General features: G+C 46.4%; 124 protein-coding genes and 3 pseudogenes (2 of these 127 running past the window's edge). 40 read left to right on the top strand and 87 right to left on the bottom strand.

Translation table 11 applies throughout. The features are described 5' to 3' along the window. The 27 genes from VSQ32_05885 to rsfS all read left to right on the top strand — a co-directional run. Nucleotides 1–518 carry the 3' portion of a pseudouridine synthase gene (locus tag VSQ32_05885; GenBank protein MEH2942399.1) on the top strand. It extends 268 nt beyond the left edge of the window, so the window shows 518 of its 786 coding nt (coding positions 269–786); its start codon lies beyond the left edge, outside the window; the stop codon is at nt 516–518. Further along, a complete protein-coding gene (locus VSQ32_05880; protein ID MEH2942398.1) occupies nt 493–1,371 on the top strand; it encodes a DegV family protein in 879 nt (292 codons plus the stop codon). Before VSQ32_05885 ends, VSQ32_05880 begins: the two co-directional genes overlap by 26 nt. 13 nt (nt 1,372–1,384) lie before the next feature. Next, nucleotides 1,385–2,080: an HAD family phosphatase gene (locus tag VSQ32_05875; GenBank protein ID MEH2942397.1), complete on the top strand. Its 696-nt coding sequence runs from the start codon at nt 1,385–1,387 to the stop codon at nt 2,078–2,080. Nucleotides 2,081–2,089: 9 nt separating this feature from the next. Then, complete coding sequence (locus tag VSQ32_05870) at nt 2,090–4,096, top strand: YgiQ family radical SAM protein (GenBank protein ID MEH2942396.1); 2,007 nt, start codon at nt 2,090–2,092, stop codon at nt 4,094–4,096. Next, nucleotides 4,093–5,052, top strand: a complete 960-nt coding sequence (locus tag VSQ32_05865) for an RluA family pseudouridine synthase (GenBank protein MEH2942395.1) — start codon at nt 4,093–4,095, stop codon at nt 5,050–5,052. The genes VSQ32_05870 and VSQ32_05865 overlap by 4 nt, the downstream gene beginning before the upstream one ends. A 14-nt stretch (nt 5,053–5,066) precedes the next feature. Further along, nucleotides 5,067–5,600, top strand: a complete 534-nt coding sequence (locus VSQ32_05860; GenBank protein MEH2942394.1) for a Holliday junction resolvase RecU — start codon at nt 5,067–5,069, stop codon at nt 5,598–5,600. A gap of 119 nt (nt 5,601–5,719) precedes the next feature. After that, nucleotides 5,720–6,907 (top strand): ATP phosphoribosyltransferase regulatory subunit, encoded by a 1,188-nt coding sequence (gene hisZ, locus VSQ32_05855; protein ID MEH2942393.1) that lies wholly within the window; start codon nt 5,720–5,722, stop codon nt 6,905–6,907. 68 nt (nt 6,908–6,975) lie between these two features. Further along, nucleotides 6,976–7,629, top strand: coding sequence for an ATP phosphoribosyltransferase (hisG, locus tag VSQ32_05850; GenBank protein MEH2942392.1), 654 nt, complete (start codon nt 6,976–6,978; stop codon nt 7,627–7,629). Nucleotides 7,630–7,763: 134 nt separating this feature from the next. Continuing rightward, nucleotides 7,764–9,056: a histidinol dehydrogenase gene (hisD, locus tag VSQ32_05845; protein ID MEH2942391.1), complete on the top strand. Its 1,293-nt coding sequence runs from the start codon at nt 7,764–7,766 to the stop codon at nt 9,054–9,056. Nucleotides 9,057–9,095: 39 nt separating this feature from the next. Then, complete coding sequence (hisB, locus tag VSQ32_05840) at nt 9,096–9,689, top strand: imidazoleglycerol-phosphate dehydratase HisB (protein ID MEH2942390.1); 594 nt, start codon at nt 9,096–9,098, stop codon at nt 9,687–9,689. Between the two features lie 8 nt (nt 9,690–9,697). After that, nucleotides 9,698–10,978, top strand: a complete 1,281-nt coding sequence (gene hisIE, locus VSQ32_05835; GenBank protein ID MEH2942389.1) for a bifunctional phosphoribosyl-AMP cyclohydrolase/phosphoribosyl-ATP diphosphatase HisIE — start codon at nt 9,698–9,700, stop codon at nt 10,976–10,978. 365 nt (nt 10,979–11,343) lie between these two features. After that, on the top strand, nt 11,344–11,895 hold the full coding sequence (locus tag VSQ32_05830) for a DUF6323 family protein (GenBank protein MEH2942388.1): 552 nt from the start codon (nt 11,344–11,346) through the stop codon (nt 11,893–11,895). Nucleotides 11,896–11,952: 57 nt separating this feature from the next. Then, entirely contained in the window at nt 11,953–12,768 is an 816-nt protein-coding gene (locus tag VSQ32_05825; GenBank protein ID MEH2942387.1) for a DUF6179 domain-containing protein, read from the top strand. Between the two features lie 64 nt (nt 12,769–12,832). Next, nucleotides 12,833–13,165, top strand: coding sequence for a hypothetical protein (locus tag VSQ32_05820; GenBank protein ID MEH2942386.1), 333 nt, complete (start codon nt 12,833–12,835; stop codon nt 13,163–13,165). Nucleotides 13,166–13,506: 341 nt separating this feature from the next. Continuing rightward, nucleotides 13,507–13,734: a UPF0175 family protein gene (locus tag VSQ32_05815; protein ID MEH2942385.1), complete on the top strand. Its 228-nt coding sequence runs from the start codon at nt 13,507–13,509 to the stop codon at nt 13,732–13,734. 167 nt (nt 13,735–13,901) lie between these two features. After that, a complete protein-coding gene (locus VSQ32_05810; GenBank protein MEH2942384.1) occupies nt 13,902–14,222 on the top strand; it encodes a DUF3368 domain-containing protein in 321 nt (106 codons plus the stop codon). Between the two features lie 55 nt (nt 14,223–14,277). Beyond that, entirely contained in the window at nt 14,278–16,140 is a 1,863-nt protein-coding gene (locus tag VSQ32_05805) for a TIGR03960 family B12-binding radical SAM protein (protein MEH2942383.1), read from the top strand. Further along, nucleotides 16,124–16,999 carry a TIGR03936 family radical SAM-associated protein gene (locus tag VSQ32_05800; GenBank protein ID MEH2942382.1) on the top strand — a complete coding sequence of 292 codons (876 nt, stop codon included), beginning with the start codon at nt 16,124–16,126 and terminating at the stop codon, nt 16,997–16,999. The genes VSQ32_05805 and VSQ32_05800 overlap by 17 nt, the downstream gene beginning before the upstream one ends. Then, nucleotides 16,968–18,164, top strand: coding sequence for a ribonuclease E/G (locus VSQ32_05795; protein MEH2942381.1), 1,197 nt, complete (start codon nt 16,968–16,970; stop codon nt 18,162–18,164). Before VSQ32_05800 ends, VSQ32_05795 begins: the two co-directional genes overlap by 32 nt. 108 nt (nt 18,165–18,272) lie before the next feature. Continuing rightward, nucleotides 18,273–18,578 (top strand): 50S ribosomal protein L21, encoded by a 306-nt coding sequence (rplU, locus tag VSQ32_05790; protein MEH2942380.1) that lies wholly within the window; start codon nt 18,273–18,275, stop codon nt 18,576–18,578. 14 nt (nt 18,579–18,592) lie between these two features. Then, the gene (locus VSQ32_05785) at nt 18,593–18,922 is read left to right on the top strand and encodes a ribosomal-processing cysteine protease Prp (GenBank protein MEH2942379.1); all 330 of its coding nucleotides are present in this window, start codon (nt 18,593–18,595) and stop codon (nt 18,920–18,922) included. A 3-nt stretch (nt 18,923–18,925) separates the two neighbouring features. After that, entirely contained in the window at nt 18,926–19,219 is a 294-nt protein-coding gene (gene rpmA / locus VSQ32_05780) for a 50S ribosomal protein L27 (protein MEH2942378.1), read from the top strand. Nucleotides 19,220–19,308: 89 nt separating this feature from the next. Then, nucleotides 19,309–20,595, top strand: a complete 1,287-nt coding sequence (gene obgE / locus VSQ32_05775; protein MEH2942377.1) for a GTPase ObgE — start codon at nt 19,309–19,311, stop codon at nt 20,593–20,595. A gap of 20 nt (nt 20,596–20,615) precedes the next feature. Then, nucleotides 20,616–20,912, top strand: coding sequence for a ribosome assembly RNA-binding protein YhbY (gene yhbY, locus VSQ32_05770; protein ID MEH2942376.1), 297 nt, complete (start codon nt 20,616–20,618; stop codon nt 20,910–20,912). A 12-nt stretch (nt 20,913–20,924) separates the two neighbouring features. Further along, nucleotides 20,925–21,602: a nicotinate-nucleotide adenylyltransferase gene (nadD, locus tag VSQ32_05765; protein ID MEH2942375.1), complete on the top strand. Its 678-nt coding sequence runs from the start codon at nt 20,925–20,927 to the stop codon at nt 21,600–21,602. Further along, nucleotides 21,556–22,137, top strand: a complete 582-nt coding sequence (gene yqeK, locus VSQ32_05760; protein MEH2942374.1) for a bis(5'-nucleosyl)-tetraphosphatase (symmetrical) YqeK — start codon at nt 21,556–21,558, stop codon at nt 22,135–22,137. The genes nadD and yqeK overlap by 47 nt, the downstream gene beginning before the upstream one ends. After that, entirely contained in the window at nt 22,137–22,487 is a 351-nt protein-coding gene (gene rsfS, locus VSQ32_05755; protein ID MEH2942373.1) for a ribosome silencing factor, read from the top strand. The genes yqeK and rsfS overlap by 1 nt, the downstream gene beginning before the upstream one ends. Before the next feature lie 396 nt (nt 22,488–22,883). On the opposite strand, the gene lexA is transcribed toward rsfS, so the two are convergent. Then, complete coding sequence (gene lexA, locus VSQ32_05750; GenBank protein MEH2942372.1) at nt 22,884–23,501, bottom strand: transcriptional repressor LexA; 618 nt, start codon at nt 23,499–23,501, stop codon at nt 22,884–22,886. Between the two features lie 171 nt (nt 23,502–23,672). Between lexA and VSQ32_05745 the strand changes: the two genes are divergently transcribed. The 3 genes from VSQ32_05745 to VSQ32_05735 all read left to right on the top strand — a co-directional run bounded on the left by VSQ32_05745 (nt 23,673) and on the right by VSQ32_05735 (nt 25,805). Next, on the top strand, nt 23,673–24,038 hold the full coding sequence (locus VSQ32_05745; protein MEH2942371.1) for a LysM peptidoglycan-binding domain-containing protein: 366 nt from the start codon (nt 23,673–23,675) through the stop codon (nt 24,036–24,038). Between the two features lie 76 nt (nt 24,039–24,114). Further along, complete coding sequence (dtd, locus tag VSQ32_05740) at nt 24,115–24,576, top strand: D-aminoacyl-tRNA deacylase (protein ID MEH2942370.1); 462 nt, start codon at nt 24,115–24,117, stop codon at nt 24,574–24,576. A 164-nt stretch (nt 24,577–24,740) separates the two neighbouring features. Next, nucleotides 24,741–25,805, top strand: coding sequence for a tyrosine-type recombinase/integrase (locus VSQ32_05735; GenBank protein ID MEH2942369.1), 1,065 nt, complete (start codon nt 24,741–24,743; stop codon nt 25,803–25,805). Here the strand turns inward: VSQ32_05735 and VSQ32_05730 are convergent. The 8 genes from VSQ32_05730 to VSQ32_05695 all read right to left on the bottom strand — a co-directional run bounded on the left by VSQ32_05730 (nt 25,790) and on the right by VSQ32_05695 (nt 32,690). Beyond that, nucleotides 25,790–26,434: a cytidylate kinase-like family protein gene (locus VSQ32_05730; GenBank protein MEH2942368.1), complete on the bottom strand. Its 645-nt coding sequence runs from the start codon at nt 26,432–26,434 to the stop codon at nt 25,790–25,792. The genes VSQ32_05735 and VSQ32_05730 overlap by 16 nt on opposite strands. Before the next feature lie 254 nt (nt 26,435–26,688). After that, a complete protein-coding gene (locus tag VSQ32_05725; protein MEH2942367.1) occupies nt 26,689–27,621 on the bottom strand; it encodes an RluA family pseudouridine synthase in 933 nt (310 codons plus the stop codon). 14 nt (nt 27,622–27,635) lie between these two features. Continuing rightward, nucleotides 27,636–28,175 carry a signal peptidase II gene (gene lspA, locus VSQ32_05720; GenBank protein ID MEH2942366.1) on the bottom strand — a complete coding sequence of 180 codons (540 nt, stop codon included), beginning with the start codon at nt 28,173–28,175 and terminating at the stop codon, nt 27,636–27,638. Further along, the gene (gene aroB, locus VSQ32_05715; protein MEH2942365.1) at nt 28,172–29,263 is read right to left on the bottom strand and encodes a 3-dehydroquinate synthase; all 1,092 of its coding nucleotides are present in this window, start codon (nt 29,261–29,263) and stop codon (nt 28,172–28,174) included. The genes lspA and aroB overlap by 4 nt, the downstream gene beginning before the upstream one ends. 14 nt (nt 29,264–29,277) lie before the next feature. Beyond that, the gene (locus tag VSQ32_05710) at nt 29,278–30,039 is read right to left on the bottom strand and encodes a YlmH/Sll1252 family protein (protein MEH2942364.1); all 762 of its coding nucleotides are present in this window, start codon (nt 30,037–30,039) and stop codon (nt 29,278–29,280) included. 3 nt (nt 30,040–30,042) lie between these two features. Then, the gene (locus tag VSQ32_05705; protein ID MEH2942363.1) at nt 30,043–30,561 is read right to left on the bottom strand and encodes a cell division protein SepF; all 519 of its coding nucleotides are present in this window, start codon (nt 30,559–30,561) and stop codon (nt 30,043–30,045) included. Nucleotides 30,562–30,573: 12 nt separating this feature from the next. After that, the gene (locus tag VSQ32_05700) at nt 30,574–31,281 is read right to left on the bottom strand and encodes a YggS family pyridoxal phosphate-dependent enzyme (GenBank protein MEH2942362.1); all 708 of its coding nucleotides are present in this window, start codon (nt 31,279–31,281) and stop codon (nt 30,574–30,576) included. A gap of 23 nt (nt 31,282–31,304) precedes the next feature. Then, the gene (locus tag VSQ32_05695; protein MEH2942361.1) at nt 31,305–32,690 is read right to left on the bottom strand and encodes an HlyD family efflux transporter periplasmic adaptor subunit; all 1,386 of its coding nucleotides are present in this window, start codon (nt 32,688–32,690) and stop codon (nt 31,305–31,307) included. Nucleotides 32,691–32,838: 148 nt separating this feature from the next. On the opposite strand from VSQ32_05695, the gene VSQ32_05690 reads away from it, so the two are divergent. Further along, nucleotides 32,839–33,051, top strand: coding sequence for a DUF378 domain-containing protein (locus VSQ32_05690; GenBank protein MEH2942360.1), 213 nt, complete (start codon nt 32,839–32,841; stop codon nt 33,049–33,051). A 122-nt stretch (nt 33,052–33,173) separates the two neighbouring features. Here VSQ32_05690 and VSQ32_05685 read toward each other — a convergent pair whose 3' ends face one another. The 35 genes from VSQ32_05685 to VSQ32_05515 all read right to left on the bottom strand — a co-directional run bounded on the left by VSQ32_05685 (nt 33,174) and on the right by VSQ32_05515 (nt 72,448). After that, entirely contained in the window at nt 33,174–33,593 is a 420-nt protein-coding gene (locus VSQ32_05685) for a twitching motility protein PilT (protein ID MEH2942359.1), read from the bottom strand. Between the two features lie 147 nt (nt 33,594–33,740). Further along, a complete protein-coding gene (locus VSQ32_05680) occupies nt 33,741–34,733 on the bottom strand; it encodes a serine hydrolase (GenBank protein ID MEH2942358.1) in 993 nt (330 codons plus the stop codon). Further along, nucleotides 34,717–35,112 carry a methylglyoxal synthase gene (locus VSQ32_05675; GenBank protein ID MEH2942357.1) on the bottom strand — a complete coding sequence of 132 codons (396 nt, stop codon included), beginning with the start codon at nt 35,110–35,112 and terminating at the stop codon, nt 34,717–34,719. The genes VSQ32_05680 and VSQ32_05675 overlap by 17 nt, the downstream gene beginning before the upstream one ends. 1 nt (nt 35,113) lies before the next feature. Beyond that, nucleotides 35,114–36,238 carry an FtsW/RodA/SpoVE family cell cycle protein gene (locus VSQ32_05670; protein MEH2942356.1) on the bottom strand — a complete coding sequence of 375 codons (1,125 nt, stop codon included), beginning with the start codon at nt 36,236–36,238 and terminating at the stop codon, nt 35,114–35,116. A 36-nt stretch (nt 36,239–36,274) separates the two neighbouring features. Beyond that, entirely contained in the window at nt 36,275–36,553 is a 279-nt protein-coding gene (gene minE, locus VSQ32_05665) for a cell division topological specificity factor MinE (protein MEH2942355.1), read from the bottom strand. 12 nt (nt 36,554–36,565) lie between these two features. Continuing rightward, nucleotides 36,566–37,357 (bottom strand): septum site-determining protein MinD, encoded by a 792-nt coding sequence (gene minD / locus VSQ32_05660; protein MEH2942354.1) that lies wholly within the window; start codon nt 37,355–37,357, stop codon nt 36,566–36,568. A 21-nt stretch (nt 37,358–37,378) separates the two neighbouring features. Further along, nucleotides 37,379–38,065 (bottom strand): septum site-determining protein MinC, encoded by a 687-nt coding sequence (locus VSQ32_05655; GenBank protein MEH2942353.1) that lies wholly within the window; start codon nt 38,063–38,065, stop codon nt 37,379–37,381. Nucleotides 38,066–38,076: 11 nt separating this feature from the next. Then, nucleotides 38,077–40,965, bottom strand: coding sequence for a penicillin-binding transpeptidase domain-containing protein (locus VSQ32_05650; GenBank protein ID MEH2942352.1), 2,889 nt, complete (start codon nt 40,963–40,965; stop codon nt 38,077–38,079). Beyond that, nucleotides 40,958–41,476, bottom strand: a complete 519-nt coding sequence (gene mreD, locus VSQ32_05645) for a rod shape-determining protein MreD (GenBank protein MEH2942351.1) — start codon at nt 41,474–41,476, stop codon at nt 40,958–40,960. The genes VSQ32_05650 and mreD overlap by 8 nt, the downstream gene beginning before the upstream one ends. A 13-nt stretch (nt 41,477–41,489) precedes the next feature. Further along, nucleotides 41,490–42,362 (bottom strand): rod shape-determining protein MreC, encoded by an 873-nt coding sequence (mreC, locus tag VSQ32_05640; protein MEH2942350.1) that lies wholly within the window; start codon nt 42,360–42,362, stop codon nt 41,490–41,492. Between the two features lie 14 nt (nt 42,363–42,376). Further along, complete coding sequence (locus tag VSQ32_05635; protein ID MEH2942349.1) at nt 42,377–43,396, bottom strand: rod shape-determining protein; 1,020 nt, start codon at nt 43,394–43,396, stop codon at nt 42,377–42,379. A 16-nt stretch (nt 43,397–43,412) separates the two neighbouring features. After that, the gene (gene radC, locus VSQ32_05630; protein ID MEH2942348.1) at nt 43,413–44,105 is read right to left on the bottom strand and encodes a DNA repair protein RadC; all 693 of its coding nucleotides are present in this window, start codon (nt 44,103–44,105) and stop codon (nt 43,413–43,415) included. A 107-nt stretch (nt 44,106–44,212) separates the two neighbouring features. Then, a complete protein-coding gene (locus VSQ32_05625; GenBank protein ID MEH2942347.1) occupies nt 44,213–45,487 on the bottom strand; it encodes a methionine gamma-lyase family protein in 1,275 nt (424 codons plus the stop codon). A 26-nt stretch (nt 45,488–45,513) separates the two neighbouring features. Next, nucleotides 45,514–46,458, bottom strand: coding sequence for a tRNA (adenosine(37)-N6)-dimethylallyltransferase MiaA (gene miaA / locus VSQ32_05620; GenBank protein MEH2942346.1), 945 nt, complete (start codon nt 46,456–46,458; stop codon nt 45,514–45,516). After that, on the bottom strand, nt 46,458–48,497 hold the full coding sequence (gene mutL, locus VSQ32_05615; protein MEH2942345.1) for a DNA mismatch repair endonuclease MutL: 2,040 nt from the start codon (nt 48,495–48,497) through the stop codon (nt 46,458–46,460). The genes miaA and mutL overlap by 1 nt, the downstream gene beginning before the upstream one ends. 17 nt (nt 48,498–48,514) lie before the next feature. Beyond that, a complete protein-coding gene (locus VSQ32_05610; protein ID MEH2942344.1) occupies nt 48,515–49,087 on the bottom strand; it encodes a Uma2 family endonuclease in 573 nt (190 codons plus the stop codon). Nucleotides 49,088–49,144: 57 nt separating this feature from the next. Then, nucleotides 49,145–51,772 carry a DNA mismatch repair protein MutS gene (gene mutS, locus VSQ32_05605; GenBank protein MEH2942343.1) on the bottom strand — a complete coding sequence of 876 codons (2,628 nt, stop codon included), beginning with the start codon at nt 51,770–51,772 and terminating at the stop codon, nt 49,145–49,147. Between the two features lie 22 nt (nt 51,773–51,794). After that, nucleotides 51,795–53,405, bottom strand: a complete 1,611-nt coding sequence (locus tag VSQ32_05600) for an FAD-dependent oxidoreductase (GenBank protein ID MEH2942342.1) — start codon at nt 53,403–53,405, stop codon at nt 51,795–51,797. Continuing rightward, nucleotides 53,402–54,691: an NAD(P)/FAD-dependent oxidoreductase gene (locus tag VSQ32_05595; GenBank protein MEH2942341.1), complete on the bottom strand. Its 1,290-nt coding sequence runs from the start codon at nt 54,689–54,691 to the stop codon at nt 53,402–53,404. Before VSQ32_05595 ends, VSQ32_05600 begins: the two co-directional genes overlap by 4 nt. Before the next feature lie 134 nt (nt 54,692–54,825). Next, nucleotides 54,826–55,233: a hypothetical protein gene (locus VSQ32_05590; GenBank protein MEH2942340.1), complete on the bottom strand. Its 408-nt coding sequence runs from the start codon at nt 55,231–55,233 to the stop codon at nt 54,826–54,828. 72 nt (nt 55,234–55,305) lie between these two features. After that, nucleotides 55,306–56,115 carry a hypothetical protein gene (locus tag VSQ32_05585; GenBank protein MEH2942339.1) on the bottom strand — a complete coding sequence of 270 codons (810 nt, stop codon included), beginning with the start codon at nt 56,113–56,115 and terminating at the stop codon, nt 55,306–55,308. An 11-nt stretch (nt 56,116–56,126) separates the two neighbouring features. Next, entirely contained in the window at nt 56,127–56,558 is a 432-nt protein-coding gene (locus VSQ32_05580; protein MEH2942338.1) for a hypothetical protein, read from the bottom strand. Between the two features lie 31 nt (nt 56,559–56,589). Beyond that, nucleotides 56,590–56,877, bottom strand: coding sequence for a hypothetical protein (locus VSQ32_05575; protein ID MEH2942337.1), 288 nt, complete (start codon nt 56,875–56,877; stop codon nt 56,590–56,592). Between the two features lie 39 nt (nt 56,878–56,916). Beyond that, the gene (locus tag VSQ32_05570) at nt 56,917–58,575 is read right to left on the bottom strand and encodes a polysaccharide biosynthesis protein (protein MEH2942336.1); all 1,659 of its coding nucleotides are present in this window, start codon (nt 58,573–58,575) and stop codon (nt 56,917–56,919) included. Between the two features lie 70 nt (nt 58,576–58,645). After that, nucleotides 58,646–59,782 carry a DUF3048 domain-containing protein gene (locus VSQ32_05565; protein MEH2942335.1) on the bottom strand — a complete coding sequence of 379 codons (1,137 nt, stop codon included), beginning with the start codon at nt 59,780–59,782 and terminating at the stop codon, nt 58,646–58,648. Nucleotides 59,783–59,839: 57 nt separating this feature from the next. Beyond that, the gene (gene ybeY / locus VSQ32_05560; GenBank protein ID MEH2942334.1) at nt 59,840–60,334 is read right to left on the bottom strand and encodes an rRNA maturation RNase YbeY; all 495 of its coding nucleotides are present in this window, start codon (nt 60,332–60,334) and stop codon (nt 59,840–59,842) included. Beyond that, nucleotides 60,331–61,572, bottom strand: a complete 1,242-nt coding sequence (locus VSQ32_05555; protein MEH2942333.1) for a hypothetical protein — start codon at nt 61,570–61,572, stop codon at nt 60,331–60,333. The genes ybeY and VSQ32_05555 overlap by 4 nt, the downstream gene beginning before the upstream one ends. Then, nucleotides 61,496–62,524, bottom strand: coding sequence for a PhoH family protein (locus VSQ32_05550; GenBank protein ID MEH2942332.1), 1,029 nt, complete (start codon nt 62,522–62,524; stop codon nt 61,496–61,498). Before VSQ32_05550 ends, VSQ32_05555 begins: the two co-directional genes overlap by 77 nt. Then, nucleotides 62,499–63,761, bottom strand: a complete 1,263-nt coding sequence (yqfD, locus tag VSQ32_05545) for a sporulation protein YqfD (protein MEH2942331.1) — start codon at nt 63,759–63,761, stop codon at nt 62,499–62,501. Before yqfD ends, VSQ32_05550 begins: the two co-directional genes overlap by 26 nt. 11 nt (nt 63,762–63,772) lie before the next feature. After that, entirely contained in the window at nt 63,773–64,075 is a 303-nt protein-coding gene (locus tag VSQ32_05540; protein MEH2942330.1) for a YabP/YqfC family sporulation protein, read from the bottom strand. A 113-nt stretch (nt 64,076–64,188) separates the two neighbouring features. Beyond that, a complete protein-coding gene (locus VSQ32_05535; GenBank protein ID MEH2942329.1) occupies nt 64,189–65,493 on the bottom strand; it encodes a pyrimidine-nucleoside phosphorylase in 1,305 nt (434 codons plus the stop codon). Continuing rightward, nucleotides 65,480–66,610, bottom strand: coding sequence for a hypothetical protein (locus tag VSQ32_05530; GenBank protein MEH2942328.1), 1,131 nt, complete (start codon nt 66,608–66,610; stop codon nt 65,480–65,482). The genes VSQ32_05535 and VSQ32_05530 overlap by 14 nt, the downstream gene beginning before the upstream one ends. After that, complete coding sequence (locus VSQ32_05525) at nt 66,603–68,432, bottom strand: HSP90 family protein (GenBank protein ID MEH2942327.1); 1,830 nt, start codon at nt 68,430–68,432, stop codon at nt 66,603–66,605. Before VSQ32_05525 ends, VSQ32_05530 begins: the two co-directional genes overlap by 8 nt. Before the next feature lie 63 nt (nt 68,433–68,495). After that, nucleotides 68,496–69,275, bottom strand: a complete 780-nt coding sequence (locus tag VSQ32_05520) for a response regulator (GenBank protein ID MEH2942326.1) — start codon at nt 69,273–69,275, stop codon at nt 68,496–68,498. After that, the gene (locus VSQ32_05515; protein MEH2942325.1) at nt 69,272–72,448 is read right to left on the bottom strand and encodes a response regulator; all 3,177 of its coding nucleotides are present in this window, start codon (nt 72,446–72,448) and stop codon (nt 69,272–69,274) included. The genes VSQ32_05520 and VSQ32_05515 overlap by 4 nt, the downstream gene beginning before the upstream one ends. 156 nt (nt 72,449–72,604) lie before the next feature. Here VSQ32_05515 and VSQ32_05510 point away from each other — a divergent pair, with 156 nt between their 5' ends. The 3 genes and pseudogenes from VSQ32_05510 (at nt 72,605) to VSQ32_05500 (ending at nt 73,545) form a co-directional block, all read left to right on the top strand. Continuing rightward, nucleotides 72,605–73,069 (top strand): spore coat associated protein CotJA, encoded by a 465-nt coding sequence (locus VSQ32_05510; protein ID MEH2942324.1) that lies wholly within the window; start codon nt 72,605–72,607, stop codon nt 73,067–73,069. Continuing rightward, a complete protein-coding gene (locus VSQ32_05505; GenBank protein MEH2942323.1) occupies nt 73,066–73,332 on the top strand; it encodes a spore coat protein CotJB in 267 nt (88 codons plus the stop codon). Before VSQ32_05510 ends, VSQ32_05505 begins: the two co-directional genes overlap by 4 nt. After that, nucleotides 73,333–73,545 (top strand): annotated as a pseudogene (locus VSQ32_05500) (manganese catalase family protein). Here the strand turns inward: VSQ32_05500 and VSQ32_05495 are convergent. The 3 genes and pseudogenes from VSQ32_05495 to VSQ32_05485 all read right to left on the bottom strand — a co-directional run bounded on the left by VSQ32_05495 (nt 73,504) and on the right by VSQ32_05485 (nt 76,030). Then, nucleotides 73,504–75,192, bottom strand: coding sequence for a recombinase family protein (locus VSQ32_05495; GenBank protein ID MEH2942322.1), 1,689 nt, complete (start codon nt 75,190–75,192; stop codon nt 73,504–73,506). The pseudogene VSQ32_05500 and the gene VSQ32_05495 overlap by 42 nt on opposite strands. 141 nt (nt 75,193–75,333) lie before the next feature. Continuing rightward, the gene (locus VSQ32_05490; GenBank protein MEH2942321.1) at nt 75,334–75,519 is read right to left on the bottom strand and encodes a hypothetical protein; all 186 of its coding nucleotides are present in this window, start codon (nt 75,517–75,519) and stop codon (nt 75,334–75,336) included. A 166-nt stretch (nt 75,520–75,685) separates the two neighbouring features. Further along, nucleotides 75,686–76,030, bottom strand: a pseudogene (locus tag VSQ32_05485) (type II toxin-antitoxin system PemK/MazF family toxin). Nucleotides 76,031–76,632: 602 nt separating this feature from the next. Between VSQ32_05485 and VSQ32_05480 the strand changes: the two are divergent. Genes VSQ32_05480 through VSQ32_05470 form a run of 3 tightly spaced genes read left to right on the top strand, consistent with a single transcriptional unit; the run spans nt 76,633 to nt 77,875 of the window. After that, nucleotides 76,633–76,821 carry a transposase gene (locus tag VSQ32_05480; protein MEH2942320.1) on the top strand — a complete coding sequence of 63 codons (189 nt, stop codon included), beginning with the start codon at nt 76,633–76,635 and terminating at the stop codon, nt 76,819–76,821. Beyond that, nucleotides 76,818–76,970, top strand: coding sequence for a hypothetical protein (locus VSQ32_05475; protein MEH2942319.1), 153 nt, complete (start codon nt 76,818–76,820; stop codon nt 76,968–76,970). The genes VSQ32_05480 and VSQ32_05475 overlap by 4 nt, the downstream gene beginning before the upstream one ends. Beyond that, entirely contained in the window at nt 76,967–77,875 is a 909-nt protein-coding gene (locus VSQ32_05470) for an IS3 family transposase (GenBank protein ID MEH2942318.1), read from the top strand. The genes VSQ32_05475 and VSQ32_05470 overlap by 4 nt, the downstream gene beginning before the upstream one ends. 114 nt (nt 77,876–77,989) lie before the next feature. On the opposite strand, the gene VSQ32_05465 is transcribed toward VSQ32_05470, so the two are convergent. The 8 genes from VSQ32_05465 to VSQ32_05430 form a co-directional block, all read right to left on the bottom strand. Next, entirely contained in the window at nt 77,990–78,460 is a 471-nt protein-coding gene (locus VSQ32_05465) for a sigma factor-like helix-turn-helix DNA-binding protein (protein ID MEH2942317.1), read from the bottom strand. 448 nt (nt 78,461–78,908) lie between these two features. Next, nucleotides 78,909–79,109: a cysteine-rich KTR domain-containing protein gene (locus VSQ32_05460; protein MEH2942316.1), complete on the bottom strand. Its 201-nt coding sequence runs from the start codon at nt 79,107–79,109 to the stop codon at nt 78,909–78,911. After that, complete coding sequence (locus VSQ32_05455; protein MEH2942315.1) at nt 79,093–80,163, bottom strand: C45 family peptidase; 1,071 nt, start codon at nt 80,161–80,163, stop codon at nt 79,093–79,095. Before VSQ32_05455 ends, VSQ32_05460 begins: the two co-directional genes overlap by 17 nt. A gap of 3 nt (nt 80,164–80,166) precedes the next feature. Beyond that, nucleotides 80,167–81,030, bottom strand: coding sequence for an AraC family transcriptional regulator (locus VSQ32_05450; protein MEH2942314.1), 864 nt, complete (start codon nt 81,028–81,030; stop codon nt 80,167–80,169). Nucleotides 81,031–81,215: 185 nt separating this feature from the next. After that, nucleotides 81,216–81,404 (bottom strand): cysteine-rich KTR domain-containing protein, encoded by a 189-nt coding sequence (locus tag VSQ32_05445; GenBank protein ID MEH2942313.1) that lies wholly within the window; start codon nt 81,402–81,404, stop codon nt 81,216–81,218. Nucleotides 81,405–81,423: 19 nt separating this feature from the next. Next, complete coding sequence (locus VSQ32_05440) at nt 81,424–82,764, bottom strand: MATE family efflux transporter (protein ID MEH2942312.1); 1,341 nt, start codon at nt 82,762–82,764, stop codon at nt 81,424–81,426. Continuing rightward, the gene (locus VSQ32_05435; GenBank protein MEH2942311.1) at nt 82,724–83,662 is read right to left on the bottom strand and encodes a GNAT family N-acetyltransferase; all 939 of its coding nucleotides are present in this window, start codon (nt 83,660–83,662) and stop codon (nt 82,724–82,726) included. The genes VSQ32_05440 and VSQ32_05435 overlap by 41 nt, the downstream gene beginning before the upstream one ends. A 190-nt stretch (nt 83,663–83,852) precedes the next feature. After that, complete coding sequence (locus tag VSQ32_05430; protein MEH2942310.1) at nt 83,853–84,380, bottom strand: PadR family transcriptional regulator; 528 nt, start codon at nt 84,378–84,380, stop codon at nt 83,853–83,855. A gap of 123 nt (nt 84,381–84,503) precedes the next feature. Here VSQ32_05430 and VSQ32_05425 point away from each other — a divergent pair, with 123 nt between their 5' ends. Beyond that, nucleotides 84,504–85,889 carry an MATE family efflux transporter gene (locus VSQ32_05425; GenBank protein ID MEH2942309.1) on the top strand — a complete coding sequence of 462 codons (1,386 nt, stop codon included), beginning with the start codon at nt 84,504–84,506 and terminating at the stop codon, nt 85,887–85,889. Between the two features lie 54 nt (nt 85,890–85,943). On the opposite strand, the gene VSQ32_05420 is transcribed toward VSQ32_05425, so the two are convergent. The 7 genes from VSQ32_05420 to VSQ32_05390 form a co-directional block, all read right to left on the bottom strand. Further along, complete coding sequence (locus VSQ32_05420; protein MEH2942308.1) at nt 85,944–86,132, bottom strand: cysteine-rich KTR domain-containing protein; 189 nt, start codon at nt 86,130–86,132, stop codon at nt 85,944–85,946. A gap of 24 nt (nt 86,133–86,156) precedes the next feature. After that, complete coding sequence (locus VSQ32_05415; GenBank protein ID MEH2942307.1) at nt 86,157–87,017, bottom strand: DUF4097 domain-containing protein; 861 nt, start codon at nt 87,015–87,017, stop codon at nt 86,157–86,159. 11 nt (nt 87,018–87,028) lie between these two features. After that, nucleotides 87,029–87,733 carry an ABC transporter permease gene (locus tag VSQ32_05410; protein MEH2942306.1) on the bottom strand — a complete coding sequence of 235 codons (705 nt, stop codon included), beginning with the start codon at nt 87,731–87,733 and terminating at the stop codon, nt 87,029–87,031. Then, a complete protein-coding gene (locus tag VSQ32_05405) occupies nt 87,727–88,650 on the bottom strand; it encodes an ABC transporter ATP-binding protein (GenBank protein MEH2942305.1) in 924 nt (307 codons plus the stop codon). The genes VSQ32_05410 and VSQ32_05405 overlap by 7 nt, the downstream gene beginning before the upstream one ends. Nucleotides 88,651–88,833: 183 nt before the next feature. Beyond that, the gene (locus tag VSQ32_05400) at nt 88,834–89,772 is read right to left on the bottom strand and encodes a sensor histidine kinase (protein MEH2942304.1); all 939 of its coding nucleotides are present in this window, start codon (nt 89,770–89,772) and stop codon (nt 88,834–88,836) included. 4 nt (nt 89,773–89,776) lie between these two features. After that, the gene (locus VSQ32_05395; GenBank protein MEH2942303.1) at nt 89,777–90,466 is read right to left on the bottom strand and encodes a response regulator transcription factor; all 690 of its coding nucleotides are present in this window, start codon (nt 90,464–90,466) and stop codon (nt 89,777–89,779) included. Continuing rightward, on the bottom strand, nt 90,459–90,656 hold the full coding sequence (locus tag VSQ32_05390) for a helix-turn-helix domain-containing protein (GenBank protein MEH2942302.1): 198 nt from the start codon (nt 90,654–90,656) through the stop codon (nt 90,459–90,461). Before VSQ32_05390 ends, VSQ32_05395 begins: the two co-directional genes overlap by 8 nt. 205 nt (nt 90,657–90,861) lie before the next feature. Between VSQ32_05390 and VSQ32_05385 the strand changes: the two genes are divergently transcribed. Beyond that, nucleotides 90,862–91,218, top strand: coding sequence for a helix-turn-helix transcriptional regulator (locus VSQ32_05385; GenBank protein ID MEH2942301.1), 357 nt, complete (start codon nt 90,862–90,864; stop codon nt 91,216–91,218). Between the two features lie 30 nt (nt 91,219–91,248). Here VSQ32_05385 and VSQ32_05380 read toward each other — a convergent pair whose 3' ends face one another. The 22 genes from VSQ32_05380 to VSQ32_05275 form a co-directional block, all read right to left on the bottom strand. Continuing rightward, a complete protein-coding gene (locus VSQ32_05380) occupies nt 91,249–93,075 on the bottom strand; it encodes a lysozyme family protein (protein ID MEH2942300.1) in 1,827 nt (608 codons plus the stop codon). Nucleotides 93,076–93,113: 38 nt separating this feature from the next. Further along, entirely contained in the window at nt 93,114–93,899 is a 786-nt protein-coding gene (gene srtB / locus VSQ32_05375; GenBank protein ID MEH2942299.1) for a class B sortase, read from the bottom strand. 25 nt (nt 93,900–93,924) lie between these two features. Continuing rightward, on the bottom strand, nt 93,925–94,329 hold the full coding sequence (locus tag VSQ32_05370; protein ID MEH2942298.1) for a DUF6075 family protein: 405 nt from the start codon (nt 94,327–94,329) through the stop codon (nt 93,925–93,927). Continuing rightward, complete coding sequence (locus VSQ32_05365; GenBank protein MEH2942297.1) at nt 94,317–95,096, bottom strand: site-specific DNA-methyltransferase; 780 nt, start codon at nt 95,094–95,096, stop codon at nt 94,317–94,319. The genes VSQ32_05370 and VSQ32_05365 overlap by 13 nt, the downstream gene beginning before the upstream one ends. 4 nt (nt 95,097–95,100) lie before the next feature. Beyond that, on the bottom strand, nt 95,101–97,434 hold the full coding sequence (locus VSQ32_05360; GenBank protein ID MEH2942296.1) for a DUF87 domain-containing protein: 2,334 nt from the start codon (nt 97,432–97,434) through the stop codon (nt 95,101–95,103). Nucleotides 97,435–97,437: 3 nt separating this feature from the next. Then, complete coding sequence (locus tag VSQ32_05355) at nt 97,438–97,890, bottom strand: PrgI family protein (GenBank protein MEH2942295.1); 453 nt, start codon at nt 97,888–97,890, stop codon at nt 97,438–97,440. Between the two features lies 1 nt (nt 97,891). Further along, entirely contained in the window at nt 97,892–98,128 is a 237-nt protein-coding gene (locus VSQ32_05350; GenBank protein MEH2942294.1) for a hypothetical protein, read from the bottom strand. Nucleotides 98,129–98,154: 26 nt separating this feature from the next. Next, entirely contained in the window at nt 98,155–98,991 is an 837-nt protein-coding gene (locus VSQ32_05345) for a hypothetical protein (protein ID MEH2942293.1), read from the bottom strand. Further along, on the bottom strand, nt 98,984–99,565 hold the full coding sequence (locus tag VSQ32_05340; protein ID MEH2942292.1) for an MT-A70 family methyltransferase: 582 nt from the start codon (nt 99,563–99,565) through the stop codon (nt 98,984–98,986). The genes VSQ32_05345 and VSQ32_05340 overlap by 8 nt, the downstream gene beginning before the upstream one ends. Before the next feature lie 109 nt (nt 99,566–99,674). Then, nucleotides 99,675–100,040, bottom strand: coding sequence for a glutamyl-tRNA amidotransferase (locus tag VSQ32_05335; GenBank protein MEH2942291.1), 366 nt, complete (start codon nt 100,038–100,040; stop codon nt 99,675–99,677). A 14-nt stretch (nt 100,041–100,054) separates the two neighbouring features. After that, entirely contained in the window at nt 100,055–101,848 is a 1,794-nt protein-coding gene (locus VSQ32_05330) for a type IV secretory system conjugative DNA transfer family protein (GenBank protein MEH2942290.1), read from the bottom strand. Continuing rightward, entirely contained in the window at nt 101,835–102,032 is a 198-nt protein-coding gene (locus VSQ32_05325; GenBank protein ID MEH2942289.1) for a hypothetical protein, read from the bottom strand. Before VSQ32_05325 ends, VSQ32_05330 begins: the two co-directional genes overlap by 14 nt. Before the next feature lie 18 nt (nt 102,033–102,050). Beyond that, nucleotides 102,051–102,914 (bottom strand): hypothetical protein, encoded by an 864-nt coding sequence (locus tag VSQ32_05320; protein ID MEH2942288.1) that lies wholly within the window; start codon nt 102,912–102,914, stop codon nt 102,051–102,053. A gap of 2 nt (nt 102,915–102,916) precedes the next feature. Further along, on the bottom strand, nt 102,917–103,777 hold the full coding sequence (locus tag VSQ32_05315; GenBank protein ID MEH2942287.1) for a DUF3801 domain-containing protein: 861 nt from the start codon (nt 103,775–103,777) through the stop codon (nt 102,917–102,919). Further along, a complete protein-coding gene (locus VSQ32_05310; GenBank protein MEH2942286.1) occupies nt 103,719–105,131 on the bottom strand; it encodes a relaxase/mobilization nuclease domain-containing protein in 1,413 nt (470 codons plus the stop codon). The genes VSQ32_05315 and VSQ32_05310 overlap by 59 nt, the downstream gene beginning before the upstream one ends. Continuing rightward, nucleotides 105,131–105,463 carry a plasmid mobilization relaxosome protein MobC gene (locus VSQ32_05305; GenBank protein MEH2942285.1) on the bottom strand — a complete coding sequence of 111 codons (333 nt, stop codon included), beginning with the start codon at nt 105,461–105,463 and terminating at the stop codon, nt 105,131–105,133. The genes VSQ32_05310 and VSQ32_05305 overlap by 1 nt, the downstream gene beginning before the upstream one ends. Then, entirely contained in the window at nt 105,411–105,575 is a 165-nt protein-coding gene (locus VSQ32_05300) for a DUF3789 domain-containing protein (protein MEH2942284.1), read from the bottom strand. The genes VSQ32_05305 and VSQ32_05300 overlap by 53 nt, the downstream gene beginning before the upstream one ends. 139 nt (nt 105,576–105,714) lie before the next feature. Then, nucleotides 105,715–106,005, bottom strand: coding sequence for a hypothetical protein (locus VSQ32_05295; GenBank protein MEH2942283.1), 291 nt, complete (start codon nt 106,003–106,005; stop codon nt 105,715–105,717). A 73-nt stretch (nt 106,006–106,078) separates the two neighbouring features. After that, nucleotides 106,079–107,068: a DUF3991 and TOPRIM domain-containing protein gene (locus VSQ32_05290; protein ID MEH2942282.1), complete on the bottom strand. Its 990-nt coding sequence runs from the start codon at nt 107,066–107,068 to the stop codon at nt 106,079–106,081. Nucleotides 107,069–107,189: 121 nt separating this feature from the next. Next, entirely contained in the window at nt 107,190–108,152 is a 963-nt protein-coding gene (locus VSQ32_05285) for a HEPN domain-containing protein (GenBank protein MEH2942281.1), read from the bottom strand. A 291-nt stretch (nt 108,153–108,443) separates the two neighbouring features. Then, nucleotides 108,444–108,773 carry a DUF6664 family protein gene (locus VSQ32_05280; protein ID MEH2942280.1) on the bottom strand — a complete coding sequence of 110 codons (330 nt, stop codon included), beginning with the start codon at nt 108,771–108,773 and terminating at the stop codon, nt 108,444–108,446. 78 nt (nt 108,774–108,851) lie between these two features. Continuing rightward, nucleotides 108,852–109,019, bottom strand: coding sequence for a hypothetical protein (locus tag VSQ32_05275; protein MEH2942279.1), 168 nt, complete (start codon nt 109,017–109,019; stop codon nt 108,852–108,854). A gap of 416 nt (nt 109,020–109,435) precedes the next feature. Here VSQ32_05275 and VSQ32_05270 point away from each other — a divergent pair, with 416 nt between their 5' ends. Further along, on the top strand, nt 109,436–110,770 hold the full coding sequence (locus VSQ32_05270; protein ID MEH2942278.1) for an IS110 family transposase: 1,335 nt from the start codon (nt 109,436–109,438) through the stop codon (nt 110,768–110,770). A 126-nt stretch (nt 110,771–110,896) separates the two neighbouring features. Here the strand turns inward: VSQ32_05270 and VSQ32_05265 are convergent. From VSQ32_05265 to VSQ32_05255, 3 genes and pseudogenes are all read right to left on the bottom strand, one after another. Beyond that, nucleotides 110,897–113,128: pseudogene (locus tag VSQ32_05265) on the bottom strand (helicase-related protein). A 49-nt stretch (nt 113,129–113,177) separates the two neighbouring features. Then, a complete protein-coding gene (locus VSQ32_05260) occupies nt 113,178–114,086 on the bottom strand; it encodes an IS3 family transposase (GenBank protein MEH2942277.1) in 909 nt (302 codons plus the stop codon). Further along, nucleotides 114,083–114,178, bottom strand: partial view of a transposase gene (locus VSQ32_05255; GenBank protein ID MEH2942276.1) — the final stretch only. It continues 243 nt past the right edge of the window; only the last 96 of its 339 coding nucleotides appear in the window; its start codon lies beyond the right edge, outside the window — the gene reads right to left on this strand; the stop codon is at nt 114,083–114,085. Before VSQ32_05255 ends, VSQ32_05260 begins: the two co-directional genes overlap by 4 nt.

The following is a 114,178-nucleotide window of genomic DNA, read 5'->3' as shown; positions in this document are numbered from 1 at the left end:
CGGAAAACCGCAAAAAAGGACTGTTTCCCGTGGGCAGGCTGGATTTGGACACGGAAGGTCTTATGCTGATTACCAATGACGGTACGCTGGCTCACAATCTTCTGGCTCCCGGAAAACATGTGCCAAAGACCTATTATGCCGAAGTTTCGGGCAGGGTGACAGAAGAAGATGTGAAACAGTTCTCCCAGGGGATTGATATCGGAGAAGCCAGGCCCACCCGGCCGGCAGAACTGAAACTTCTGCCTGAAAACCAGCCGGAAATTTCCCGGATTACCCTGACCATTACAGAAGGAAAATTCCATCAGGTAAAACGGATGTTTGAGGCAGTGGGCAAAAAAGTGCTGTATTTAAAGCGGATTTCCATGGGCAGCCTGGAGCTGGACGGCTCCCTGCAGCCGGGGGATTACCGGCCGCTGACTCAGGAAGAGTTGCAGAAGATAACGGAATACAGAGGGCCATCCAAAACGGAGGCTCCGGATACAGGAGGAAGCTATGAAAAAAATTGGCGTAATAACTGACAGTCACAGCGGAATTACACAAAAAGAGGCGGCGGAACTTGATATTCTGGTGCTGCCCATGCCCTTTTATTTTGACGATATATGCTACTATGAAGATGTGAACCTGTCCAGAGAAGCATTTTTCCAGAAACTGGACTCCGGCAGCGAGGTTTCCACTTCCCAGCCTTCTCCGGCGGAGGTTATGAAATTATGGGATAAAGGGATGGAAACCTGTGAACAGATTCTGTACATTCCCATCAGCAGCGGGCTGAGCGGCTCCTGCGGGGCAGCTCTGGGACTGGCACAGGAAGAACCTTATAATGGCAAAATCTTTGTGGTGGACAACGGAAGGGTATCCACAGCCCTGCACCGCTCCGTTCTGGATGCGCTGGAACTGATTGAGGAAGGCTATACTGCTCCGGAAATTAAAGAGATTCTGGAAGCATCCAGAGACAAAATGGTCATCTACGTGGGTGTGGAGACGCTGGAACACTTAAAGCGGGGCGGAAGAATATCCCCGGCCACAGCAGCCCTGGGCACTGTACTGAATATCAAACCGGTACTGAAATTTGATGTGGGCACCCTGGATACCTTTAAGAAATGCCATGGGACAGCCAGAGCCAGAAAAGCCATGATTGAAGCCATGCACCACGACCTGGAAACCACCTTCCGGGAGTGGCAGGAAAAGGGAGAAGTATATCTGCTGGCTGCCTCCAGCGCTTCCCAGGAAGCCACGGAAGAATGGCTGCGGGAAATCCGTGAGGCCTTTCCGGGCATGGAAGTATTATGTGACAATCTTTCCATGGGCGTCTCCTGCCATATCGGGCAGGGAGGCCTTGGCATCGGATGTTCCTGCCGGCCCAAAAGACTTTAAGGAGAACAGCACTATGTTAAAAAATATACGGTCGGTCATCTTTGACCTGGACGGAACTCTGGTGGACTCCATGTGGCTGTGGCATGACATAGACGTGGAATTTTTAGAACAGCGGGGTCTTACCCTGCCGGAAACCTACCAGCATGATATTGAAGGTATGAGTTTTACGGAAACCGCAGTCTATACCAGAGAACTGTTCCATCTTTCCGAAAGCGTAGAAGAACTGAAAGAAATCTGGAACCGGATGGCTATTCGGAAATATACATATGAAGTAAATTTCAAACCCGGTGCGGAAGAATTTCTGAAATACTGCAAACAGCAGGGAATTTCCACAGGTATTGCCACCAGCAATTCCAGAGAACTGGTGGACGCAGTGGCACAGGCCCTCCGCTTTGACGGTTATATTCAGGAAATTGTCACAGCCTGTGAGGTGAAACGTGGAAAGCCGGCGCCGGATGTATACCTGGAGGCAGCGGGACGTCTTGGGACAAAGCCGGAACACTGTCTGGTATTTGAAGACGTGCCCATGGGAATTCTGGCAGGAAAAAATGCAGGAATGCGGGTATGCGCCGTAGAAGATGAATTTTCCTCTGCTCAGAGACAGGAAAAACAGAATCTGGCAGATTACTATATCAATACTTACTATGAAGTCTTTTCTCCGTCCCAGGAGATGGAACCGGGTATTTTAGAACCCGCACTGAATATATAAGGAGACAGTATGGAACGGGATTTTCTGCCCATTTGCAGAGAAGATATGCAAAAACGGGGAATTACACAGTTTGATTTTGTGTATGTCATCGGGGACGCCTATGTGGATCACCCCTCGTTTGGACATGCCATTATCAGCCGCCTGCTGGAAGCCCACGGATATACAGTGGGTATCATTTCCCAGCCGGACTGGAAAAAGAAAGACAGCATTGCCATTTACGGGGAACCCAGACTGGCTTTCCTGGTCAGCGGAGGAAATATGGATTCCATGGTAAATCATTACAGTGTATCCGGACGCCGCCGGGATCATGACGCTTTTACCCCTGGAGGAATCATGGGAAAGCGGCCGGACTATGCAACAATTGTATATGGCAACCTGATACGCCAGACTTATAAAAAAACGCCCATTTTAATCGGCGGCGTGGAAGCCAGCCTGCGGAGACTGGCCCATTACGATTACTGGAGCAATAAAATCAGACGTTCCATCCTTCTGGACAGCGGCGCGGATATTCTGATGTACGGCATGGGAGAGCGCAGCATACTGGCTCTGGCAGAAGCGCTGGACAGCGGCCTGCCTGCGGAACAGATTACCTTTGTGGAAGGCACCGTATATAAAACCAGAAAAAAAGAAGATATCTATGGCGCCATATTCCTGCCGGAATTTGAAAAAACAGCACAGGATAAAAAGGTTTATGCCAGGAGCTTTTACCGGCAGTACACCAATACGGACCCATATTCCGGCAGGCGGCTGGCGGAAGAATATCTCAATCAGGTATATGTGGTGCAGAATCCCCCGGCCCATCCTCTGAGCCGGCAGGAGATGGACGACGTATACGCATTGCCTTATATGCGCACATACCATCCCTCTTATGAAAAAGCGGGAGGCGTACCTGCAATTTCCGAAATAAAATTCAGCCTTACCAGCAACCGGGGCTGTTTTGGCGGCTGCAATTTCTGTGCCCTGACCTTCCATCAGGGACGGATCATTCAGTCCAGAAGCCACGAATCCCTGCTCAGAGAGGCGGAACTTCTGATAAAGGACCGGGATTTTAAAGGATATATTCATGACGTGGGCGGCCCTACCGCCAATTTCCGTTTTCCCGCCTGTGAAAAGCAGCTTACAAAAGGCGTCTGCACCGACAGACAATGTCTGTTTCCGGAACCCTGCAGAAATCTGAAGGCTGACCACAGGGATTATCTTGACCTGCTTCGAAAACTCCGGAATCTTCCGGGTGTCAAAAAAGTATTTATCCGGTCCGGCATTCGATTTGATTATCTGCTGGCAGATTCCGACCATACATTTCTGAGAGAACTGTGTCAGTATCATGTAAGCGGACAGCTGAAAGTGGCGCCGGAACATATTTCTGACCAGGTATTGCAGTATATGGGCAAGCCGGAATCATCTGTGTACCGCAGATTCGTCCGGGAGTACGAGAATATGAACCGGAAGCTGCACAAAGAGCAGTACCTGGTGCCTTATCTCATGTCCTCTCATCCCGGCTCCACCTTACAGGAAGCGGTAGAACTGGCGGAATTCCTGCGGGAACTGGGATATATGCCTGAACAGGTGCAGGATTTCTACCCCACGCCTTCCACCATTTCCACCTGCATGTACTACACAGGGCTGGATCCCCGTACCATGGAACCGGTGTATGTGGCAAGAAATCCCCATGAAAAAGCCATGCAGCGGGCGCTGATACAGTATCGGGATGCGAAAAATTATGATCTGGTCCGGGAAGCCCTTCTGAAAACCGGGCGTCAGGATTTGATTGGGTTTGAGCGGTACTGTCTTATCAGGCCCCGGAAATTTTCAGAACAACATTCCGGCAAACAGCATAATATTCCGGAACAATGTTCCGGCAGGCAGCATAATATTCCGGAACAACGTTCCGGCAGGCAGCATAATATTCCGGAACAACGTTCCGGCAAACAGCGCAAATCCGGAAACAGAACGTCAGGCAGAACAGGAACCATCCGCAATATTCACAAGAGAAAAAAACAGGAGAAAAAACCATGAAAGAATTTCAGATTGGAAATAACGAAAAAGGCCAGCGTCTGGATAAATACCTGAAAAAACTCCTGTCCCAGGCGCCGGGCAGTTTTATTTATAAAATGCTCCGTAAGAAAAATATCACCCTCAACGGCAAAAAGGCAGACGGTTCCGAAAAACTGAACCTGGGCGATACGGTTACATTATTTCTGTCGGAGGAAACCCTGGCAAAATTTTCAAAAACTCCTTCCGTAACTTATCCCCGGATTTCTCTGAACATTATTTATGAGGATGAAGATATTCTGGTCATCAACAAACCGGCGGGTATGCTTTCTCAGAAAGGAAAATATTCGGATGTTTCCGCCAACGAATATATCATCGGCTACCTGCTGGGGAAACAGGAACTGAAAGAAGAAGATTTGAAAACTTTCCGTCCCTCTGTCTGCAACCGTCTGGACAGAAATACCTCCGGCCTTCTGATTGCCGGAAAAAGTCTGAAGGGCCTGCAGGAGCTGAGCGGACAGTTACAGGACCGTTCTGCCCGGAAATATTATCTCTGCCTTGTGAAAGGGAAGATTTCCGAAGCCCGGACACTGGAAGGATGGCTGTCAAAAGAGGAAGCCCAAAACCGGGTAACGGTATCCGAAACAGAAATTCCCGGCAGCAGATATATCCGCACAGCCTGCAAGCCGGTGGAAACTTTCACCGCCGGGCAGCAGGGAGATTTTACCCTTCTGAGCGTACGCCTGATTACCGGACGTTCTCATCAGATTCGGGCTCATCTGGCAGCCCTGGGATATCCCGTTCTGGGAGACCACAAATACGGTGACAAAATCATCAATGCCTGGGGATACCGGGAACTTGGCATCCAGTCCCAGCTGCTCCATGCCTCTCTGATAAAACTGGCGGACGGAACGGTTCTGGAAGCACCTGTCAGCGGTATTTTCCTGAAAACACTCCGCTATCTCAGAGAACACAGATAAAGGGGGATACTATTATGGCTACATGGAACTCCAGAGGCCTGCGCGGTTCCACACTGGAAGAATTTATCAATCTTACCAACGAAAAATATGCGGAACACGGGCTTGCACTGATTCAGAAAGTTCCCACACCCATCACACCCATCCGGATTGACAAAGACAGCAGGCACATTACTCTGGCCTATTTTGACCAGAAAAGTACCGTGGACTATATCGGAGCGGTACAGGGAATTCCGGTATGTTTTGACGCCAAGGAATGTCATACCGATACCTTTCCCCTGCAGAACATCCATCCCCACCAGATTCGGTTTATGGAAGCATTTGAGAAACAGAAAGGAATTTCCTTTCTGCTGATTTTTTATTCCCACAGAAATGAATTTTATTACCTGCGCCACAGAAAACTCATGGAATTCTGGAATCGGGCAGAAGCAGGAGGAAGAAAAAGTTTCCGGTATGAGGAACTGGAACCCGATTTCTTCCTCTCCTCCGGAGGCGGAATTCTGGTACCCTATCTGGAGCTTATGCAGCAGGATCTGGAAAAACGAAGTTGACAAACAACGTATTTTCTTATATAATATCATTGTTTTAGTAAGGTAGCATGGTAGCATACTAAAGTGTCCGGCAGTTTTCAGAGACGGCACTTTTCCATACAGGGATGAAAGGAACGACTATGAGACAGAAATTATTACATACCCCGGAAGGAGTCCGGGATATTTACAGCAGTGAATGCGCGCGAAAACAGGTGCTGCAAGAAAATCTCCATGAACTGCTGAAAAAGTACGGGTATCATACCATAGAGACGCCCACCTTTGAATTTTTTGATATTTTCAGCCGGGAAATCGGAACAACACCTTCCAGAGACTTATATAAATTCTTTGACCGGGAAGGCAATACACTGGTGCTCCGCCCGGATATTACCCCTTCCATTGCAAGATGTGCGGCAAAATATTACGGAGATGAAGCATTTCCGGTGCGGCTCTGTTACATGGGAAATACTTTTATCAACAACAGCAGCTATCAGGGCCGTCTGAAAGAAATTACCCAGTCAGGGGCAGAATTAATCGGAGACAATTCCGTAGCTGCCGACGGAGAAATTCTTGCCCTTGTGGTAAATGCCCTGAAAGTAGCAGGCCTGCAGGAATTTCAGATTGGCGTGGGCCATGTGGACTTTTTCCGGGGACTGGCCAAAGCCGCAGGGCTGGAAGAGGAAACGGAGCTGGAACTGGTGGAACTCATATCCAATAAAAACTTTTTCGGTGTGGAAGAACTGCTGGACTCCCTTCATCTGTCCGGAGATTTGCGGGAATTATTTTCCATGCTGGGAAATATCTGCATGTCCGAAGAACTGTTGCTGAGAGCAAAAAAACTGTCTGCTTCTTATCCGGATGTTCTCCACGCTCTGGAACATCTGGAGGAACTGACTCAGGTATTAAAATATTACGGTGTGGAAAAATACATTTCCATTGAGCCTGGTATGCTGAGCACCTATCATTATTATACCGGAATTATTTTTTCCGGCTACACCTTTGGAAGCGGCGAACCGGTGGTAAAAGGCGGGCGTTATGACAAATTGCTCACTTATTTTGGGAAAGATGCACCTGCCATCGGTTTTGCAGTAGTCGTAGACCAGCTTCTGGCCGCATTATCCAGACAGAAAACGGACATCCCCGTCAGTAATAACGGAATTCTGCTGGTATACCAGGAATCCAGACAGGAAGAAGCCATCCGTCAGGCAAACGCTCTGCGCAGCCAGGGCAGCCAGGTTTCTCTGGTACGGTGGCAGGAAACAAAAGCACGGGAAGACTACCAGTCCTATGCGGACCGTATGAATATGACGGACGTTCAGTTTCTGTGCTGATACCGTAAGACCGTATCAGCCGAGTATCAGCTGAATGTCAGCTGAAATGTAAAAAGAAAGGATAAAACATGGATACCAGAGAGGAACAGAGATATTTAACCTTTGCACTGGGAAAGGGCAGGCTGGCCAGGCAGGCACTGGCCGCTTTTGAAAAAACAGGCATCACCTGCCAGGAAATGAAGGATAAAGACACCAGGAAACTGATTTTTGTCAACGAAGAACTGAAGCTGAAATTCTTCCTGGCCAAAGGGCCGGACGTGCCCACCTATGTGGAGTACGGTGCAGCGGATATTGGGATTGTGGGAAAGGACACCATTCTGGAAGAAGGCAGAAATATTTATGAAGTGCTGGATTTGGGATTTGGAAAATGCCGGATGTGCGTCTGCGGCCCGAAAGAAGCAGAAGAACTTCTGAAACACCATGAACTGATTCGCGTTGCCACCAAATATCCCAGAATTGCCAAAAATTATTTTTATAACCGGAAACATCAGACAGTGGAAATTATCAAGCTGAACGGTTCCATTGAACTGGCTCCCATTGTAGGACTGTCCGAAGTTATTGTGGATATCGTGGAGACAGGTTCCACCCTGCGGGAAAACGGCCTTCATGTACTGGAGGAAGTATGTCCCCTCTCTGCAAGAATGGTGGTGAACCAGGTCAGTATGAAAATGGAACATGAAAGAATTACGAAAATAATTCAGGATTTAAAGGGGATTTTATAATATTAATTCAGGATTTAAAACTGCCTGTAAAATTCACTTTTAATTTTTCTCTGAATTGCAGGATATATTTTTATATAATTCAGAATTGACTTTTTCTTTAAGTTTAGAATATGCAGGAATCCAGGGAGGATATTATGAGAATATTAAAATTAACCAGGGACACAAAAGAGAATCTTCTGGAAGATTTATTAAAGAGAAGTCCCAACAACTACCAGCAGTATGAAGCAACCGTCAACAACATTATTGCTGAAGTGCGCGAGAAAAAGGATGAAGCATTGTTCGCCTGTACGAAACAGTTTGACGGAGCTGAAATCAATAAAGAAAATATCCGGGTAACGGAAGAAGAAATCCGGGAGGCATATCGTCTTACGGATGCAAAACTTCTGGACGTGATGAAAAAATCACTGGAAAACATTCGGGCCTATCACGAAAAACAGAAGCAGTACAGCTGGTTCGACAGCCGGCCCGACGGCGTGCTGCTGGGCCAGAAAGTAACAGCCCTTTCCCGTGTGGGCGTATATGTGCCTGGGGGAAAGGCCGCCTATCCATCTTCCGTTCTTATGAATATCATTCCGGCAAAGGTTGCAGGTGTGGAAAAAATTGTGATGGTAACTCCCTGTAACCGGGACGGAAAAGTCAATCCCGCCACACTGGCCGCCGCTGATCTGGCAGGAGCAGATGAAATTTACAAAGCAGGAGGAGCCCAGGCTGTTGCGGCTCTCGCTTTCGGAACGGAATCCATACCGAAAGTGGATAAAATTACAGGCCCCGGCAATATTTATGTGGCCCTGGCCAAAAAAGCAGTATTCGGCCATGTAAGCATTGATTCCATCGCCGGCCCCAGCGAAATTCTGATTCTGGCAGATGAAACAGCCAATCCCCGGTATGTGGCCGCCGATTTGTTATCCCAGGCAGAGCACGATGAACTGGCCAGCGCCATCCTGATTACCACCAGCCAGGCCCTGGCAGAGCAGGTTTCCCGTGAAGTGGATTGTTTTACCGCCGCCCTTTCCAGAAAAGAGATTATCGAAAAATCTCTGGAAAACTACGGTTATATCCTGGTTGCGGATACCATGGAAGAAGCTGTGGAAACTGCCAATGAAATTGCTTCCGAACATCTTGAGATTTTAACAGCAAGCCCATTTGAAACCATGATGAAAATTAAAAATGCCGGAGCTATTTTCCTGGGAGACTACGCCAGCGAACCTCTGGGAGATTATTTTGCCGGGCCTAATCATGTACTGCCCACCAACGGTACGGCAAAATTTTTCTCCCCTCTGGGAGTAGATGATTTTATCAAAAAATCCAGCATTATTTCCTGTTCCAGAGAAGCTCTGGAGCCGGTTTACCAGGATATTGTACAATTTGCCACATCTGAACAGTTGACGGCTCACGCAAATTCGATTAAAGTAAGGTTTGAGGATTAAAATAAGTCCGTTTTGGATGAATGCAGGAAGGAGAACGCTATGCCAGGAGACAGAACTGCCAGACAGCACCGGAAAACAAAAGAGACAGATATCAGCCTGACCCTGAACCTGGATGGCAGCGGAACTACTCAGCTGAATACAGGAATCGGTTTTTTTGACCACATGCTGGACGGATTTGCCCGTCATGGTTTTTTTGACCTTAAGGTTCAGGTTACCGGAGATCTGATTGTGGATACCCACCATACCATTGAAGATACGGGGATTGTGCTGGGAAACGCCATACGGATTGCACTGAGGGATAAAAGGGGAATCAGACGCTACGGAAGCTGTATCCTGCCCATGGACGAAACGCTGGTGCTCTGCGCCATAGACTTAAGCGGAAGACCTTATTTTTCTTTTGAAGGGGAATTTACCGCTGAACGGGTAGGCTACATGGAAACAGAAATGGTCCGGGAATTCTTTTATGCCATTTCCTACAGCGCAGGCATGAACCTGCACATGAAGCTCTTAAACGGCTCCAACAACCATCATATGATTGAAGGGCTGTTTAAATCCTTTGGAAGGGCGCTGGATGAAGCCACTTTAAGAGACCCAAGAATTAAAGATATTATGTCAACGAAAGGTAGTTTATAGGTGAAAATATGGAACATAAGAACCTGATTGCCACCATGTACCTGAAAAACGGCATGGCAGTCAAAGGGAAAAATAATCCGGAAAGTGCCGGAGACTGGAAAAAACTGGCCAGAATATACAACGACAGCGGTGTGGACAAACTTTACATTTTTGATTTGTCAGAGACAGATGAGGAACATGATACCAACCTCCATACCATTAAAGAACTGAGCCGGCTGGTGGAAATCCCCATCTACGGAGCCGGAACCATTACCAGACTGGAAGATATTAAGAAATTACTTTATGCCGGCTGCAGAGGAACTATTTTAGACAGCTCCAGACATGAGACCATTCAGCTTGCAGAAGAAGCCTCTCATCGGTTCGGACGGGAAAAGCTGCTGATTTCCATGGAAAACGTGGATTTAATGTTCAAGCACAAAAAAGAAGTGGAAGAACATGTACACAAACTGGTTGTACTGAATGAAACCATTATAGAATCTCTGGAAAATATTACGAACCTTCCTTTCAGCGTACTTGTGGAGGGCTATGACAAAGAACACTGGGTGGAAATCCTGAAAAAAGACTGCGTAACCGGAATCGGCGGTGGCTATGTCAGCAATCCCGACACTTATATCACAGAACTGAAACAGACTCTGGCAGCCGAAGGGATTGAGACCAAGAAATTTGAATCCTCCATGGAATGGTCGGAATTTAAGCTGAACAGCGACGGCCTCCTTCCGGTTATCGTCCAGGATTACCGGACAGCGGAAGTGCTGATGATGGCTTACATGAACGAGGAATCTTTCAAAACCACCCTGTCCCTTGGCAAGATGACCTACTACAGCAGAAGCAGGCAGAAACTCTGGATGAAAGGAGAAACTTCCGGTCATTATCAGTATGTCAAGTCTCTGACCATTGACTGTGACAAAGACACCCTTCTGGCAAAAGTATCTCAGGTAGGGGCAGCCTGCCATACGGGCAATGCAACCTGCTTTTTCCAGGAACTTGTGAAAAAAGAATTTACCACCAAAAATCCCCTGAGAATTTTTGAAGATGTCTATGATGTAATTCAGGACCGTAAAATCCATCCCAAAGAAGGCTCCTATACCAACTATCTGTTTGATAAAGGAATTGACAAAATTCTGAAGAAAATAGGAGAGGAAGCTACGGAAATTGTAATTGCCGCCAAGAATCCGGAAAAAGAAGAAATCAAATACGAAATTTCAGATTTGCTGTACCACATGATGGTATTGATGGTGGAAAAAGAAGTAACCTGGGAAGATATTGTGGAAGAACTGAACCAGCGTTAGAAGTTTACATAAATGTTTTATGTAAACCTGTGAGGGATGTATGTCGGAATTAATATCCATGAGGAATAATTGAAGGAATTCAGCGATTTTTTAAAAAATTGAACAGGAAGAAGGTCGTTACAAAATGCTGCTTGTAGCATTTTGTAACGACCTTTTTTTATTCATACTTCCAGCTCCTCCTGATTGAAATATCAATAATCTCTTTTTCATTCATTTTGCCACCATCCTTTCCCTGCCTTCAGGTCTCTTCCTCAAGGCATATTATACCATAAAAATACGTTTTTTCCAGACTTGAAATAACAACATATACATGTTACATTATATCACGTTACGATTTACCCGTCATCTGAAAAGGAGGAACTGCCATGGATAAAAACAGTAAAGGGACTATGTCAGAGTATTTCATGGAAGCAGGCAGAAAAATACAGATATCCAACGTACTGGAAACCAACCGGTATACGGAAAAATTCGGTCTTACACTGACGCCGGAAGATGTGGAACTGCTGGTTGCGGAGCAGAAGCAGACCCTGAAAGAGCAGAAGCGCGTGGAATTTTCTGAGAGCATTCTCCCAAAGATTATTTATGAATTCTGTGACTCTGATTATATTACAATGGATAATTATACCGAAACCATCATTCGACTTCAGGAAATCTTTTATCACTACAAGAATGAAATGCTGGACGAGATTACTGACACGGAGTTGCTCCATTTTATGAAAGAACAGTTTGAGACTGTCTGTTCCGGAGATCCGGAATACCTGGAAGGCACCTGTCTGAATATCTTTGCCCAGGCCATCCGGGCGGGTTACCGCGGATATGAGGGAAGTGACGGATATGCAGAATATGAACAGTTTGATGAAGTACAGCGATGGGACAGAGAAGTGTATCTGTATACTCTATATGAACTTCTTTCCTGACATTTTATAAAATCCTGTTTTAAATTTATCTATTTTAACAAAGAATGGAGGAGCATTATGTGCAGATTAAATTTTAAAATGGAAGAACTGATTCCGGTTGTGGCAAAACTGGCGGGGCAGTACACCGGATTTGAGAGTACATCTGTCACTTATGAAAGAGCCGAACAGCTCATGGAAGCTGTGCTGTACTGTATCCGGGAATACGAAAACACCGGAACAGAAACCCTCCTGCCGGAAAACATTTTGGCCGAAGAGGCTTACAGGCAGGGTTTCCATCTTGTACAGGAAAAAGCGCAGGAGCTCCGGAAACTCTGCAATTCTCTCACGCCATTTTTCAGGACGTACGGAAATATCTGCCTTAAAGATACCATTTTAAAAGGAATCCCGGAATTTTTCAAGTGGTATGATATGAAATTTGCTCCCATGGACACCATCATTACCCTGGATTATCCCGTTCCCGCGGATCTCAGTGCATATTCCGGTGTTGACACGGTATATGAATACATAAAAATCATTTATCAGGAACAGCGCTTTTTGCAGACAATGGATGCGTCCTATATCAGGCAGGTGCTGGAACATTCCCTGGGCGATTACGAAAACAGTGTGGAAAATCTGGGAAACGCTGTCTTTTTAAACCTGATGGTTCATATTATGCTGAAAAAACCTCTGGAAACCGCAGGCTTTACGGAATCAGAGCGACAGCAGATTATAAAATGGTGCGAGCCTCTGACTTACGATGAACTGGAAATACATCTGGCAGAACTTACGGTAAAATTTGCAGAGACATACTGGCAGAGGGATTCAGATATTACGGCATATCTGAAAAGCCATGTGAAAGACGTAGCAGTGCGGATAAAAAACGGACAATTCTGAAAAAACATGTATTTTTCCAATGCTTTTCTACTAAACTGTAACAAAGAATTTTTCAGGAGAAGCCATGATAAAATCAATGGAAGAAACTGTTACAGAGCGGAGAGATTATGTAGACCGGATTCGGGAATCTTTTTATCGGGAAGTACCGGACCGGAGAAAGGGCGGTGCAGCGAGAGAAAACCCGCAGGAGGAAATCCATTTTTCCAGCCTTGGCCTGCGGACCATGATAGCCGTTCTGATTTTTGCCGCCTTTGTGTACTGCGACCAGAAGCAGATTACTTTTCAGCAGTATAAGACCCAGGACGTCTGGGAACAGCTGGAATGGAATCCCCTGCCAGTGGAAGAACTGGAAGAAGTGTTTCATATCAGTATGGAGGCAGGCAGTAAACAGAAGTAACAGATAATATGCACAGTTTATGTGGAAACAGATGTATATAAAGAAAGTTTTTTACCATACTGTTACACAAATCGAGGTGGAGAATGAACTGCATAACATGGATATGGCATTGGATTACATTGCTTATAATTAAACCGGGAGGGAAATAATCTCTCTCGGTTTTTGGGAATTTCTTAAGGGTTTCAATTATTGACTTTTTTGTTGTATTGACTTTTTTGTTGTAAGGATAAGGTAAAAAGTATATAATATGAATAAAAACATACTTGTAAAAATAAGGAGATGATTGCTAGGACAATGATAAAGGTAGAAATTGATGTACCAGAAGAATTGTACCGTATACAGTGCCGGAAGATAAAGAGGCACAAATAACAAGAAATGCAATGCTGGTCTGCCCTTATATCAGAAATGGTGTCATGTCTCATGGAAAGGCAGCAGAAATGCTTGGGCTTCATAAGATTGACTTAATTGCATTGTATGGCAAATTAGGTCTGCCATATTTTGATGAAACGGAAGAAGAATTTGAAGAAAATTTGGCAGTATTAAAAAAATTAAGAGGTACGACCGTATGATTGTTGTTTCAGATACAACACCGATTATTTCTCTGATGAAAGCTGGAAAATTAGAATTGTTGTAAAAACTGTTTCGTGTTGTTTATATTCCTGAGACAGTATATCTGGAATTGACAGATAATAAAGCATTTTGTAAAGAAATAAAAATGATACAGGAGTGTGAATTTTTGTATGTAGAGAAAGTGAACAATGAGAAATCCGTTACCATTTTGCGAAATTTTACCGGATTAGATACCGGAGAAAGTGAAGCAATTATTCTGGCAGATGAAAAGCATTCAGATGTATTGTTGATGGACGAGCATAAAGGCAGGCAGGTTGCCAGGAAAATGGGCATAACAACTACCGGCACGATTGGAATTCTGACACAGGCATTTGATGAAGGGATGCTGACAAAGGAAGATGTGGAAAAATGTATTGAGCGGCTGAAGGAAAATGGAATACGGATCAGTGAGAAGCTGTATCAGAAATTGAGGAAATATATTACATAATGATTAGGATTGTTATAATGGTCTGAGCAACATACTCTGAAAAGGAATGAAAAATATGAAACAATTAGCACTGAGCGATGAAATACTCCTGAATATTGACAAACCTGCCCGATACATCGGCAACGAAGTCAATATGGTCAGAAAAAATCCGGAAACCGTGGCCATCCGGTTTGCCATGTGTTTTCCGGATGTATACGAAATCGGCATGTCCCATCTGGGCATCCAGATTTTATATGATATGTTCAACAAACGGGAGGATGTATACTGCGAACGGGTCTATTCCCCCTGGAGCGACCTGCACAGCATTATGAAAGAGCAGCAGATTCCCCTGTTTACACTGGAAACCCAGTCTCCGGTGAAAGATATGGATTTCCTTGGTATCACCATACAGTACGAAATGTGTTATACTAATATTCTTCAAATTCTGGACTTAAGCAATATCCCTTTTTCGGCCGAAAGCCGCACGGGGGAACATCCCATTGTCATCGGCGGCGGCCCCTGCACGTACAATCCGGAACCCCTGGCCGAGTTCTTTGACCTGTTTTACATCGGAGAGGGAGAAACACGATACGACGATTTGTTTGATTTATACAAATCCATGAAATCCCAGGGCGCAGACCGCAGGGAATTTTTACGTGCCGCCAGCCATCTGCCGGGCATCTATGTTCCTTCCCTTTACCAGGTGGAATATGGGGAGGACGGAACCATTGCGGCTTTTCATCCAAAATATGAAGATGTGCCGGCCACGGTAAAAAAAGAAATCCAGATGGATATCAGCCATACCCATTATCCCCGTAACCCCCTGGTTCCTTTTATAAAAGCAACCCAGGACCGGGTGGTGCTGGAAATTCAGCGGGGATGTATCCGGGGCTGCCGGTTCTGCCAGGCAGGCATGATTTACCGGCCCACCAGAGAACGTGACGTGAACATGTTAAAGGAATGGGCCCGTGAAATGCTGGAAAACACCGGACATGAAGAAATCTCTTTAAGTTCGTTAAGTTCCAGTGATTACAGCCATCTCCCTGAACTGATAAATTACCTGATGGACGCCAAAGAACAGGGCGTCAACATTTCCCTTCCTTCCCTGCGCATTGACGCATTTTCTCTGGATGTTATGAGTAAAGTTCAGGATATCCGGAAAAGCAGCCTGACCTTTGCACCGGAAGCAGGCTCTCAAAGACTGAGAAATGTAATAAACAAAGGCCTCACCGAAGAAGTGATTCTGGAAGGCGCAGGCCTTGCCTTTGCAGGGGGCTGGCAGAAAGTCAAGCTGTATTTTATGCTGGGGCTGCCCACGGAAACAGAGGAAGACCGAAAGGAAATCCCCCGGCTTGCAGACAAAATTGCCCGCAGATATTATGAAATTCCCAAAGACCGGCGCAACGGAAAATGCCAGATTACCATCAGCACTTCCTTTTTCGTGCCTAAACCCTTTACGCCATTTCAGTGGGCGCCCATGCTGAAACAGGAAGATTATCTGGCCTGTGCCGGAACAGTCAATGAAGAAGTGAAAGAACAGTTAAACCGGAAGAGTTTAAAGTACAACTGGCATGAAGCTGACGTTACGGTTCTGGAAGGCGTTTTTGCCAGAGGGGACCGGAGAGTGGGACAGGTTCTGGTCAGGGCATATGAAAAAGGCTGCATATTCGACGCCTGGAGCGAATTTTTTGATAACCAAAAATGGATGGAGGCTTTTGAGGAATGCGGGATTTCCATTGATTTTTACAATCTGCGTACCAGAAGCACCGGCGAAATCCTGCCTTGGGATTTTATTGATTGCGGCGTTTCAAAAGAATTTTTGAAAAGAGAATGGGAACGGGCGCAAAAGGGAGAAGTGACGCCAAACTGCAGACAGCAGTGCAATGGCTGCGGCGCCGCTGTGTGGAAAGGAGGTGTCTGCATTGAACATCAGAATTAAATTTCAGAAATACGGGGTAATGAAATTTGTGGGACATCTGGATATGATGCGCTATTTCCAGAAAGCCATCCGGCGGGCGGGGATTGACATTTCCTATTCCGAAGGCTACAGCCCCCATCAGATTATGTCCTTTGCAGCGCCCCTGGGCGTGGGCGTCACCAGCGACGGAGAATACTTTGATATCGAAGTAAAATCTTCCAAATCCAGCCAGGAATCCCTGGAAGACTTAAACCGTGTTATGGTGGAAGGAATCTCTGTTCTGGAATACAAAAAGCTGCCGGATACAGCCAAGACCGCCATGTCTCTGGTGGCAGCCGCCGATTATCTCCTGTATGCCGGAGAGGAACAGAAAGGACTTTTTTCCTCACCGGAACGTCTCAGGCAGCAGATTCATGATTTTTATGAGGGCCAGCCGGAAATTCTGATTACCAAACAGACCAAAAAAAGCCGGATGGAGTTAAACTTAAAGCCCTTAATCTATGAGATGAAGATGGTAAACCTCCAGGAAGAATACCCGAATCTGAAAGAGACTCCTGCCGGAAATCATGGAATCTTCTTAAGGGTATGTACCGGAAGCAGCGACAATATTAAGCCGGAACTTGTACTGGAAGCCTTCAGCAGATTCTGCAATCAGGATTATGAGCCCTGGGACATTCAGATACATCGTCTTGAAGTTTATGCAAAATCGGAAGAAATTCCTGTAAAAGGAGAGCAGGAGCGGAAATTATACGAAAAATACCTGAAACAGTTAAAGCAATCCTGGACAGAAAAAAAGAAAACATTTCCGGAATTTTTCGCACTGGGAGAATTAGGTGAGGACATTATTTATGGGAACGACATTGCTGGTGACCAGGCTTAAGTGGAATAACAGAACTTATATTGCAACTGCACTTTATCAGGGAAAAAAAATACTGGAACTTCATCTGGAACCTGACGGGCAGCAGAGCATTCTGGGAAATATTTATGTGGGCCGGGTAAAAAATATCGTAAAAAACCTGAACGCCGCCTTTATTGAGATTGCTCCGGGCACATCCTGTTACTATCCTCTGGAAGAACTGAAACATCCTCTGTATGTGAAAAAGATTAACAGCCCCAGGCTGGTACAGGGAGACGAACTTGTGGTACAGGTATCTCAGGAAAGCAGCAAATCCAAACCTCCCAGAGTCACCACCAACCTGAACCTCACAGGAAATTATCTTGTTCTGACCAGTGAGAATATCACTCTGGGTATTTCCAGAAAACTGGACGAAGAAAAGCGGGAAGAATTAAGGCAGGATTTAACTTTTGAGAAAAACAGTGATTTTGGAATAATTGTCCGCACAAATGCAGCATTTGCTTCCAGACAGGAGATTTTAAATGAGTATGAGAAATTAAAGGAAGAGTTTATATATCTTAAGAAGACCGCTCCCTGCCGCACCGTTTTTTCCTGCCTGAAAGAGAGTACGCCGGAATATCTCCATGTCCTTCAGGGCCTGAACCGCTCACAGCTGGAAACAGTAATTACCGACGACCGGGAACTTTCAGAAAAAATCAGCTCTTATTTTGAACATGCCCAACCGGAAGAAAAACAGAAACTTACTTTTTATGAAGACAGCCTGTTAAGCCTGAACAAACTTTACCATCTGGACATCCGGCTGCAGGAAGCCCTTCAGGAAAAGGTATGGCTGAAATCCGGAGGCTATTTAATTATACAGCCCACGGAGGCTTTAACGGTAGTGGATGTAAATTCAGGCAAAAGCATTTCCGGAAAACAGGCGCAGGAACATTACCTTAAGATTAATCTGGAGGCTGCCTGGGAGCTGGCGCGTCAGCTCAGGCTCCGCAATCTTTCCGGTATCATTATTATAGATTTTATTGACATGAAGTCCGCAGAGGCCCAGGAACTTCTGATGCAGACATTGCGCAGCGCAGTCCGCACAGATTCTGTCCCGGTTCAGGTAGTGGACCGGACAAAACTGAACCTTGTGGAAGTGACACGGAAAAAAGTCAGAAAATCTCTGGCAGAACAGGTAAAAAACCATTGACTTGTCAGCATTTTTATGCTATTCTCTATGAGTATGCCGCACAGTGAGGTTTGAAAGACTGCAGTTGCAGCACCATAACTGGCGAGTAATGATAATAGGAGGTGCCATATGTACGCAATTATAGCAACAGGTGGTAAACAGTACAAAGTATCTGAAGGCGATATCATTACCATTGAAAAACTTGGTCTGGAAGCTGGTGAAAAAGTTACTTTTGACGATGTACTGGCAGTAAACGACGGTTCTCTGAAAGTTGGAACAGATGCAGCAAACGCAACTGTTGAGGCTTCCGTAGTGGAAAACGGAAGAGGAAAGAAAGTCATCGTTTACAAGTATAAGAGAAAAACCGGCTATCACAAGAAGAACGGTCACAGACAGTCCTTCACCAAAGTAAAGATTGAAAAGATTAATGGTTAAGTGACAGGAATATTATGATCTGTATCACAGTTTATAAAAACAGAGAACAGGAATACACAGCATTTCGCTGTAAGGGACACGCAGGATACGCTGTTTCCGGAGAAGATATTGTCTGTGCCGCAGTTTCAGTTCTGGTGATAAATGCCATTAATTCTGTGGAACAGCTTGTATCAGACAGGTTTGATCTGACGACGGATTCTGATACGGGACGGATTGATTTTTCCCTGAAAGAGGGATACTCTGAAAGCTCCCTGCTGTTGCTCCGTTCACTGGTTCTGGGTTTACAGGGAATACAGAAAAATTACGGCAAAAAGTATGTTTCGCTTACATTCGAGGAGGTGTAGAACATGTTGAATATGAATCTTCAGTTTTTCGCTCATAAAAAGGGAGTTGGTTCTACCAAGAACGGCAGAGATTCCGAATCTAAACGGTTGGGTGCAAAAAGAGCTGACGGACAGTTTGTCAAGGCTGGAAATATTTTATACAGACAGCGCGGAACCAGAATTCATCCTGGGGTGAATGTTGGAAAGGGCGGAGATGATACATTATTCGCCAAGGTTGACGGCGTTCTGAGATTTGAAAGAAAAGGAAGAGATAAAAAACAGGCTTCCGTATATCCAGTAGCAGGCAACGAACAGTAGACTGCATGATACCACTGATAGACTCGACTGAATAGCCGGGTCTATTCTTTTCATACGGCTGTTTTTATCACAATTATGAGGTATAAACCATGTTTGCAGACAGTGCAAAAATTATAATAAAATCAGGGAAAGGCGGCAATGGGCATGTCTCTTTCCGACGAGAAAAATACGTTCCTAACGGCGGGCCGGACGGCGGTGACGGAGGCCATGGAGGTAACCTGATTTTTCAGGTAGACGAAGGGCTGAATACCCTCACCGATTTCAGACACCGGCGGAAATACGCAGCGGAGAACGGCGAGGACGGCAGGAAACGCAACTGCCACGGCAAAAACGGGGAAGACCTGATTGTCAAAGTACCTGCCGGAACCATCATCCGCGACGCAGAAAGCGACAAAGTCATCGCCGATATGTCCGGAGAAAACAAACGCCAGATTATTCTGAAAGGCGGCAGAGGCGGACTGGGAAATCAGCATTATGCCACCGCCACCATGCAGGCGCCGAAATATGCCCAGCCCGGACAGCCCGGTATGGAACTGGAAGTCCGTCTGGAGCTGAAAGTGATTGCGGACGTGGGACTGGTTGGATTTCCCAATGTGGGAAAATCCACACTGTTAGCCCGTGTGACCAATGCCCGGCCTAAAATTGCAAATTACCATTTTACCACTTTAAATCCCAATCTGGGTGTAGTTGATCTGGAAGACGCCGGAGGATTTGTGATTGCAGACATTCCCGGTTTAATTGAGGGAGCTTCCGAAGGAGTAGGACTGGGCCATGCTTTCCTGAAGCATATCGAGCGGACCCGCGTTATGATTCATATGGTGGACGCCGCTTCCGTAGAGGGAAGAGATCCTGTGGCAGATATTTATGCCATCAATCGGGAACTGGAAAATTACAATCCCCAGCTCTTGAAAAAACCTCAGGTTATTGCCGCAAATAAAACGGACGCCATTTATGATGAATCAGAAAGTGCCATCCCTCTGTTAAAAGCAGAATTTGAATCTCAGGGAATCCGCGTTTTTCCCATATCTGCCGTCAGCGGACAGGGATTAAAGGAATTACTGTATTATGTCAATGACCTTCTTTCCGGCATGGATGATACTCCCATTGTCTATGAACAGGAGTTCTTTCCGGAAACCGCCATATTCCAGGAAGAAGCCTGCACTGTGGAATATGACGTGGAAAATAATGTCTATGTGGTAGAAGGCCCGAAAATTGAAAAAATGCTTGGATATACCAATATTGATTCAGAAAAGGGATTTCTGTTTTTTCAGAAATTTCTGCGGGAACAGGGAATCCTGGAAGACCTGGAAAACGCCGGAATTTCCGAAGGAGATACCGTACGGATGTACGGTCTGGAATTTGATTACTATAAATAAGGCTTCAGAAAGGATATGCCATGAATATAACAAGTAAGCAGCGCGCATATTTAAAAAGTCTGGCCAGCAGCCAGGACGCCATTTTCCAGGTTGGAAAATCAAGCTTGACGCCGGAACTTGTAGCTGCAGTGGACGAAGCGCTGGAAAAAAGAGAACTGATAAAACTCTCCGTATTAAAAAACTGTTTCGACGACCCAAATGAAATAGCCGATACAGTGGCAGAGCGTACACACTCCCTGGTGGTCCAGGTGATTGGAAAAAAAATAATATTATACCGTCCGGCAAAAAAGGAGCCAAAAATTCAACTGCCGAAATAGCAGGGGTGCAATATGAAAAAAAACAAAGTACAAAGAATAGGGATTATGGGAGGAACCTTTGATCCCATTCATTACGGGCACCTGATGATTGCAGAAAATGCCAGAGAACAGTTCCGGCTTGACAAAGTATTATTTCTGCCCACAGGTCATTCTCCCCACAAGCAGGAGCAGTATGTGACCGATTCCATCCACCGCTGTCGTATGGTTGCTCTGGCCATTGCCGACAACCCCGTATTTTCCCTGAATAAGATGGAAGTGGAGTCCCGGAAAACCAGTTACACTTATATTACCATGCAGAAATTAAAAGAAAATTATACAAATGCAGAATTGTTTTTTATTCTGGGCGCAGATTCACTCTTTGATTTTGAACTTTGGCGGAAACCGGAAGAAATTCTGAAAAGCTGCCGTATTCTGGCTGCCTGCCGCAAACACAGACAGGAAGAACGATTTTTCCAGCAGATTGCTTACCTGAATGAAAAATACCAGGACAGATTTTTTCCGCTGGATACCCCCAGTCTGGAAGTATCTTCTCAGGATATTCGTAACAGGCTGCGGTATGGACGGACCATACGGTATCTTGTTCCCGGAACAGTAGAATCTTATATCAGAGAACATCATTTATATGAAGGGGAGGAAGCAGAGATTGAAACGAACGGAGATAGAGAAGAAACTGAAAAAGGAACTGGATAAGGAACGATATACCCACACCCTTGGTGTCATGTACACGGCCGCGGCACTGGCAATGGCACACCATGCAAATCTGGAACAGGCCATGTATGCAGGGCTGTTGCATGACTGTGCGAAATGCGTTTCCAGCCGGGATAAATTTAAACTGTGCAAAAAATATGATATTCCCATTTCCCCTTCAGAGGAACGAAGCCCCTTTCTGCTTCATGCAAAACTGGGAGCATTTTTCGCACAGAAATATTATGAAACAGACGATGAGGACATTCTTCATGCCATTCAGGTGCATACGACAGGAGCACCGAATATGAACACGCTGGATAAAATTATCTATATTGCAGATTATATTGAACCGAACCGGGATAAAGCACCTGACCTGGAAGAGGTACGGAAGATGGCCTTTGAAGATCTGGACCGTACCATGCTGAAAATCCTTTCAGATACACTGGATTATCTGAAGAGAAAAGGCGGTGAACTTGATCCCATGACCATGGAATCTTACCAGTATTTTAAAAATCAGGCAAAACAGGAGGACATATAATGGATATTTCCCGTGAAATGGCAAGAGCTGCCTGCCATGCATTAAGTGAAAAAAAGGCAGAAGAAGTACGTGTAATTGATATCAGTGAAATTTCTCCGCTGGCTGATTACTTTGTAATCGCAACCGGAGGAAATGTCAACCAGATTCAGGCAATGGTGGATGCAGTAGAAGAAGAACTGGGCAAAGCCGGACATACGCCGAAACAGATTGAAGGCAACCGCAGCTCAAGCTGGGTTCTCATGGATTACCGCGATATTATTGTCCACATATTTTCCAAAGAAGACCGTCTGTTTTATGATCTGGAACGAATCTGGACAGACGGTAAAAAAATAGCAGTGGAAGATTTATAAAACAACAGATTCAGGGGTCGTTGTAAAATGCAGTTTATATACAAGATATGGAAAAACCCGGATACCATAATCCGTATACAGCAGCATTTTACAGCGGCTTTTTTATCTTATAGGAAATACCGTGTCACTGTGAAATGCTAAAGTATATAGATTTCCTATAAGAGAAAAGCCTTCCGGGCAGGATGCGCAGCTCGCGGAGAGGAAATTTATTGCCAGGCAATCCGCTCGTGCGCGACAAAGCGCCCAGGTCCCTCAAGAATGAGGGATTCAGGGAGTTGAAGCGGACCTGTCCGCTTTTTTATCTTATAGGAAATACCGTGTCACACTAAAGCGTGAAAGTATCTTCTTATAAGATAAAACCATTATACACACTCGTGCGAATGGAAGATGTCACTACTATTCAAAAAAACGAAATACCCCAAACACTTTCCCAAGGATAGAACATTCTTCTACAATAATAGGCTCCATGGAGTCGTTCTCCGGCTGAAGGCGGTAATAGCCATCTTCTTTATAAAATGTCTTCACTGTGGCAGAATCATCCACCAGTGCAACTACCATATCGCCATTGGAGGCAGTGGACTGACGCCGCACCAGAATATTATCCCCGTCAAAAATTCCTGCATTTATCATGCTTTCTCCCTTTACACGCAGCATAAAACTCTCTTCATTGGGCATATATTCCGAAGGTACGGGAAAATAGGCTTCAATATTCTCCACCGCCAGCAGCGGCTGTCCGGCAGCAACACGTCCCAGAAGGGGAACATTTACCACTTCACGCCGCACCAGATTAAAGGTGTCGTCTATAATTTCAATTGCTCTTGGCTTGGTGGGATCTCTCCGGATATAACCATTCTTCTCCAGTGTTTCCAGATGAGAATGAACAGAAGACGTGGACTTCAGATGAACAGCTTCGCAAATGTCACGCACTGCAGGGGGATAGCCCCTGTTCAGAATTTCGCTCTTAATGTATTCCAGAATTTCCTTCTGTTTTTCACTTATTTTTCCATATGCCATAATCGTACCTCCCAAACTTTAACTGTTTTTATCTTAACACAGATTTCTCCGAAATGCAAACACATATTCCGAAAATCTGTTCTTGAATTTTCTTGACAAATATATGTTCTTCATTTATAATCTGTATAAACAAATGTTCGGAATATGTGTTCGGATTGGAGGGAAGAAATTATGAAATACAGCAGAACAGGTATGGCCTTATCAGAAAGGGTTTTTCAGTATATAAAAATCCGGCAGCACAGAAATAAGAAGATTCTTCTTACTGCAGGAATTTCTCTTGTCTGCTGTATTTTTGCAGGAATTCTTCTGTTCCAGGGAAAAAGCCCGAAAGCAGCAGAAACAGACACAGGCTTCAAGTCCTACACAAGCATTGAAATAAAGTCCGGCGACAGTCTCTGGAGCATTGCCTCGGAATATATGACAGATGACTATGACAGTATTCAGGAATATGTAAGAGATATTAAATCTCTAAACGGCCTTGGCAGCGATGAGATTCATGCGGGAAAATTTCTGCTTGTACCATATTATATCCCGTAACTATTTCTTGTATTTTCCTTTTCACAGAGCTATAATAGTGAATAGCGTACACAAAGCTGTAATGGAGGCAATTAATATGCGATTTATCATTCAACGCGTCACAGAAGCTCAGGTAACAGTTGAACAGGAAACCATCGGGAAAATTGGAAACGGATTTCTGGTATTTATCGGAATCAGCCATCAGGATACCCGTGAAATTGCAGATAAGATGATTCGGAAACTGACTGGTATGCGGATTTTCAGCGATGAACAGGGAAAGACAAATCTGTCTCTTCAGGATATATCCGGTGAATTATTGCTGATTTCGCAATTTACATTATATGCTGACTGCAAAAAAGGCAATCGGCCTTCCTTTACCAAAGCCGGTCATCCGGAACTGGCCAGAGAATTATATGAATACATTATATCTGAATGCAGAAAACAGATTTCGGTAGTGGAAACCGGAGTTTTCGGAGCTGACATGAAAATTTCTTTATTGAACGACGGACCCTTTACCATTCTGCTGGATTCAGAAGAAATAGTACACAGCGCTTCCTGATATATCAGTTCGCGAAATGTTGATTTTACGAACTGATATATGGAACATTTCAGACAACCAATACATCGTTCCCTGTTTGCAGCGGCTCCTGATTTTTTACAGATAGAACATTTGCCGGGACCGAATTCTGTAAACTGTTAATAATATAAAAGAAAGGATTTTTCATGGATTACGTGGAAAAAATTAATCTGGAAAATAAGCGCAAACTTCAGGGATTATTAAAAGAACTTCCAAAATTCTGCGGAGATTTTTTCCGATATCTGGATACCAGAAATACAGCATCCAGAACCAGATTATCCTATGGATATGATATTCGTATTTTTTTTGAATTTATACAGGAAAATAATCCCGTATATGCCAGAATGCCCATGCACGATATCCCCATATCCGTACTGGATGAAATGACCCCGGTGGATATTGAGGAATACCTGGCATACCTGTCTTATTATGAAAAAAGAGACGGGCAGGCTGTTACCAACGGAGAAAAAGGAAAATCCCGTAAGCTCTCCGCTATCCGTACCATGTATAACTATTATTTTAAAAAGGAATTTATTAAGACAAACGCACCTTCCATGATAGAAACACCGAAAAAGCATAAAGAAAATATTATCCGTCTCGATAAAGACGAAGTTGCGGAACTGATTTCCGCAGTGGAACACGGAAGTTCTCTTACTGCCAGGCAGCTCGCCTCCCATCAGAAAACAAAATACCGGGATATTGCTATTCTGACTCTGCTGCTCGGAACAGGTATTCGTGTATCGGAATGTGTGGGACTGGACGTCAATGATGTAAGTTTTAAACATTATGGTATGCGGGTGGTACGAAAAGGAGGGAATGAATCCATGGTTTACTTCGGCGAAGAAGTAAGCAATGCATTGTTGGATTATCTGGAGCTGGAACGCCCCATTCTGGCGGAAAAAGCATTGCCGGAACATGAAAACGCACTGTTTCTCTCCCTGAAATACAGCAGGCTGACTACCCGTGCCGTAGAAAAACTGGTAAAGAAATATACGGACGCAGCTAAAATCAGCAAAAAAATTACGCCCCACAAGCTGCGCAGCACCTATGGGACGAATCTTTATAAAGAAACAGGCGACATTTATCTGGTAGCCGATGCACTGGGCCATAAAAGTGTTGAAACCACACGCCAGCACTACGCGGCCATTGACGATGAACGCCGCAAACTTGCAGGGAAATTCTCCGGAAGTATCTTTCAGGAAGATGATTGAATTTTATATTTTTTCCGTATATCCATATAGTTCAGAATCATCTCTCCGCAGCCCTGAAGTCCAAGCTGGCTGCTGTCCAGAGTCAGATGATAGCTTCTGGAATCTCCCCATTTTTTGCTGGAATAATAGTTATAATAGCTTGCGCGTTTCTTATCTGTTTTATGTATCATGTCCGTAGCCTTTTCTCTTGAAAGGTCGAAAGTCTTCATAATATGGTCAATACGGAATTCCATATCCGCATGGATAAAGACATTGATACAATTGGGATGTTCTGCCAGTGCATAATCTGCACAGCGGCCTACAATAATGCAGGACTCCTTTCTGGCAAGATTCTTAATCGCATCAAACTGCGCCAGAAAAACTTTATGATTCAGGGGCATATCCAGAAAAGGCGCAGATGTGTACCCGCTGACAGAATAAGTATCCATAACCAGTGAATAGAGGAAACTGCTGGTGGGCTTTTCATCGTGATTTTCAAAAATTTCCTGACATAATCCGCTTTCTTTTGCAGCCATGGAAAGTAATTCCTTGTCATAGCATTTTACATTTAATTTATCCGAGAGCATCCGTCCCACATCCAGACCGCCGCTGCCAAACTCCCGTCCAATTGTAATTACAAATTGTTCCATACATATACCACCTTTCCATTTGTTCTGTCATCAGTCCAATATGTCATTTTTTCGAAGCCTTCAGGATTCCTTCCTGTTCAGCCTTCAGGTCTCCTCCCATCTGCCTTCAGGTCTCCTCCCATCTGCCTTCAGGTCTCCTCCCATCTCCGATGGGTCCCTCCTCAAGGCAAACGATGGGTCCCTCCTCAAGGCAAACGATGGGTCCCTCTTCAAGGCATATTATATCACAATCCCGGCAAAATGTATATACGGTTTCAGAGCTGGTTCTTCTGAAGGAGCTGCCTGAAATATTCCGGCAGCGGAGCTGCTATTTCAAGATATGCCCCGGTAGTGGGGTGAATAAATCCTGTGACTGCCGCATGTAATGTCTGCCCCTGCAGATGCCAGGGATTCTTCCCATTTCCATAGAGACTGTCTCCCAGAAGGGGATGGCCCATGCTGGCCATATGGACACGAATCTGATGGGTACGCCCTGTTTCCAGTTCAAATTCCATATACGTGTGTCTGGAAAACCGCTGGAGAACTCTGTAATGAGTCACTGCTCTCCTGCCATTCACCACGTTCACTGCCATCTTTTTACGCTCAATCGGATGGCGTCCAACCGTAGTTTCAATGGTTCCTGTATCCTGTTTCACAATCCCCTTCACAATTCCAAGGTAACGCCTTGTCACGGAATGCTCCTTAATCTGTTCTGCAATTCTGATATGGGCATTGTCATTTTTACAGACAATCAGAGCTCCAGTGGTATCCATATCAATCCGATGTACAATACCGGGCCGGATATGGCCATTGATACCAGAAAGGCTGTCTCTGCAGTGATACATCACTGCGTTCACCAGAGTGCCGGAATCATGGCCTGCTGAAGGATGTACTACCATCCCTTTTGGTTTATTTACCACCAGAAGGTCATCATCCTCATAGAGGACGTCCAGGGGAATGGGCTCCGGAAGAAGTTCCGGTTCCTGGGCCGGAGGAATGGTAAGGTGAACCACATCCTGCTCCGTTACCCGGTAACTGGCTTTCTGGGGTTCCCTGTTTACAAGCACCTGACCTTCTTTTATCAGTTTCTGAAGAAAAGAGCGTGAGGAATCTTTGCAGACTTCGGACAGAAATTTATCCAGACGTTCTCCGGTCTGTTCCGGATTCACCTCAAATTTCTCCGCGTTTTCAGGAAAAAAATCCTCCATTATTTTGCCTCCTGTTACTGCTGCCCTTCTTCTGACTTATCTTTCTTCCTGCGGAAAGGCCAGAGCATTTCCAGTTCTTCTTCTTTATAATAGAAAAGAACCAGTATCAGCAAAAGTCCCATTCCCACCGTAACATAAATGTCAGCCACATTGAAAATAGGAAAGTTTATCAGCTCAAAATAAAAGAAATCTATCACATAATTCAGACGCAGCCGATCCACCAGGTTTCCCAGAGCCCCCGCTGTCAGAAGAACCAGAATAAACCGGAGCCAGCGATACTTTTTATCCATGGGAATCCGGAAATATACCAGAACCATCAGCATAAGCATAAGCAGCGTACTGATTACAAACCACGGCTTCTGACCCTGCATCAGGCCAAATGCCGCACCCCGGTTCTCCAGGTAGTGAAGCTGAAATACGTCCGGAATCAGGACAAAGGAACTGCCGTCCTTTAAATGGATGACCGCCAGATATTTGGTTACCTGGTCCAGCATCAGCAGCAACACAGTGCTGACTGCATAGAGGATACAGCTTTTTCGCTTTTTCGCATTCATAAAATATATCTTATCCCTTCTAAAATCTCAGAATCCGTCAAATCCTTTGTAATATAAGATTCTCCCAGTGTTTTCAGCAGAATAAATTTTATTTTTCCGGATTCCATTTTTTTATCCAGTTTTGTGGCTGCAAGAATCTCTTCCGGACTGTGAGAAAAATCGGAAAGGGATACGGGAAGTCCGTAATTTTGCAGAATGGCTTTTAATTCCTCAAACTGCCCCGGTGAAACTGTGCCTTTCCGACAGGAAATATAACCGGCGCTTACCATGCCAAGGGCCACGCATTCTCCATGGCATAAGGAAAAGTCAGACAATTTTTCGATGGCATGGCCAATGGTGTGACCGAAATTTAAAAGTGCGCGTTCTCCCTGTTCTTTTGGATCCCGCTCCACCACATCCCCTTTAATCCGGCAGCTCCTGTAAATCATTTCCTCCATAACAGGATAATCCTGCATTCGGATTTCCTGGCTGCGGCTGCGGATAAACTCCGTATAATTGCTGTCTTTGATAAATCCGTGTTTGATTATTTCAGCCATTCCGGCAATAAACTGACGTTCGGGCAGTGTTTTCAGAGTGGAGATGTTCATATAGACCAGCCGGGGCATGTAAAAAGCCCCTACCATATTTTTATACTGCTGAAAATCCACGCCCGTTTTTCCGCCAATGCTGCTGTCCGTCTGGGCCAGCAGAGAAGTGGGAACCTGCACAAAATCAATACCTCGCAGATAAGTGGCTGCCGCAAATCCGGCCATATCCCCCACCACTCCCCCGCCCAGGGCAATTAAAACGTCTTTCCGGTCAAAGGCATTCTGAATCAGATGGTGATAAATCGCTCCTACCGTATCTGTGTTTTTACTGGCCTCTCCCGCTTCAAATACAAAGGAAGTACAGCAGGAAAAAACCGGCTCCAGAAGTGATTTCACTTCCTCCAGGTACCAGCCTGCCACATTGGATTCGGTAATAATACATGCCCGGTTCCTGCCGTATCCAAGTCCTTTTAACTGTTCCGGAAGCAGACGGAAATCCGGCTGAATTTCAATATTGTAACATGGTTTTCCTTCATAAGAGACTGTTATTGTTTTTCCCATAATCATTCCTCAATCTAAATATATTTTTCATACTGTATTTTCATGCGTCCTTTCCGTGTCTCTCCCCGGCAGCCCAGAAATCGGAATCTCCCCATAGAACGCACGGAAATCAAATCCTGTTCCCTGCATTCATAAGTAATCTGAAGGATTTCCCTGTTATTGATAAACACCCGGCCGCTGCGAATCCACTGGCTTGCCTGAGAACGGGATATTCTGCAGAGACAGGCAATTACGCTGTCCAGACGATTGGAAGTTATGATTCCCTCTCCGGCTTCTTTTTTCGGCTCCGGAGAAATTTCCCCAGGTTCCGTCCGTTCCGTACAGACCGTGGTATGGCGTATCCGGGTAAGTTCTTCCATAATATACGCTGCATTCTTTTCATGGCAGAACACGTAAATCTCCTGCTCATCCACCAGAATGTCCCCCAGTCTGGAACGCTCAAGTCCAAGATTCATCAGACTTCCAAGTACATCCCGATGACTTAATTCTTCAGCAAATTTTTTATTTACTGGTGTGATTTTCAAACAGGATATGGGAAAATTCCAGGTATAACAAAGAGCATCAGGTATAAATGCAATCATCTGACGCTCACTTAATTCATATCCGCCGGACAATGCAAAGTCGCAGCAGAGTTCAGGACCCTGGCGGCGGAAAATATTCAATTCGTTTAAGTTTAAAAATTCACTGAATACAACGATGTTTTTCTGCTGTGCCTGTCTGGATAAATCAATAAAACGTTTCGCCAGTAATTTTTCGTCCCTTGTCATCTCTGCCATTTTCTAAAAATCCCTCTGGATGGCAGGTACGTCAAAGGCATCCATAATATTGGCAAAATCACCGGAAATATCCACATTGGGCGGCGTAATGATAAATATGTAATTGGAAATTTTCTGGAGATTTCCGCTGATGGCAAAACAGGAACCGGAAGTGAAATCAATAATACGCTGGGCAATATCCACATCCAGCCCTTCCACATTCAATACAACGGTTCTGTTCAGCAGCAAGGTCTCTGTAATTTCCCGTGCATCTTCTACTGTGGTGGGCTTGATGACGCATACTTCCATGCCGTTTGCCTGCCTTTTGGAAGGGCGCATAGGCGTTACCTTCGGCGTTTTTACCGGACGCGGACGTTTTTCTTCAAAATCATCTTCCTCATCTTCCGTATCTTTTTCCTTCAGAAAGCTCTTCCGTTTAGGCTTTTCTTCTTCATAATCGTCATCATAGTAATCGTCATCGTAAAAATCATCGTCGTCTGAATTCAATCTCATAACATCTAAAAATTTATCCAGCATTCCCATAATAGTCTCCCTTTAATCAGTTTCACAGGTTTTCGGATAATTCCGCTCGCCAAAAATACCTGTTCCAACACGAACCATGGTGGCCCCTTCTTCTATGGCTACCATGTAGTCACCTGTCATGCCCATAGAAAGCACAGACATACTTACATTATCAATGTTTTTCCGCATTATGTCAACAGATAATTGCCGGATTTGATGAAAATATTCCCGATTGTCTTCCGGATTCTCCACAAAGGGAGCAATTGTCATAAGGCCTTTGATGTGGATATGAGGAAGTCTGGCAATTTCTTCCACAAGCCGGAAGGCTTCTTCTCTGGAAATTCCAAACTTGCTTTCCTCCTGGGCAATATTAACTTCCACCAGAATATCCACTTCCACCTGCTTCTTTTCTGCCTGTGCGCTGATTTCCTCTGCCAGACGCAGGGAATCCACAGAATGAATCAGACATACCTTGTCCACAATATATTTTACCTTGTTTCTCTGGAGGTGTCCAATCATATGCCAGTGAATGTCAGAAGGCAGAACCGGATATTTGTCCATAATCTCCTGCACTTTATTTTCTCCGAATTCCCGGCTTCCGGCTTCATAGGCTTCCTCCAGCATGGGAACAGGCTTTGTCTTGCTGACTGCAATCAGGGTAACTTCCTCCGGACTTCTGCCGGACTTCTCACATGCTTTTCTGATATTTTCCTGTACCTGTAATAAATTCTCTTTTACCATACCATATATCCTCCTGCGGCAGCTTACCGTATAATCTCATTTTCTCTGATGGCTGAGGCTTCCAGCGCTATGTGATCGTAAAGGGAAATTCCATAACTGGTTCCTGTATCTACAATGGTATATTCCTGATTCTGAAACAGGATTTCCACTTTACGAAATACCGCATAACCTCTGTTAATATTAAAGACTCCTGGCAGAGACTCTGTTTCTGACAGGGTAAATTTCTCACTGGAATCTGATTTTATCAGAATATCCCCCTTTTCCAGGGCGGAAGCTGCAATATAGTATCTGTTTTCTGTTTCTTCTGCAATCGCAACTTCTGTAAATTCCATAATGATCTTGCCATTATCATCCTGATACTGACGCGTAACGCCGCTGTTCCCGTCATCTCCGCCTTTGGTGAGAAAATCTTTGGGAATGAGAAAGAAATCTTTTTTCGTCAGAGCTGTGTTTGGTATTTTCAGTCCATTGGTATCTGACAGCAGCAGCTTCACATCCAGATAGCGGTCCGCAGCAAAGCGAATGGCAGAATTCTGGAAGGTCAGTATCAGATACCAGTCATCGCCCTGATTTAAAATCCGGGAAGCCCCCCAGGCAGTGGAATTGTCCTTCTTAAACTCCACCTGTATATTGGACTCCTTTGCCAGATCATCGGCCAGTTCCTTCTCTATCGGAACCACCAGGTTCCAGATTTCGCTGGTAATCATCTTATAAGCTGGCTCTCCGGCAGTTACCTGCTCTCTGGAAATCAGATTTTCTTTCTGATGGGCAGAAGCATCAAAAATATCTTTCGTGAAATTTTCCGTTGTCACATGTTCCAGACCATCCGTATTGTATACCACAATTCCGGGCTCCGCAGCCTGATGGATGTGGAATCCCAAGGCCCCTTCCTGGTAATGATCCAGACTGGATAACGCATTGGCACTGATGGCTTCCATCAGTTCTGCTTCCATATCATACTGAAAGGTATATACCTTATAAAAATCTTCATTGGAATAATCCAGCACATAGTTGGACGCTGTTTTTTCCAGTTCGTCGTAGGAGCCTTTTTCAGCAAAAAGCTGTCCGTCGTTCTGACTGGTAATCTCTTTGTAGAAATCTCCGGTTTCATCCACAGAATACACATAGGAATTTACACTGACTTTCGCAGCATCTCTGTTATAATAATTGATATAACCGGAATTTTCCGCCTGAAACACTTTTTCTTCCCGCAGAATGACGCCGGTATACGTGTGATTCTGGGTAATGGTTCCCTGAGTTACCTCATAAACTGCCACCTGTCCTGCAGTAAAATACTGGAAAATATTGTAAACCATATATACAAATATAATAAGAAAAACAACAACGCCTATATTAAAATGAGACGTTCTGTGGAATTTTACAACTTTTTTATTATTTTTTTTTGCCATAAATATTAAGTCCTGTTTCTGTGGCTGCACACAATGAAATGTTACAGATATTCTATCATTTTAAAAGTACAAACTCAAGTGCCATGAATTTCCAACATGATTTTTTTTCGTCTGGAAATACTAAATTCATGTAAAAGGAGGAATGCATATGAATACCAAAGGTTTGGATTACACACTGCTGGCACTGGTGATTGTAGGTGCTGTCAATTGGGGACTGATCGGTTTATTCCGTTTTGACCTGGTATCATTTTTATTCGGCGATATGAGCTGGCTCACCCGGATTATCTATGGAATCGTAGGAATCGGCGGTCTGTATCTCTGCAGCGTTTTTGGGCGCATCCGCTCCATCAACGAAGCCTGACATTCAGCATCTCATCTGCAGAAAACGAATATATTTTCAATCAAAGGGGTTATCGCTGCTTACTCGATAACCCCTTTTGTATGTTCTCATGTTGATGCGGACCTGTCCGCTTTTCTGATGGTCTACAGAGATACGATTACCTTCCCCCTGGTACAGTCAGGCAAATCTCTTTCATTCATGGAAATGCTTAAAATAAAATTAACATGGAATTTATCGCTGATAGAGTCCAGCTTGGTGATAGCATGGCTGATATCGCCGCCCTCTAACATTGCAATGGTAAGGAAACTGTCTAAATACATCTCTTCCAGATCGTGATCCTGAGAAATAACCCCGCAGAGGAATCCCAGAAATTCATCACAATTTGAAATCATATAATCCGAAACATTAATCAGACGAACTTTATTGCTGAGCTCATACATGTGCTTCTGGCTTTTATCCAGATACACAATATTGCCGGTAGCAGATTTTACCGATTCGTTTACCCTCTCCAATAAATGTTTTGTCTTACCTTTTCCCTTTTCGCCAGCTATAATTTGTACCATGACAATCTCCTCCTAGTCTCAACCGAATTTATGCAAAATAGATAATTTTCTTCTCACAATTCAGAAGTCCATTCTCAATTTTGCATGACAATAATGCTTTTAATATGGTAATTATAGTATATATTTACGGGAAATTCAACCGCTATTTCAAATTTCTTTTAGTAATTGTGTCATTTCCTCGTAAAGCCCGTCAGCGTTGTCCGCCTTAAAAACAATGGATATAATGGGAAGTTCCCCTTTCTTACTGTAGAGCACCAGACAGGAGCCCGCATCACTGGTGGTTCCTGTTTTCCCTCCGATAACCTGGAGCCCTTCCGGCACCTCTTTTTCTCCGTTCAGATACTTATTGGTACTTTTCCATTCTTTCGTAACAGCCTGCCCGGAAGCATCGGTCAGTTCTCCGGTATGGGAAGAAGCGCTGATAATTTTAACGAATTCTTCATTTTCCATGGCCGCCTGAAAAATCAGATACATATCATATACGGTGGTATAGTGTTCTTCATTCTGCAGGCCATGGGCATTTACAAAATGGGAGTTGGTGGCGCCCAGGGCTTTTGCCTCCTCATTCATCTTCTTTGCAAATTCTTCCGTGCTTCCGGAGACCAGATCCGCTATAACATTAGCGGCATCATTTCCGCTGCAGAGAATCAGCCCATAGAGCAGATGCTCCAGTGTGGTGGTTTCTCCTGCTTTCAGCCCGCAGACAGATGACCCCGGCTCAAGCTGAAGCTCCGCTTCCGTTACGGTGGCAGTATCTGTCAGTTTTCCATACTTTAAGGCCACATAGGCAGTCAGAATCTTGGTAGTGCTTGCCGGATACAGCCGTTCATGCACATTTTTTCCAAATACCATGGTATGTTCTTTTAAGTTAAACAGTCCGGCAGCCTGAGAAAGAGAATCTGTCACGTTTTCACTTAAGATATTCTCGTTACCTGCCACACAGAGTTCTTCCGCAAAAAAGGAACTTGATGCGGATGTAGCGCTGTTGCTGCTCTCCACAGTAAGTCCGTACATTCCGGGACTTTCTGCAATGTCATAGGCATGTTCCACGGTCACTTTCTCTCCGCAGCCGCAGAGCAGTACAAGAGAGAGAATAAACCCTGCTATTCTGACTGTCTGATTTCTATTTATACATTTCACGCCACTCTAAGTCTCCTCTGTCCAGTGATTTGATTAACAGTTCTGCTGTGGCAAGGTTGGTTGCCAGTGGAATATTATGAGTATCACACAGATGAACCACATTGTTGACGTCCGGTTCATGGGATTTCGGCGTCAGAGGATCCCGCAGAAAGATTACAAGGTCAATCTGATTGTGCTCAATCTGAGCGCCAAGCTGCTGGGCGCCTCCCAGATGTCCGGCCAGATATTTGTGAATTGACAGATTTGTCACTTCCTCAATAAGTCTTCCGGTGGTTCCCGTTGCAAACAGCTCATTTTTGCAGAGTATCCCCCGATATGCAATGCAAAAATTCTGCATTAATTTTTTCTTCGAATCATGTGCAATCAATCCAATATTCATTTTAAAAACCCTCCATTCTGTACTTAAGAGGCTGAAGCCCTACATTCAATACAAGTCCAATCCCAATAAACAGACTTACCAGCGAGGTAAGCCCGTAGCTGACAAAGGGCAATGGCAGACCGGTATTCGGCATTAATCCGGTCACCACACAGATATTAACGAATGTCTGGAATCCAACCCAGGCAGCAACTCCGCCGCAAATCAGCCGTCCCGACAAATCTTTTGCCTTTCTCCCAATTAAAATACATTCGATTACGATTAACAGCAACAGCAACAGTATCACGGCTCCTCCCACAAATCCCAGTTCTTCTCCTGCAACTGCGAAAATAAAATCTGTCTGAGGCTCCGGAATATAATTTCCATTTTTCACCGAAAAGGCCGTATCGTTGTTCAGTCCCTTACCCCACAATTGTCCGGAGCCGATGGCCATAATGGAATTCTGCTGCTGATATGCATCTTTTGCATATTTTTCCGGCTGCAGCCAGGCCATAATACGCAACCACTGGTAATAGTCAAGAATCTTCTGATTCGGCTGCAGAATCAGATAGATAAACAGGGTTCCGGCCGGAATCAGTACCGCCAGCACGCCTGCTATTATTTTATAACTTAATCCGGCCAAAAACAAGAGTGCAATAAAAATTATTGCTACAACAATACTGGTAGACAAATCCGGCTGCTGCTCAATCATGAACCAGGGGACAAATATCAGCCCTCCGGAAAGCAGAATCATGGGCAGCGTATTGATTTTCTCCTGATATTTGGAAAAAAACCAGGAAAAAAACAGAATCAGCAGTATTTTTGATAGCTCTGAAGGCTGGAACCGAAATCCGGCAATCTCAATCCAGCGTCCAGCTCCCCCGGCCTGATGTCCAAATACATGAAACGTAATCAGCGAAAGGAGACCGATATTGAATATATAAATCAGCCAGTTAAAACGCAGAATAAAGGAATAATCAATCATGGAGACAATCACCATCACGAACAGCCCCAGCAGAAGCCCGAACACCTGTTTCGACTGCACGGCTTTCTGAGCGCTGCCAATCACACTGATTCCAAGCATGGTAAGCGCTACCACATAGATTACCAAACGAAAATTGTAGTTTTTAATCTGATATTGTTTTAACATAATTCCAGTCCCTTATCCAAATCTCTGCATTTTTTATCAGGAAGCACTTGGGTGCTTCATATCCTTAATGGGAATATTGGCATACAATGCGGGTACATTCCCGTTATTTCCCTCTGATTCCGTCTGGGTAATCTGAATGTCCAGTCCGTCCGCATCAATCTCCATATATTTTGAAATCACCTGAATAATGTCATTTTTTATCATTTCCATCACATCCGGAGAACAGTTTGCACGGTCGGAAACCAACAGTAATTTTAATCGGTCTTTGGCAATATCCCCGGAGGTTTTCTTTTTAAATAAATCCATTAAACCCATACTGGCTTCCTCCTAATTTTTCTTAAAAATTTCTTTCAGTTTCCCCCATACGCTGGATTTAATCTCCAAATCCAGGAAGGGCACTTCCTCTCCCAGAATTCTGTGACAGATATTGGCAAATGCTTTCCCCGCCAGACAGTCCGAGCCAACCAGCGGTTCTCCCTGATTGGTGGAAATTACAATCTGCTCGTCGTCCGGCACCGCACCAATCAGATCTATGGCAAGGATATCCGTCACATCATTGATGTTCATCATATCCCCACGTTTTACCATATCCATACGGAGACGGTTCACAATCAGCTCCGTTCTCTTTACTTCATTTGCTCCCAGAAGCCCGATAATCCGGTCCGCATCCCGGATAGCGGAAACCTCCGGCGTGGTAACCACCAGCGCCCGGTCTGCTCCGGCAATGGCATTTTTAAATCCCTGTTCAATTCCTGCCGGGCAGTCCAGCAGAATATAGTCAAATTCTTCTCTCAGCTCTTCTATCAGCTTAATCATCTGTTCCGGCGACACGGCAGATTTGTCTCTGGTCTGGGCAGAAGGCAGCAGGGAAAGATTGGGATAACGCTTATCCTTAATCAGAGCCTGCTTCATACGACAGTTTCCTTCCACCACATCCACCAGATTGTAAACAATGCGGTTTTCCAGCCCCATAACCACATCCAGATTCCGAAGTCCGATATCGGTATCAATCAGCACAACTTTTTTGTCAAGCTGCGCCAGACCCGTTCCCACATTTGCCGTAGTGGTGGTTTTTCCAACTCCGCCCTTGCCTGATGTTATAACAATTACTTCACTCATCCTACTATATCCTCCTGCTTTTTATATATTATTCAAAAGACCCTTTGTAATCGGTTCAATGTAGATATTGCCGTCTTTTACGATGGCTACCTGTGGTTCCGATACAACTTTCTGTTTCTTCAGACGCTTTTTTCCGGTTACCTTGTCGGCGCTCCTTCCCATCACGTCCCCGATTTTAATCTGAATGGGATCCATATCCAGAGCGGCCACGAAAGCCTGTTCATTGCCGTTTGCCCCCGCATAGGCATTGCCTTTCAGTGCTCCCAGTACCACAATATTTCCTTTGGAAATTACTTTTGCCCCCGGATTGATGTCTCCAAGGATAACGATACTGGTTTCACAGTCCAGAACCTGCCCGGAGCGAAGGGTTCCTTTGTAAAATTCTCCGGTTTTTCCGGCCTGCTCATCCTCAAATCGCTCAATTTTCTGGCGAATCAGTTCCTCTCTCAGCGCATCGTTGTCCAGAATACAGATAATATTGATGGATGTATGATCCGTAATGGTCTCCACAATGCGGAATTCTTCCTCCTGTGTCAGTTTTCTCCCTTCAAAGGAAATGGCCATTTTGGCATTCTTAAAAAATCCTTCGGAATCTTTAAACCGTTCCCGAATACAGTCCAGCAGCGATTCAAATTCCATGCTGTCATCCAGAATCAGATTGATTCCGTACCTGTTACTCTTCAGTACCACTGGCTTTGACAAATTCATCCCTCCAAACTCTAATCCGCAAATCCATTTGCTGTACTTTCGATATCTTCCGCCTGTCCGTTCAGCAATGTGTCTTTATCCGCAAGTTTAAAATAATATTTCAGGATATTGCTGGACACTTCCACTGCATTGGCAGAAGAATATCCATAGGCTATCCTTGTGGTAATGGCGATTTCAGGATTTCCAAAGGGCGCATATCCAATAAACAGCGCGTGATTGGGCCTCGTTGGAATCTGCTGTGCAGTACCCGTTTTTCCGGCCACTGCAATGGGAAAATCTTTGAAAACGTCGTTATTCTCCGCTACCATCCGCATACCGTTCTGAATCGCATTCCAGGAAGATGCGGATACTTCCGTAATATTCCTTATAATTTCCGGTTTAAATTCTCTCACCAGTGTTCCGTCAGAAGTGGTCTCCTTATCCAGAAGAGTCAGCTTATAAATATTTCCGCTGCTGGCCACTGCGGCCAGATATCTGGCAATCTGAGTGGTGGTAAAGTTATGATTACTCTGGCCGATGGATGCGGTAATGGGGTATTCGTCCGCAATATGGGGTTTATTCTCCGGTATCTCAATGCCGGTATTTTCATCCAGGCCGAACAATGCCGCATATTTTTCTATCGTGGAAATACCCCGGTTTTCATTATAGGTTCCTCCCGCAGAGCTCATTCGATAACCCAGCTCATAGAAAAAGTAGTTGCAGGAATCCCGGATTGCTTCGGAAATATTGATGGAACCATGGGTATTTCCCGGATAAATCCAGCATTTCGGCGACGGATTGATTTCCGTATATTCTCCTTTTGTGACAATCTGTTCCCCTGTGCTGACTGCCCCTTCCGTCAGAGCTGCCGCCGCAGTAATCGGCTTGAAGGTGGAACCCGGAGCCGTCTGCTGCTGGGTGGCGTTATTGTACTGAGGAATGGACAAATCACTCTGAAGGCTGGAAAAATATTCCGAATCCACCGTATTGGCAAGGCGGTTGGTATCATAGCCCGGATAAGTAACGCAGGCCAGAAGTTCTCCTGTCTTCGGATTTATCAGAACACAGCTTGCCGTACAGGGGTCCAGAGCAAGCTGCGCCGGGGTAAGCTGCAGATTCTTAATCTTATCCCGTATAAAGTTGTAGGCGCTGAGGCTGCCGTTTTGCAGAGCGCTCAAATCCCCTTCGTTTTCCTGCAGTACGCCCTGTTCAAATAATAACAGACAAATCTGCGTGCCCGAAATCAAATCCTGATTTATCATAAATTTATAAATCTTTTTGCTGAATTCCCGGTCTTCTTTCAGAGATTCCGTAATATAATTTACAAGGGCGTTGTAGATTTCCGTAGAATCCGAATATCTGGATTCCGTGTCAAATTTTGTAATATCAATCCAGTTCATGGAAATGGCGCGCCGCAGATATTCACACAGGCTGACCGTATCGTTCTTCCAGTCCTTGTAGACCTCATCTTCCGTATCCACTTCCTCTGACAGAAAAATGTCTTTCTCCTCCAGCATGGAGAGGATATAACTCATGTAATTCTGCTGTTCCCGGTCCAGTTCTTCAAACGGCGTGGGGGAAGCGGAAGCAAACTGCTGGCGCAGTCCCTCCAGGACAGCGTTCTGTTTGCTCAGAAATGCACTGTACACCTGCTGTTCTGTTTCTTTTGCGTCTTTCCTGCTTAAGCGGTCTATATTGATAATATTGTTGTTAATCAATGCAAAATACACATCGTCCACAGGAATTTTAATATCGGAAGCTGTACCGGTGCTGGTATCATATTCCTTGATATTTTCAATATTGGCATAAATAATGCCGGCCAGTTCCTGCTCCAGCATACCGTAAACTGCTTTCTGCAATTCCCAGTCTATGGACAGGTAAATATCATTTCCGGAGGAAGCGTCTATTTTCTCAATGATTTCCGTAATCCGCCCCACACTGTCCGCATAGAACTTCTCCGTTCCTTTCGTTCCCTGCAGTTCCTGGTCCATGACCTGTTCAATGCCGGATTTCCCAATCACGTCATTCAGGGTATAGGAATCGTCTTTTTTGGAAAGTTCATCATACTCCGCCTGGGATATTTTGCCTGTATAACCGATAATATGGGAAAAATAAACGCTGTCCTCATATTTGCGGATACTGTCTTCCATCACGTCAATCCCCTGAAGAATCTCAGAATTCTCTTTGATAACGGCCACGGTCTCATCACTGACATTCTGCGCAATGGTGGTCTGGACATACCGCTGGTAGCTGTTCTGGGAAATGGCATAGCGCAGCAGAGTAATCTTGTATGCATCTTCTTCCTCATAATACACCGTATCTTCCGGCACTTTATCCTCGTATTCCCTGCCTTCCACATAAATGCCGAACCCTTTCTGCAGGTATTCCATGACCTGTTCCGGCGTTGCAGAACCTTCATTATAGCCTAACCTTTTATTGTATTTTAAATCGTCTGTTTTGGTATGTCCGTAGACATCCGCAAGAAAACGCTTCAATGCCTTTCCGGACAGGTTGAATTCATATGCTCCCCGGTCTTTTTTCACAATGCTGAACGTATTGGTAATGGTATCTCCCTTATCTTCTATCATATGGATAACAGTATGCAGTTCCTCGTTCATCTTTCTGTTCTTTTCATCATTGCTGCTGTAAATACCGTTGTCCTCTATGGTAACGGAATAAGAAAGTTCATTGTAAGCCAGCAGTTTGCCGTTGCGGTCATAAATGCTTCCTCTGGTTCCGGAAGTAATACGCTCTTTCTGAATGCGCAGGGTATAATTGTCCAGATATTCTTCTCCGTTGATAATCTGCAGTACAAAAATCCGCTGAAACAGTACGGCAAAGAGCCCAATCATGACCACGCTGAGCACAAATAATCTGGAACTTATCAATTTTTTACTGAACTTCTTTAAAAACTCAAACAAACTTACCTGCACTCCTTCTTTCACTGACTTCCAGTTTCTGATTTATTTTCAGAATCACAAAATAGAGAATAATGGTTACCAGAATGGTATATACCAGTTCCGGCAGCATAATATGAATCAGATAATAGGGAAACCGCAACTTTCCTCTTAAGAAAAACAAAAACAGATACACCAGTATGTTATAGGAAAAATCGCTCATTGCAATCAAAATCAGCGGCAGCTTAATATCATCCGGGAAAAACATTTTGCGGAAAAATCCGTTAATGTAGCCCAGATATGCATAAATCAGAGCATAAAACCCAATCACGCTCCCAAAAAATATATCCAGCAGCAGGCCGCAGAGCAGGCCAATCCACATGCCTTCTTTCCGGCCCCGCATAAAGCCGAAGGAGGAAGTGACCACAATCAGAAGATTGGGCGAAATGGAGGCAAAGGCCAGCGCCTGAAACAGGGTGCACTGCAGCAGGAAACAGATGCCGATGATTAGAAATACCACCAGCTTGCGTCTCAGTCTCAGCTTCATGTCACGACTCCTCCTGGTCCTTTTGGATATTTTTCTTATCCAGAATCACCAGCACTTCCTGTAAATGCTGAAAATCCACGGCCGGCGTAATGGTGCCGGAATAAGTCAGATTGTTGGAATCCCGCTCAATGGTGCTGACATAACCTATCAGAATCCCTTCCAGATATTTGTCGCTGATGTGGGAGGTTACAATCTGTTCTCCTGTCGCCACCGTATCGTCGTCGCATTTCAAATCCGAAAACTCAATGACCTGATTTTCATTCATGGAGGCCAGGTTTCCGTTGATGATACACCGGTCTGCCGTTGACAGGGCCATACCGCTCACATTGCTGGCGTCGTCGATAATAGAACGAACCTTGGCATAGTTGGGCCCTGTGTCAATGACAATTCCAACCAGCCCGCTTCCGGCAATCACGTTCATGTCCTTTTCAATGCCGTCCCTGGTGCCCTTGTCAATCAGAAAAATATTAAACCAGTTCCCCCCGTCAACACCGATGACTCTGGCCGCTACCTTTTCGTAGCTGGGGTATTTCTGGTCCAGATCCATCAGTTCCCGGAGGTTGTCCAGCTCATACTGCTCCAGCTTTATGGTATTCAGTTCCTGGGTAAGCTGGTCCACCTGTTCCTGCAGCTCTCTGTTTTCCTGCATCACATCACGCAGGGATTTCAAATCATCCGCTCTGGACACAAACCAGGTGCCGATGGAGTTGATTCCTTTCTGCATGGGTACAAATACATACCCCGCTACCGTGTTCAGAGGGCCCCCGGACAGATTCAGGGTAAAACTCACAAACATGACAATCACACAGACGCATGTGAGTATCAGCAGTGTATATTTGGTTGGAATCGAATGTTTTGTTAATTTACGTCTCATAAATAATTACACCTTTATTTATAAATTCTGGTCTTCATGCTAAAGGCCAGTTTCCGCAGCTTTTCTTCGGAAACAATCTTATTCAGCCCCCGTACGGCGCTTTCTTCCGGCAGTTCGCAGGTATTTACCTGAATATTGGTAATCTGGGTAAACAGCTCGTCCAGACGTTTGATTTTGGAAGATCCTCCGGTAATATAAATACCGGAATGAATAATATCCCGCGCAAGCTCCGGCGGCGTTTTCTCCAGAATCATCTTAATGGAGTTGCAGATGGAATTCAGGTTGTCCTTAATGGCCTCATAAATGACAGAGGAGGATACCTCCATCTCTATGGGCAGTCCGCTCACCACGTCCCGTCCCACAATCACCGCGCTCTGTTCTTCTTCCTCCGGCAGGGCACAGCCCAGAGTCTCTTTTAAATACATGGCTGTCTTCTGTCCAATCACCAGGCTGAAATTCCGTTTCAGATGGTTAATAATGGATTCGTCAATACGTTTTCCGCCAAATAAAAGGAGATCGCTCAGCACCAGGCCGCCCAGAGAAATTACGGAAATCTCCGTGGTATCCGCACCGATATTTACAATCATAAATCCGGTGGGGGAACTTACATCCAGTTCCAGGCCCACTGCATCCGCAATGGGTTTTTCACAGAGAAGCACGCTTTTGGGCTTGAATCTGCTCTTGTAAAACAGGTCAAAAAAGGCCTTCTTCTCCACTTCCGTAATATCCGTGGGCACAGCCACGATAAATTCCGCTCCTTTGATATGGTTCTTCACATGCTTGTCCAGTACCTCGCCAATCATGGTCTGCATATTGTTATAATCTGCAATCACGCCGTTCACCACCGGAAATGATACCTGAATGGAATCCGGTGCTTTCTCATACATGGCGTATGCATCGTCGCCGAATGCATATAACTGGTTCTTGTTCACTATGGCAATGGTATTTTTCTCATTGATCACCTTACCGGTTCCCTTACAGAATATTTTCAGATTGTAGGTACCCAGATCAATTCCATAAACATTTGCTGACATAATTACGTTCCTTTCCTCAGCCTAACAGGCCATTTTCTCTCAGGCTTATATATCTGTTATCACCAATGATGATATGATCCGCAAGGGCAATCCCCAGAAGGCTTCCGCTCTCCTGTACCCGCCGGGTTACACTGATGTCCGCATCGCCCGGTTCCGGGTCCCCGCTGGGATGGTTGTGGAGCAGAACAATGTGCACCGCCCGGTATTCCAGCGCTTTCAGAAAGATCTCCCTCGGAGATACCAGTGAACAGGTCACGGTACCTACCGAAATAATCTCATCCCCCAGAAGATTGCTTCTGGCGTCAAACATGGCCAATAACAGTTTTTCCTTTGTTTCATGCCGGAGGGACTCCATATAATAGGCCGCAATGCTGGCCGGTTCGCTCAGCCTCACACTTTTCAGCCTGCTGGTTCTGGCAATGCGCCCGGCAAGCTCGGCCACACATTTTAACTGAGCCGCCTTCACCTGTCCGATTCCCGGAATTTCCTGCATTTCCTCTATCTGCATACTGTTCAGATTCAGGAGATTTCTTTCTTTACGGGCCAGAAACAACTGGGCAAGCTGCAATGCGGTCATATTTTTCGTACCGCTTTTCAAAATCACTGCCAGTAATTCTGCATCAGACAGCGCCTGCGCTCCATAACGGAAACATTTCTCCAGCGGCCGCTCGGATTCCGGCATTTCTTTCATGGTAATATGTGTATTCATATTCTTCCTTTCCCTCTCTCAGACAGGGGGAAAAAGTTTTACATTTTATTTTAGCACAAAAGGGCACCCATGTATACTAATATATTGTTAAAACTTCATAAAATAAATCATAATTTTACCAGTCCTGCCTCACAGAGTTTCTGCAGGGACATTAAAATACCCAGTTTTCCGTGATACCAGGTAAGACCTCCCTGAAAATAGGCCGTATAAGGCTCCCGCAGAGGCCCGTCTGCGCTGAGCTCAATGGAGGAACCCTGCACGAATGCTCCTGCCGCCATAATCACCTCGTCGTCATACCCCGGCATGGCCCAGGGTTCTGGCGTCACATGGCTGTCCACCGGAGCCGCCGCCTGGATGCCTTTGCAGAATGCAATCAGCCCTTCCGGAGATTTTAAGGTAACTGCCTGAATAATATCATGGCGGCTTTCCCTGCTGTCGGGAATCACCGGAAATCCCAGACTTTCGTATATATTAGCGGCAAAAACGGCGCTTTTTAAGGCTGAGGCTGTCACCGTGGGCGCCAGAAACAGACCCTGATAAAAAGACTGAATCACGCCCAGGGAAGCGCCTACTTCTTTGCCAAGGCCCGGAGAGGTCAGCCGGTAAGCGGCATTGTCCACACACGCTTTTTTCCCAACAATATAGCCGCCGATGGGCGCCAGACCGCCGCCGGGATTTTTAATCAGAGAGCCCACGATCATATCCGCTCCCACTTCCAGAGGTTCTCTTCGCTCCACAAATTCCCCGTAACAGTTATCCACCATGCACAGAACGTCCGGTCTGATTTTTTTTACAAAAGAAATCAGTTCCCCGATTCGTTCCACCGACAAGGTGGGTCTGGTCTGATAACCTTTGGAACGCTGAATGGTAACCAGTCTGGTCTTTTCATTCAGGGCTTCCCGGATTCCATCCAGGTCAAAGGCTCCGTCCGGAAGTAAATCCACCTGCCGGTAAGTGATTCCGTACTCCGCCAGCGAGCCTGCGGAAGGGCGGATTCCGATGACTTCCTCCAGGGTATCGTAGGGTTTCCCCACCGGGGAGAGGATTTCATCTCCGGGACGCAGATTGGACATCAGCGCAAGGGCCAGCGCATGGGTGCCGCAGGTAATCTGGGGACGCACCAGTGCGGCCTCTCCGTGAAAACATGTGGCATAGACTTCTTCCAGAGTATCCCTTCCCATATCATTATACCCGTAACCGCTGCTTCCCATAAAGCATTCTGCGCTTACTCTGTGGCTTTGCATGGCATGAATCACCTTTAACTGGTTATATTCGGCCGCCCTGTCAATTTCTTCAAACCGTTCTTTTAATTCCCGTTCAAACTTCTGGCCATAGAGAAAAACTTTTTCGTCAATCCCCAGTTTCTGATAGATGGCTTCCATAACTTCCTCTCTTTCTGCCGGAACACTTAAATAATCTGTTTCTTTTTCAGTTCTTGTGTCATAAATGTTAAAATTTTATCATTATCATAGTCAAACTCCTGTTTCTGAATCCAGGTAACCTGACGCTCCCGCCGAAACCAGGTGAGCTGGCGTTTGGCAAAATGCCTTGTATCCCGTTTGATGCGGTATACGGCTTCTTCCAGCGTGCAGTCCCCTTCCAGATAATCCAGGATTTCTTTATAGCCCAGGCCCTGCATGGATACCATATGTTTATTGTATCCCATCTTTTGCAGATTTTGTACTTCTTCCACCAGCCCTTCTTCCAGCATAAGGTCCACCCGCTGTTCTATCCGCCGGTAAAGTCTTTCCCTCTCATCATTTAAGACGAAATAGCAAAACTGATACGGGGATTTGCGCCGGCGTTCCTCTTCGTTGTGCTCTGATATCTTTTTTCCGGACAGATGATAAAATTCCAGCGCCCGAATGACGCGTTTCACGTTGTTTTCATGAATGGCCTGGGCGGATTCTGCATCCACCTGGGCCAGCATTTCATGAAGCACATGGCCACCCTGTTCCCTGGCTGTCTGCTCCAGCCTGCTGCGGTAATTTCTGTCCTCCGGCTCCTGGCTGAAATCAATGTCATACAGCAGTGCCTGAATATAAAATCCCGTGCCTCCCACCACAATGGGCAGTCTTCCTTCTGCCTGAATTTCCTCCATACACTGCCTGGCATATTCCTGAAACCGCACCACATGAAATTCCTCGTCCGGCTCCAGAATATCCACCAGATAGTGGGGAATTCCCTGCATTTCTTCTTTCCTGATTTTGGCGGAACCAATGTCCATATGGCGGTATACCTGCATGGAATCGGCGGAAATCACAGAACCGCCGATCTGATGAGCCAGGGCAATGGACAAATCTGTTTTTCCCACTGCAGTAGGGCCCGTTAATATAATCAATGGATTTTTCATTACAACACCCGTTTAAATTTCTTTTCCAGTTCATGCTTTGACATGGAGATAATGGTAGGTCTTCCGTGAGGACAGTGATAGGGATTTTCCAGTGTCAGCAGTTCTCCAATCAGCGCCCTCATTTCTTCCTCTGACAGCTTCTGATTGCCTTTTACAGCTCCTTTGCAGGACATGGAAGCAATCTTTTCCGTAATCATCCGGGGCGTTTCCTTTCCCTGAAATCCGGCCAGACTGTCCAGAATCTCTATCATCAGTTCTTTCCCGTTCAGATTGAACAGATTGGCCGGAAGGGCTGTCACAGCATATTCCTTCCCGCCGAAATGTTCGATTTCATAGCCCAGCTTCTGAAAATAGCCAATATATTTTTTCAGAAGGGACTCCTCCTGCATATTCAATGTGAGGAGCACCGGCGGATACATGGCCTGAGAGGTAAAATCCCTGGTTTCCAGTGAAGCCAGCATACGCTCATACAGCACCTTTTCGTGAGCGGCGTGCTGGTCGATAATATAGAGCTGGCTGTCAAACTCCACCAGCCAGTAAGTATCAAAGAGCTGTCCGATGATTCTGTGTTCTTTTTCGGAGGAAAAGTCCAGCAGCTTACGCGCCCTGACCGGTTCTTCTGTCTGCTCCTGTCCGGAAGGTACCGCAGCCGGTTCTTCTGTCTGCTCCTGTCCGGAAGGTACTGCAACCGGCTCTTCTGTCTGTTCTGGCAAAACTGCTGTTGTTTCTTCCTGTTCTTCCTTCTGTATAAAGGGGGAAGCTGCTTTCCGTACCTGCTCCGGTGGTTTTGCAGCCGCCGTTTCCTGCGTCTGCGTCTGTGGAAAAATCACCGGTTCCTGCACCTGTTCCGGCCTTGAATCTCCTGTGTCCCGGTTCTGGTATTTCGCCTCATAGGGGCTGTCTTTTTGGATGGCGCGTTTCACAGCCTCCAGGCGTTTCGTCTCAAAAGGCTCCGGCCCTTTCCGGCCGGACTGAAGATATTTCTGTTTCTCCTGTTCCCGGCGGGCTTTTTCCTCCCGCTCCTGTTCAAGGCTCACCTGATACACCAGCTCGCTCTGATTGATGGTATCCCGGAGCAAGTCAGTCAGAAACCGGTAAATAGCCTCCCCTTCCCGGAACCGCAGTTCCATTTTGGAAGGATGGACATTTACATCCAGAAGATTTCCTTTTACGGAAATCTGAAGAACCGTAAAGGGATATTTATGCTGCATTACAAAGGACTGATAGGCTTCCTCAATACTTCGGGCAATCAGGCTGCTTCTGATATATCTTCCGTTGATAAAATAATTTTCAAAATTCCGGTTTCCTCTGGATATCAGGGGTTTTCCGATATATCCGTTCACGGAAATCATCTCATTTTCCCCGTGTATCTCAATGAGATTGGAGGCAATCTCCCGACCATAGATATGGTAAATAATTTCTTTCAGACTGGAATTGCCGGAGGTATGGAGCTTCGGCTGGTTATTCACTATCAGCTTGAAAGAAATTTCCGGATGGGACAAGGCCAGCCGCTCCATCAGATCTCCGATATAGCCTGCTTCTGTGTGGGGCGTTTTCAGAAACTTTCTGCGGGCAGGGGTATTATAAAAGAGATTGCGTACCAGAAACGTGGTGCCTTCCGGCGCTCCGATTTCTTCCAGAGACTTCTCTTTTCCCCCTTCTGTCACATAGCGCACACCGCTCAGACCGGAAAAGGTTTTAGTAATCAGTTCCACCTGAGACACCGCTGCGATGCTGGACAGGGCCTCGCCCCGAAATCCCAGGGAAGATACGGTGAGCAAATCCTCCACATCCCGGATTTTACTGGTGGAATGGCGCATAAATGCAAGGCTCACCTGGTCTTTTTCAATACCGCATCCATTGTCTGTAATGCGGATAAAGGAAATGCCTCCTTCTTTGATTTCCACAGTAACAGCGCTGGCTCCGGCGTCAATGGCGTTTTCCACCAGTTCTTTTACCACGGAAGAAGGGCGTTCCACCACTTCTCCGGCTGCAATTTTATCAATAGTCTGCTGGTCTAAAACTTCTATTTTGGGCATGATTGCTCCTTTGTTTATCATTCTGCAAATACTTTATGGAGTTCTATAAAGCAACCGTCCAGAACATTGACTTTGGCCACATCATTCTGTCCGTAATCTTCATGAAGCCTCAGTATTCCGTTGTCTGAAAGCATTACCTGAACGGTTTTGTCCTCCGGATTTACAATCCAGTATTCCGGTACGCCGGCCTGCTGGTACAGATTCAGTTTTACCAGCCGATCCTGCCTTCGGGTAGAGGGAGACAGGATTTCCATCACCAGATCCGGCGCCCCTTTACAGCCGTATTTATCCAGCCGGTTCCCGTCACACACCACAGTGATATCCGGCTCCACTACGGTTTTTACATCCTCCGGTCTGTCATCCTTTCCTTCAAACAGACGGACAGCAAAAGGAGCCGTGTAGACCCTGCACTTTTTTCCTTCCAGAAAGTTCGCGAGCTGCCGAAACAGTTCGCCGCTGATTTCCTGATGAACACGGGCAGGCGGAGCCATCAGAACAGCTTCTCCTTCTAACAGTTCCACCCGTTCTGTCCCCGGCCAGGCGAGATAATCTGCAAGTGTGCAGCAGTTTTTTTCTGCAGGCAATGCCATAGTGCTTCCTCCTTTTATCTCTATTTTTCTTTAGTTTACATAAGTATATTATGTAAACTACCAGCGGTTTTTGATTTTATTCTGAAGCTGATACAGCTTGTTCAGGGCGTCAATAGGGGTCAGATTCCCCAAATCCAGTTCTGTCAGCTCCTGTATAATATCATCGTCTTTTACTGTATCAAAGAGAGACATCTGTGTCAAATCCACTTCATCCAGTTTTTCCGGCTTTTTCCGGTGTACGCTCCGTTCCGTAATAATGGAACCGGTGAGTTCCGCAATGTCATGGGCGCTTAATTCCTCGGAAATGGCTCTCGCCCGCTCAATGACGCTTTCCGGTACACCGGCCAGTTTTGCCACCTGGATTCCGTAACTTTTATCGGCTCCGCCGGGAACAATTTTCCGCAGGAACACCACGTCGTCTCCCTGTTCCTTTACTGCAATACAGTAGTTATTGACATTGTTCAGTTTCCCTTCCAGCTCTGTCAGCTCATGGTAATGGGTGGCAAAGAGCGTTCTGGCTCCCAGCAGTTTCGGATTGCTGATATGCTCCACCACCGCCCATGCAATGCTCAGCCCGTCAAAGGTACTGGTTCCTCTGCCGATTTCATCCAGTACCAGAAGGCTTTTACTGGTGGCATTTCTCAGGATATTGGCCACCTCTGTCATTTCCACCATAAAGGTGCTCTGACCGCTGGCCAGATCGTCGGAAGCGCCCACTCTGGTGAAGATTCGGTCCACAATTCCGATTCTGGCATGTTCCGCCGGAACAAAGCTGCCAATCTGAGCCATCAGCACAATCAGCGCTGTCTGACGCATATACGTGGATTTACCCGCCATATTTGGGCCGGTAATAATGGAAATGCGCTTTTTGCTGTTATCCAGATAAGTATCATTTGCGATAAACATATCGTTGTTTATCATCTGTTCCACCACCGGATGGCGGCCGTTTTTAATATCTATTACACCATTTTCATTGATGGATGGACGGCAGTAATGATTTCGCTCCGCCACCAGAGAAAGAGAAGCCAGCACGTCTGTTTTCGCCACCGCCCTGGCCGTCTGCTGAATCCGCAGCACCTCCCCGGCAATTTTGTCACGGATGGTTCGGAACATTTCATATTCCAGGGTCACCAGCTTGTCTTCCGCCCCTAAAATAATGTCTTCCAGTTCTTTCAGTTCTGCAGTAATATAGCGCTCCGCATTGGCCAGAGTCTGTTTTCTGGTATAATAATCGGGCACCAGATTCTGATAGGAATTGGTAACTTCCAGATAATAGCCAAAAATCTTATTGTATTTAATCCGGAGATTCCGGATGCCTGTCTTCTCACGCTCCCTGGTTTCCAGCTCCATGAGCCAGGTCTTGCCTTCCGTCTTGGCCTGGCGCAGCTTATCAATTTCTTCATCATATTTCTCTTTGATAATACCTCCGTCCCGGATGGAAATGGGCGGGTCGTCCAGAATGGAAGATTCAATAAGCTGGTAAATATCCTCCAGATTATCCAGTTCTGAGCAGATTTCCTGAAGCAGAGGCGCCTGAAATTCCCGGAGCAGCACCTGGATATGGGGCAGCATTTCCAGCGAAGTCTTAAAGGCTGTTAAATCCCGCGGATTAGCAGTCTGATAGGTGACCCGGCTGATTAACCGCTCCAGATCATAAATGGGATTCAGATATTCCCGGATTTCTTCCCGCACCATGGCATTTCGGTTAAAATCTTCCACTGCATCCAGCCGGCGTTCCATTTCCTTTCTGTCAATCAGAGGCTGTTCCACGTATTTGCGGAGCATTCTGGCCCCCATGGCCGTTTTTGTCTTATCCAGCACCCACAGCAGAGAACCGCGTTTCTGCTTTTCCCGCAGCGTCTCCACCAGCTCCAGATTCCTTCTGGTAGAACTGTCAATAATCATATATTTTCCGGTAATGTATAACTGCAGGGAAGTCATATTGGCCAGATTATTTTTCTGGGTTTCGTACAAATATTTAAGCAGAGCTCCCGCAGCAATGGTTCCGCACTCATAATCCTTAATACCCAGTCCCTGAATATCCGACATTTTAAAATGTTCCAGCAGCGTGGTTCTGGCAGTTTCATCGCTGAAATACCAGGAATCCAGATCATAAACTGCAATGCCCAGCCTCTGTTTTAAGTCCTCAAAATCCATCCCCGTCATGTAAAATGCTTCGTTGCAGATAATTTCCGAGGGCACAAATTTATGTATTTCATCCAGCAGTTTCTGCTCCTGGTCCACCTCCGTTACATAATAATCTCCGGTGGTAACATCCGCAATGGAGACACCGTAGCGGTCTTCCATGTATACAATACACATAATATAATTATTTTTGGTCTCATCCAGTGCCTGGGTATCCAGATTGGTTCCCGGTGTGACAATCCGCACCACTTCCCGGCGCACCAGACCTCTGGACATTTTCGGGTCTTCCACCTGTTCACAGATGGCCACCTTGTACCCTTTGGATACCAGCTTGTTCAGATAGCTTTCCACGGAATGGTAGGGCACGCCGCACATGGGCGCCTTCTCCTCCTGTCCGCAGTTTTTCCCGGTCAGTGTAATTTCCAGCTCCTTCGAGGCGGTTTTGGCGTCCTCAAAGAACATCTCATAGAAATCACCCAGCCGGTAGAACAGGATACAGTCCGGATAATCCTTTTTTGTTTCCATATATTGCTGCATCATTGGTGTAAATTCTGACACGTTACTACTTCCCTCCTGCTTTTCTTCTGTATTTGCGGGCGATGGCCTCCGCAACCTTCATCCCATCCATGGCGGCGGACATAATGCCTCCTGCATATCCTGCCCCTTCTCCGCAGGGATATACCCCCTGTTTATTGCTCTCAAATCCTTCATTTCTCGTAATTCTTACCGGAGAAGAAGTTCTGCTTTCCACTCCGGACAAAATGGCGTCTTTCCGGTCAAATCCCGGAATATATGATGCAAACTGATGAAATCCTGCACAGAAAGAATCCTTCAGTGCTTCCGGGAAAAGCTGATGAAGGGGGCCGAAATCATGATGTCCTTTTATGGCCGAAGGAAATTCTCCGTAAGAGGCAGATATGTTCCCCTTCTCAAAATCACCGAATAACTGCTGAGGCACCGCACCGCTGCCCAGATGGTATGCTGTTTCCTCCAGCCTGCGCTGGAATTCCACTCCGCTCAGAGGCCCCTGGTTCGGGAAATCCTCCGGCGTTACCGTCACAATGACGGCGCTGTTGGCATTTTCTCCGCTCCGGCCGCTGTAGCTCATACCGTTGACTGCAATCCTCCCTGACTCGGAAGAAGCATTTACCACATAACCGCCGGGGCACATGCAGAAAGAATACACTCCTCTGCCGTTTTCCAGACTGGCCGTAAGTTTGTAGGAAGCGGCAGGCAAAATCTTTGCTGCTTCGGCCCCATACTGGATTTCATTGATTGCGGACTGGGGATGCTCTGCCCGAAGCCCTACGGCAAAAGATTTGGCTTCCATCTGAAATCCCCGGCGCTGCAGCACTTCAAAGGTATCTCTGGCGCTGTGGCCAATGGCCAGTACCGCAAGTTCTGTCTCCAGAAAAAATTTCTCTCCTTCTCTCATACACTCCAGAGAAGTAAGCCTGTCCCGGTGAAACTGAAAATCCGTCACGCATGTTTCAAAGAGAAATCTGCCGCCCCAGTCTTCTATCTGCCTGCGCATGGATACAATTACCTTCCTGAGAATATCTGTGCCAATATGAGGTTTATTCTGGTACCCAATGGATTCCGGCGCTCCGTTTTGGATGAAAATATCCAGCACCGCCTGATTTCTTCCCTTTACATCTTTTACCAGCGTGTTCAGTTTGCCATCTGAAAAAGTTCCGGCCCCGCCTTCACCAAACTGTACGTTGGATTCCGGCTGCAGACGGTTTTCCTGCCAGAACAGCTCCACATCTCTGGTCCGTTCTTCCATCTTTCTGCCCCGTTCCAGGATAATGGGCTCGTACCCATGTCCGGCCAGCAGCCAGCCGCAGAACAGCCCCGCCGGGCCGCTGCCGATAATCACCGGAGGATGAGCCAGCGGCTCTGTTCCGCTGATGGGAAATTCATAGGAAATATCTCCTGCCTGAGAAATCTGACTGCTTTTTTCCCTGCGCAGAACAGCAGATTCTTTCCGCACCGCCACATCCAGAGTATAGACGTAAGATACCTGATGTTTCCTGCGGGCGTCCACAGACTGCTTCCGGATTTGGTATTCCTGCACAGCCTCCGGTCTGATTTTCAGCAGTTTTGCGATTTTCCGTATCAGTTCTTCCTCCGTATGGGAAACGGGAAGTTTTAACTGTTTAATTCTTATCATGCTTTCTCCCTGTTCTGCTTCCTGCGATTTATGTTCCGGGTATTCCTTTTACAGTATTCTGCCGCGGATTTTCCCGCCGCATATCCGCTGGACCATGCCCACTGAAGATTGTAACCGCCGCACATACCGTCCACGTCCATCACTTCTCCCGCAAAAAAAAGTCCGGGAACCAGTCTGGATTCCATGGTTTCCGGATGAATTTCCCCGGTATCCACTCCGCCTGCTGTCACCTGAGCCTGGTCAAAACCTTTTGTTCCGGTAATATCTACTCTGAGATGCCGGATGGAAAAGGCCAGGCGGTCCAGCTTCTGTTTCCCGCATCCGGAGGCTTTTTCATCCGGCCCGATACCGCTTTCTTTCAGCAACACCCTGTTGAGTTTTGCAGGAAACAGGCCTGTCAGGGCTTCCTGTGCCGTTTTCCCCTCTCCATAGATAAAAAAACGCTCCCGCAGCAGTTCTTTTGTCTGTTTTTCCGAATAATCCGGCAGGAAATTCAGATTGACCATTACCTGTTTTTCCTGCTGAAGAGCGTAGGCAGCATACCGGCTAATCTGAAATACAGGGATTCCTGATACCCCTGTTTCCGTAAACTGCAGTTCTCCCAGGTCTTCCGCAGCTTTCTTATGATTTATGTAAAGTTCTGTCAGACATTCTGCACGAATTCCTGCAATTTCTTTCAAAAATGACTGTTTTCCCTGCAATTGAACAAGAGCAGGAACAATATCTGTCAATTTATGGCCAAATCCAATAATATATGGAAATCCGCTTCCGTCGCTTCCCGTTTTTCTGCCAGCTTTTCCTCCGGTGGCAATGATACAGGCTCTGCTTCGATATTCCCCCTGTTTCGTCCGGAACAGAAAAAATCCCCCCTGCTTTTGAATGGAGCGGATTCCCACATTGCAGGCAATGGCAACCTTCCGTCTCCGGCATTCTATCAGCAGCACTTCCCGGACGGAAGCGGCCTGCCCGCTGGCCGGATAGTAATAACCGTCCCGTTTGTTTCTGGGCAAAATACCCAGCTTCCGGAAAAATTCCAGAGTTTCTTTCAGGCCGAACTGTTCCAGCACAGGCAATACAAAGGCAGGGTCCTTGCCTCTGTAATATGCAATCCCCTGCTTTTCATTGGTAAAATTACATTTTCCGTTTCCCGTGGCCAGAAGTTTTTTCCCGGCCTTGTCCATATGCTCCAGAATCAGAACCTGCGCGCCATGTTCTGCCCCGTGGATTCCTGCGGCAAGCCCCGACGCGCCGGCGCCCACAATAATGATGTCAAATTGTCTGTTCATGAATGTGGATAGTCACCTCCGATAGTCTCCTCCCGGCTGCCGGGTCCTCAAGGCAAGCCTTCAGGTCTCCTCCCGGCTTGCCGGGCCCCTCCTCAAGGCAAATTATACCACGGGGAATCACAGGTTTCAAGGCTCTAACTGGAGTAACTTTCCAGAAAATTATAGAGCTGAGCCTCGGTTTCAATCCCTTTTCCCTCCCGGATTTCCTGCTGCAAATCTTCCGGCAAATCTGTCATACGGATATCAGTAGCGGAAAATAAGGTTTCCCGGTCTCCCCGGTATACTGCCACATAACCGTCTTCTTCCAGCAGAATATAAGCCCAGGGTTCCACCATTTTCAGGCTTTCCGCAAGATGCTGCGCCTCCCTGTCTGCGCTCTGCTGTGCCAGCAGAGTTTCATTCTGCCGTTGCAAAAGTACAATGCGTTCTTCATAGGTTTTCCAGCTTTTTTGTGTTCCGGCAAAAAATCCGGCGCTGAGGCTTAAGGCAGCGCTCAGGATAATTCCAAACAGTAACAGGCGGATACTACATTTCTTTTCCATTTCAATCTCCTTTTTCTGGTAGTATCTGCTGTTTCTGGAATTTTATACATTTCGGAAAAATACATATTTTCTTCAAAAAGGGTGCTTTGTAGCCGGAAATCTGAACGCCCCCGTCAGGGAACAGCTTTCCGTGCCTTTTGCAATGACACAATGCTCCTCTCCTTCCAGGTAAACGGTAACCGGCTCACTCAGAGGTTTGCTGACGATAATCTTCCGGGGTATTTCATTTCTGGAATCCAGATAAATATTGTCAATGCCTGGTTTTGTCTCATCCCCACAGAACGTTACATTGCCGGATATTTCAAAATGGGTTTCATACGCCGGTACGCCTTCTGAAGAGAGGAAAGCTCCGCCGCTTCCCCCATATTTCTCCGAGGTGCAGGAATTCCCCTGGAAGGTTCCCCCGAACAGATACGTTTCTGTCTCCTCGCCTTTTACGGCCCGGCAGTTTTCAATCCTGCAGCCTTTGTCCAGGGTCAGCGTACAGTCTTTACTGCAATAAGCCGCTCCTCCCTCGCTTGCCGTACAGTCCGAAATGGTACAGTCCAAAAGCTCTGCCTTTGCGCCGGAGGTCCAGAACAGGTAAACTGCCCCTCCATATCCTTTTATAGAACCTGGCTCAGAAGGGCCTCTGGTATGGCAGTCCTGAATGGTACAGCCCTTTTCCATTTTAAGAGCCCCGCTGACCCTTATCATGGCAAGGGGAGCTTCCAGTCCTTTTCCGTTCAGCGTGATTTCCTGCATGGTCAGGGACGCGCTGCGGTTTACCACAATCCCTGCGCCTGTGTTTCCTCTTGCAATGGTACCCTGCCCCCGAATTGTGACGTTTCCGCTTACAGTCAGAGTACCATTGAGGGTCAGGGTGGCTCCTTTCTCAATCACAAGATTTTTGTTCAGAGGTCGGAAACCCAGGGAGTATCCTGAGAAATGACAATCTCATCAGAAACAGGAGAAATCAGAGATTCCAGGTCACCGGATTCTCTGTTATAATCCTCCATTTCTTCTGAATATTCCGGTTCTTCCGGCGTTTTCGATTTGGCTTTTTTTCCCTGAGCCGCCGGTTCCCGGCTTTCTTCCTTTTCTTCGGAATCTTCCGCATTTTTTACGGTCACCTGAATTTCAGGCAATGGCAGTCCTTCCGCCGGCACATACTGTTCCGGAAGAACCGGAGTAAAAATATACACGCCTTCTGTCTCCGGCTCAAAAGACAGAGCACTGGTCCAGGTGATACTTTCAATCATAACAGTTTCTTCCAGGTTGGTACTGGCGTCCGTTGCCTGCTCCGGAGGCTCAGATATTTTCTGTTCCCGGACTGTCTTCTGCATTTCAAAACCAGTTTCCGGCCAAACGGCAGGCTCATTCTCCAGGAGAATGCAGACTGCTTCCAGCATTTCCGGCAGGTTCAGGTTTTCCAGGGGCGTCCCCCGGTTCCGGGGTCTGGTGCATGATTTCCTGGGGCGAATCCGAAAAGGACAGGATTTGCCTGCATGGTTCTTCCGCCTGTACTTCAAAACCGTAAAATTCCATGGGCAGCGATACCAGCAGCAGACAGACGCAGAGCAACGATGACAGAAGTTTTTGCCGGACAGGGTGACGCTTCCCGGATTGGGATGTTACGGAAGGATTATCTTTTGTTGTTTTCATTTTGCAACGCTCCCTGATTGAAAAATAAGACATTTTCCTTTATGACATTAAACGAAGTTTTTTTGCAATCCGGATAATCAGATTTCCCATGGGGAAACTGCGCAGCTCATTTTCACGGAGTCCCCGCAGAAGAAGCAGCAATGTACCATATACGCATACGCCCACAACAATAGAAAGAATCGTTGAAACAGCGTTGATTTTTATGGTTTTCATCATAAAATAATAGCTTCCGTAAACTGCAGCTCCCATCACTGCCGCAGAAATCCCGGGAATAATGAAAGTCCTCGCAATCTCCTGTCGATACCGCAGATATTTGCGGATTGCCATTCCATTCAGAATACACATCAGCAGAGAGAAAAACGTATTGGCCCACACCACTGCGTAAATATTCAAATCCAGCCCGTACATCAGAGCCGCCAGAATTCCAATATGTAGAAACAGCGCCAGCAGCGCATTTTTCACCGGCACATTCATTCGGTTTATGCCCTGCAAAATACCGTTACTCAGAGTTGACAGGGAATAAAATACAATGGAAACAGCGCCAATCTGCATCATTCTGGCAGGCAGTTCCCGGCTGTCATGGAACAGAAGCTGCAGAATCGGGGAAGCCAGCACGCCCATTCCCACTGCACAGGGGATGGCGATTACCATAATAAAACGGATGGAATACGCCACTTTCCGCTTTACCTGGGGAATATCCTTTGCTGCAAAAGCCGTGGACAGGCTGGGAACGCTGGAAGCCGATACGGAAGAGGCTATGGCAATTGGCACATTGATTAATACCTTATACTCTCCCACATAAACGCCCCACATGGTACTGTAATCTTTGGCCTTATATCCCTGAAAAGCCGCAATCTGTTTGAATACGCCCAAATCCAGAAAAGACGTAATATTGTAAATGGTGGTGCTCAGCAGTACCGGTATGATGGTCATAATCAGTACATAAAATATGGTGCCGTAGCTCTCCACATTTTTACTCCGGTCCCGTTCCGTCATCTTCCGGAACACCGGACGGTAAATCATAAATACGAATATGGTGAACAGCAGAGCCGCAAGAGCTCCGGCTCCGGTTCCTATGGTTCCGCCGGCAGCTCCGTATGCCTCCGCATAAGTGGCGGGATTTCCCAGCACCGCACCGATTTTCGTCCCGTACTGAAACAGCATATAAGCGCTCCAGACACTGACGACCGCATTGATGACCTGTTCAATCAGCTGGGAAACCGCACTGGGCATCATGGTACCCATCCCCTGGAAAAATCCCCGGACTACCCCCAGCACCGCCACTACAAAAAGGGTGGGGGCCAGCACTTTCAGTGCAAAAATACTCAAAGGCGTCCGCACAATATAAGTCGTAATGAAATCTGCCCCAAAATAGACAATCAGGCCGGCAGCGGCCCCGGACACGAAAGCAAAAATCAGCGCACCCCGGAAAATCCGGTACGCATTCTTCCGCTGTCCCTTCGCCATTCTGGTAGAAACCAGTTTGGAAACGGCCAGGGGAAGGCTGTAGGAAGATATCAGCAGTAAAATACTGTAAATCTCCATAGCCGTTCCATAGTAGTCATTTCCAATATCACCGATAATGGATTTTAACGGAATCCGGTAAATCAGTCCTATGATACGGCTGATAATGGAAGCGACTGCCAGAATAGAGCCCTGTACCAGAAAATTAGATTCTTTTTTCTTTTTTTTACTCATATGCTTTCCTCAATACTTCCCTTCCATTACAGCGTATCATTTCAGTGTGATTGCACCCCTGTGGCAGTGACTACTGCTCTGTGGCTCTTGCCGCTGACAGTTCCTCCTGTGTCGCATAGACACCGAAACGGTCCATATAGTCTTTTCTGGCAATGCAAACCCATGTTTTTCCCTGATTCAGGGTGATTTCAGCCCCGGATTCGTTATAATAACGGGCCGGAGAATCTTCGTTGTCTTTGCTCCAGGTTACCTTTTCCATTTTTCCGTTGGTGATGTAGATTCCTTCTCCGCCTGATGTGGTATTGATATCCATGTATCCGTTCTCATCCAGTTTGGACCAGTCACAGTACTGAATCAGAATATTCTTTACCGCAAGCTGGCTGTCTGTGGCACCGTCAATCTGTTTGTCTTTAAATTCATAACGGTAGTAAAGGCCATCCTCGCTGTTGTATACAAACCAGGGCTTATTTACAAAATATCCGGGACTTACTACCAGGGCGTCCTCTCCGGTAAGCATAACCGGCGCATCATCTTCCGCAAACTGATAATGTCCGCTGTATGACTCGGAAAGCTCGGTGCGGTATCCCTTTTTCTCAATACCCGCATTGATTCCCTCCTCACTGATAAATGCATTGTGGGGCGCTTTCCGATTGGTATCACGGTAGAACATTATTGTCTCAATGGAAGAATCCATACCGCTTAAATTGTGTACGTCCTCTCTGTCCAGAACCGGCTCCGCATAGACTGCCTGTCCATAATGGGTATAAATAGCGTCAAATTCCCTTGCAAAATAGATAAAGTAATGGCGGCAGCTCCGCACGGAACCGATTTTTTCCAGACCGGAATAGTCCTGGAAAATCGCCATCAGACGTGTGTAGGAGCCTTCCACCGGAACTTCATAGATGACATCGGCAGATGAAATGCCGTACTGAGGCAACGCATCGGACGTATTCCCAATCATCACTGCGAGGGGACGCTTCCCGGCCAGTTCCTGGTCAATCCATTCACCGGTCAGATAACTCCTTGCCATCCCTTCCGGCGTGGCAGGCGCTTCCGGCACTTCCTCCGGCTCCTCTTCCGGTCCCTTTTCCACCGGTTCTTCCACCACGGGCTCTTCTTCCACAGGTTCTTCTTCTTTCTTGCCGCAGCCGGCAGATATACTCAATATCATTGCAGCCAGCAACAGCCATACCATACGTTTCTTCATGATTCATTCCTCCAGGTTCTCTGTGATATGCAGCCCTTTTGGACTACTGAAATAAATTTATCTTAAAATATCCATCTGATTCAGGAGTTTTCTCTGCTTCTCTTCCATTACCGCAGCCTCCTCCCTGGTCATATGGTCATATCCAAACAAATGCAGCATACTGTGCAGAATCAGGAACGCATATTCCCGTTCTTCACTGTGGCCGAATTCAAGGGCCTGTTCCCTGACCCGGTCCACGCACAGCACAATATCACCCAGCAGCGCCTCTCCCGTATCAGGATTGAAATTATCTTCATCCTGCTCAATTCCGGTAAAATCTCCCGGTTTCTCATACTGTATCATGGGAAAGGAAAGTACGTCCGTGGGCGCGTCAATCTGGCGGAATTCCAGGTTCACCTTCCGTATTTCTTCCGCAGAAACAAGAAGCAGGTTTACTTCCGATTCAAAGGGAAACTTTTCCGCCTCTGCCGCGTTCCGTATTACCGCTTCCGCCAGTTCCTTATAATCAAAAGGAAAATTCACTTCCACTTCTTCCTCTATACTTACTGTCAAAACAGACTGGCCTCCTTTATAAGATAATCCCTGATTTTCAAAAACATATTCATGCTGAATCCGGATTTGTCATAAAGTCCGGAAGCTGAATTCTCATTCAGAGTCTGATACACCAGAATATCCTGATTCCAGGAGCTGGAAAGGGTGGCTTTATCCAGCACGTCAAATTTGGTCACCACACTGTCCACAATATGCACAATGGCCGATTCCAGTGTGGAAGGCAATGCCTGCTCTCCGTTATATTCCCGCAGTATTGCAATGACTTCCGAGGGCAGACGGTTGCTCCTGGCAAGAGCCACTCCGTTTTCCACATAAGGCTCTCCGGCCATTCTGCCCAAACGGTAATAAAACCCGGCCGCCGCCGCCAAATCCGGGTCGGCTCCGGCAATTTTGGCGCAGTTCTCTGAAATAACGGATACTTTCATGGCATGATTATAATCCATTTTGGAAAATTTCCGTACTTCCTGCACCAGCCCAAAGTCGTCTCTCACAATTCGTTCCAGTTCCTGTTTTCTGGAATTTTCAGGATATGAATATACCTTCCGGTATAAAATCCCGGCGCCAATGGAGGAAAAAATACCATTGCATACTCCATAGATTAACACATCCCATTCCAGTTGACCAGTCCGTACAAAGGAAAAGATTAAAATACTGCCAAAGGTATAGAGAAACAGGAACAAAATCTCATGGCGCTGCTCTTTGATTTCCTGCAAAACAGAAGCCGCCATACAGCCGCCAATCAACAGAAAAATATCGCACAGCAGCACACAGGCATTTGTCTGTCCGCACAGGCAGAACACCGCCGCATGAAAAATTCCTGCAGCCAGTCCGAAAAAACTACCGGTAACCACCGTCATACCCAGTGACAGAAGAAGTACCGGCCTTGCATATTCCGGCAATAATCCGAACAATACTCCGGCTCCGCAGAATATCCAGTACCACCGGGCAATGGTTCTGTAATCAGCCGCTTTTTCATAAAACCAGTCTTTCTGCAGGCGATAAAGTTCCATTCCTGCCAAAAAAACCACAGAATACAGAATCCCGAAAAAGACCAGTATTATCATCCGGTCTGTTTCCTGATGGCTCAGAATACCGGACAGAATACATTCCAGAATACTGGCCCCCGCCATCCCAAGAAGCATAAAATTCCTGACGCGACGCTCAGTATCTTTCGGTCCTTCGAGCTTTTTGATTTCTGTTTCGTTCTCTGCTGTTATTTCCGCTTCCTTTTCTCTCATGTTTCTCATACTCTTCATAAGCCTTTACTATTTTTTGTACCAGCGGATGACGCACCACATCGCCGCTGGTCAGTGTACAGATTCCGATATCCTCCACCGGCTTCAGTACCCGCAGCGCCACGTCCAGTCCGGATACCATTCCCGGCGCAAGATCTTTCTGGGTAGCGTCTCCTGTTACCACCACTTTGGAGCCAAAACCAATTCGGGTCAGAAACATTTTCATCTGGGCCGGCGTGGTGTTCTGGGCTTCATCCAGAATGATAAATGCATTATCCAGGGTTCTTCCTCTCATGTAAGCCAGCGGCGCCACTTCAATCAGGCCTTTTTCCATATTCCGCTGAAAACTGTCCGCCCCCATAATCTGATACAGTGCGTCATACAGGGGCCGCAGATACGGGTCTATCTTGCTCTGCAGATCTCCAGGCAGAAAGCCCAGCTTCTCTCCGGCTTCAATAGCCGGCCTGGTCAGAATAATCCGGCTCACTTCTTCTTTCTTAAAGGCTGTGATTGCCATGGCCATGGCAAGATAGGTTTTCCCGGTACCCGCAGGCCCGATGCCGAACACAATCATTTTATCGCGGATTTCATCCACATACTTTTTCTGCCCCAGCGTTTTGGGCTTCACCGGTTTTCCGTTTATGGTATGGCAGATTAACTCCTTATCCATTTCCAGGATTGCCGATTCCTTTTCCTCAAAGGTCAGGGAAATGGCATAATCCACATTCTGCTCCGTAATCTGGCTGCCCCGTCTGGACAGCTCAAAAAGCTGTGCAAAGACTCTGGCGGCTTTCTCCACATCTCTGTCCCGCCCCAGCAGTTTCATTTTATTATCCCGCATCACCACCGTAACGCCGAACGCCCGCTCTATTTTCTTCAGGTAAGCGTCAAACTGACCGAATACGTTGGTCATGTGCTCTGCGGGGATATCAGTTACTGTTTCCTTCAGACTCATCTTCCATCTGCCCTTCCTGCGGTATGTCTGTGCGTACAGTTTTCCTGGATGTACCAATGGGTTCTATTACTTTTATGGTACCGGAAGCTGTACAGTTCTTCCCGTCTGTTACTATCATAACATTATTTTCTATAATTTGAACCCCTTTTTGTGTTAATTCTTCACAAAATTCGTTCAATTTCTCTTTTGCCGCCTGTTCGGCCTCCTGCCTTGTATACTGCTTTTTCTCCTTCCGGTACTCCCGGTACAATTCTTTTGTAACACTGAAAGGCAGGTAAAAGGTCTCTCCCAGCTTTACGTCATATTCATCCGTAACCGTATCAAAATCGGAAAATTTCCGGGAAAAATGAGGCATTTTCATCTGCAGGCCAAACAGCCGCAGCCCATACGACTGACTGGTTCTGCCTGTAAAATGCTTTTCTTCGTACCACATGGAAAAATGATTTTCATAGGTGTATTCCGTAACTCCCAGAATATCCGCATCCGACACACAATACTGATAGGAAACAATCTCTTCACTGTCGTTCATGACAGGATTCTTCCCTTCCACCAGAATATCGCCGGGATGAACTTCTGAGCCTTTTTCCACCATGGGCGTTCCCTGGCGGGTCAGAATGCTGTAAATGACAGCCTCTTTCTCTGCCACCAGATCCCTGGGCTCCCCGTCTTCTTCCGCCTGGTTTTCCGCCTGCTGATTGGTGGCCAGATTTTCCTGTACGTCAATAATCAGCATGGTGCCTTCCAGCTTTGCGGAAGCCCATATGATATCCCCGTAACCTGCCCGGAGCTTTTCTTCGATTTCCTCACAGTTTATTTTGCTTTTTAAGAGCCCGTGATATACCTGATTTTCTTCCAGAAATTTCAGAATATTGCTGTCTGTCTCATGGAGATTTCCATGTACCTCAATCTTCCACACAAACAGGGACATGGTATACAAAATACCAAAACACAGAAAAATCCCCGCAAAAAACAGTTTCCGTTTCCGGTAGCGGCGCATCAGAAAAGGAAGGCCGGTGCGCTCCAGGATTACAAACGTTGTCCCTGTTTTTTTCAGAATGGGCTTCAGCCTTTTCAATCCCCGGACGCTGATGCAGAATACATAGTGGTCTTCCTGGTATTCCAGGTTCCAGATTAAAATGTTGTGGTTGCTGCACAGATTCAGAAAACGTTCCGGCGCATACCCTGAAAGTCTGATTTTAACATACCCCTGCAAAAATTTCAATTTATCAATTAACAACTTTTTACCCCTTATGAGTCATATAATATTCCCTGAATGTAACCGGTAATTTTCATTTCCTCATTGGTGTAATATTCTACCAGCAGACGTTTTCCCTGAATGGTCACCTGGCAGGTTTTGGTCTGCAGACGTATTTTTTCCTGGGTATATTCAATGATTCCCTTATAATTCTCCACCAGTACCTGATTGCGGCCCATGGCGGTGAGAATCACCGCACCGTACATAATATCCACGGGCAGTTCCAGAGATTCCACAATATTTGATTTTACATTTTCCTTTACCCGGCTTAATTTTGTTCGCTTTTCTCTTCCCATACTGCAATATATGAAAAACACCGCCGGTTTATTCCCGCGAGCAATGAGGAAAACAGCCATGCTTGTATGGATATTTGACCCTCGCGGCTGTTCTCCGGGGACAGGAGACTCTGCTACCGGATTATGCCTTTTATCATGGAAACCTCCTCCGGTTTATCTGTCTGTATCCGGTAAGCCAGCACCATTTTCCCGTAAGCCTCTCTGGCCCGTTCCATATCGCTGGCGTATACCGTCGCCAGAATCTCGCCGGGCAATACTGCGTCTCCGCGCTTTTTATGGAGAAGAATTCCCACGGACAAATCAATCTCACTGTCTTTCGTTGCCCGTCCTCCGCCCAGAGCCAGATTTGCAAGGCCCACTTCCTCCGCCTGAATTCCGCCCACATAGCCCTGTTCCGTATTCATCACCTGAAGCTGGATTCCCGCGGCAGGCAGAAGTTCCGGCTGGTATACGAAACGCTGCTCCCCTCCCTGCGCTTCCACAAATTCTGCAAATTTATCCAGCGCTGTTTTCTTCCGAATGGTCTCTTTCAGCATATGCTCCGCTTCTTCCGGTGAGGAGGCTTTTCCCGCTGCCAGCACCATCTCCGTGCCAAGGGCATACACCACTTCCATGAAATCAGCGGGGCCCAGACCGTTCAGGGAAAGAATGGCTTCTTTCACTTCCAGGGAATTCCCCACCGCATTGCCCAGCGGCTGGTCCATATCCGTCACCACAGCCGAAATCTTCTTCCCGGCGTTTTTTCCAATCTGCACCATCTCCCTCGCCAGGGCAAAGGCCTCATCTTCTGTTTTCATAAAAGCACCGCTGCCTGTTTTTACATCCAGTACAATGGCGTCTGCTCCCGACGCCAGTTTCTTGCTCATAATGCTGGAAGCAATCAGAGAAAGCTGATCCACGGTAGCGGTCACATCCCGGAGGGCGTACAGTTTCTTATCGGCAGGGGCAAGTTCCGCAGTCTGCCCCATAATGGCCATATTAATCTGACTGACATTCTGGTAAAACTGTTCTCTGGTCAGTCCTGTGGTAAATCCCGGAAAGCATTCCAGCTTGTCGATGGTTCCTCCCGTGTGCCCCAGGCCCCGGCCTGACATTTTGGCAACGGGAATTCCGAGAGCCGCCGCCATGGGCGCCAGCACCAGGGAAGTTTTATCCCCCACGCCGCCGGTGCTGTGCTTATCCACCTTGATTCCTTCAATTTCAGACAAATCCAGTACTTCGCCGCTGTCCCGCATGGCCAGAGTCAATGCCAGGGTTTCCTCCTCGTTCATGCCCTGGAAACAGATTGCCATCATCATGGCAGACATCTGATAATCGGGAATTTCCCCTCCGGTATAGCCTTCCACCATAAACCGGATTTCTTCCGGAGACAGAGCATTTCCTTTTTTCTTCTGATTAATGAGATCATACATCCTCATGCAGGCTTTCCTCCAACTTCTTTCTGTAATAATCCGTTCCGTTGCGCCGGTCGAATTTTTCCGCCGTACGTTGCGCCCTCTCATAATAAAACTCATACAAATCCATGATTTTATACCGGCCATCCTCCTGGTACAGAGGGAAGGAACTGTCGTAATTGATTTTTACCGTATCGCCTTTTCTGGCTTTTTTCAGCTCTTTCAGAAAAATGCAGATACTTTTCTCCGTATCGCAGGCATCCATGGGACAGCGGAGATTCAGCCATTCCTTCCAGTGCTCCTTGTATATTTTCAGCCCTCTGCCAATATTGGTATGGGCGTAGCAGACCAGAAAATCGTTCCAGCATTCATACTCTGTTTCTCCGTTCATATACCGCTCCACCATTCTGGCATATTCCTGTGCCTTTTCATAAGATCCGTGTTCCAGATAATAATTCATCCAGGCAATTTTCATCCGCAGCCAGGCGCTCCGTTTCTCATTGCTGCCGCAGGTCAGCCGGAAATTTTCAATATCCTCTGACAACTGCTCCGCCTTTTTCAGGTTGTCCCGGTCCAGATAAAACCGGATTTCCATATTCCGCTCACAGGCTCTGCAGTCGCTGTGGCTGTCCCTGGGCTGTTTTTCATATTTATGAAAGCATTCCTCCGCAAATGCTTCGTCAATCTGCCAGTAAAATCCGTACATGGAGGCGTAATAATTCCTGAGGCTCAGCCCCATGCTGACGCAGCGCTTCCGGTAGTCCTCAAAAAACTTCTGACAGTCTTCCATGGAAATCTGATAAAAATCCGTGCAGTTATCCAGAATCCATTTGTAAATCCACATCATATGTTCCGCTTCCGTCTTATAAACAAACCGGTAATTGCCGGGCTGGTTCGGATATTTATCGGAAAGAGCCAGAAGTTCCGGAAAGGTCACCAGCAGCTCCAGACCGTCTCCGTAAAAGGTGGATTCCCGACAGAACTCCATGCGGAACAGAAACATCCAGGGCACATCCTGATATCGATCCGCCTCCTGAATGGCCTGACGCAGCACCTCCATAGCCGGTTTCCCATGCTCTGTTTCCTCCAGAAGTTCATCCATAATCCAGTCCGGATCATAACTTTCCAGCCAGTCAGCCATCTGAAAGCCCCCTCTCCATCAAAGCCAGAATATTGCGGTTCTGCATGGCCATTTCATTGTTGTGAAGGGGAAATCCACCAATCTGCAATGCCTGCACATAGAGAATTTCGATAAATATCTTCAGCACCGATTCTTCTTCGATTTCCATCATCTTTTTCACAATGGGATTCCGGTAATTAAAGTACAGGGTAGCCGCTGTGTCATTGGGAAGTTCCGCCGCAAAGGCGTCCAGCATATGGAAAAACATGGCGTCCGCCTGAGATTTTGAAGACGCAATCTGCCGGCTTAACAGCGTATTTTCATCTATCAGGTAAAAGGTGGGCTGCTGCACGGGGGAGAAATATTTTAACTCTGCCCGGCAGTCATGGTTTTTCAGAATCCGGTTTGCACTTTTCAGAAAATCAAAGCCCTCGTCCTGATCCTCCGGAGACAGGTCTTCCATCAAATCTTCAATATCCCATTCCTCCACCGCACTGACTTTTTTCTCAAATACCCGCCCAAGCTGCTGGAGCAAGTCCAGCGCATGTACATAGGAAACGTTAATCAGCAGTCTGTCCTGAGAGAAAAACAACTGGGACAATTGCTTGTATTTATCCCTGGTGGGAGCATACACCAGAGGTTCCGAACACATCCTTAAATCGTATCCTGTCATAGTCCCTCTGGTTGTCTCAAATTCAAAGTAATCAATCAGCCGCACAAACAGTTTGGGAGTTGCCAGAGCCAGCGACATCAGCGTAAGATGATGAATCTGAAAAAACCGCACAAACCGCTCCGGTTCTTCTTCTGCCAGCGTATCAATATAGTGAATCAGACTGTCCTCAATCACTTCCCTTGCAGATTCCAGTGTTTCATCCACATAAAACCCTTCTCTGGAAGCAGTGGGCCGCAAATCTGTGGCATGGACAATGCATTTGGTAAACACTGCCCAGTCCGGTATCAGATTATCTCCCTTTTCCGTCAGCATCATGTGCTTTAAATAAATACGGTGAAAAGATTTTGCAGAAGGCAGTACCGTATAATTCAGAATATAGGCCACGCCTGACACATTTCCTTCTTCCGAGCGGAAGGTCACGCAGTCAAAGAACTGCTCTCCGAACAGAAGCTGACCAAACAGCAGAAGTTCCTGTTTGTTGGTGGTGCGTCCTTCCCAGGGCAGATAGGTGGGATTAATCTGCTTTTCCTCTCCCTGCCGGCGGACCCGTATAGGAAAGGGCAGCAGCAGTCCGTAATATGTGAGCAGTTCTTCAATGGTTTCTCCGGTAAAATAATCCTCCATACCCTCTTTTGCCTTCAGGATTACTTTTGTTCCGGGAGATAACATCTGTTTCGTTTTCGTTTCTTTCTGACTCTGCCCGTCTTCTTCCTGCTGCAGATTCCGTATGGTGTAAGTCCCGTCCGGCTTTCCCTTCCACTCCAGAACCGGAGCGTTCTCGCTCCGGCAGGATTTTGTTACCATGCAGATTTCATCGGAAACCATAAAACAGGAAAGGAGTCCGATGCCAAAACGCCCGATATAATCGGTACGCAAATCCTTATGTTCCAGTTCCCGTTTGGAAGACTCTCCGATAATGGCCAGAAACTGATGAATCTCTTCTTCTGTCAGCCCCTGCCCGTTATCGGTAAAGATTAACTGCTTTCCTTCCGTGATTTCCAGGGTAATCTCCCCTTCCACCTCTGCCCCCTGCAGTTTCCTTCTTCCGGTAATGGCGTCCGCCCCGTTCTGCAGAAGTTCCCGGATATAAACGTCCGGACTGCTGTAAAGATGGTCGGACAGAATCTCAATCATGCCGCCCAGATTTACTTTAAAACGAAAATCTTCCATGGTTCGTAACCTCCTGTTCCCGAAACAATGACCGGATCACTGCTTCATATCTTTCATCCACTGCTATGCAGGATTCAGAATCTTCTCAATTTCCCCAATCAGTTTGTCTTTTACCGCCGGTTTCAGAAAATATCCCGCCGGCTTTAATTTCAGCACCGCTTCGATATTGGCCCGGTCATTTACCGCAGTCAGAAAAACCACAGGAATATCTTTCATTTCTTCATCGGCCCGTATCATTTCCAGCGTCATCCTGCCGTCGCAGACCGGCATCTCATAATCCAGAAGAATTAAATCCGGGCGCTTTTTGCCGATGGAGGTCATGGCCTGAGCGCCGGAAATGGCAATGGCCACCTCGTAATAATCCTCCAGCATGGCTTTCATGGTCCGAAGGGTAGTTCCATTGTCATCCACTACCAGAACCCGCTTTTTACCGGGGATTTCTTTTTTCTTCTCTGCGGCTGCTTCCTGCTGTACTTTCAGCTTATCCAGCCCAAGCCTGCGGCAGACTGCGTTCATAATCACCGTATTTTCCACCGGACGGATGAGATTTTCAAACTGGCCTTCCTCGTAATATTTCAGAAATGAACTGCATTCTTCCTTTGTGCCGATGGTCAGCACCGGAATCTGAGCATACCTGTCATTTAACAGAAAAAACATGGACGTGTCAATATCATACGCGCCAATCAGGCTGATAAGCACCAGATCCGGATTTACGATTTTCATCATTCCGTCCAGAACTCCTGCATTCTCAGAGCAAAGCTGTATCTGGAAATACTGCGACAGAAAGGTACTTGTCTCTTTCATCACGTTATTCAGTTTTCCAATCAGTAATATTTTTCTCATCTCTTTGTTTTTCCTCCAATCTGCCTTCCCATCTGCTCAATCAGCAATGTTCCCAGACGGTCTGTTTCTTCCGCGTCCAGATTTGTCACTGCCTCTGCCAGTTTCCGGATATTCTGACTCAGGCTTTCCGGATATTCATAGGACTGAAGCTGCCCCATGAGCTGATCCGCCTGGTCAATATCCATTTCCTGCATACTGACCCGCACCATTTCCACCAGAGCCTGTATCACGGAATAATCTGCCACTTCCGTTCCGGGGCCGTCCTCCAGTCCGAATACGCCCTGCAATTTCTGACGGTAACTGCGCCATTCTTCCAGAAAGGGCTTCGTCATGGAGTAGAGCAAATCTGTTCTGCCATCTCTCGCTGCATATTCCAGTATTTTCGCAGGACCGGCAAGAGGAACAATTCCAATGGTGGCCGCAAGGCTCTTCATGGCATGTACCTGAATCCGGTAAGCATCTGACTGGCCGGAACTGAGGAGCTGTTCATATGCCTGTTCCAGACTGTCCGCAGCAGAATCAATCTGTCCGTAAAACTCTCTGACCGTGTATTCCAGCAAATCCATATCCGGCAGATGGAGCCATGCATAATTCCAGTCCAGCCCGTCCACCTGGGGAAGTTCTTCCAGGGAGTCTTCATTTCCTCTGTTCTGCTGTCCGGCAGGCTCCGCTCCATGGTCAGGCGCTTCCTGTACCAGTTCATCCGGCAGCATTCTTTTTATCATCTCTTCCAGTTTCTTCGGTACAATGGGTTTGGACAGAAATTCATCAAACCCTTCTTCCAGGTATTTTTCTCTGGCTCCCGACACCGCATTGGCTGTCAGTACAATGACAGGCGTATCCTGACAGGGATAATCGGACAATTCTTTCATGCGCCGGAAAGTTTCCATTCCATCCATTTCCGGCATCATGTGATCCAGAAAAATCAAATCATAATGATGCTCCTGCACCATGGAAAGGCATTCTGCCCCTCCCGGTGCATCTGCCACCAGAATCCTGGTCTCTTTCAGCAGATTTCGGAATACTTTGCGGTTGACCGCATTGTCATCCACCACCAGTACTTCTGCCTCCGGGGCCAGAAATCCGGTGCCATGGCTGTAATTTTCCGCAATCTGGCGTACTCTGGATTCAAAATCTCCGATTGGCGTAGCATCCACAATCTCCTGTTCCAGCTGAAAATAAAACTTCGATCCCTCTCCATAGACGCTTTTTATCTGCAGTTTGCTGCCCATCAGAGTAAGGAGCTGAATGGTAATACTCATGCCAAGGCCGGTTCCTTCAATATTCCGGTTCCTGTCTTCTTCAATACGTTCAAATTCCGCAGACAGTCTGGGCAAATCTTCTTCTTTGATCCCAATCCCCGTATCTTCCACTTCAACCCAGAGTACTGCCGGCCCGTCCGATTCCAGGCTCCGAATCCGCAGCCATACCGTTCCTTCCGGTGTATATTTTACCGCATTGGTAAGAATATTGGTAATGACCTGCCGGATTCTAACATCATCTCCCCGCAGCCGGGAAGGAATTCCCTCATCCACTTCCACTTCAAACTGAATTCCTTTCTCCCTGGCCCGCTGAGAAGCCATATTGGTCAGGTCATGTATCAGACTGCTCACATCATATTCCACCGGTACAATTTCCATCTTACCGGAATCAATTTTGGAAAAATCCAGAATATCATTAATCAGCGACAATAATGTCTGGCCTGCCATGTAGATATCCATGGCATAATCCCGAATCTGAGGTTCCCCGGACTCCCGCAGAATCATTTCATCCATACCCAGCACCGCATTGATAGGCGTACGGATTTCATGGGACATATGAGCCAGAAACTTTCCTTTTGCTTCGTTAGCCGCAAGGGCCTCCTGCCTTGCAATATCCGCATCCCGTTTTGCCTGGGCAAGCTGTATATTCTGCTGCTCCGCGGCCTTCACCTTCTCGCTCAGAAGGTCTGCACTTTCTTCCACATTTGCCCGGTATTCTTTGGAAAGCTGCAGGGTATGCATAACAGCCATCAAAACGCTGAACACCACCATGCTGTACTGGCCGGAGGTATTTCCATGTAAATTCTGAAAAAAGGTATTCATAATCACATTTGCAATGCCCCCTGACAGCAGTACCAGCATGGACAGCACCGATAAAAATGCCTGGTAACGTTTATTTCTGAAATCAAGCTGTATCAGGCTCACAATAGCTGTAACACAGATAATTCCAATAACTCCTGCCGATATGTTTGTCATCTCTGACAGGCTTCGGATATCCAGCAGTTCCAGAGAAATCTGTACCGCCGCATTGGCAATGGTACACCATAACAGAACAGAAAAGCGATGGGGATACAATGTATGCAGGTTGCGCTCAAAATACAGGGTCAGGAACAGCGGAAGGAGCAATACCAGATATTCCTGCATCTCATAGGCTTCCTGCACATCATAAAAAATACTCAGCGTATCGGTTCCGATAAAGCAGTAAATGCCTGCTGCCAGCCCGGTCAGTCCCAGAAACAGTTCGCCCCTCAATGGCTGACGGGTATAAAGTCGTATCATAGCCAGAACAAACATGATAATGGACATTAATATAATCAGCAGGCAGCAGCCGATATCTGCAATATTGTTCTCCACTACTCCGATGACCACTGCATCCCGTGTTTCCACCTTCATGGTTCCAAGCTCTGCCTTGCCATCCGGAACAGATGAACTCAGTACAATCCAGAGTTCCCCTTCCTGAAACACATTGGGAACATCTGCATAGTGCTCCCTGGTTCCTGATATCTCCCCTCTGTTCTCAGCTCCGTACTGGTAAATCACATTTCCATCCAGAATCACTTCTATTCTGGCGTCCGCAGAGGAAAAACCCAGAGTCAGCCCTGCATATTCCTCCGGCAGTATATTTTTAAGTACAACAATATCACCGGCATTGCTGCTTCCTTCATATGGCAGAGTCACGTTCTGCCATTGTTTTTCTGCCAGCCTGGTTCTGAGCACATCCGGATTTCCGTCTGTACCTTCTGCTTCCCCACTGCTCAGAGAAGCCATTTTCCAGTTATCATTAAAATAATATTCGAACTGATATGGCAAAACAGAGATTTCTCCATCACTCTGAAATCGGAATAATGCTATCACCATAAAAAAAAGTATCAATAATATGGAAATTCCTGCTGTTTTTCGTAAATTCTTCATTTCTCCCTTTTTGTCCCTTTAATCCATTATCTTCCAAATCTATAACAGCAGTATAACATTTCCTGTATCATAAAGCAATATTCCAATCACTGCACAATTTCCCCTCTTTTTCATATTGTATAAAAAAGCAACTTAAAAAAAGAAAGGATTACCATTATGGCGAATTATCATACAGCACCCGACTGCGGCTGCAGTCAGAACCCGCCCCGGCAGTCTGTGCCGGAAAAACCATGTCCTGCTTCCATGAGCGGAAGGCAGGCCATGCCAGCTTCCTGTCCGGAACCTATGCAGAGACGTCAGATGATGCAACGTCCATGTCCGGCTTCCATGAACGGACGCCCCATGATACAGAGACCATGTCCGGCAGATATGCCTGCGCGCCCCGGAATGCCGAAACCATGTCCGGCAGATATGCCCATGAATCCCATGGCAGACTGTCCGTCCATGCCGGAGCACTGTCCGCACAAAGCCGATCCGCTGGCTGTTATGCCCATTGCCATGGCTTATGTCCCCTGGCAGTTTTTCCATGAGACCTTTGAGCCTGACAAAGCGCTGCAGTGCGGAACCATTTTCCCGGAACTGAGCAAACCATTTTACGGAAAAGGAGGCTGCCCGAAATGAAAGGAAATCAGATGGAACAGATGAAGTTATTTCAGTGGATTAATATGGTAAGTTTCGCGGTAAACGATATTGTCCTCTATCTCGACACCCATCCCATGGACCAGGAGGCAATCGCTTACTTTAACCATTTCCGTGAAGTGCGCATGAAAGCTCTGAAAGAATATGAAGACTGTTACGGGCCTCTTACCATTGACACCGCAAAACCAGATCAGAAATGGCTGTGGGCCATGCAGCCCATGCCCTGGGAAGGAGGTTACTGCTAAATGTGGAATTATGAAAAAAGATTACAGTATCCGGTAAACATTACTCAGACCAATCCCCAGATTGCTCAGGTAATTATCAGCCAGTTCGGCGGACCTGACGGGGAACTGTCCGCTTCCATGCGGTACCTGTCCCAGCGGTATACCATGCCTTACCGGGAGGTTGCAGGGCTTTTAACCGATATTGGTAGAGAAGCCCCTGAAATGTTCCATCTCAGGGGCCCCAGCTTTTTTTAGCGGTCTACCCTGTGGACAGTTTACGCTTTTTGCAACCGTGTAGCTCCATTTGAGGGGGAGCAGGTTCAAATACACATCAATATGGTCTTTATCATTCACAACCATTTTATCTAAAATTTCTTTGTAAAAATCATCTTCATATTCCACACCGTTTATAAGCTCATTCATCGCTTCTGTAATTTCAGCGACAAGCTCTTGCTGTTTTTCAATCATCTCCCTCTGTTTGTCTATGCTGTCTATCACGGATTGCAGTTCAGCAATCTCATTCTCACATTTTGCCCTTGCTGCTGAAAATTCATCTCTGGTAATATCGCCAGATGTATAAAGGTCAATGAGATTTGTGCGTTTTTGTTCAATGGCTTTTATCTGTGATTTTAGTTTCTCACTATCTGTACCTGCGGTATCCATTGCGATAATAGACTTGATAATAGCAAGCAAATTGTTAGTGATTTTCTCCTTATTATACTTTAAGCTGCTCGTGACAAGGTACATGATGTGGATTGCATCTTCGTTGCGTATACTAAGTCCACTGCATCCAACTTGATTCCCTGCTTTGTCCACATGAGGGCTTCCATGTCTTGCAGCTTCAAGACACCGCCACGCCTTATAGCGGCTCCCATTTTTTCGGGTTTTATATCTCGCCACATAACTTGAACCGCAGCATCCGCATTTGATTTTCCCAGAAAATGGATAACGGTTGCTGTGTTTCGCTTTGCCCTCCTGTGAAAGCGACTTTTCATCCAAAATGCGGTTTGCCTTATCGAAAAGCTCACGGGAGATAATCGGCTCATGATGGTCTTTGATAATTACAAATTCCTCTTGCCCTCGGTTATACTTCTTTTCATGGGATAAAAAGTCTGGCGTATAGGTTTTCTTCTGCACCAAATCACCGCAGTATTTTTCATTGCGGATAACACGGAGAATAACTGTATTCTGCCATTCCTTTACCCGCATGGGCTTAATGCCCTCCTCCCGAAGCTCACGGGCAATCACATGAGTTCCTTTCCCCTCATTTACAAACTTATGGAAGATAAGACGGACAACTTTTGCCCCATCCTCATTAATATACATTTTGCCATCTTTCACATCGTAGCCAAGCATACTCCGCCCAAACACAACTCCCTGCTCCATCTGGCGTTTCTGCCCCCATTTCACACGCTCGGAAGTCTTGCGGCTTTCCTCCTGTGCAATCGAGGACATAATGGCAAGGCGAAGCTCGGCATCGCCGTCTAAAGTGTTGATGTTATCATTCATAAAGATAACACCCACGCCGTGCTTTTTGAGGTCACGGGTATAGAATATACTATCAAGGGTATTTCTCGCAAAACGGGAGATTTCTTTTGTTACAATCAAATCAAAATCACCGTTCTTTGCACACGCAATCATGCGGTTAAATTCTTTCCGTTTTTTTGTATTCGTACCAGAGATGCCTTCATCTGCGAACACTTCGTAAAGCTCCCAATCGGGATTACGTTCTATATATTGTCTGAAATAACGCTGCTGGCTTTCAAATGAATTTGCCTGGTCTTCGTTGTCCGTAGATACACGGCAGTATGCGGCAACCTTTCTCTTTGTGTGCTGTATCTTCCTTTCTTGGTTTAGTGTTTCGTATTTATCTATTGACATAAGAATATCTCCTTTCCCGACAATCCCTTGCCGTATTTTCAGTATAGTTAATTGAAAATGGTATGTCGAATGTGCAAATTTGTAATTCTCACACTTGACTATGTAAAAACGTCAAGCGGTTATGCCTGACGTTGCTTTTTTCTAATTTAGACGATATTGTTTTTCAAGCTCAAGCAAACAGCGTTCCCGCTGTGATGCGGTCAACAGATTCCGTTTTTCTAATGATAAAAGGATTGACCTTTGAAAATTCATAAGAAATGCTGCGTGTTCCTGCTCATTCAATTCTGGAACAGGCTCGCCAACATATCTAAATTCTCTATACTTCAACAGGCAACACCTCCCTCATTCTCAATGTATGAGCGAATGATTGTACCATATAACGAGGGGGCTAATCCTTTTTTTGAACGCTGTCATCATGCAGCGGACAACATTCATGAGCAGGTAAAGAAGCCGAGAGCCTGCCCTGCCTCATCGGGCATTGCGAATATCCGTTTAAACCAATACTAATTGCCAACGCTTTGTCCATTGCAGGAAGAAAACGCTTGTCAAGAGTTCCCATATACTCCCGCAAACGTCGCTTATCAATCGTCCGTATCTGTTCAAGCAGGATGATAGAGTCCCTGTCAAGCCCCTCAACATCCTTTACTTCGGTATGTGTCGGTAATTTTGCCTTTGTCTGTGTTTTACCTGTTATGGCAGCGATAATGACTGTCGGGCTATGGCTATTTCCTATATCATTAGAAATGATAAGTACGGGTCGTATGCCGCCCTGCTCCGAACCGACAACGGGATTAAGCTCTGCGTAGTAGATGTCGCCACGCCTAATTGTTCTTTCCATATTCTTTAGAACCTCCTATCTGGATTTAGGCAGGAATACCCTGCCTATGTAACAGCCAGACGCAAGGAAGTATTTAAAGTCGAAAGCACATAAAACAAGCCCTGTTCCGATAGACCGCCCTGCATCTGGCATTATGATAAAAGGCATTTTCTATTTGTCCCCGACACCCCGAAAATGCTGATGCGTGATAACGCAAAGGGAAGTCACCAAACGGTCAGCAGCGAACTGACGCCACGGGAATTGCACCCCAACTGTCGGTCTGACAGAGCCGCCCCCATTGCCTGCGGCGGATTGGTTACCGCTCGGACTGTGGCTGGACGGGAGTATCATTATCCTCTTTGTGGGTCATGGCGGAATCGGGAGCTGCCCGATATTTTCAGTCGATAATTTTCGCTTACTGCCTTTCGGCGGGTCATGGCGTATCGCTGCACACGCTTACACTTATTACAGCCACAAAGAGAATGTATTTGGTGAATGGGTATTCGGTTTTCAAAGAGCCGTCCCGTTTTTGCCATAACGGAAAACTGATATGGTATAAAAAAAGTTGACAGCCCATTCTCAAGGATTTGAGATATAATCAAGAGAATAAGGAGTGAACAAAAATGGCAGAAAACAGGCAATACGACCATGAATACAAAGTACAGGCAGTGAAACTCGCAAAGGAAATCGGACAAGCAAAAGCCGCCAAAGAACTGGGGGTACCAAAGAATACTATGTATGGCTGGGTACGGGCCAACCCCTTGGCAGCCTCGACCTTGGGGCAGGTTCACAAACTCCGCAAAGCGCCATGACCCTTAACCAGGAACTTCTTCAGCTCCGCCAGCTGGTTAAGGAACAGGAAAAAGAAATCCGCCGTTTGAAGAAGGAAAATGACTTTCTGGAGGAAGCCAGCGCTTTTTTCGCCGCGAGCCGTCTGAGGTCAGCAAAAACGAAAGAATGAAGTTCATTGCTCTTAAAACCAAAGACGGCAAATTAAAAGGGGATATCTTCTTTTACTGTAGAACCCTTCATGTCAGCAGGCAGGGATTCTACCAGTACCTTGCAAATAAAGACCGCCCATGGAAGTATCAGCCCCTGGCAGACGCCATGATGGAAATCCTTGAGGAAGATGATTGTAATGACACCTACGGCCGGATCCGTATGTATCAGGCATTAATGTTAAAACAGCCTGAAAATGTGGATATTCCCAGCGAACGTACTGTTTACCGTGTCATGGAGGATATTGGAATCAGCCATCATCCCAGGCGTAAACCAAACGGAATCACGAAAGCAGACCGGGAAGCCCGGAAATCAGAAGATCTGTTAAAACGTGATTTCAAGTCAGAGGAACCGCTGTCCAAGTGCGTAACAGACATAACAGAGATCAAAGCCAGCGATGGAAAGCTGTATGTTTCCGCTGTTTTCGACTGCTTCGATTCCAGCGTGGTTGGCCTGGCAATGGATACAAACATGAAAGCTCCGTTATGTGTGCGGACATTGAAAAACGCGGCGGAAGCGTATCCAGGCATCCGCGGAGCAATTATCCACAGTGACAGGGGAAGCCAGTACACCAGCCGGCTTTATCGGGACGCAATCAATCAATATGGCATCCGACAAAGCATGAACAGCGCGGGTGGAAGATGCCATGATAATGCCCGCTGTGAAAGCATGTGGGCCAGAATGAAATCAGAACTGTTATATGACCGCTATGATACTGAGAAGATGAGCACAGATGAACTGAAAACCCTGATCTGGAGATATTTCATCAGCTATTGGAATAACCGGAGGATCTGTTCTGCTAATGGAGGGCTTCCTCCCATCATCAAACGACAGCGATACTATGATTCTCTGGAAGAAGCAGCATAGAATACAAAACCCTTGAGAAAAATGTGTCAACTAATCTTGACAAAATCAAACAGGTGAAAGGGTTTTTAATCCCCTTCACCTGTTTGCTCACTCAACTGCCACAACACAAGGCAATTATTTCATAAATTTTTTTATCGCCTTTAATGCCGCTTTTATGGAACACTGGACAGCTTGATATTTGCAGCCCTCCAGCTTTGCAATCTGCTCATAGGTCAGCTCCCCGAAAAAGTACAGCTTCAGCCTGCGCCGCTGCACTTCTGGAAGTTCGGAAACCGCCCTATGTAGCTGCTCGTATTCGCTGCTCTCTGAAACAATATCCTCAATCCGTTCTGCCTTATAAAAAGCTCGGTCATTCAGCGTTTCTTCGGTCAGTTCGGAGTGTTCAATGTGCCTGCTCACCCTGTTCAGATGGGATATGTCCTCAAGCTCAAATCTGTCAAATGTCTGGTACAGCATTTCGTCAATCTCAATATTCTGCTGCTTTCCACGCCCGTCCTTAAAAGAGAGGTAATAATGTCCCTCGGTTATCGTCAAAGTGTACGGATTATACTTGTCCTTTTTTCGGTTTGGATGCTTTTCAAGCATTGTAATTTCCTCCAATCAATCTGAATTTTTTTTGGAAATCCAGATTGACGGGCGGAGAACGGCATCCAATCCCAGAAACCGCCTTACTACTTGTTCTAACAAAAAACGACAAAAGAAAAACCGCAAAGGCTGTCACGCCCTCACGGTTTATAGATATAATTGTTCTTATATGTAGAGATTTGACTTCTACTTCTTGGGTAGAAAGCCCCCTTGCATTGACAAGGATTTTTTTAACAGGCTTTCCACCCATCCCCGATATGATATATGTAAATGAAAATTGCTATTTGCAGGCAATAAAAGTCCCTCCAAACTTGAAACAGGTTTGGAGAGTGCTTGTTAAGTCTTTCGGGCATAGCAATACCGCCCACCAAATCGCCGTTTTTTTTAATTTGGTGGACGTGCCTACCTTTAGTTATATAAAAAGAAAAGCCGACAAACTGTGATCAGCTCACACGTTCATCGGCTCTGCATCTAATGTGTCTGGCTCTGTGATGACTGTTACTCGTAAATTCTTTGCTTTAATCAATGTTTCCTGCCTGCATTTCGGGCAGTAGAGAGGATAGTTTATCAGAACAGTATCCTCTCTGACCTTGTTACGGGTTTTGCTTCCGCAGAGAGGGCAAAATATCCATTCAATGCTTTTTGACAACTGCCTGCCCTCTCATTTTTAAGTCATGCAGTCGGTTGTCCATTATAAATTTCTTTTTTCTTGGGTCGCCCTCTGCACGGTAAACAGTCAAACTCTCTAAGTCAAATACGGAACTCCAGACCGTTTCAAAATCTGGCTCATTGTCATACTGACACATAAAGCCATAATCGCCCTTTAAAAGCTGCTTGGTGGTTTCGATATAATCCTCTTTTATCCGTCCCGAAGCAAAACTGTCCATGACAACTTGATACCGTTTATGGGAATTATAATCATCCCCATTTGCATCATCATATTGCTTCATTTCGTCGGATGTAAAACTGTTGACAGTACAAATAATTCTTCCATTCTCAAAACTTTCCGCATCTCGGATTTTTTTCATGGATGACGTACATTCAACCACTTTCATATCACCGCTTTTATCTACAAGCAGAATATTACAGTTAGAAGCGATTGGAAGTTCCATTAGTAAAGAAACTGCCTGCTCTGTATTACCCGCTTTTTCAAGCAGATACCGCACGATGAAACAGGAATTAAATCCCGCCTGTATTTTATCAAGGCTGGTCATTACAAAAGTCATTGCAACCGCAAGACCATGTTCATTCAGTCCTTCCTCCCCGTTAATAAAAGAGGATGTCGTAATATTAAATCTATTTCCATTCTTCGGGGCATAGATTTCACTTTTGCTCCCCTCCCGCAGATAAGGCGGCAAGTCATTGTTTCTGCCATATAGGATTCTTCCGCCCTTTGCATATGCGAAAGCTGTACATCCCCGAACTTCAATGGGAATATTATTCTCCAAGTTATACATACAGCATCCCATACATAGCATCCAAGAAGCAAAACGCAGATAATCCGCACCTATGGCGTCGCTCACCCCTCTGATTTCCTCGCATACCTCTGGGAAATATTTTCTTAATGCCGCTTCGCTCCGTTTCCCATGTTCCAGTTGAAATTCATCCAAATGGAGAGGGAAAGAAACCTGACATTTTTTGAATATCTTTCCACGCTTCATTCCCATTTCATAATGGTCGCCCTTTAACCTTAAATGATACACCGTTTAATCATCCTCCTTAACCACTGCAATCCATACTTCGGAATGTCCGTTTACTGGCTGTCCGCTGCAAATCGGATACACTTCAATATCTGGCAGCTCTGCATATTTATACCCAGAGAACGGTAGCCATTCCATATAGAACCGCTTGAACACACTCTGCACATCTTCCTTAAAACGCCCATCGTTTTCAAATATCACCCATGTAGCCGCAGGGATTTCACATTCATACATGCCCGCAGGAGCAGAGGAATTTGTAGCAACACCGATGTAGTAATAAATTTCTTTCGGGTTTCTATATACGCTGATTCCTAAAATTCCTCTTGGCTCTCCATTAGACAGCTTGCATATTTCCAAAAATTGTTCTCCCTGCAATAACGCTTTCCAAAACTCTGGAACTATCCTTAAATTATCTTCCATATCCGAAGTCAAAGGGATACGGATGCCCACAATACGCAGGGGCGGCTTTTTTGCAATGCGATATGCCATAGCGTTTCCTCCTGTGATTTCAATCTTAAACTGAATTGACGGATATGCTTGCAGGACGCTTTCCCCTAGCTTAGCTGCTGTTGGCGTGATGCCATGAACATTTTGAAAAGCCCGATTAAAAGAAGTCGGAGAGGAATATCCATATTTTAATGCAACGTCTATTACCCTGCTGTCTGCCCGTTGCAATTCAAATGCCGCCTGCGTCATTTTTCGGCGGCGTATGTATTCCGCCAACGACACACCCGAAACATAGGAAAAAACACGCTGGAAATAATAGGGGGAACAACACGCAATGCGGGCTGCTTCATCATACGATATTTCCTTATCCAGATTATCTTCTATGTAATCAATGGCTTTTCCAAGCCTCTTCAACCATTCCATCCTTTTACCTCCTTGTCGTTAAGGATAGCTTAATCCGATTTATATTTCCTCTCTTTTTCTGCTATCTTTTGTAAACACAAGTATAGTGTATAAGAATAAAAATTTGATTTCAACCATGCCGCCACGTTACTGATTCAAGAAGATTTCCATACTGTAAAAGCCGACAAACTGTGATTTCCACAAGTTCATCGGCTCTGCGTCTTTGCGTCTGGCTCTGTGATGACTATTGTTTGTAAATTTCTCACTTCAATCAATCTTTCCTGCCTGCATTTCGGGCAGTAGAGAGGATAATTTATCAGAATAGTATCCTCCCTTATTCTGCTGCGGGTTTTGCTCCCGCAGACAGGGCATAATATCCATTCTGTCTGTTTCAATTTCCTGCCTGCCTTTCTTTCAAAAATAATTGTATTGTTTCTGATGCCTGCATATCAGATATACTGTCAGCATAAGAGTGAAAAGCTCCGCAAGCGGGACTGCAAGCCATACGCCCGTTACCTCTAAAAATCTCGGTAACGCCAAAAGGAACACTGTAATAAATCCAAACGTCCGCAGAAAAGATATGGTTGCAGATGCTTTCCCATTGGATAATGCCGTAAATAATGCGGATGAAAAAATATTGCATCCAGAGAACAGAAAGCTGAATGAAAAAATGCTAAATCCATTCTTTGTAATCTCAAAAACATTCCTATTGTTCTCTGCAAATACCTTTGCAATGCTTTCTCCACCAAGCAGGGAAAACAAAAATACAAATATGGAAATCCCCGCTATAAAGCCGAAACAAATACGGACGGTCTTTTTTAGCTGTTTTACATTCTCACTCCCATAGTTATAGCTTACGACGGGGGCTGTTCCCATAGAGAAGCCAATATAAAGCGTTGTTAAGAGGAACTGCGAATAGATGAGTACCGTAATCGCAGCTACGCCGTCCTCGCCCAGCAGCTTCATCATCGTTACATTAAACAGAAATGTCGTTACGGCAGTCGAACACTGGCTTACCATTTCCGACGCACCATTGGAACAGCTTTTCAGCAAAATAGATACATCCATTTTAGGCTTGCAAAAGTGCAGCTCACTTCTTTTCATCAGAAAAAATATTGTACCGATAATTGACGGTATCATATATCCGATGCCTGTCCCAATAGCAGCCCCTTTGATTCCCATTTGCAGTAAAACGATAAAGACATAATCAAAAACAATATTGGCAATCCCCGCCAAAACAGCAAGCACTAAGCCTAATGTCGGTTTCCCCGCCGTCACAAACAGATTCTGATATAGCACCTGCATCATGTTAAAGGCGGCGAAAATGAGCTGTATCGTCAGATAATCCCTGCAATATGGGAACAAGATTTCACTTGCACCCAATCCCCAGATGATTTCATCCAAAAAGAGAAGCCCTGCCGCTGTAATCAGCAGACCGATAACCGCCCCTGCCACGACAATCAACGTAAAATTGCTTCTGGCTTCCTCTGTGTTTCCATTCCCCATTTTCTTCGCAACGACCGCACTTCCTCCTGTCGCAAGCATCGTCCCCAGACCGACAATCAGATTGATGACGGGGCAGACGATATTGATGGACGACAAGGCGTTCGTGTCTACAAACCGTGCGACGAAAATTGTGTCTACAATGGTGTATAATCCCATAAACAGCATCATCACCATGCTTGGGAAAGCAAATCGGATGAGGGATATGGCGTTAAAGCTCTCTGCCAACGGGTTTTTCTGTGTTTCGGTCATTCCTTGTTTCCCCTTTCCTGCCCGTATTTTCGGGCATAGAGGTATACCCTTGCGGTATTTCCTCCTTGTTTTTCGGTGGAAGCACGAAACGCTGCGTCGGGTAGCCATATTCCACAAGCAGTTCCCGTTCTGCAAATCCAAGACGGCGGTATTCTTCCCGCCAGCCCGTATCTGCCTTATCGCCTGCACGATATGTCGTCAAGGTAATCTCTTTCCCGCAAAGTAATTCCTCTGCCAGCTTATCGAGGAACAGCTTTGTAATGCCGAGATGCCGATACTGTGGATGGACAGCCAGAAAGTCTATGCTTCCTGTGTCGGGCGAAAATCCCATCACACCAATAGCCATATCGTCATCCCGTAAAATCAAAGCCTTTTTATCCGCAATATACCGATGCAGGTTTGCGGTGTAATCTCCCTTATCCAGACATGGATAGCCGTCAATCGTGAGGCTTACCAGTTCCATCCAGTCATCCACATCTTCGGGCGTGGCAAATGTTATATTGTCTTTTGTCAAATCCATTTTTATAAGTTCCTCCTTCAGATAAATTTCAAGCTGTAACGGGTAGAAGTTTTCCGCTTCTCGAAATTCCGCAGGGGAAGTCTTATACATCGCCTTAAAAATATCCGTAAATGCCTGCTGGCTTTCATACCCGCTCATAAGGGCAATCTCGATAATCGGTTTTGCAGAAAACACCAGAAGTTTTGCCGCTTCTGTAAGCTGCCGCCGTTTTGCGTAGTCATGGATAGTCAAGCCGACGGTCTTTGTAAAAATCCGATGCAGGTGGTATTTGGAATAGTGCAGTGCCGATGCCACCATATCTAAATCCATCTTTTCGTGCAGATGTTCTTCGATATAGCGGATAGCCTGTGAAACAATGCGTACTGTCTGACCTTGCATTTTGCGACCTCCTTTCTTCATTCTCACCCATGCTTTATGGGCATAGAGGTACACCCTTGTGGTGTTTCCTCGTTTTCACCCGCATTTTTTTAACATTACGAAATGTCAAAGCAGGGGTTCAATGAGATATTGTAGCACAAGGAGTTTTCTATCTTTTCATCATTCTTGCTATGTTTTAAACCATCTTCATTTACAGCAGTTCTTCTTTCAATGCCCTTATCCATTCTTCGATTGCCTGCACTAATCGAAATTGCTGTTGCAGAACTGCCATGCCCGTGGCAGGAACATCGGGAGCGTTTTCTTTTAAGTCCATGTTCTCCTCAAGATAGGATTTCAGCATATTGATATTACTTTCAATGTTATCCAGACATTCCCTCTGCTGTTCCTTTTCCATGCTTTCTAAATTAACAATAACCGCATTAAAATCCAAGAATATGTTAATCGGCTTGCAGGATATTTCGAGCATCAGCTTCTCAAATTCCTCATTTCCTGCATCCGTCAAGGAATATACCGCCTTTTCGGGCATTTTTCCCTCTTTCTCCGTGCGGCTTGTGATAAGCCCCTTTTCTTCCAACTGGATAACCTTTTTATAGATGGATGGTGTGCTGATTTTTACCCACTTTGAAATGTTGCGGTATTCCACCAGTTTCTGAATATCGTATGCACTCATTGATTCCCGTTTCAACATTCCCAATACAATCAAGTCAATGGTCGCCATTTAAAATTCCTCCTTTTTCTATTGACAACTACTATAAATTATAGTATTATAATTCCCGCAACACAACTACTATATTTTATAGTAGTATAAATAGCACTATTTGTCAAGAGAAAGGAGTTCAAAATGAACAGTCAAAGTAAAAAGATGGAGCTGCTCGGCAGCACATCCATACCAAAAGCACTTTTAGCAATGGGCATCCCAACAATGATTGGCATGTTGGTAAATGCTTTCTACAACCTTGTTGACGCTTATTTTGTCGGCGGGCTAGGGGAGAGCCAGATGGGGGCAATCTCCGTGGTCTATCCGCTCGGACAGGTTGTTGTCGGTCTTGGTCTGCTGTTCGGAAACGGTGCGGCTTCTTACATTTCCCGATTGTTAGGTCGTGGGGATAAGGAAAATGCAGATAAAGTGGCAAGTACCGCTTTATACAGCAGCGTATCCGTAGGGGCGGTCATCATTCTCATTTCTATGGTGTTCCTGCATCCCATACTGAAGCTCTTGGGGGCAACCGACAGCATCCTGCCTTATGCCGCCACATACGCAGGAATTTACATTGTTTCCTGCATCTTCAATGTGTTCAATGTCACGATGAATAACATTGTGACTAGCGAAGGAGCAGCTAAAACAACCATGTGTGCCTTGCTGACGGGAGCGGTACTCAATATCGCCCTAGACCCGCTGTTTATTTATGTGTTTGATTTAGGCGTGGCAGGAGCGGCGATAGCGACCGCAATCTCACAAATCGTTTCAACCTGCGTATATCTGACCTATATTTTTCGGAAAAAGAGCGTATTCCATTTTCGGGTTAAGGACTGCACATACGCAAAAGAAACCATGTCTGAAATTTTCAAAATCGGCATCCCGACATTGGTATTCCAGATTTTAACGAGTGTGTCCATTTCCTTAATCAACAATGCCGCTGGCGATTACGGGGACTCTGCCATTGCAGGCATGGGCGTTGTTACCCGCCTTATTTCAATGGGCAGCTTGTCCGTATTCGGGTTCATCAAAGGCTTTCAGCCCATTGCAGGGTACAGTTACGGGGCGAAGAAGTTTGACCGTCTGCGTGAAGCAATCAAGACTTCCATCCTATGGTCTACGGCTTTCTGTGTAATTTTCGGTGTGATACTGGTTCTGTTCCCTACGTCTATTGTTTCCCAATTCACAAAGGGCGACGCCGAGATGATTCGCATCGGAGCAGCGTCTTTGAGGGCAAACGGCATTTCCATTATGCTCTTTGGATTTTATACGGTGTATTCTTCCCTGTTCCTTGCTTTGGGAAAAGGCAGAGAGGGTTTTATCCTCGGAGCTTGCAGGCAGGGGATTTGCTTTATCCCCGTTATCCTGCTTCTTCCGATTGTCTGGGGGCTAAATGGAATTATGTACGCCCAGCCGATTGCCGATGTGCTTTCCGCAGTCATAACGGTATTCATGGCGATACCGCTCCACAAAAAGCTGAATGATATGCAGAAACAAACTACCGCAATAAGCACGAAAGACAACGACTAAATATTTATTCTTTCTGACAAATAGAGCCGATGAGCTGTGAGGTTTTCCACAAGTTCATCGGCTCTGCGTCTGTGCGTCTGGCTCTTTCATAACAACTACTTTTAATGATTTTACATTGATTAAACTTTCTTGCCTGCATTTCGGGCAATACAGAGGGAAGTTCCTTATTTCTGTATCTTCCCTTATTTTCATGCGTGTCTTATTTTCGCATACAGGGCAATATATCCAATGATACCGTTCCATATCTTTCTACACTCCAAAACAAAACTATTTTACAATTACTGTTCCGCTGTTGCTCATGATAGATAAACTGTTTTCGCCCTTTCCGATGCTCCCATCCTTACATCCGTCTGTATCGGTACTGAATTCCGCATTCTTAAGCTGTACGGTTACATCGTCCGAACCACTGGATATATGGCAGGATAAATTATCTGGCATCGTTTCATGGGACAATGTTATATCTCCCGAACCCGTTTCTACAGATAGGGAATCATAGCTGTTTATGTTGCTTATATTCACTTCGCCAGAATCTGTCGAAACAGCAGCCTTTCCAATAACTGCATTTTTCATAGTAACATATGCAGATTCTGTATTGATATTAGAATCCGTACATGAAGCATCTGTTATTTTAATATCGCCTGAAAGAGATTTTATTTTTACGCTTTCAGCTATGAAATCAGACATCGTTACATAGCCAGACTGGTTGTTCAAGGACAAAGCGGAAATGCTGACCGCTTCCAACTCCATCTCTCCCGAACCATTGTTCATGGATAATGAAACAGCATTATCTTTAGGAATATACAGTATTATCTTCCCTGCTTCACCAAACGAAAATTGCTCCGCCAGATTTTTGTCCGTATCATCATCCTGCTGTACCATTAGTTTTCCATCTTTCTGCACAACCTGCATATCACGGTCATTTTCTACTTTTCCTTCGCAGGCTATGTGTACTTTGTCATCACTGGAAGCCATCACTTTTAAATTCCAAGAGGAAATATCCAATACAATTTCTGAAATGCCTTCCGCCGAAAATTCCTCGTTAGAATCTATTTTTTCCTTGTTTCCACATCCGCATATGCCAAAAGCTATCACTAAAATCCCCGCTAACAGTATTTTTTTCACATTCATAACCCCGCCTCCTACATTAAATCTTTGCTTTCCACATTTATGATTGACAAAGCGGCAAAAAGCAAAGAAATAGCCGTCAAAATAATAGGAAATACTGCGTTGCCTGCCATTGTGAAATCGCCAATGTTCGCCTGCGTGAGAAAAATCAACAAAAATGAAGTGACAATCGTTGCCTTTGAAGATTTTAAAGCCATCCCGACAAACAAGGCAATAAAGCTCATGCTGACGATTACCACTGATTTTAGTATCAGTTGTATATAAAATGACAGACTGCCTATTGAAAAATCAACGACAAAGGATGACTGCATAAATTTTGCCCCAAAGAACACACACATATAAATTGCCAGTTTTGTTAAAATGAGTGCGGCAAAATTAAAAGTCCAGACCGCAATCATTTGGGAAGCTAAGATTTTCTGCCGCTTAATAGGGTAGGAAAACATCAGATTCATGGTCTTGTTTTTGTATGCGCTTACAATAAAGGTCGCCAACATTACACTGGTGTAAATAAGAAAAGCCATGCTGGTAAATAATTCAATGGGAGCGGAGATTACATCTGTCCCAGGCGCAGCATCCAGTGTTCCGTCGGGGTCGTTGGCAATACCCAAAAACGCTAACGCAAAAACAAATAAGCCAAGCAGAGCCGCCATAATGATTACGCCTTTGATATATTTCCCGATATTATTCTTTTTCCATTCAAGTCTGACAAGCTTTAACATGATTTTCCCACCTCCGATGTAATTTTTAAGAAATAGTCCTCCAATGTTTCGGTATGTTGGCTGATGGAAGCAATCTCTACATCATTTGCCATCAATTCCCTCGAAATCTTTTGTGTGGTGATACCCTGCTCATAAATACGAATCGCCGAATCGTTTACGATTTTAAAATTACTTAACTGCATTTTTTCAGCTAAAACATACGCCGCTTTCTTTGTATCCTCTACGGCAAGCTCGATATACGCCGTATTTGTTTCCGCAATTTCTTTCATGGATATTTCTTTCATCATCTTTCCATGATGGATAACGCCAACCGTATCGGCAATACTTTCTATTTCTGGGAGAAGATGACTGGATATCATAAACGTCATTCCATACTCGGTACATAGCATCCGAAACAAATCTCTGATTTGCTTCATTCCTGCGGGGTCTAAACCATTTGTCGGCTCGTCAAGGATAACTAACTCTGGCTTGCACAATATGGCACGGGCAATCCCCAGACGCTGCTTCATTCCTAAAGAATAGCTGCCCGCAGGCTTATCCGCCGCATCCGAAAGCCCAAGCATCCCGAGTGCTTCCTCCACGCTGCCTTTGTTATAATATCCCATATACTCACAATGAAGCTGTAAGTTGTCCTTTCCGCTCATATGGTCATAAAATGTAGGAAATTCAATGATGCTTCCCATACGCTTCAGCACCTCGTAAGAGTTTTTTTCCAATGCTTTCCCGAACAGCGCAACCGTGCCGCTTGTCGGTTTCCATAGATTTGTAAGCATCTTCATCACCGTGGTTTTTCCTGCCCCGTTCGGTCCTAAAAATCCATATACCTCACCTTTCTTTACATGGATATTCACATCTGTAACTAACTGTTTCCCATCTATCGTTTTGCTTAGATGGCTTGTTTGCAAAATATAAGACATTTTTTGCCTCCTTTCCTTAATGTTGCCAGCTTTTTGGCATAGAGGGATACCCGTAGGGTGTTTCCTTAGTAACGCCTTTTTCGGACATAGCAATACGCCCAAAGGTGTTTTATGAATATCATTATAGCGATATAGATTTTCAAAACTCTTGACTAATTCTTACGAATTTCTTTCGCAGGGAATTTAATAAGTTATTTTTTTGAGGCTTACTGTAAAAGTTGTTTTGACATTCGGTATGCTGTTTAAAAATATATCGCCCTCTAACTGCTTTGCAAGGTTCTTAGCAATCGTTAAACCTAATCCGTTCCCTTGTATTTCCCTGTTTCTGGAATCTTCCATTGTATAAAGCCTGTCAAACACATTCGATGCAAATTCCTGTTCAATCCCTTTCCCTTTATCAACCACATCAATATATACATTACCCTTGTCTTGACGCAAAAAAACTCCTAAATATTTGCCGTCGGAGCCGTAGCGTATTACATTTGACAATAAATTGTATAAAATTCTTTGCAGGGCTTCTTTCTCCCCCTGCACAAAAATAGCTGTTTCTGGAATAAACAAATCAACATCAAAATCTTTCTGCAATAAAATATCGTAAAACTCCAAAACATTCTCCCTGCATATCTCGTTGATATTGACTTTGCCAAGATTTATATTTGTATCGCCAGATTCCAGTTTTGCCAATGTAAAAAACTGATTGATAAGGTTCATAACTTGATTCGCTTTTGTTTCTACTTTTTTCAACATCTCATTATCTGCATGGTTCAAGCTCATAATTTCCAGATAACCCAATATGACCGTTAGCGGTGTTTTTATGTCATGGGAGATATTCGCCAGCATCTTTTTAGAAGAAATTTCTTCCCTTTTAAAATCTGCCCTTATTTTCTGTCGGTCTATCAGCAGGCGGTTGATTTGTCCCCCTAATTCCATCAAAACAGGGTTGTCCGTAAATACCATTACTTTCTCGTCGCTACCAGTTTCTAAAATTTCCTCCAACTTTTTATTCATCCGTTTTATCTTTGCCTGTATTCCCCTGCCAAAAATAAAACGCTGGTATAAAACCACAAGGAATAATAAGCAGACAACAACTGCCAAAAAGAATATGATTGTTTTATCGCTCATCCTTTCACTCCCCCAATTTGTATCCGATTCCCCATACCGTAATCACATACTGCGGTTCACGGGGATTATCCTCTATTTTATTCCTCAATCTGCTGATATGGACATTGACGGCATTTTCATCACCATAATAGGTATCATTCCAGACAAGGGAGTAAATCTGTTCTTTCGTATATACTTTCTTTGGATTCTGCAATAACAGCTTTAAAATTTCAAATTCTTTTGATGTAAGCTCTATTTTACAGCCGTTTTTTGTTACAGAATACTCATTCAGATGCATGACAAGGTTTCCCGTTTGAAGTATTGGCTGCTGTTCTGTTGCACTTGCAGCATACTGTGTAGTTCTTCGGATATTTGCTTTTATCCTTGCCAATACTTCTGTGACAGAAAACGGTTTCGTTATATAATCATCTGCTCCCAAACCTAAACCAAGCGTTTTATCAGAATCGGTATCTTTTGCCGATATAATAATAATCGGGACAGTGCTGTTTTCTCTGATTTTTTCCATGACTTCAATTCCGCTTATTTGAGGAATCATCAAATCAAGCAAAACCAGACTGAAACTATCCGAAAAGAACCTGTCGAGGGCATTTTTGCCATCATACGCTGTAATTACCTCAAATTTTTCTGTGTGCAAAAAATTCTTTAGCATGGTACTGATTTCCATATCATCTTCAACCAATAAAATCTTACTCATTGTCTGATTCCTCCTTATCTCTTTTTTTAAAACGCCCGTCTATAGGCTTTGATGCAGTCTTTGGAATCAGCCACACATTGCTGATTCGCATTACATCGGGGATTCGGTTTGTAGCGCATAATACCTGTATCCTCCGTTCGGACAATCCCCATTTTTCAGCCGCTTCTTTTACATTCATGTAATCAAACATTGAAATAACCTCCTTCATAACTGATATTATAATGCGTCAAAACGAATAATACAATTATAGAAAAAGTGTTATTGAGAAAAGCAAGAGATAATTTTTCCTAAAATAAGAAGTACAGTTTCTTATGTATGGAAATTTCACATCGTTTAAGCAGAACTTTCACTTCTGTAAAATATAAGGGAAAAATTAATGAACAGGTGGTGAAAAAATGAACGAAGCCGTAGGAAACCTTGACTTTATGGAATTGGGGCAGGCTATCCAAAAAGCCCGTGAGAAGCAGCGAATTACAAGAGAGGAATTAGCCGAGGAGCTTGGCATTTCGGCAAGGCATTTGCAATCTGTGGAGAAAGAGGGGCAGTATCCGAGCTTTCGGCTGTTTATTCAGCTTGTTACAATGTTCCATATATCCGTAGACCAGTACATACACCCAGACAGTCCAATAGGGAAAACAACTTTACGTCGGCGGTTAGATGTGCTTCTTGATACTTTTGATGATGCGGAACTGACTATCATAGCAGGGACGGCGCAGGGGATATGTACGGCAAAAGAGCAGCCAGAGGATTGACCTCTGGTTTTTCTTTCACCCGTTCTGCCATCAATACGCAGGCAAGCCGTACCCGTAGATAGAGCCGCTCCCGACTGGATAGCTCTGCTGTTTGCAGGCATCCCCAGAGTTGCCCTCCACGGTGTAGACCGTTCCATTCTCGCACTTCTCCACGATTCCCACATGGTCGATTGAGCCGTCGCTCCCCCAATCAAAGAAAATTAGGTCGCCTGCCTGCGGCTCATAGTTCTTATCCTGCCATTGTCCTTTGCCCTTGAACCAGTTCACACCGTCCGAGCAGAGGGAGAATTTCGGGATGATGCCGCTTTCCAGATAGCCGCACTGGTCGGCACACCACGATGCGAAGCAGGCGCACCATTCCACACGCCCACCAAAGCCGTACCAGCTCCAATAAGGCTGTCCGCCCTCGTTGCCGAGCTGCGTCAAAGCAACCTCCACAATGGCATGGTTTCCTCCGCTTGTAAACGCCCGCCCGTATGGGTAGTAGCGCAGCACATGAGCGGGGTACTGCGTGTCGCCGTATTTCTCCCAACCGAGCCGCTGCGCCTGCATTGCGGAGAACTCCACCGCATTTGCATAGGAATAGCCGCCATAATTAGTCTTTGCCCATGAGATATACCCATTGCCGAAGTTGTAGCCCTGCAAGGCGAGCTTGATGCGCTCCATGTCAATCGGGTTCTCCACCTCGGCTGAAACAAGGGCAGCTTTTAGCTCCTGCACGCCGCACTCAATAGAATATTCGGGGTCTTTGATGCCGTTCGGCTCATGGGGGTATTTCTTATTGAAGCTCCCCTCCGCCGCCTGCATCGGGTCGCTGCCCTTGCCGCCAGATTCCTGCATCATCACCGCCTTGATAAGCTCCACATATTCGGGGATTCCGTACTGTTTCGCATACTTCTGTATCAGCGGCGTGTAGGCTTCCACCTCCGCACTGACAGGCGTATAGGCTGTGCTGTCGCTGCCGCCCCCGAACAGGGAAACGGCGCATCCAAGCAGGACGACGATGAGGATAATCACGACGGCAATCCAGCCGCCTGCGATAAGGGCGGAAATCAACGCCTTAGTCCCCACTATGATTGCCTTGACCGCCGCAATGGTCGCCTTGACCGTGGCTTTCGTCGCTTCGGCTGTCGCCTTTGCGGTGGCTTTTGCCGTCTGCGCCGCTTTCTGGGCGGCTTTGGCGGACGCTTTCGCTGTTTTCTGCGCCGCCTTTGCGGTCTGCTCCGTGGTTTTAATCGCCGTTTTGGATGTTGCCTTTGCGGTTTTCACGCCTTTTTCCGTCGCCTTGATTGTCCCTTTTGCTGTGGTCTTGACGGTTTTTTCCGCATTTCTGGCGGTTGTCTTTATCATCCGCTTTCCCTGCTGTCTGGTCTTTATCAGTGAGTTTGCCGCCGTCTGGGGCGTTTCGGTCTTGGCAGAAGCAACAGAAGTAGCGGAAACAGCGGGACGGCTTGCAGTCCCTTGTATTTCCTGCAAGCCGTCCTGCCTTATTGTACGCACGGCGTTTTGCCCTGTCTTGTTCCGCATTGTTTTCTGCTCTGCGGCTTTCTTCGCCCGCTTTGCCTTAAAATCGGCGATTTTATCTTTCGCCTTACCGATATTTTCTTTTGTAATCTGGGCGTTTTTCTGCCCCTGCTTATTAAACTGGTGGATGCCCTCGTCCTTGATACGCCCCGAAGCATGGGAAACCTTGTCGGCGGCATATTCCGTGGGGGAATTTTCCTCCGCATAATATCCCTGCTCCGCCTTATCCTTTGTTTTGGCGTAAGCGGATTTCATTCGACTGCCTGCTATGGCGGCTTTGTCTAAAGTCTTAATCGTCCCTTTGACCGCATCTCTGGTCTTTATATCAGCCATAAAATCCGACCTCCTTTCCCAGAAGATTTGCGGTCATATCAATTTACCTTTTTTGCCACGACGACAAGCCTGCCGTTCTGCGCCGAGTATTCGCAGGTGGAGAGGGTAATGAGCTTATCCCCATATTCAGCGGTCACGCCCGTATCATACAAGGCAAGTTCCTTACACTTCCCGATATAGGCATCAAACTCTTTTTCATTCTCCGCATGGACAAAATCATAGTAGCGGTAGCCCTCCGAGCTGTACGCCACGGTTTTAAACACGGCGATGATTTCATACTCTGCCTGCTCCGTGAGGGTGTCAAACTGGACGGTCTTATGCTTCTCATAAAAGCTCTTGGATTTGTAATCTTCCAACGCCCCGAACATCCTGCCGCCTTTGATGTGGTGTCCGTAGATAACCAGATTGTCGCTTGTGGGGATGTCGCAGTCCTCTTGGATATACGGTACGCCTAAGTCGCTGTATTCCTTTTCAAAGCTGTGCTTCAGATAGAAGTTGGGATTGTTCCTGCTCTGCATGACGGGGTAGTTGATGCTTGTTCCGTCAATGGCAATCCACCCGACCATATCCTCATTCTGCAAATACAGTTCTTTGTATTTTGCCAATATATCCTCGCCCTCGCTGACGGGCGTCTCCTTATCTTTTGGCGGTTCTTCCTCTGGCTCGGCGTTCTCCACGACCTCGGCAATCTCCGCAAAGGCTTCCGTCTGCTCGTCTATCTGCTGGTAATGGCTGTAAATCTTAAAGCCGCAAAAAACCGCTGCTCCTAAAAAGGTAACAGCGGCGGCGGTACAGAGAATGGTTTTATAGTTCTTAAAATTCATAGGCATTTCCTTTCCTTTTTATATTTTAACGTGTATGCTCCGCCTGCTTCTTGGGCGTGGGTAAATCCCTGCAATATTCGGGATACCGTGCCTTGATGCCCTCCATGAAATACGGGGCGAACTCGCAGCAGAACAATTCCTCTGGCGTAAAGAGTTTCTCACGCCCCTCCTCGGCGTAACCGTTCCAGAGGTTAAAGGCAAGGTGGCAGACCTTGACCGTTCCGCTTGTCTGCCATCCGCCGTGCATCCCCTCTGGCTTGATGCAGTCCGTCTTAAAATCGAACATGGCATTGATGTTCTGCCTTGTTTCCCCCGCAATCCCCATCACATAGAAAAACGCCCTGTGATAGCAGTCGTTTACCCTGCATTTCATCATACTTTCCAGAAAAAAATCACGGTGGGCTGCGTTGCGAAACCTTATCTCTGACATAAAAATCCTCCTTTCTCCTGCGCCGATACGCTGCAATCTGTTTCTTTTTGCAGCCGTGGCAGAATGATATTCTCCACATAAACTTCATTGATTTCAGAAGCGATAAAGTCACGCCCGTTTTTGATGCACTGGACTACCTCGCTCCCAGAGCCTGCAAAGGGGATTACCACTAAATCGCCCGCCTTGCTGCTTGCAAGCAGCATCCGTTCCGCCAGTTTCTCTGGCTTCTGCGTGGGATGCCCTGTTGCTTCTTTATAATTAGGCATAATCCTCGGAAACTCCCACACGTTTCCGCAGGATTTCCCCTTTGGGTTTTTCCTTTTGTCTTTTTCGCCGCCCTCATCATAGGGGATGCGGACGGCGTCAATGTTGATTTCATGCAGGGGGTTACTGTAAAACCACAAGAACTCCGCTTCATTCCGATAGGTCGCTTTCGCAGGTCGCCCCGTCCTGTAATTCCAGACAATCAGATTCCGCTTTATCCATCCAAACTTGTCTAAGACGTGTGTGGAGAGCTTGTCTATCATCTGGCAGCTCCCCCAACAGTAAAACGCACCCGTGGGCTTCAAAATCCTGTGGCATTCCCCCGCCCACGCCAGACACCATTCCAGATATTCCGCAACTGTCTGGAACACAAAGTCAAAGTCCCCTTTCATACGGTAATACGGCGGGTCGGCAATCACTAAATCCACGCTTCTGTCTGGAAGTTCCCGCAGCACTTCCAGACAGTCGGCAGGATAAACACAATTCCTTTCCAAAAATGCCATCTTTTTAGCACTCCCCAAATTTCGTCGTCATCAGTTTATACAGTTCCGTATTGCGTGGAAATTTATTGACGAAAGGCACAAGGGAGCTGCCCACTTTCAAAAGCCCCTGCCCCGCACCGACATTCGTGATATAACTCATCTGCAAATCGGAGATGTTAAGGAGCTTCGCAAGCTCGATGCGGTCTGTGGACGCCTGATTCAACATGATGATAAACTCGCTGTTGGCAAGCATCGTCCTCGCCGTATGGCTCTGCAAGAGGTCGTCTACGTTCTGCGTGATGCCCGTGCAGTACGCCCCGTACTTACGCACACGTTTCCAGAGGGTAAAGAGGAAGTTGGCACTGTATTCATGCTGAAAGAGCAGATAAATCTCGTCAATGAAAATAAAGGTGTTCCTGCCTTTCGCCCGGTTCTGGGTGATGCGGTTTAAAATGCTGTCGAGGACGACAAGCATACCGATAGGCTGTAACTGCTTGCCCAAATCGAGGATGTCGTAGCAGATAAGGCGGCTGTGGGTGTCCACGTTCGTATGCTTGGCAAAGGTATTCAAACTGCCGTCCGTAAACAGCTCAATCGCAAGGGCGATTTCCTGCGCTTCTGGCTCGTCCTGTTTTAACAGCTCCTCACGGAAGTCCTGCAAGGTCGGAGGTGTACCCATATAGTTGCCCTGCTGGTAATGGCGGTAGACGCTCGCCGTGCAGCGGTCAATGATGGATTTCTGCTTTGCCCCAAGGCTTGCCCCGCCGATAAGCTGCTCGCAGAGGGATAAAATAAACTCTGACTTCAAGATGACGGGGTTCGCACCGTCGCCGTAATCAGAGTTCATGTCCATTGCGTTGATGTGGTTGTCGCTCGTCGCCGAGATGTGGATAACCTCGCCCTGCATCGCCTTTACAAGAGGGGCGTACTCTCGTTCGGGGTCTATGACCAAGACATCGGCGTTAGGGTCGGTCAGAATGATGTTCGTCATTTCCTCCTTTGCCGTAAAGGATTTGCCCGCACCAGACACGCCGAGGATAAAGGAATTTCCGTTCAAAAGGTGGCGGCGGTTGGCGATTATCATGTTCTTTGAAATGACGTTCTGCCCGTAATACACGCCGTCCTTATGGTAGATTTCCTGCACACGGAAAGGAATAAACACCGCAAGGCTCTCCGTGGTGAGGGTACGCAGGGCATCTATTTTCCTCACGCCGAACGGCAGGGCGGTGTTCAGACCGTCCATCTGCTGGTACTTCAGCACGGCAAACTGGCAGAGATGCTTCCTTGCCGTCGTGAGCAGGGCTTCCGTGTCATTGTCAAGCTGCTCTTTGGTGTCTGCGGTATGCACCATCGTAAGCACGGCAAACATCATCCTCTGGTCACGGGTCGTCAAATCGTCCAGAAATTCCTTGCTTTCCTTTCTCTGCTGTTCCAAGTCGTAGGGGATGACGGCGGAAAAATTGTTGTTCTGGTTCTGTTTCCTCTGCCAGTTCGTGATGTTGGTTTCCACGCCTAAAAGACGGTTTTCCACCTCCCGCACGGCTTCGTCTGTGGGAACAGGAACAACATCAACAGAGAGCATCATGTTACGGTTTAATTCGCAAAGCTCCGCCACCATGCTGTCCTTGATATAGGCGGCGTACTCTCTGAGGAATATCACACGCCCGTAGCGTTTGCCCATCTTAAAATAATCTTTCTCAAACTCAAAGGAGTCGGGGCAGATATAGTCCTTGAAGTCGTGTCCTTTCCGCATGGTCTGCACCATGTCAAAGGAGAACGCCGTTTCCTCGCCCGTGCGGTAAAAATCATGGAAGATACGCAGCTTGTCGTTAGCATCCAGTTCCGTACACTTCGAGCCTAAACGGTTAAAATGCCCGATAAGGTCAGCACCGACACGGGCAAAATAATTCCTCGCTTCCTCAATGTTCTTCTTGCAGACGGAAACCGTCACATATTTATCCTGCACGGTGGAGTTTGCCCCCGTTGCTTTATCGAGCAGCATCTTGTTATACTCTTTGCGGTATTTATCCAAATCGTCCTCCGCCATCGGGATTAAGATGGTCTGCTCAAAGTCCGCTTTATTGAGCCTGCGATTGTTTATCGTGATTTTCGTGGTCGCCCCGCTATCGAGGGCGTTAAGAAGCTCCGAGTATTCGAGGAACATCGCTTCCTTGTCCTCACGGCTTGCCACGGCGTAGTTGATGTCCTCAAACTTAAATGTCTTTGCGTATTTGTTCCTGCCCACGAGGAAAATGCCGTCCTCCCACATGGTCTTTAACGGGATGACCGCCTGCACCGACTTCGGCACGATGAATTTCTCCCTGTCCTGCTTGAACAGCGTTTTCAGCGTCTTAATCATAATCTACCTCCTTGCGCTTTCTTGATTTCTTGGGCTGCTTTCGCCCGTCTGTCTTTGTTCTTTTTTTCTGCGTTTCCCCTTTTTCCGTTTCTTCTCCTGCACGGCGGGCAATCCTTTCTCATGTGCGTCCAGTGCCTGCTTCACCGCTTCGTAATATAAATTCTCTGGGACAAATAGAATCTTCTTCGGCATCAGAAACTGCGACTTTATCCACGCACACACAAACTGCTCGGCGGTCATGCCGTTGTACCTTACAAATCCCATGACCGCAAAAGGGGAAGCCCCCAAGATGCACATCCAGCTCAATGTTTCCGTCCCGAACCTGCCACGGAGCAGGAAGAACAAGCCGACCGCCACGCCGCAGGCAAGCACGGAAAACAGGAACTGCCGCATCGACAGCCCGAAGAACATGGATTCCGTGTAGTTGCGGATTTCCTTATTTATCTTGACTTCCATATCAGCACCTCTCCTCCCCGACATCCCCCGTCGAAATAAAGAGGATGCTGCGTTTTGGGATATATGCAAATCCAGAAATGGCATCCCCGATTTCAAATATCTCGTTATCGTCAGCTTTTTCAAATTTTCCTACCAGCCCTTTTTCAGCAGGCAGGTCATAGGCTTCGGAAGCCCCGATGACTTCTCCATTTAACAGATGGATATTATAATTCTGGCAATACTTCGTTTCTTTTTTCATTTCAATTTTCCTTTCCTGTTGGATAATTACAAGCCCATCATTTCCCTTACCACACGGTCTGCCATCTTGACCGCACCGACAAGGACGAGCATATTGAACACCAATTCCCCGATATAGCCCCACACCATCGTGACCGCCGCCGCATCGGGGTTGACTGCGGGCGGGGACGCCGCAAACACCGAGAAGATGATGCAGGCAAGCACGATAATCGCCCCCTCAAGGCACACGGCGGAGTAGCTCTTGATGAAGCTCTTTCCCACGCTCTGGCTCGGCTCTCCCGCAAACGAGGACAGCGGCACGGGGGCGATGGCGGTATATAAATATAGCTTGAAAAATCTCCCGTACACCGACATTATCATAATGAACGACAATACCGTGATGAACAGCCCGCCTATCAGCGTGACCGCCCATAGGGGGATGCTCTCGAAAAATCCGCAGTCCTCCACGGCTGTCACTATCTCTGTCGGCAGCACGGTCTTTTGCGCCGAGCCGAAACCTGCGGCTTTCATAATGGCGGAAATCACGCCCTGCACGATTTTAAACAGAGCCATCATCAGCTCCAAGCCGTATGTGACCGCACCTTTCGCAAGGGTGAAGCGGATGAACAGCTTCAATGCGTGTTCGGGCTTCTTCACGCTTGCAAAGTCGCCGCAGGTACGCATCACGCCCACTACAAAGAACAGCACGAGCAGGGCAAGCCCTATCGCCTGCAACGCCCCGTGGATGTCAACAATGACTTTCCATATCGCACCGCCTTTAAAGGTTTCGGGGGATTGGGTGATGAGCTGCCATATCTCGGCTAACTTCTCATTCCAAGTGTTAAGGGCGTTCTCCAAGTTCTGGACTACCCAGTTATCAGACACATAGACCACCTCCTGTTTTTTCTGGATAAATGTTTATCTGGACATCAGACGCCACTTCATTGCCCCACACATCCCAACCGTCCGCTTTATTACGGGCAAACAGCTCCAACCTCGGCAAATCCCCCATAAGCTCAACGATTTTTTCCCTTGCTTCATCGGGCTTCTGGCTATGCCCACGCAGAGGGCTGATAAGGAACTGATGCACACGGGCGGATTTCCTGCGGATTTTCCCTTTTGTGGCAAGCAAACAAATTTCTGCATTGCCCCTCGTCCAAAATCCCAGACCAAAAAACCATCCTTTCCCGCTTTTATTCTGCTTCAGCCAGACAAAGGCGACTGTCTTGTACTGGAATCCCCATGCCTTAATCACCTGCAATGCTTCCTGTAATTGTGGGAAAGTCGCCCATAAAAACAGCACGCAGTCGTCAGCCGCCACTTCCGCAATATTTAATTTGCAGATTTCACCTACGCTCATGGTACTGTAATGATGTTCCGCAGCCCCAGAAAGATTTTTCTGGTCATAACGCCATGGCGGGTCAGCGTAAATGATGCTGTATTTTTTTACATTCTCGATAACTTCAACACCTCCATCCTTAAAGTTGGATAACGGAGCAAGTTCCGCAAGGCGGATCTGCCCCGTTACCCCTGTCTTATATCAGTCTGTTATTTCAGTCTGTTTTGGATTAGCCCGTGATGAGGGTCAAAATCTCTTTCGCAAAGGTAATCACAACGCCGCCCGCCAGTGTGAGGAAGCCGTTCGCCCTCTGGGACGGGTCGTGGGATTTCAGCGACAAGCCGACCTGCACGATGCCGAAGCCGAGCATAATCATTCCGACCGCCCGTATCAGACCGAAGATGAAATTGGAAAGGTTGTTGACAACGGCAATCGGGTCACTGGCGGCAAAGGCGGTCACGGACGTTCCGAGCATCAGAGCCGCAGCCAGTACCGCCATGCAGTAGAAGCGGAAACCTCTTTTTACCTTGCCTGTCATCGGCAGTTTCTGGGTTGTTTTGCTCTGGTTGTTCTCGTTCTTCTTAAAAAGTTTCATAGGGTAAATCCTCCTTATAAATTGAATATTTCTTCCAAGTCCTCATCGGACAGAAGCTCATAGGAAGTGCTGACAGGGTTAAGCGTAACAGCGTCTTTTGGAATATCCCCGCCAAACACAAAGGTTGCGACCGCCTGCATCGGCTCGCCGTGGATATACGGCGGCTTCCCACCGTCGGCGGTCAGTTTCACGTTCGGGTGTTTCAAGATGTCGTACTTCAAATCCATGACGGGACGTTCCCCACGCACAAAAAGAAGTGCGTAGCGGTTGTCCAGCATACGCACCTCGTCTGGGGTTAAAAGCTCACGCCCCGAAATCTGGTAGTTGGTGGAATAGTTGCCGCTCCGCCCAGAGCTTTTCCCATAGGTGTTCGTGTCTATCGTGGCTTTTCCAAGAAGCTCACTTACAAACTTATGGGTACTCTGCTCGTTGCCGCCGAGATAGAGGAACTCGTCGGCGTTCCCGACGATGCTTTCCCATTGTTTCTCGAATAATGCTTTGAGCTGTGCCAGATTTTGCAGGATAATCGAAACGGACACGCCCCTTGACCGCATGACGCTCAAAATCTTGTCAAAGTCATCGGGCAAACTGACGTTCGCAAATTCATCCATAATGAACTGGCAGTGGACGGGCAGGCTCCCGCCGTACTTGTGGTCGGCGAGGTAGAATAACTGTTGGAATAGCTGCGTGTATAACAGCGACACAAGGAAATTGAAACTGGTGTCGTTGTCTGGTATCAATGCGAACAGTGCAACTTTCTTCTCGCCCAAAGACGGCAAATCCAATTCGTCCGTGGCGGTCAAAGATGCAAGGCTTTCCAGATTGAACTTCTCAAGCCGTGCGGCGAGGGTTATCTGGATGCTCTTTAGCGTCTTGGCACTTCCGCTGTGGTAATCACGGTAATATTTCAAAGCGATATGCTCTGGGTTTACCATCTCAAGACGGTCAAACAGTTCGTCAAGCGGGCTTACATAGCTGTCGTCGTCCTCCCTTACCTCGCCCGCCCTTAATAGCTCCATCACCATCGGGAAATTCTGCTCGTCTGGCGGGGCTTCGTATTTCAGATAGAACACGAGGGACAGAAGCAGCATACTCGCCGCTGTGTCCCAGAACGGGTCTTGCGACTGGCTTCCTTTCGGCGTGGTCGCCTTAAAGAGATTCGTCACAAGCCGCTGCACGTCGTTGTCATTTCTTAAATAGACAAAGGGATTGTAGCAATGGCTCTTGTGCATATTGATTAAATCAAGCACACGCACCTCATAGCCTTTCTTTTCCAGAAGCCCGCCCGTGTCACGGACAATCTCGCCTTTCGGGTCTAAGATTACCATTGACGTGTTGCACTGCATGACATTGGGCTTACAAAAAAATCTGGTCTTTCCTGCGCCAGAACCGCCCACCACAAGGATATTTAAGTTCCTCCTGTGTTTCTTCCCGTCAAGTCCGATGCGGACGCTCTGGGTCAGCAGCTTGTTCTCCGATGCGTTTTTATCTCGGTATTTTTTATTAAGCGTACTTGCATTGCCCCATTTGGCAGAGCCGTGTTCCTCCCCCTTGCGGTAGTTCCTGCGTGTGGAGAAATAAACGCCGATTCCCATGCCGTAGGCAAGCAGGAAAATAAGGACAATTCTGGGAGTGTCCTCACATACCGTTATGGAAAACGGGTTCTCCATTGCCACGGACAGGTTGCCGATTATCTCCACGATGCCGCCGCTGACATAAGGGGCAGTCAGCAGGGCAAGCCACACGACAGGCACGATTCCGCAGAGGGAGAGGATTAAGCCCGCCTTATAATCATCACCGTTCTTCATGGCACTTGCACGGGGCGACCTTTACTTTCTTGGTCGGGGCGAATGCCACCCTGCTTATCAGCTCGTCAACAGGCTCGGTGGGGCGTTCCTCCTGTATCTGCTGCGTCCGCAGGGTGTTGAGGGCATTGAGGACGATGTTCTTATCGTATTTGTCCAATGCCAGATGGTATCGTTCTTCTTTCATGGTCTGCACCTCCGATTATTAGCGTTCCTGCTCTTTGGATTTGGGCGGCTTGTTCTTCTCAAGGCTCTTATACATGTCCGACTGGATTTCGCCCAGAACGTCACGCATCGAGCCAAGCTGCCCCTTAAATTCCTGCGTTTCCATGCCCGCAAACTCTTTCGGGAGATTGTCAAAGCGGAAGCCTTTGGTGTCCACGCCGTAGCGGGAGCTTACCATATAGGCGACGCAGAACGACTTGAACTCTGAAGCGTCACGGCTCTCCTTATGCTTGAAGTCAAAGACCGCCGCCGACACTTCCTTTGCCATGCTGACAAAGAGCTGTTCTTCATTCAATCCTGTCTTGACGAAGATTGTCTGCTGCGAACTGTCGTAGAACGCAGGCAGCTCAAGCTTATCATCTGGCACAAAGGAAACGGGGCTTGCGTCAATCATCGCCGACACAAGCTCCCGCATGGTTTTGGCTTCCTGCGGCTGCTGCCTGTCCTTTGCCGTGGTCTGGGAAATGTCGTAGACCACTTTTGCGTTGTAGCTGACCGCTTTTGAGCCGTCCTCCCGCTCGTACTCTTTCCCCGGCTCAAGGATAGTAATTTTCTGTGCGTCCTTGTCCACATAGGCACGGCTCTGTTTCCAACTGCCGTAGTCTTTAAGCTGCGTCGCTTCGGGCATCTGTGCCGAAACCAAGATGGCGTTGTTGACGGAGTAGCGGTCAAAATGCCCCTGCACGTCAAGGTACTGCTGAAACGCACCTCCGTCCGCCATCATTTTTTCGCAAGTCGTGTCTATCAGCTCATAGGCTGCTTTCCGCTGCTCCTGTTTCTGCGCCGCCCATTCCTCTTTGTTAAAAGGTCTGCCGCCGCCGCTGAATACGTCGTAAATGCTCATGCTCATCTTGCTCCTTTCGATTTTGGTTTCCGTTTCCGCTTCTGGGGCTGCTTATGCTCCGTCTTTCCTGCGGGCGGCTTCTTCGCCCTGTCGGAAGATTTTTCTTTTGCAGGGGAAACGCCCGCTTCCTGCTCCTTGCGGCTCTCCTTGATTTTCCGCAGTTCCTCCCTGACTGACGGCTTCTCCGCCTTAGCCATAGTAGCCCCCTCTGCGGGCTTCCTTTGCTGCTTTAAGGTAGGCTCGGACAGAGGGGATTTTTCTGTCTTTGCCACCGAGGGGTTTGGGGCGTTTTCCTCTTTCTGCATGGGCTTTCCCATAAGGGCATCCATGAGCCTGTCTTTCTCCGCCTTTTCTTCCACACCGACGTCTGGCTCTGGCTGACCGTCCTTTGCCCCTGCGTCTTTTTCTCCTGCGGTCTTGGCATCTCTCGCCTTTCCCTTTTCCCCTTTCGATTTCTCCGCTTCGGTCACGATAGAAGCGGTGTCCACCGACGCAAGGCTGAACCGCTCCACGATGCGGCTGATTTTCGATGCGTCCTCCGTACGGGCAATCACGTCCACTTCCGCATTGGGGTCTTTGTTCTTACGGTCTGCCAAAACGCAGTAGAGTACGCCGTATTTCTTCGCTTCCTGCGTGAACTTCTTCAAGTCGCCGCTCTTTACGGTAAAGACTTTCAGTTCTTTCCCAGAGCGGAGCATGTTTGTGAGCCTTGCCTTTCCTTTAGTTTTCTGTTCCTCTTTTAAAATGGAGTAGAGCAGGATGGCGATGTTCTTCGCACCCGCCCCCGTGATTCTGGCTGCGACCTCAAATCCCTCCAAGCTCATCCTTACGATTTGCTCCGCCGCTTCGCCGCCTGTGTTCATGCTTCATCAGCTCCTTTCCTTTCTGTTCTTTATCATCTGCCCGTATGACATTTAATTTTTCTTTGAGGGTGTCGCTGCGGGCTTCGATTCCCTCGCACAATCTGACCTCCTTCCGTAGTGTTTTCATGCGCCCTGTGATTTCCGACAAACGAGCCTTGACCGATTCTTTATCTTTGCCGCTTGCCTTGCGGCTCTGGGAGTAAAGCCCCTTGCGCTGTTCGGTCAGCTCCTGCATCTCGGATTCCAGAGAGCCTTTATAAGACAAAAGCTGCCCCGCCGTGTCAATATGGTTGCGGCAGAGCAGCCTTGTTTCGTTGGTAATGGCTTCCATCTTCAGCAAGTCGTCTTTCAGAAGATAGTGAAGCCTTGCATAATTCGGTTGTTTCTTCTTTGGCAGGATGCCGAGCTTGTAGCAGTAGTGGAGATACAGCCCACGCAAGCCGCCGATTTTCTTGGCATCCTTTAATGTGCCTTTTACCTTTATCACTCTGACCTGCGGCTGTTCTTTGGAAAAGCTCTGGAACTTGACCGCATAGGAATTTTCCCTTATGCGTTCCGTTATCCTCTCGTTGGTGTAGTCTTCGCCGAGCTTGTAGAGCCGCTTCGGTCTTTGCCATCCCTTGCCGACTATCGTCCAGTATTTTCGGTTGGGGTCAAAATTGATGCGGTATCCCATTTCCGACAACTGGCGGTCGAAGTCTTTCAGCGTGAACGATTTTGAGATGGCTTCGTCCACCGCCTGCCGTGCCACGGCATCCCTCGTAGGCAGACCGTTCTTCTCGGCTTGGCAGAGGACATAGGGCTTCTTCCTGCCGCTTGGGTGTTCGATGACCGATAAGGAATACTCACGGCACAATTCGTCCGAACGCTGGCGGAGCAGCCGCAGGTTCTTCTTGTTGTCGTAATAGTGCCTGCCGTCAATATAAGAAACCGAGTTGACGACAAAATGGTTGTGCAGGCATTCCGTGTTCAGATGCGTCGCCACAATCACTTGAAACCTGTCGCCCCACATCTTCTCCGCCAGCTTCACGCCGACCTCATGTGCCTGCTCTGGCGTGACCTCGCCCGCCTTGAAGCTCTGGAAGCCGTGATAACAGACTATTTCACTCTGGTCGTTCCATTGGGCTTTCGCCATCATCATCTCATCCCTTGCAGTGGTCGGGTCGCAGTTTACGCCCGTGACAAAAAACTGACGCTCGGTCTTGTCGCCGTTGGTGGCATACTTCATCACGTCGCCCATCGCCTGCAAGTCTGCATCCGTGTATTTGGGGTTGGCGGTCTTTTCTGGGTTCTCGGCGTAGCCGATGGGGTGGTCGAGCCTGCCCTTTACGTCCCATATCTCGCAGACCGCCATCAGCCAGACATCTTCCTCGGAACAAGGTAGCATCTGCCCACGTTCAGACGGAAGTCACGCCACCGTTTGGCTTCGTCGTAGAGCATCGGCGTGTCCACAAAGTTTAGGGCGTTCGCCTTTGCCGCAAGCTGGTTGATGCGGTTGCCGATGGCGGACAGCTCCCGCATGATTTTATAAAACTCTGGGTCTGGCTTCTCGCACAGGCGGTAGCCCATGACCATCGACTGGAGCAGGGCTTGTCTGGAATGCCCCGCCCTCTCCGCAAGGGAGCAGAGGTATTCAGCTTCTTCCTCTGTCAGTCGGAACAGTATCTGCACGTTTCGTTTCCGCATTGGCATCCCCCTTTCCCTCGGAGAGCCTGTTAATCTGCAACACGCACATACACGCCACGCCGACCATGCCGCCGAGCGTCGTGCCGAGAGCGAAGAACAATAAATCTCTCATCCTTAAAAACTCCTTTCTTCCTGCCGCACTCTGGCGGCGGTCTTTTCCACGGGGTATTAGGGGAGCTTTCCCCTAACAAGCGAATTTTGTTTCCATCGGCTGATGGATAACCAAATTCAGTGCTTGGTAAGACGTGTCTTTAATCCCCGTCCCCGCAACAGCATCCTTTACACACCGTTCTGAAACACGGACAGCCCGAACAACAATCGTCCTCAAAATCCTCTCCCTCGGATTCGTTTTCTTCCCCTGCGTCCTCCATAGGGTCGTTAATCTCGGCTTCGCCGCAGACAAAATCCCCGTCGGAAAACTTCACAAGGTCGGTGTCAAACAGGACGGTCTTTAACTTCTCCGCCGCCTGTTCGGGGCTGTCGGCATGGATGGAAACGGTCTTTGCATAGTGGGCGACAAGGGTCACTTCATAATTTTTCAATCGTTCTTTCCCCCCTTTCGGTCTGAAATTTTGTTATGGTTACGGTCATTTCTTACTGAAAATCTTCATTCAGTCAGCGGGCATCCCTCCTTTCACGGCTCGGTTTCTGCCTTGCAATCCCCAGATAGGACATTAAAAAATCGTTGAAGTCCTTGCCGATTGGCGGCGGTTCATCAACAATTCGGTAGTCTTTCTGCAACAATTCTTTCAAGGCGGCGGTACATAAACGACCTGCTTTGTCCTTATCCAGATGCAGAAATATGGTCTTGATTTGCGGGTTTGCTTTCAAAAAAGTCGTGAGGGCAACGGGGATTTTGCTTTCTTTCAGCTCTTTCTTCGGCTGGTACACGCCCGACAGGGAGAGAAGATTCTCCGCTTTATAATCTTTTCCCTCACATTTTAAATAGGTGGCGTAGGAGAGTAAATCAATGGCGGCTTCAAATAAATGCACGGCATCGGTCGGCTCTTTTGCCAGCAAGCGAAACGAATACCGCTTGTCGCTGCCCGATGCGTCACGCTTGAAGCTCCGCATCGTGCCACGGCAGGCGGCGTACTTTGGCGTCCCACTTTCATCTTTCCCGATGAAAACAGCGTTGTGGTAGTCGGCACTTTCAAATATAATCCCCTCGGCAATACACTCTTGGATAAGCTGGTAGTCAATGCCACGCCCGAAAAGATACTCCGTCACCCTGTCGCAGTTTTTGTTCTTCGGCGGCAGGAGCAGCACCTTTGGCTCGTCTTTTTTCACGGCAGGGGGCGGCGGCTTCCAGTCCGCCATCGTCTGTCCCGTGAGGGTTTCCACGGCTTCCACAAAGCCGTATTCCTTGACTTTCATCAGATAATCAAGGGCGGAATAGCCGCCGAAGCCCCTCGACCACCAGTACCATTTGCCGTTGGAAATCTTCAAGCTGTCATGCTCAGCGGTACAGTAGACGTTCGTCGTGCCTTTGACTTTGACAAGGTTGCTCGGTTCGTAGGCTCTAAGATAAGACAACAAATCTATCTGCCTTGCCTGCTCAAGTACGTCTGGGTCAATCTGCACATAGGGTTTAGATGCTCTCATTCAAATAAAAATCACCTCCAGAAATAGAATTAGCCGAGGGATTTTCGTAAATGAAAACCTCTCGGCTATGTAAAAAACAATATCAAGTTTATACTAACATCATTTTTTCTTGACTAGTTCACTAATTGTGTCCCTTTTCAGATGCCACTTTGGAAAGCTTTATCAAGAAATCATTCAAAACATTATTCCATATATTTAATTCTGAAACACACTTTTTAAGGTTATCTTTATAATGATTTTCATTGATTCCTAATAATTCAAACAGTGTTCTGCGATATAATAAACTTATTTTTGACGAATATAAAACGGACTCATTTCCAGTAAAATGTAAGCCTTTTTGTTTACGCTTGATGTGCATTATCCGAACTCTGCTATTAACCATTGTTGATAAAAACTCATCATAATTATTGGATAATTCATTTTCAAAAATATCTGTACCAAATTTATCAATCAAAGCTTCTAAACAGTTTCTAAGAGTTGTTCCACGTTCCCCTGGAAACAAAGATGAGAAAAGATTGGTATGTTCTTTTACAATTTCAATAAGAGGTTCTGCTAATTCCACCAAAAAAGCACATTTAACATCTACTGTTATTCCACTATTGCTTACTGAATAAAGATACATTTGATGCACCACATCTAATTCATCAAGCAATTTTTCCCATTTATAAAACAAATCCGCTGTAATGACAGAATCAAATTGCATCATTTTGTCATTAGAATAATTACAAAAATCGGCAGATGAAAAGTAAGATAGCCGCCTCTCTATAAGTTGTTCTTCATAAGAATGTAATATATCTTCATTTTCCATATCAGATTCAGATAATTGAATTTTTGATAATGGGATAAACGTGCCATCCAATAACATTAACAACCGTTCAATACTTAAAAACAGTGCATCCAAATCAAATACGGAAACATCCTCATCGGAAGTTACTGTTATTTTTCTAATTCCTAATTGTTCAATACTAATATGAAAATTCTTCCCCTTTTTAATGTCAAAATTAACTTCATGCGGACCGTCTAACATCATTTTTTCATCTTTAAAGGTAGCTACTAAAGATTTGCACGCTACTATTTGCTCCATACTTTCTTTCCTCCTTTTAACACATTTTCTTCACAAAAAAACACATTCTCATATTTACTAATTCAAACTATAAGTAGTCCAATCTGTAAAATTACTTACCTCATCTTTAGTAAATATTAGAATGTGTTCTTTCGTATTTTCGTTCAGAATAAACTATTTCCCGAAATTTGTCAACAATATTTTGTGATTTCTTATAAAAAAAATCAAGATATAGCGTTTATTGTCTATCCGAACTATGTAAAAGACGGCATCAGCACTCACGCCGACACCGCCTTTCCCTCGGTCAGTCCGTTATAAAATCCCTGCCTTTTTCAGATACCCCACGCTGTCATAGCAGCCACGGAAGTAAACCGACTGCATCTCCATGTCCGTAAGTTTGTTTCTAAGCTCCATTACTTCAATCAACGCTGCACATTCTTCCTCGGTCAGTTCCGCCGATGTTTCCGTGTCAAACACTCCCAAGACTTTCGGATATTTCCCATAAAGTCTCTCAATCTCGGCTCTTATGGCACGGTATTCCTCGTTTTCTCTGGACAGCTTTGCCACGACAGAGCCGAGGTATTCATTGAAGATATTGCTGTGGGCGTCTACAAAAGTTTCAAATCTGAACGTATCAGACATTCCTCTTCACCTCCGATTTTTTCTAATCGTCCTTATTATAATACCCCAAAATCAGCAGTACAAATGTGCAAACTGGATTTAACGCTCCCTATCCACACTTTTTTTCTCTGGCTGTTCGTCGTTCTGCTCTGGTTCATCGTCAATAACAGACTTGTCCTTTTCATTCAGATTCAGTTCGATATTGAGGGCGTTCAGCCGTTTCGTCTTTTCTTTCAGCTCATTTTCAAAGGCAAACGGCTTCTTCACTTCCTCTTTTGCGGTTTCAAGCTGTGCAATGGTTTCCTCCTAGTATAATAATGGTGTAGTCAAGAATGACTACTGGTTAATAGTTACAAAGTCCAATCTAATAAATCTATATAGATATAACGGAAGGAGGAGTTCCCCCTCCATCAGAAGTTATAAAGTAACATTATTTACCATGTCTGAGGTTTCCTTAATGCACCAGACAAAAGATAGAGGTATAATCACTGGAGGCAGGATCATTGACGACACCTCCTTGGGAACCGGCCTTCCGGCTGGTGAAACCTCTTAGAAAGTCTGTCAGTCCATTCGGTGGTGATTTATGTTTTGGCTGGTTGGGAAGCCCCAGGCTATACCTGTATAAACCGCTAGGTTGTGTATCCGCCCTCTGGAAATGGATGCCTGCCAGAAAGGATAAAACCATGAAATACCCAAAAGTACTTATGATGCTTGAAAGCATCCCTTATCTCTCAGTCGGGCTTGATGTCGGCGCAGACTTCACCTGGATGTCCATCATGCTGCCCAATGGCATTCTCACCGGGAAACCTTTTAAGATCATTCATTCTGATCCGCAGTCCCGTGAGCTTGCTGTCGCAAAAATAAAGGAAGCACAAGAGATGTATTCCCTCGAAAGCCGCTGCTTCCTTGAGTCCACCGGGATCTACCACATCCCGCTCCTGTACTTCCTTCGTGATAAGGGGTTTGACTGCTCAGTCATTAATCCTATCATCACTAAGAATAGCACAAATATGAACGTAAGGAAACTGCATAATGATAAATTTGATTCAAAAAAAGCTGCCAAAGTCGGCCTGGATGCTTCCCTTAAGACTTCCATCATACCAGATGATGAGGTCATTGACCTGCGCAACCTGGTACGGGACTACTATTACTTCAAAGACCTGCAGTCCGCTGTCGTCCTGAAGCTCACGGCGGAACTGAAAGTGTCCTTTCCCGCATACCGGAAGGTGTTTAGCACGGTCACTACCCAAACTTCCTTAAATCTTCTGGAAGCTTACCCCTTTGCCGCAGACATGCTTGCCGCCCCAAAAGACATACTTGTGGAAACCATACGCAAAACCGCACGTTTCGGTGAAAAATATGCCGTTTCCAAATATGATGCCATACGTGCTGCCGCAAAGGACGCCGCTGTTTTCGGACGTGCGCTTCAAAGCAGTGCACTCCGGATCCGGCTGTATATCAAAACCTACCGGGAATACCAGGAGCATCTGGACAATATACTTGAGGACCTGCATAAGGCTGTTGATAAGCTGGAAGGGACGCCGGTTTATGACCGTATCTTCCTTCTCCAGTCCCTACGTGGTGTCGGTTTTCTCAGTGCAGCCGTCCTGATCGCTGAAATGGGCTCCTTTGACCTGTTTTCTTCCCCAAAGAAGCTTTATGCTTACTTCGGCTTGGATCCTGCCGTGAAGCAATCCGGCAAGTTCAATGGGGATAAAGTCCACATGTCCAAGAGGGGTTCTAGCCTTGCCAGGCGTATCCTGCATATGGTGGCTATCAATAATCTTAAGGTGGATAAAGGGACAAAAACACCAGTAAATCCAGTTATCCACGGCTATTATACCGACAAATGCAAAAGCAAGAAGAAAAACGTGGCTGTCGGGGCTGTCATGCATAAAATCTGCAATATCATTTTTGCCATGCTCCGGGATAATAAACCATTTGAGATCATCACTCCTCAGGAACACTGTGAGCGGTATCTGGCAGCGCATCCCGACAAGATACAGAACGCAGCCTAACAGGTTTATCATGAATTTTAAAGATTTCCACATGGGTGGGCTTATTAAAGTTACCCTTTTTTACATCAACTGCTTGAAAAAAACTTTTTTAACATTTTTCACTTTACCTATTGACATTTCTTAGCTGGACTTTCTCGTCTTGGCGGCTTCCAGTCTGGCGGGGATTTTGGCAATCTCATTCTCGATTCGGGTCAGATTGCCGATGGCATCCGTCCCTAAATCTACCTTATATTTCCTCATTCCGCAAAGGTTCAGACAATAGTGTGCATTGACGGTATCATAGAAAACCTCCATCTGAAAGCCACGGTAGCTGCCGATTTGTATCGGCTGTGACAGCGGGTTTTCCTTGCAGATGGCAAGGAGCATCCCGCCTGCGTCCGCTTTTTCTTTGTAGGTCACGCCGTTTAAGGTCATCGGGCAGAATTTATCCTCGCCCTGCGGCTTGTGCTGGCTGGCAATTTCCACATCGTTTTCGTAGCCTATAATGCGTTCCTCATACTCCTTAATCTCCTGCGGGTAATGCTTCAGTATCCTGTCCTCAAGGTCGTAATGTTCGGAAAGGTAGCTCTGCTTCAAAACTTTCAGCTTCGCCACCTGCATATCCAAGTCCATTTTTTCCTTAAAGCGTTCGTCGCCCGTGGCAAGCATTTTCACCTCCGCAAAGGAGAGGGCGACCTCGTCCACGTCCTCGGCAGAACGCACGGGGCTTTTGCTCGTCATTATCTGGGAAATGAATTTCTGCTTTCCCTCGACGAGCTGATAAAGGTACGCATCAAAGGTCTGTTCCGTTACATAGCGGTAAACTTCCACTTCGGGAAACATATTTCCCTGACGTTCCAGACGACCTTGACGCTGTTCCAAGCACGACGGCTTCCACGGGCAGTCGAGGTTATGGATGGCAATCAATCTGTCCTGCACATTTGTACCCGCACCCATCTTCTGGGTAGAGCCGAACAATATACGCACCTCGCCGCTCCTTACCTTTGCGAACAGCTCCTTTTTCTGTGCGTCGGTATTCGCTTCATGGATGAAACGCACCTGCTCCGCAGGGATTCCACGCCGTATCAGTTTTTCCCTCATGTCGTCGTAGACGTTGAACATACCGTCATTTTTCGGTGTGCTGAGGTCGCAGAACAATAATTGTGCTGCCTTTGTGTCGGCGTGTTCCTCCCAGATGCGGTACATATTGTCCACGCAGGCGTTGACTTTGCTGTTCGGGTCGTCTGGCAGCATTGGGTCAATCAACCTTTGGTCTAGGGCAAGCTGCCGCCCGTCGTTTGTCACTTTGAGCATGTTATCTGTTTGTGGTTTTACGAGCCTTGCACGGATTTTCTCTGCCCGCTTCGCAAGCCCCGCCACCATTTCCGTCTGGATTTGGCTCGGCTTGGTCTTGATGTTGTGGTAATTGACCTTTGGCACGGGGAGCTTCAGCATATCGGCGGTCTGGATGTCCGCAACCTCACGGAACATCTGCATCAGTTCTGGCAGGTTGTAGAACTTCGCAAACCTTGTCTTTGCTCGGTAATTCGTCCCCTCTGGGGCGAGTTCCAGAGCTGTGACTGTTTCGCCGAACGTGGAAGCCCAACTGTCAAAATGCTGCAACCCGTTCCTTGCGAGGGTGTCATACTGCAAGTACCGCTGCACGGAATACATCTCGACCATCGAGTTACTTATAGGCGTCCCCGTTGCGAAAACTACGCCACGGCTGCCCGTGATTTCGTCCAGATAGCGGCATTTCATAAAGAGGTCGGAGCTTTTCTGGGCTTCGGTCTGGGCGATGCCGCCCACATTCCGCATCTTGGTAAATAAATAGAGGTTCTTGTAAAAATGACTCTCATCTATAAAGAGCCTGTCTATGCCCAGTTCCTCAAAGTTTATCACGCTGTCTTTCCGCTTGGTGTCGTTCAGCTTGTCAAGTTTTGCCTTGATTGCTTTCCTCGTTTTCATGAGCTGCTTGACCGTGAACTGCTCCCCGTGGGATGCCTGCACGTCGTCAATGCCACGCTCAATATCGTCAAGCTGGCGCATGAGCTGTTCCCTCTGGCGTTCCTCGCTGATGGGAATTTTCTCGAACTGACTATGCCCGATAATCACCGCATCATACGCCCCCGTCGCAATCCTGCCGCAGAACTTCTTGCGGTTTCCCATTTCAAAATCCCGCTTGGTCGTGACAAGGATGTTCGCACTTGGGTAGAGCCTTAAATATTCCGATGCCCACTGCCCGACAAGGTGGTTTGGCACGACAAACATGGATTTCTGGCATAAGCCGAGCCGCTTGCTTTCCTGCGCTGCGGCGACCATCTCAAAGGTTTTTCCCGCCCCTACCTTGTGTGCAAGGAGCGTGTTGCCGCCGTAAAGGTGATTTTGTCAAGATTAGTTGACACATTTTTCTCAAGGGTTTTGTATTCTATGCTGCTTCTTCCAGAGAATCATAGTATCGCTGTCGTTTGATGATGGGAGGAAGCCCTCCATTAGCAGAACAGATCCTCCGGTTATTCCAATAGCTGATGAAATATCTCCAGATCAGGGTTTTCAGTTCATCTGTGCTCATCTTCTCAGTATCATAGCGGTCATATAACAGTTCTGATTTCATTCTGGCCCACATGCTTTCACAGCGGGCATTATCATGGCATCTTCCACCCGCGCTGTTCATGCTTTGTCGGATGCCATATTGATTGATTGCGTCCCGATAAAGCCGGCTGGTGTACTGGCTTCCCCTGTCACTGTGGATAATTGCTCCGCGGATGCCTGGATACGCTTCCGCCGCGTTTTTCAATGTCCGCACACATAACGGAGCTTTCATGTTTGTATCCATTGCCAGGCCAACCACGCTGGAATCGAAGCAGTCGAAAACAGCGGAAACATACAGCTTTCCATCGCTGGCTTTGATCTCTGTTATGTCTGTTACGCACTTGGACAGCGGTTCCTCTGACTTGAAATCACGTTTTAACAGATCTTCTGATTTCCGGGCTTCCCGGTCTGCTTTCGTGATTCCGTTTGGTTTACGCCTGGGATGATGGCTGATTCCAATATCCTCCATGACACGGTAAACAGTACGTTCGCTGGGAATATCCACATTTTCAGGCTGTTTTAACATTAATGCCTGATACATGCGGATCCGGCCGTAGGTGTCATTACAATCGTCTTCCTCAAGGATCTCCATCATGGCATCTGCCAGAGCCTGGTACTTCCATGGGCGGTCTTTATTTGCAAGGTACCGGTAAAATCCCTGCCTGCTGACACGAAGGGCTCTGCAGTAAAAAGAAAGATTTCCTTTTAATTCGCCGTCTTTGGTTTTAAACGCAATAAACTTCATTCTTTCGTTTTTGCTGACCTCAGACGGCTCGCGGCGAAAAAAGCGCTGGCTTCCTCAAGAAAGTCATTTTCCTTTTTCAAACGGCGGATTTC

It is taken from the genome of Lachnospiraceae bacterium JLR.KK002, from assembly GCA_036941025.1.
In the GTDB taxonomy this organism is placed as follows: domain Bacteria; phylum Bacillota; class Clostridia; order Lachnospirales; family Lachnospiraceae; genus Petralouisia.
Note: the sequence above shows the minus strand (reverse complement) of the source record. Positions and strands in the feature narration are given on the sequence as shown.

Excerpts from the sequence above, each read along its gene's own strand:
- VSQ32_05565 (MEH2942335.1), bottom strand. The coding sequence starts at position 59,782 with ATGAAGAAACGTATGGTATGGCTGTTGCTGGCTGCAATGATATTGAGT.
- hisZ (MEH2942393.1), top strand. The coding sequence starts at position 5,720 with ATGAGACAGAAATTATTACATACCCCGGAAGGAGTCCGGGATATTTAC.
- VSQ32_05380 (MEH2942300.1), bottom strand. The coding sequence starts at position 93,075 with ATGGCTGATATAAAGACCAGAGATGCGGTCAAAGGGACGATTAAGACT.
- VSQ32_05405 (MEH2942305.1), bottom strand. The coding sequence starts at position 88,650 with ATGTCTTATATTTTGCAAACAAGCCATCTAAGCAAAACGATAGATGGG.
- VSQ32_05535 (MEH2942329.1), bottom strand. The coding sequence starts at position 65,493 with ATGAGGATGTATGATCTCATTAATCAGAAGAAAAAAGGAAATGCTCTG.
- VSQ32_05570 (MEH2942336.1), bottom strand. The coding sequence starts at position 58,575 with ATGAGTAAAAAAAAGAAAAAAGAATCTAATTTTCTGGTACAGGGCTCT.
- VSQ32_05675 (MEH2942357.1), bottom strand. The coding sequence starts at position 35,112 with ATGAATATTGGATTGATTGCACATGATTCGAAGAAAAAATTAATGCAG.
- obgE (MEH2942377.1), top strand. The coding sequence starts at position 19,309 with ATGTTTGCAGACAGTGCAAAAATTATAATAAAATCAGGGAAAGGCGGC.
- VSQ32_05590 (MEH2942340.1), bottom strand. The coding sequence starts at position 55,233 with ATGGAAAAGAAATGTAGTATCCGCCTGTTACTGTTTGGAATTATCCTG.
- VSQ32_05465 (MEH2942317.1), bottom strand. The coding sequence starts at position 78,460 with ATGCTTGAAAAGCATCCAAACCGAAAAAAGGACAAGTATAATCCGTAC.
- VSQ32_05365 (MEH2942297.1), bottom strand. The coding sequence starts at position 95,096 with ATGGCATTTTTGGAAAGGAATTGTGTTTATCCTGCCGACTGTCTGGAA.
- VSQ32_05860 (MEH2942394.1), top strand. The coding sequence starts at position 5,067 with ATGGCTACATGGAACTCCAGAGGCCTGCGCGGTTCCACACTGGAAGAA.
- VSQ32_05400 (MEH2942304.1), bottom strand. The coding sequence starts at position 89,772 with ATGAGCGATAAAACAATCATATTCTTTTTGGCAGTTGTTGTCTGCTTA.
- VSQ32_05385 (MEH2942301.1), top strand. The coding sequence starts at position 90,862 with ATGAACGAAGCCGTAGGAAACCTTGACTTTATGGAATTGGGGCAGGCT.
- VSQ32_05515 (MEH2942325.1), bottom strand. The coding sequence starts at position 72,448 with ATGAAGAATTTACGAAAAACAGCAGGAATTTCCATATTATTGATACTT.
- VSQ32_05435 (MEH2942311.1), bottom strand. The coding sequence starts at position 83,662 with ATGCAAGGTCAGACAGTACGCATTGTTTCACAGGCTATCCGCTATATC.
- hisD (MEH2942391.1), top strand. The coding sequence starts at position 7,764 with ATGAGAATATTAAAATTAACCAGGGACACAAAAGAGAATCTTCTGGAA.
- VSQ32_05420 (MEH2942308.1), bottom strand. The coding sequence starts at position 86,132 with ATGGAACGGTATCATTGGATATATTGCCCTGTATGCGAAAATAAGACA.
- yhbY (MEH2942376.1), top strand. The coding sequence starts at position 20,616 with ATGAATATAACAAGTAAGCAGCGCGCATATTTAAAAAGTCTGGCCAGC.
- dtd (MEH2942370.1), top strand. The coding sequence starts at position 24,115 with ATGCGATTTATCATTCAACGCGTCACAGAAGCTCAGGTAACAGTTGAA.
- VSQ32_05875 (MEH2942397.1), top strand. The coding sequence starts at position 1,385 with ATGTTAAAAAATATACGGTCGGTCATCTTTGACCTGGACGGAACTCTG.
- VSQ32_05555 (MEH2942333.1), bottom strand. The coding sequence starts at position 61,572 with ATGAGAGAAAAGGAAGCGGAAATAACAGCAGAGAACGAAACAGAAATC.
- VSQ32_05390 (MEH2942302.1), bottom strand. The coding sequence starts at position 90,656 with ATGTTTGATTACATGAATGTAAAAGAAGCGGCTGAAAAATGGGGATTG.
- VSQ32_05285 (MEH2942281.1), bottom strand. The coding sequence starts at position 108,152 with ATGGAGCAAATAGTAGCGTGCAAATCTTTAGTAGCTACCTTTAAAGAT.
- VSQ32_05305 (MEH2942285.1), bottom strand. The coding sequence starts at position 105,463 with ATGCGGAAACGAAACGTGCAGATACTGTTCCGACTGACAGAGGAAGAA.
- lspA (MEH2942366.1), bottom strand. The coding sequence starts at position 28,175 with ATGAATGCGAAAAAGCGAAAAAGCTGTATCCTCTATGCAGTCAGCACT.
- VSQ32_05825 (MEH2942387.1), top strand. The coding sequence starts at position 11,953 with ATGTGCAGATTAAATTTTAAAATGGAAGAACTGATTCCGGTTGTGGCA.
- VSQ32_05735 (MEH2942369.1), top strand. The coding sequence starts at position 24,741 with ATGGATTACGTGGAAAAAATTAATCTGGAAAATAAGCGCAAACTTCAG.
- rplU (MEH2942380.1), top strand. The coding sequence starts at position 18,273 with ATGTACGCAATTATAGCAACAGGTGGTAAACAGTACAAAGTATCTGAA.
- VSQ32_05510 (MEH2942324.1), top strand. The coding sequence starts at position 72,605 with ATGGCGAATTATCATACAGCACCCGACTGCGGCTGCAGTCAGAACCCG.
- mutS (MEH2942343.1), bottom strand. The coding sequence starts at position 51,772 with ATGATGCAGCAATATATGGAAACAAAAAAGGATTATCCGGACTGTATC.
- VSQ32_05710 (MEH2942364.1), bottom strand. The coding sequence starts at position 30,039 with ATGGCAGAGATGACAAGGGACGAAAAATTACTGGCGAAACGTTTTATT.
- VSQ32_05280 (MEH2942280.1), bottom strand. The coding sequence starts at position 108,773 with ATGTCTGATACGTTCAGATTTGAAACTTTTGTAGACGCCCACAGCAAT.
- miaA (MEH2942346.1), bottom strand. The coding sequence starts at position 46,458 with ATGAAAAATCCATTGATTATATTAACGGGCCCTACTGCAGTGGGAAAA.
- rsfS (MEH2942373.1), top strand. The coding sequence starts at position 22,137 with ATGGATATTTCCCGTGAAATGGCAAGAGCTGCCTGCCATGCATTAAGT.
- VSQ32_05730 (MEH2942368.1), bottom strand. The coding sequence starts at position 26,434 with ATGGAACAATTTGTAATTACAATTGGACGGGAGTTTGGCAGCGGCGGT.
- VSQ32_05450 (MEH2942314.1), bottom strand. The coding sequence starts at position 81,030 with ATGGAATGGTTGAAGAGGCTTGGAAAAGCCATTGATTACATAGAAGAT.
- VSQ32_05430 (MEH2942310.1), bottom strand. The coding sequence starts at position 84,380 with ATGGCGACCATTGACTTGATTGTATTGGGAATGTTGAAACGGGAATCA.
- VSQ32_05320 (MEH2942288.1), bottom strand. The coding sequence starts at position 102,914 with ATGAGCATTTACGACGTATTCAGCGGCGGCGGCAGACCTTTTAACAAA.
- VSQ32_05360 (MEH2942296.1), bottom strand. The coding sequence starts at position 97,434 with ATGATTAAGACGCTGAAAACGCTGTTCAAGCAGGACAGGGAGAAATTC.
- VSQ32_05525 (MEH2942327.1), bottom strand. The coding sequence starts at position 68,432 with ATGGAAGATTTTCGTTTTAAAGTAAATCTGGGCGGCATGATTGAGATT.
- VSQ32_05880 (MEH2942398.1), top strand. The coding sequence starts at position 493 with ATGAAAAAAATTGGCGTAATAACTGACAGTCACAGCGGAATTACACAA.
- srtB (MEH2942299.1), bottom strand. The coding sequence starts at position 93,899 with ATGAATTTTAAGAACTATAAAACCATTCTCTGTACCGCCGCCGCTGTT.
- VSQ32_05635 (MEH2942349.1), bottom strand. The coding sequence starts at position 43,396 with ATGTCAGCAAATGTTTATGGAATTGATCTGGGTACCTACAATCTGAAA.
- VSQ32_05685 (MEH2942359.1), bottom strand. The coding sequence starts at position 33,593 with ATGGTACAAATTATAGCTGGCGAAAAGGGAAAAGGTAAGACAAAACAT.
- mutL (MEH2942345.1), bottom strand. The coding sequence starts at position 48,497 with ATGCCCAAAATAGAAGTTTTAGACCAGCAGACTATTGATAAAATTGCA.
- mreC (MEH2942350.1), bottom strand. The coding sequence starts at position 42,362 with ATGAGACGTAAATTAACAAAACATTCGATTCCAACCAAATATACACTG.
- VSQ32_05395 (MEH2942303.1), bottom strand. The coding sequence starts at position 90,466 with ATGAGTAAGATTTTATTGGTTGAAGATGATATGGAAATCAGTACCATG.
- VSQ32_05725 (MEH2942367.1), bottom strand. The coding sequence starts at position 27,621 with ATGGAGGATTTTTTTCCTGAAAACGCGGAGAAATTTGAGGTGAATCCG.
- VSQ32_05260 (MEH2942277.1), bottom strand. The coding sequence starts at position 114,086 with ATGAAGTTTATTGCGTTTAAAACCAAAGACGGCGAATTAAAAGGAAAT.
- VSQ32_05310 (MEH2942286.1), bottom strand. The coding sequence starts at position 105,131 with ATGGCGGTCTGCGAGATATGGGACGTAAAGGGCAGGCTCGACCACCCC.
- VSQ32_05425 (MEH2942309.1), top strand. The coding sequence starts at position 84,504 with ATGAACAGTCAAAGTAAAAAGATGGAGCTGCTCGGCAGCACATCCATA.
- VSQ32_05655 (MEH2942353.1), bottom strand. The coding sequence starts at position 38,065 with ATGAATTTGTCAAAGCCAGTGGTACTGAAGAGTAACAGGTACGGAATC.
- VSQ32_05690 (MEH2942360.1), top strand. The coding sequence starts at position 32,839 with ATGAATACCAAAGGTTTGGATTACACACTGCTGGCACTGGTGATTGTA.
- VSQ32_05470 (MEH2942318.1), top strand. The coding sequence starts at position 76,967 with ATGAAGTTCATTGCTCTTAAAACCAAAGACGGCAAATTAAAAGGGGAT.
- VSQ32_05505 (MEH2942323.1), top strand. The coding sequence starts at position 73,066 with ATGAAAGGAAATCAGATGGAACAGATGAAGTTATTTCAGTGGATTAAT.
- hisB (MEH2942390.1), top strand. The coding sequence starts at position 9,096 with ATGCCAGGAGACAGAACTGCCAGACAGCACCGGAAAACAAAAGAGACA.
- VSQ32_05315 (MEH2942287.1), bottom strand. The coding sequence starts at position 103,777 with ATGAACACAGGCGGCGAAGCGGCGGAGCAAATCGTAAGGATGAGCTTG.
- VSQ32_05540 (MEH2942330.1), bottom strand. The coding sequence starts at position 64,075 with ATGGGAAGAGAAAAGCGAACAAAATTAAGCCGGGTAAAGGAAAATGTA.
- VSQ32_05670 (MEH2942356.1), bottom strand. The coding sequence starts at position 36,238 with ATGTTAAAACAATATCAGATTAAAAACTACAATTTTCGTTTGGTAATC.
- VSQ32_05325 (MEH2942289.1), bottom strand. The coding sequence starts at position 102,032 with ATGAAAGAAGAACGATACCATCTGGCATTGGACAAATACGATAAGAAC.
- VSQ32_05475 (MEH2942319.1), top strand. The coding sequence starts at position 76,818 with ATGACCCTTAACCAGGAACTTCTTCAGCTCCGCCAGCTGGTTAAGGAA.
- nadD (MEH2942375.1), top strand. The coding sequence starts at position 20,925 with ATGAAAAAAAACAAAGTACAAAGAATAGGGATTATGGGAGGAACCTTT.
- VSQ32_05705 (MEH2942363.1), bottom strand. The coding sequence starts at position 30,561 with ATGGGAATGCTGGATAAATTTTTAGATGTTATGAGATTGAATTCAGAC.
- VSQ32_05440 (MEH2942312.1), bottom strand. The coding sequence starts at position 82,764 with ATGACCGAAACACAGAAAAACCCGTTGGCAGAGAGCTTTAACGCCATA.
- VSQ32_05480 (MEH2942320.1), top strand. The coding sequence starts at position 76,633 with ATGGCAGAAAACAGGCAATACGACCATGAATACAAAGTACAGGCAGTG.
- VSQ32_05820 (MEH2942386.1), top strand. The coding sequence starts at position 12,833 with ATGATAAAATCAATGGAAGAAACTGTTACAGAGCGGAGAGATTATGTA.
- VSQ32_05795 (MEH2942381.1), top strand. The coding sequence starts at position 16,968 with ATGGGAACGACATTGCTGGTGACCAGGCTTAAGTGGAATAACAGAACT.
- VSQ32_05785 (MEH2942379.1), top strand. The coding sequence starts at position 18,593 with ATGATCTGTATCACAGTTTATAAAAACAGAGAACAGGAATACACAGCA.
- minE (MEH2942355.1), bottom strand. The coding sequence starts at position 36,553 with ATGGGTTTAATGGATTTATTTAAAAAGAAAACCTCCGGGGATATTGCC.
- VSQ32_05520 (MEH2942326.1), bottom strand. The coding sequence starts at position 69,275 with ATGAGAAAAATATTACTGATTGGAAAACTGAATAACGTGATGAAAGAG.
- rpmA (MEH2942378.1), top strand. The coding sequence starts at position 18,926 with ATGTTGAATATGAATCTTCAGTTTTTCGCTCATAAAAAGGGAGTTGGT.
- VSQ32_05410 (MEH2942306.1), bottom strand. The coding sequence starts at position 87,733 with ATGTTAAAGCTTGTCAGACTTGAATGGAAAAAGAATAATATCGGGAAA.
- lexA (MEH2942372.1), bottom strand. The coding sequence starts at position 23,501 with ATGGCATATGGAAAAATAAGTGAAAAACAGAAGGAAATTCTGGAATAC.
- hisIE (MEH2942389.1), top strand. The coding sequence starts at position 9,698 with ATGGAACATAAGAACCTGATTGCCACCATGTACCTGAAAAACGGCATG.
- VSQ32_05600 (MEH2942342.1), bottom strand. The coding sequence starts at position 53,405 with ATGATAAGAATTAAACAGTTAAAACTTCCCGTTTCCCATACGGAGGAA.
- VSQ32_05415 (MEH2942307.1), bottom strand. The coding sequence starts at position 87,017 with ATGAATGTGAAAAAAATACTGTTAGCGGGGATTTTAGTGATAGCTTTT.
- VSQ32_05335 (MEH2942291.1), bottom strand. The coding sequence starts at position 100,040 with ATGAAACTTTTTAAGAAGAACGAGAACAACCAGAGCAAAACAACCCAG.
- hisG (MEH2942392.1), top strand. The coding sequence starts at position 6,976 with ATGGATACCAGAGAGGAACAGAGATATTTAACCTTTGCACTGGGAAAG.
- VSQ32_05805 (MEH2942383.1), top strand. The coding sequence starts at position 14,278 with ATGAAACAATTAGCACTGAGCGATGAAATACTCCTGAATATTGACAAA.
- VSQ32_05270 (MEH2942278.1), top strand. The coding sequence starts at position 109,436 with ATGAAATACCCAAAAGTACTTATGATGCTTGAAAGCATCCCTTATCTC.
- VSQ32_05625 (MEH2942347.1), bottom strand. The coding sequence starts at position 45,487 with ATGGAAGCCATCTATCAGAAACTGGGGATTGACGAAAAAGTTTTTCTC.
- VSQ32_05350 (MEH2942294.1), bottom strand. The coding sequence starts at position 98,128 with ATGAAAAAAGAAACGAAGTATTGCCAGAATTATAATATCCATCTGTTA.
- VSQ32_05695 (MEH2942361.1), bottom strand. The coding sequence starts at position 32,690 with ATGGCAAAAAAAAATAATAAAAAAGTTGTAAAATTCCACAGAACGTCT.
- VSQ32_05290 (MEH2942282.1), bottom strand. The coding sequence starts at position 107,068 with ATGAGAGCATCTAAACCCTATGTGCAGATTGACCCAGACGTACTTGAG.
- aroB (MEH2942365.1), bottom strand. The coding sequence starts at position 29,263 with ATGGGAAAAACAATAACAGTCTCTTATGAAGGAAAACCATGTTACAAT.
- VSQ32_05330 (MEH2942290.1), bottom strand. The coding sequence starts at position 101,848 with ATGAAGAACGGTGATGATTATAAGGCGGGCTTAATCCTCTCCCTCTGC.
- VSQ32_05830 (MEH2942388.1), top strand. The coding sequence starts at position 11,344 with ATGGATAAAAACAGTAAAGGGACTATGTCAGAGTATTTCATGGAAGCA.
- VSQ32_05580 (MEH2942338.1), bottom strand. The coding sequence starts at position 56,558 with ATGCAGAAGACAGTCCGGGAACAGAAAATATCTGAGCCTCCGGAGCAG.
- VSQ32_05495 (MEH2942322.1), bottom strand. The coding sequence starts at position 75,192 with ATGTCAATAGATAAATACGAAACACTAAACCAAGAAAGGAAGATACAG.
- VSQ32_05745 (MEH2942371.1), top strand. The coding sequence starts at position 23,673 with ATGAAATACAGCAGAACAGGTATGGCCTTATCAGAAAGGGTTTTTCAG.
- VSQ32_05300 (MEH2942284.1), bottom strand. The coding sequence starts at position 105,575 with ATGAGAGATTTATTGTTCTTCGCTCTCGGCACGACGCTCGGCGGCATG.
- minD (MEH2942354.1), bottom strand. The coding sequence starts at position 37,357 with ATGAGTGAAGTAATTGTTATAACATCAGGCAAGGGCGGAGTTGGAAAA.
- VSQ32_05610 (MEH2942344.1), bottom strand. The coding sequence starts at position 49,087 with ATGGCATTGCCTGCAGAAAAAAACTGCTGCACACTTGCAGATTATCTC.
- VSQ32_05575 (MEH2942337.1), bottom strand. The coding sequence starts at position 56,877 with ATGAAAACAACAAAAGATAATCCTTCCGTAACATCCCAATCCGGGAAG.
- VSQ32_05870 (MEH2942396.1), top strand. The coding sequence starts at position 2,090 with ATGGAACGGGATTTTCTGCCCATTTGCAGAGAAGATATGCAAAAACGG.
- VSQ32_05370 (MEH2942298.1), bottom strand. The coding sequence starts at position 94,329 with ATGTCAGAGATAAGGTTTCGCAACGCAGCCCACCGTGATTTTTTTCTG.
- VSQ32_05700 (MEH2942362.1), bottom strand. The coding sequence starts at position 31,281 with ATGGTAAAAGAGAATTTATTACAGGTACAGGAAAATATCAGAAAAGCA.
- VSQ32_05595 (MEH2942341.1), bottom strand. The coding sequence starts at position 54,691 with ATGAACAGACAATTTGACATCATTATTGTGGGCGCCGGCGCGTCGGGG.
- VSQ32_05550 (MEH2942332.1), bottom strand. The coding sequence starts at position 62,524 with ATGAGTCTGAAGGAAACAGTAACTGATATCCCCGCAGAGCACATGACC.
- radC (MEH2942348.1), bottom strand. The coding sequence starts at position 44,105 with ATGAATACACATATTACCATGAAAGAAATGCCGGAATCCGAGCGGCCG.
- VSQ32_05865 (MEH2942395.1), top strand. The coding sequence starts at position 4,093 with ATGAAAGAATTTCAGATTGGAAATAACGAAAAAGGCCAGCGTCTGGAT.
- VSQ32_05530 (MEH2942328.1), bottom strand. The coding sequence starts at position 66,610 with ATGGCTGACTGGCTGGAAAGTTATGATCCGGACTGGATTATGGATGAA.
- VSQ32_05355 (MEH2942295.1), bottom strand. The coding sequence starts at position 97,890 with ATGGAAGTCAAGATAAATAAGGAAATCCGCAACTACACGGAATCCATG.